General features: G+C 72.0%; 103 protein-coding genes and 3 pseudogenes (1 of these 106 only partly in view). 55 read left to right on the forward strand and 51 right to left on the reverse strand.

Annotated features, from left to right (window positions below; genetic code table 11):
- Positions 1-95: pseudogene (locus tag ACIBTS_RS20740) on the forward strand (carbohydrate ABC transporter permease); the annotation flags it as partial.
- 45 nt (positions 96-140) lie between these two features.
- The gene (locus tag ACIBTS_RS20745) at positions 141-2177 is read left to right on the forward strand and encodes a beta-galactosidase (protein ID WP_399321112.1); all 2037 of its coding nucleotides are present in this window, start codon (positions 141-143) and stop codon (positions 2175-2177) included.
- A gap of 372 nt (positions 2178-2549) precedes the next feature.
- Here the strand turns inward: ACIBTS_RS20745 and ACIBTS_RS20750 are convergent, their stop codons facing one another.
- The 5 genes and pseudogenes from ACIBTS_RS20750 to ACIBTS_RS20770 form a co-directional block, all read right to left on the reverse strand.
- Positions 2550-3116 (reverse strand): hypothetical protein, encoded by a 567-nt coding sequence (locus ACIBTS_RS20750; RefSeq protein ID WP_399321114.1) that lies wholly within the window; start codon positions 3114-3116, stop codon positions 2550-2552.
- Positions 3117-3280: 164 nt separating this feature from the next.
- Positions 3281-3848, reverse strand: a pseudogene (locus tag ACIBTS_RS20755) (transposase); the annotation flags it as partial.
- A 1033-nt stretch (positions 3849-4881) separates the two neighbouring features.
- Positions 4882-5847 carry a pirin family protein gene (locus tag ACIBTS_RS20760; protein ID WP_319671680.1) on the reverse strand — a complete coding sequence of 322 codons (966 nt, stop codon included), beginning with the start codon at positions 5845-5847 and terminating at the stop codon, positions 4882-4884.
- Between the two features lie 78 nt (positions 5848-5925).
- Positions 5926-6414, reverse strand: a complete 489-nt coding sequence (locus ACIBTS_RS20765; RefSeq protein ID WP_399321116.1) for a hypothetical protein — start codon at positions 6412-6414, stop codon at positions 5926-5928.
- Positions 6415-6440: 26 nt separating this feature from the next.
- A complete protein-coding gene (locus ACIBTS_RS20770; protein WP_399321118.1) occupies positions 6441-6902 on the reverse strand; it encodes an ATP-binding protein in 462 nt (153 codons plus the stop codon).
- Between the two features lie 129 nt (positions 6903-7031).
- Between ACIBTS_RS20770 and ACIBTS_RS20775 the strand changes: the two genes are divergently transcribed.
- Both ACIBTS_RS20775 and ACIBTS_RS20780 read left to right on the forward strand, forming a co-directional pair.
- Positions 7032-7262 (forward strand): DUF397 domain-containing protein, encoded by a 231-nt coding sequence (locus ACIBTS_RS20775; RefSeq protein WP_399321119.1) that lies wholly within the window; start codon positions 7032-7034, stop codon positions 7260-7262.
- 174 nt (positions 7263-7436) lie between these two features.
- The gene (locus ACIBTS_RS20780) at positions 7437-8351 is read left to right on the forward strand and encodes a helix-turn-helix domain-containing protein (RefSeq protein WP_399321121.1); all 915 of its coding nucleotides are present in this window, start codon (positions 7437-7439) and stop codon (positions 8349-8351) included.
- A gap of 69 nt (positions 8352-8420) precedes the next feature.
- Here the strand turns inward: ACIBTS_RS20780 and ACIBTS_RS20785 are convergent, their stop codons facing one another.
- A complete protein-coding gene (locus ACIBTS_RS20785) occupies positions 8421-9251 on the reverse strand; it encodes an SAM-dependent methyltransferase (protein WP_399321123.1) in 831 nt (276 codons plus the stop codon).
- 172 nt (positions 9252-9423) lie between these two features.
- Here ACIBTS_RS20785 and ACIBTS_RS20790 point away from each other — a divergent pair, with 172 nt between their 5' ends.
- From ACIBTS_RS20790 to ACIBTS_RS20800, 3 genes are all read left to right on the forward strand, one after another.
- The gene (locus tag ACIBTS_RS20790; RefSeq protein WP_399321124.1) at positions 9424-10125 is read left to right on the forward strand and encodes a transcriptional regulator; all 702 of its coding nucleotides are present in this window, start codon (positions 9424-9426) and stop codon (positions 10123-10125) included.
- Entirely contained in the window at positions 10122-11099 is a 978-nt protein-coding gene (locus ACIBTS_RS20795; RefSeq protein ID WP_399321125.1) for a threo-3-hydroxy-L-aspartate ammonia-lyase, read from the forward strand. The genes ACIBTS_RS20790 and ACIBTS_RS20795 overlap by 4 nt, the downstream gene beginning before the upstream one ends.
- A 144-nt stretch (positions 11100-11243) precedes the next feature.
- Complete coding sequence (locus ACIBTS_RS20800; protein ID WP_399321127.1) at positions 11244-11603, forward strand: cupin domain-containing protein; 360 nt, start codon at positions 11244-11246, stop codon at positions 11601-11603.
- A 16-nt stretch (positions 11604-11619) separates the two neighbouring features.
- Here the strand turns inward: ACIBTS_RS20800 and ACIBTS_RS20805 are convergent, their stop codons facing one another.
- Complete coding sequence (locus tag ACIBTS_RS20805; RefSeq protein WP_399321129.1) at positions 11620-12972, reverse strand: VWA domain-containing protein; 1353 nt, start codon at positions 12970-12972, stop codon at positions 11620-11622.
- On the reverse strand, positions 12969-13826 hold the full coding sequence (locus tag ACIBTS_RS20810; protein WP_399321130.1) for an AAA family ATPase: 858 nt from the start codon (positions 13824-13826) through the stop codon (positions 12969-12971). Before ACIBTS_RS20810 ends, ACIBTS_RS20805 begins: the two co-directional genes overlap by 4 nt.
- Positions 13827-13967: 141 nt before the next feature.
- Between ACIBTS_RS20810 and ACIBTS_RS20815 the strand changes: the two genes are divergently transcribed.
- Positions 13968-14540, forward strand: coding sequence for a hypothetical protein (locus ACIBTS_RS20815; RefSeq protein WP_399321132.1), 573 nt, complete (start codon positions 13968-13970; stop codon positions 14538-14540).
- A gap of 10 nt (positions 14541-14550) precedes the next feature.
- On the opposite strand, the gene ACIBTS_RS20820 is transcribed toward ACIBTS_RS20815, so the two are convergent.
- The 6 genes from ACIBTS_RS20820 to rhaI form a co-directional block, all read right to left on the reverse strand.
- Entirely contained in the window at positions 14551-15225 is a 675-nt protein-coding gene (locus ACIBTS_RS20820; protein WP_399321133.1) for a lactate utilization protein C, read from the reverse strand.
- Between the two features lie 14 nt (positions 15226-15239).
- Positions 15240-16727 carry a LutB/LldF family L-lactate oxidation iron-sulfur protein gene (locus ACIBTS_RS20825; RefSeq protein ID WP_399321134.1) on the reverse strand — a complete coding sequence of 496 codons (1488 nt, stop codon included), beginning with the start codon at positions 16725-16727 and terminating at the stop codon, positions 15240-15242.
- Positions 16724-17479 carry a (Fe-S)-binding protein gene (locus tag ACIBTS_RS20830; RefSeq protein WP_399321136.1) on the reverse strand — a complete coding sequence of 252 codons (756 nt, stop codon included), beginning with the start codon at positions 17477-17479 and terminating at the stop codon, positions 16724-16726. Before ACIBTS_RS20830 ends, ACIBTS_RS20825 begins: the two co-directional genes overlap by 4 nt.
- A gap of 72 nt (positions 17480-17551) precedes the next feature.
- Positions 17552-18988 carry a rhamnulokinase family protein gene (locus ACIBTS_RS20835; protein WP_399321138.1) on the reverse strand — a complete coding sequence of 479 codons (1437 nt, stop codon included), beginning with the start codon at positions 18986-18988 and terminating at the stop codon, positions 17552-17554.
- Positions 18989-18993: 5 nt separating this feature from the next.
- On the reverse strand, positions 18994-21033 hold the full coding sequence (locus ACIBTS_RS20840) for a bifunctional aldolase/short-chain dehydrogenase (protein WP_399321139.1): 2040 nt from the start codon (positions 21031-21033) through the stop codon (positions 18994-18996).
- Between the two features lie 139 nt (positions 21034-21172).
- Positions 21173-22333 (reverse strand): L-rhamnose isomerase, encoded by a 1161-nt coding sequence (gene rhaI / locus ACIBTS_RS20845; protein WP_399321141.1) that lies wholly within the window; start codon positions 22331-22333, stop codon positions 21173-21175.
- Between the two features lie 282 nt (positions 22334-22615).
- On the opposite strand from rhaI, the gene ACIBTS_RS20850 reads away from it, so the two are divergent.
- The 10 genes from ACIBTS_RS20850 (at position 22616) to ACIBTS_RS20895 (ending at position 33394) form a co-directional block, all read left to right on the forward strand.
- Entirely contained in the window at positions 22616-24133 is a 1518-nt protein-coding gene (locus tag ACIBTS_RS20850) for a sugar ABC transporter ATP-binding protein (protein WP_399321143.1), read from the forward strand.
- Positions 24130-25200, forward strand: coding sequence for an ABC transporter permease (locus ACIBTS_RS20855; RefSeq protein WP_399321145.1), 1071 nt, complete (start codon positions 24130-24132; stop codon positions 25198-25200). The genes ACIBTS_RS20850 and ACIBTS_RS20855 overlap by 4 nt, the downstream gene beginning before the upstream one ends.
- A complete protein-coding gene (locus tag ACIBTS_RS20860; RefSeq protein ID WP_399321147.1) occupies positions 25193-26185 on the forward strand; it encodes an ABC transporter permease in 993 nt (330 codons plus the stop codon). The genes ACIBTS_RS20855 and ACIBTS_RS20860 overlap by 8 nt, the downstream gene beginning before the upstream one ends.
- Before the next feature lie 36 nt (positions 26186-26221).
- Positions 26222-27304, forward strand: coding sequence for a rhamnose ABC transporter substrate-binding protein (rhaS, locus tag ACIBTS_RS20865; protein WP_399321148.1), 1083 nt, complete (start codon positions 26222-26224; stop codon positions 27302-27304).
- Positions 27305-27321: 17 nt separating this feature from the next.
- Entirely contained in the window at positions 27322-27642 is a 321-nt protein-coding gene (locus tag ACIBTS_RS20870; protein WP_079657971.1) for an L-rhamnose mutarotase, read from the forward strand.
- Positions 27643-27708: 66 nt separating this feature from the next.
- Positions 27709-29139, forward strand: a complete 1431-nt coding sequence (locus ACIBTS_RS20875; RefSeq protein WP_327319846.1) for a BNR repeat-containing protein — start codon at positions 27709-27711, stop codon at positions 29137-29139.
- 118 nt (positions 29140-29257) lie between these two features.
- Positions 29258-30295, forward strand: a complete 1038-nt coding sequence (locus ACIBTS_RS20880) for a LacI family DNA-binding transcriptional regulator (RefSeq protein WP_399321149.1) — start codon at positions 29258-29260, stop codon at positions 30293-30295.
- Between the two features lie 127 nt (positions 30296-30422).
- Positions 30423-31724, forward strand: coding sequence for an alpha/beta fold hydrolase (locus ACIBTS_RS20885; protein ID WP_399321150.1), 1302 nt, complete (start codon positions 30423-30425; stop codon positions 31722-31724).
- A gap of 64 nt (positions 31725-31788) precedes the next feature.
- Positions 31789-32532: a PIG-L deacetylase family protein gene (locus ACIBTS_RS20890; RefSeq protein ID WP_399321152.1), complete on the forward strand. Its 744-nt coding sequence runs from the start codon at positions 31789-31791 to the stop codon at positions 32530-32532.
- Between the two features lie 31 nt (positions 32533-32563).
- Positions 32564-33394 (forward strand): pentapeptide repeat-containing protein, encoded by an 831-nt coding sequence (locus ACIBTS_RS20895; protein ID WP_399321154.1) that lies wholly within the window; start codon positions 32564-32566, stop codon positions 33392-33394.
- Here ACIBTS_RS20895 and ACIBTS_RS20900 read toward each other — a convergent pair.
- Positions 33356-34942, reverse strand: a complete 1587-nt coding sequence (locus tag ACIBTS_RS20900) for a cytochrome P450 (protein ID WP_399321156.1) — start codon at positions 34940-34942, stop codon at positions 33356-33358. The genes ACIBTS_RS20895 and ACIBTS_RS20900 overlap by 39 nt on opposite strands.
- 108 nt (positions 34943-35050) lie before the next feature.
- Between ACIBTS_RS20900 and ACIBTS_RS20905 the strand changes: the two genes are divergently transcribed.
- Together ACIBTS_RS20905 and ACIBTS_RS20910 are read left to right on the forward strand one after the other, a co-directional pair.
- Positions 35051-35665: a TetR/AcrR family transcriptional regulator gene (locus ACIBTS_RS20905; protein ID WP_399321157.1), complete on the forward strand. Its 615-nt coding sequence runs from the start codon at positions 35051-35053 to the stop codon at positions 35663-35665.
- Between the two features lie 86 nt (positions 35666-35751).
- A complete protein-coding gene (locus ACIBTS_RS20910; RefSeq protein ID WP_399321158.1) occupies positions 35752-36474 on the forward strand; it encodes a DUF2470 domain-containing protein in 723 nt (240 codons plus the stop codon).
- Here ACIBTS_RS20910 and ACIBTS_RS20915 read toward each other — a convergent pair.
- The 3 genes from ACIBTS_RS20915 to ACIBTS_RS20925 all read right to left on the reverse strand — a co-directional run bounded on the left by ACIBTS_RS20915 (position 36442) and on the right by ACIBTS_RS20925 (position 40132).
- The gene (locus ACIBTS_RS20915) at positions 36442-37689 is read right to left on the reverse strand and encodes a lactonase family protein (protein WP_399321160.1); all 1248 of its coding nucleotides are present in this window, start codon (positions 37687-37689) and stop codon (positions 36442-36444) included. The two genes, ACIBTS_RS20910 and ACIBTS_RS20915, sit on opposite strands and share 33 nt — an antisense overlap.
- 90 nt (positions 37690-37779) lie before the next feature.
- Positions 37780-38832: a hypothetical protein gene (locus ACIBTS_RS20920; RefSeq protein ID WP_399321161.1), complete on the reverse strand. Its 1053-nt coding sequence runs from the start codon at positions 38830-38832 to the stop codon at positions 37780-37782.
- Between the two features lie 46 nt (positions 38833-38878).
- Positions 38879-40132, reverse strand: a complete 1254-nt coding sequence (locus ACIBTS_RS20925; protein ID WP_319673999.1) for an FUSC family protein — start codon at positions 40130-40132, stop codon at positions 38879-38881.
- A gap of 386 nt (positions 40133-40518) precedes the next feature.
- On the opposite strand from ACIBTS_RS20925, the gene ACIBTS_RS20930 reads away from it, so the two are divergent.
- Positions 40519-41478: a phosphotransferase family protein gene (locus ACIBTS_RS20930; RefSeq protein ID WP_399321163.1), complete on the forward strand. Its 960-nt coding sequence runs from the start codon at positions 40519-40521 to the stop codon at positions 41476-41478.
- Between the two features lie 175 nt (positions 41479-41653).
- A complete protein-coding gene (locus ACIBTS_RS20935) occupies positions 41654-41890 on the forward strand; it encodes a hypothetical protein (RefSeq protein WP_319673997.1) in 237 nt (78 codons plus the stop codon).
- 85 nt (positions 41891-41975) lie between these two features.
- Here the strand turns inward: ACIBTS_RS20935 and ACIBTS_RS20940 are convergent, their stop codons facing one another.
- From ACIBTS_RS20940 to ACIBTS_RS20955, 4 genes are all read right to left on the reverse strand, one after another.
- Positions 41976-43004 carry an SDR family oxidoreductase gene (locus tag ACIBTS_RS20940; RefSeq protein ID WP_399321165.1) on the reverse strand — a complete coding sequence of 343 codons (1029 nt, stop codon included), beginning with the start codon at positions 43002-43004 and terminating at the stop codon, positions 41976-41978.
- Positions 43005-43096: 92 nt separating this feature from the next.
- Complete coding sequence (locus tag ACIBTS_RS20945; RefSeq protein WP_319673995.1) at positions 43097-44059, reverse strand: SDR family NAD(P)-dependent oxidoreductase; 963 nt, start codon at positions 44057-44059, stop codon at positions 43097-43099.
- A gap of 320 nt (positions 44060-44379) precedes the next feature.
- The gene (locus tag ACIBTS_RS20950; protein ID WP_319673994.1) at positions 44380-45036 is read right to left on the reverse strand and encodes an HAD family hydrolase; all 657 of its coding nucleotides are present in this window, start codon (positions 45034-45036) and stop codon (positions 44380-44382) included.
- A gap of 80 nt (positions 45037-45116) precedes the next feature.
- Complete coding sequence (locus tag ACIBTS_RS20955; protein ID WP_399321168.1) at positions 45117-46166, reverse strand: PHP domain-containing protein; 1050 nt, start codon at positions 46164-46166, stop codon at positions 45117-45119.
- Positions 46167-46299: 133 nt separating this feature from the next.
- Between ACIBTS_RS20955 and ACIBTS_RS20960 the strand changes: the two genes are divergently transcribed.
- Complete coding sequence (locus ACIBTS_RS20960; protein ID WP_319673992.1) at positions 46300-46536, forward strand: hypothetical protein; 237 nt, start codon at positions 46300-46302, stop codon at positions 46534-46536.
- 32 nt (positions 46537-46568) lie between these two features.
- Here the strand turns inward: ACIBTS_RS20960 and ACIBTS_RS20965 are convergent, their stop codons facing one another.
- Positions 46569-47021, reverse strand: a complete 453-nt coding sequence (locus tag ACIBTS_RS20965; RefSeq protein ID WP_079664594.1) for a VanZ family protein — start codon at positions 47019-47021, stop codon at positions 46569-46571.
- A gap of 502 nt (positions 47022-47523) precedes the next feature.
- Here ACIBTS_RS20965 and ACIBTS_RS20970 point away from each other — a divergent pair.
- Genes ACIBTS_RS20970 through ACIBTS_RS20995 form a run of 6 tightly spaced genes read left to right on the forward strand, consistent with a single transcriptional unit; the run spans position 47524 to position 51296 of the window.
- Positions 47524-47706, forward strand: a complete 183-nt coding sequence (locus ACIBTS_RS20970; protein ID WP_399321169.1) for a hypothetical protein — start codon at positions 47524-47526, stop codon at positions 47704-47706.
- Positions 47703-48155, forward strand: coding sequence for a monovalent cation/H+ antiporter complex subunit F (locus ACIBTS_RS20975; protein ID WP_399321170.1), 453 nt, complete (start codon positions 47703-47705; stop codon positions 48153-48155). Before ACIBTS_RS20970 ends, ACIBTS_RS20975 begins: the two co-directional genes overlap by 4 nt.
- Positions 48148-48408 (forward strand): hydrogenase subunit MbhD domain-containing protein, encoded by a 261-nt coding sequence (locus ACIBTS_RS20980; RefSeq protein WP_399321172.1) that lies wholly within the window; start codon positions 48148-48150, stop codon positions 48406-48408. Before ACIBTS_RS20975 ends, ACIBTS_RS20980 begins: the two co-directional genes overlap by 8 nt.
- Positions 48405-49145, forward strand: coding sequence for an MnhB domain-containing protein (locus tag ACIBTS_RS20985; RefSeq protein ID WP_399321173.1), 741 nt, complete (start codon positions 48405-48407; stop codon positions 49143-49145). Before ACIBTS_RS20980 ends, ACIBTS_RS20985 begins: the two co-directional genes overlap by 4 nt.
- Before the next feature lie 10 nt (positions 49146-49155).
- The gene (locus ACIBTS_RS20990) at positions 49156-49503 is read left to right on the forward strand and encodes a sodium:proton antiporter (protein WP_399321175.1); all 348 of its coding nucleotides are present in this window, start codon (positions 49156-49158) and stop codon (positions 49501-49503) included.
- Positions 49503-51296 (forward strand): complex I subunit 5 family protein, encoded by a 1794-nt coding sequence (locus ACIBTS_RS20995; protein ID WP_399321177.1) that lies wholly within the window; start codon positions 49503-49505, stop codon positions 51294-51296. Before ACIBTS_RS20990 ends, ACIBTS_RS20995 begins: the two co-directional genes overlap by 1 nt.
- Here the strand turns inward: ACIBTS_RS20995 and ACIBTS_RS21000 are convergent.
- Positions 51284-51964: a DUF4230 domain-containing protein gene (locus tag ACIBTS_RS21000; protein ID WP_399321178.1), complete on the reverse strand. Its 681-nt coding sequence runs from the start codon at positions 51962-51964 to the stop codon at positions 51284-51286. The two genes, ACIBTS_RS20995 and ACIBTS_RS21000, sit on opposite strands and share 13 nt — an antisense overlap.
- 100 nt (positions 51965-52064) lie before the next feature.
- Positions 52065-52565 (reverse strand): response regulator transcription factor, encoded by a 501-nt coding sequence (locus tag ACIBTS_RS21005; RefSeq protein ID WP_399321180.1) that lies wholly within the window; start codon positions 52563-52565, stop codon positions 52065-52067.
- Between ACIBTS_RS21005 and ACIBTS_RS21010 the strand changes: the two genes are divergently transcribed.
- Positions 52506-52826: an alpha/beta fold hydrolase gene (locus ACIBTS_RS21010; RefSeq protein WP_399321181.1), complete on the forward strand. Its 321-nt coding sequence runs from the start codon at positions 52506-52508 to the stop codon at positions 52824-52826. The two genes, ACIBTS_RS21005 and ACIBTS_RS21010, sit on opposite strands and share 60 nt — an antisense overlap.
- Positions 52827-53050: 224 nt before the next feature.
- Positions 53051-54004 (forward strand): ribose-phosphate pyrophosphokinase, encoded by a 954-nt coding sequence (locus tag ACIBTS_RS21015; RefSeq protein ID WP_319676810.1) that lies wholly within the window; start codon positions 53051-53053, stop codon positions 54002-54004.
- 22 nt (positions 54005-54026) lie between these two features.
- On the opposite strand, the gene ACIBTS_RS21020 is transcribed toward ACIBTS_RS21015, so the two are convergent.
- Positions 54027-54407, reverse strand: a complete 381-nt coding sequence (locus ACIBTS_RS21020) for an anti-sigma factor antagonist (protein WP_319676811.1) — start codon at positions 54405-54407, stop codon at positions 54027-54029.
- 224 nt (positions 54408-54631) lie between these two features.
- A complete protein-coding gene (locus ACIBTS_RS21025) occupies positions 54632-55099 on the reverse strand; it encodes a MarR family winged helix-turn-helix transcriptional regulator (RefSeq protein WP_399321183.1) in 468 nt (155 codons plus the stop codon).
- 104 nt (positions 55100-55203) lie between these two features.
- Here ACIBTS_RS21025 and ACIBTS_RS21030 point away from each other — a divergent pair, with 104 nt between their 5' ends.
- From ACIBTS_RS21030 to ACIBTS_RS21040, 3 genes are all read left to right on the forward strand, one after another.
- On the forward strand, positions 55204-56658 hold the full coding sequence (locus ACIBTS_RS21030; protein ID WP_319676812.1) for an aldehyde dehydrogenase family protein: 1455 nt from the start codon (positions 55204-55206) through the stop codon (positions 56656-56658).
- Between the two features lie 44 nt (positions 56659-56702).
- Positions 56703-57809 carry an NAD(P)-dependent alcohol dehydrogenase gene (locus ACIBTS_RS21035; protein ID WP_399321185.1) on the forward strand — a complete coding sequence of 369 codons (1107 nt, stop codon included), beginning with the start codon at positions 56703-56705 and terminating at the stop codon, positions 57807-57809.
- Between the two features lie 197 nt (positions 57810-58006).
- Positions 58007-58855 (forward strand): hypothetical protein, encoded by an 849-nt coding sequence (locus tag ACIBTS_RS21040; RefSeq protein WP_399321186.1) that lies wholly within the window; start codon positions 58007-58009, stop codon positions 58853-58855.
- 7 nt (positions 58856-58862) lie between these two features.
- Here the strand turns inward: ACIBTS_RS21040 and ACIBTS_RS21045 are convergent, their stop codons facing one another.
- Entirely contained in the window at positions 58863-59426 is a 564-nt protein-coding gene (locus ACIBTS_RS21045) for a TetR/AcrR family transcriptional regulator (protein ID WP_319676815.1), read from the reverse strand.
- Positions 59423-59785: a DUF1304 domain-containing protein gene (locus tag ACIBTS_RS21050; RefSeq protein ID WP_399321187.1), complete on the reverse strand. Its 363-nt coding sequence runs from the start codon at positions 59783-59785 to the stop codon at positions 59423-59425. The genes ACIBTS_RS21045 and ACIBTS_RS21050 overlap by 4 nt, the downstream gene beginning before the upstream one ends.
- Before the next feature lie 112 nt (positions 59786-59897).
- Here ACIBTS_RS21050 and ACIBTS_RS21055 point away from each other — a divergent pair, with 112 nt between their 5' ends.
- The 3 genes from ACIBTS_RS21055 (at position 59898) to ACIBTS_RS21065 (ending at position 61072) form a co-directional block, all read left to right on the forward strand.
- Positions 59898-60110 carry a GNAT family N-acetyltransferase gene (locus ACIBTS_RS21055; protein WP_399321188.1) on the forward strand — a complete coding sequence of 71 codons (213 nt, stop codon included), beginning with the start codon at positions 59898-59900 and terminating at the stop codon, positions 60108-60110.
- Positions 60111-60141: 31 nt separating this feature from the next.
- Complete coding sequence (locus tag ACIBTS_RS21060) at positions 60142-60606, forward strand: pyridoxamine 5'-phosphate oxidase family protein (protein WP_319339097.1); 465 nt, start codon at positions 60142-60144, stop codon at positions 60604-60606.
- A gap of 73 nt (positions 60607-60679) precedes the next feature.
- The gene (locus ACIBTS_RS21065) at positions 60680-61072 is read left to right on the forward strand and encodes a VOC family protein (protein WP_361702851.1); all 393 of its coding nucleotides are present in this window, start codon (positions 60680-60682) and stop codon (positions 61070-61072) included.
- Between the two features lie 397 nt (positions 61073-61469).
- Here ACIBTS_RS21065 and ACIBTS_RS21070 read toward each other — a convergent pair whose 3' ends face one another.
- Together ACIBTS_RS21070 and ACIBTS_RS21075 are read right to left on the reverse strand one after the other, a co-directional pair.
- On the reverse strand, positions 61470-61766 hold the full coding sequence (locus ACIBTS_RS21070) for a DUF4235 domain-containing protein (protein ID WP_319677389.1): 297 nt from the start codon (positions 61764-61766) through the stop codon (positions 61470-61472).
- Between the two features lie 41 nt (positions 61767-61807).
- On the reverse strand, positions 61808-62827 hold the full coding sequence (locus tag ACIBTS_RS21075; protein WP_399321191.1) for a glutathione S-transferase family protein: 1020 nt from the start codon (positions 62825-62827) through the stop codon (positions 61808-61810).
- A gap of 287 nt (positions 62828-63114) precedes the next feature.
- Here ACIBTS_RS21075 and ACIBTS_RS21080 point away from each other — a divergent pair, with 287 nt between their 5' ends.
- A complete protein-coding gene (locus ACIBTS_RS21080; protein ID WP_399321397.1) occupies positions 63115-64032 on the forward strand; it encodes a cation diffusion facilitator family transporter in 918 nt (305 codons plus the stop codon).
- An 81-nt stretch (positions 64033-64113) separates the two neighbouring features.
- Here the strand turns inward: ACIBTS_RS21080 and ACIBTS_RS21085 are convergent, their stop codons facing one another.
- From ACIBTS_RS21085 to ACIBTS_RS21095, 3 genes are all read right to left on the reverse strand, one after another.
- Positions 64114-64563, reverse strand: a complete 450-nt coding sequence (locus tag ACIBTS_RS21085) for a nitroreductase family deazaflavin-dependent oxidoreductase (protein WP_399321193.1) — start codon at positions 64561-64563, stop codon at positions 64114-64116.
- 147 nt (positions 64564-64710) lie between these two features.
- Complete coding sequence (locus ACIBTS_RS21090) at positions 64711-65334, reverse strand: LysE family transporter (protein ID WP_399321194.1); 624 nt, start codon at positions 65332-65334, stop codon at positions 64711-64713.
- On the reverse strand, positions 65331-65567 hold the full coding sequence (locus tag ACIBTS_RS21095) for a hypothetical protein (RefSeq protein ID WP_399321196.1): 237 nt from the start codon (positions 65565-65567) through the stop codon (positions 65331-65333). Before ACIBTS_RS21095 ends, ACIBTS_RS21090 begins: the two co-directional genes overlap by 4 nt.
- A gap of 34 nt (positions 65568-65601) precedes the next feature.
- Here ACIBTS_RS21095 and ACIBTS_RS21100 point away from each other — a divergent pair.
- Both ACIBTS_RS21100 and ACIBTS_RS21105 read left to right on the forward strand, forming a co-directional pair.
- Positions 65602-65774 (forward strand): annotated as a pseudogene (locus ACIBTS_RS21100) (DUF1348 family protein); the annotation flags it as partial.
- Positions 65775-65783: 9 nt separating this feature from the next.
- Positions 65784-66299 carry a flavoprotein gene (locus ACIBTS_RS21105; RefSeq protein ID WP_399321197.1) on the forward strand — a complete coding sequence of 172 codons (516 nt, stop codon included), beginning with the start codon at positions 65784-65786 and terminating at the stop codon, positions 66297-66299.
- An 81-nt stretch (positions 66300-66380) separates the two neighbouring features.
- Here the strand turns inward: ACIBTS_RS21105 and ACIBTS_RS21110 are convergent, their stop codons facing one another.
- On the reverse strand, positions 66381-67184 hold the full coding sequence (locus tag ACIBTS_RS21110; RefSeq protein ID WP_399321199.1) for a phytanoyl-CoA dioxygenase family protein: 804 nt from the start codon (positions 67182-67184) through the stop codon (positions 66381-66383).
- Between the two features lie 59 nt (positions 67185-67243).
- Here ACIBTS_RS21110 and ACIBTS_RS21115 point away from each other — a divergent pair, with 59 nt between their 5' ends.
- Positions 67244-68137 (forward strand): helix-turn-helix domain-containing protein, encoded by an 894-nt coding sequence (locus ACIBTS_RS21115; protein ID WP_399321201.1) that lies wholly within the window; start codon positions 67244-67246, stop codon positions 68135-68137.
- A 319-nt stretch (positions 68138-68456) separates the two neighbouring features.
- On the forward strand, positions 68457-70511 hold the full coding sequence (locus ACIBTS_RS21120) for a ricin-type beta-trefoil lectin domain protein (protein WP_399321398.1): 2055 nt from the start codon (positions 68457-68459) through the stop codon (positions 70509-70511).
- A gap of 11 nt (positions 70512-70522) precedes the next feature.
- On the opposite strand, the gene ACIBTS_RS21125 is transcribed toward ACIBTS_RS21120, so the two are convergent.
- Both ACIBTS_RS21125 and ACIBTS_RS21130 read right to left on the reverse strand, forming a co-directional pair.
- Positions 70523-71779 carry an SLC13 family permease gene (locus ACIBTS_RS21125; protein WP_399321399.1) on the reverse strand — a complete coding sequence of 419 codons (1257 nt, stop codon included), beginning with the start codon at positions 71777-71779 and terminating at the stop codon, positions 70523-70525.
- A gap of 115 nt (positions 71780-71894) precedes the next feature.
- Complete coding sequence (locus ACIBTS_RS21130; protein ID WP_399321202.1) at positions 71895-74267, reverse strand: SpoIIE family protein phosphatase; 2373 nt, start codon at positions 74265-74267, stop codon at positions 71895-71897.
- A gap of 293 nt (positions 74268-74560) precedes the next feature.
- On the opposite strand from ACIBTS_RS21130, the gene ACIBTS_RS21135 reads away from it, so the two are divergent.
- Entirely contained in the window at positions 74561-77641 is a 3081-nt protein-coding gene (locus ACIBTS_RS21135; RefSeq protein WP_399321203.1) for a glycoside hydrolase family 2 TIM barrel-domain containing protein, read from the forward strand.
- An 82-nt stretch (positions 77642-77723) separates the two neighbouring features.
- On the opposite strand, the gene ACIBTS_RS21140 is transcribed toward ACIBTS_RS21135, so the two are convergent.
- The gene (locus ACIBTS_RS21140) at positions 77724-78290 is read right to left on the reverse strand and encodes a cysteine hydrolase family protein (RefSeq protein ID WP_399321205.1); all 567 of its coding nucleotides are present in this window, start codon (positions 78288-78290) and stop codon (positions 77724-77726) included.
- Positions 78291-78501: 211 nt separating this feature from the next.
- Between ACIBTS_RS21140 and ACIBTS_RS21145 the strand changes: the two genes are divergently transcribed.
- The 4 genes from ACIBTS_RS21145 (at position 78502) to ACIBTS_RS21160 (ending at position 83503) form a co-directional block, all read left to right on the forward strand.
- Entirely contained in the window at positions 78502-80742 is a 2241-nt protein-coding gene (locus ACIBTS_RS21145; RefSeq protein WP_399321207.1) for a glycoside hydrolase family 9 protein, read from the forward strand.
- Between the two features lie 122 nt (positions 80743-80864).
- Positions 80865-81110 carry a hypothetical protein gene (locus tag ACIBTS_RS21150; protein WP_399321209.1) on the forward strand — a complete coding sequence of 82 codons (246 nt, stop codon included), beginning with the start codon at positions 80865-80867 and terminating at the stop codon, positions 81108-81110.
- A gap of 3 nt (positions 81111-81113) precedes the next feature.
- Entirely contained in the window at positions 81114-81491 is a 378-nt protein-coding gene (locus ACIBTS_RS21155; protein WP_319674145.1) for a toxin Doc, read from the forward strand.
- Between the two features lie 377 nt (positions 81492-81868).
- The gene (locus tag ACIBTS_RS21160; RefSeq protein WP_399321210.1) at positions 81869-83503 is read left to right on the forward strand and encodes a ricin-type beta-trefoil lectin domain protein; all 1635 of its coding nucleotides are present in this window, start codon (positions 81869-81871) and stop codon (positions 83501-83503) included.
- 379 nt (positions 83504-83882) lie between these two features.
- On the opposite strand, the gene ACIBTS_RS21165 is transcribed toward ACIBTS_RS21160, so the two are convergent.
- Positions 83883-85052 (reverse strand): lactate 2-monooxygenase, encoded by a 1170-nt coding sequence (locus ACIBTS_RS21165; RefSeq protein WP_319674143.1) that lies wholly within the window; start codon positions 85050-85052, stop codon positions 83883-83885.
- Between the two features lie 111 nt (positions 85053-85163).
- Positions 85164-85757 (reverse strand): hypothetical protein, encoded by a 594-nt coding sequence (locus ACIBTS_RS21170; RefSeq protein ID WP_399321211.1) that lies wholly within the window; start codon positions 85755-85757, stop codon positions 85164-85166.
- Positions 85758-86114: 357 nt separating this feature from the next.
- On the opposite strand from ACIBTS_RS21170, the gene ACIBTS_RS21175 reads away from it, so the two are divergent.
- On the forward strand, positions 86115-86549 hold the full coding sequence (locus ACIBTS_RS21175) for a protease inhibitor (RefSeq protein ID WP_399321213.1): 435 nt from the start codon (positions 86115-86117) through the stop codon (positions 86547-86549).
- Between the two features lie 292 nt (positions 86550-86841).
- Here ACIBTS_RS21175 and ACIBTS_RS21180 read toward each other — a convergent pair whose 3' ends face one another.
- The 3 genes from ACIBTS_RS21180 to ACIBTS_RS21190 form a co-directional block, all read right to left on the reverse strand.
- Complete coding sequence (locus ACIBTS_RS21180) at positions 86842-87657, reverse strand: class I SAM-dependent methyltransferase (protein ID WP_399321401.1); 816 nt, start codon at positions 87655-87657, stop codon at positions 86842-86844.
- 153 nt (positions 87658-87810) lie between these two features.
- Positions 87811-88812 (reverse strand): Ppx/GppA family phosphatase, encoded by a 1002-nt coding sequence (locus tag ACIBTS_RS21185; protein ID WP_319677451.1) that lies wholly within the window; start codon positions 88810-88812, stop codon positions 87811-87813.
- A 145-nt stretch (positions 88813-88957) separates the two neighbouring features.
- The gene (locus tag ACIBTS_RS21190; RefSeq protein WP_399321215.1) at positions 88958-90460 is read right to left on the reverse strand and encodes an MFS transporter; all 1503 of its coding nucleotides are present in this window, start codon (positions 90458-90460) and stop codon (positions 88958-88960) included.
- A 157-nt stretch (positions 90461-90617) separates the two neighbouring features.
- Between ACIBTS_RS21190 and ACIBTS_RS21195 the strand changes: the two genes are divergently transcribed.
- Positions 90618-91148 (forward strand): SRPBCC family protein, encoded by a 531-nt coding sequence (locus ACIBTS_RS21195; RefSeq protein ID WP_399321216.1) that lies wholly within the window; start codon positions 90618-90620, stop codon positions 91146-91148.
- 4 nt (positions 91149-91152) lie between these two features.
- Here ACIBTS_RS21195 and ACIBTS_RS21200 read toward each other — a convergent pair whose 3' ends face one another.
- The 5 genes from ACIBTS_RS21200 to ACIBTS_RS21220 form a co-directional block, all read right to left on the reverse strand.
- Positions 91153-94005 (reverse strand): NHLP bacteriocin export ABC transporter permease/ATPase subunit, encoded by a 2853-nt coding sequence (locus ACIBTS_RS21200; RefSeq protein WP_399321218.1) that lies wholly within the window; start codon positions 94003-94005, stop codon positions 91153-91155.
- Between the two features lies 1 nt (position 94006).
- Positions 94007-96124, reverse strand: coding sequence for an NHLP family bacteriocin export ABC transporter peptidase/permease/ATPase subunit (locus tag ACIBTS_RS21205; RefSeq protein WP_399321402.1), 2118 nt, complete (start codon positions 96122-96124; stop codon positions 94007-94009).
- A gap of 101 nt (positions 96125-96225) precedes the next feature.
- A complete protein-coding gene (locus ACIBTS_RS21210; protein WP_399321220.1) occupies positions 96226-97032 on the reverse strand; it encodes an HlyD family efflux transporter periplasmic adaptor subunit in 807 nt (268 codons plus the stop codon).
- Positions 97033-97117: 85 nt separating this feature from the next.
- Positions 97118-97333, reverse strand: a complete 216-nt coding sequence (locus ACIBTS_RS21215) for a type A2 lantipeptide (protein WP_319339047.1) — start codon at positions 97331-97333, stop codon at positions 97118-97120.
- 475 nt (positions 97334-97808) lie between these two features.
- Positions 97809-98222, reverse strand: coding sequence for a PaaI family thioesterase (locus ACIBTS_RS21220; protein ID WP_399321222.1), 414 nt, complete (start codon positions 98220-98222; stop codon positions 97809-97811).
- A 188-nt stretch (positions 98223-98410) separates the two neighbouring features.
- Here ACIBTS_RS21220 and ACIBTS_RS21225 point away from each other — a divergent pair, with 188 nt between their 5' ends.
- Positions 98411-99910, forward strand: coding sequence for a S1 family peptidase (locus ACIBTS_RS21225; protein WP_399321223.1), 1500 nt, complete (start codon positions 98411-98413; stop codon positions 99908-99910).
- A 112-nt stretch (positions 99911-100022) separates the two neighbouring features.
- On the opposite strand, the gene ACIBTS_RS21230 is transcribed toward ACIBTS_RS21225, so the two are convergent.
- Positions 100023-102185: a SpoIIE family protein phosphatase gene (locus ACIBTS_RS21230; protein ID WP_399321224.1), complete on the reverse strand. Its 2163-nt coding sequence runs from the start codon at positions 102183-102185 to the stop codon at positions 100023-100025.
- A 345-nt stretch (positions 102186-102530) separates the two neighbouring features.
- On the opposite strand from ACIBTS_RS21230, the gene ACIBTS_RS21235 reads away from it, so the two are divergent.
- Complete coding sequence (locus ACIBTS_RS21235; RefSeq protein ID WP_399321226.1) at positions 102531-105020, forward strand: SpoIIE family protein phosphatase; 2490 nt, start codon at positions 102531-102533, stop codon at positions 105018-105020.
- 15 nt (positions 105021-105035) lie between these two features.
- Here ACIBTS_RS21235 and ACIBTS_RS21240 read toward each other — a convergent pair whose 3' ends face one another.
- Positions 105036-106970, reverse strand: a complete 1935-nt coding sequence (locus tag ACIBTS_RS21240; RefSeq protein ID WP_399321228.1) for a glycosyltransferase family 2 protein — start codon at positions 106968-106970, stop codon at positions 105036-105038.
- Between the two features lie 174 nt (positions 106971-107144).
- On the opposite strand from ACIBTS_RS21240, the gene ACIBTS_RS21245 reads away from it, so the two are divergent.
- Together ACIBTS_RS21245 and ACIBTS_RS21250 are read left to right on the forward strand one after the other, a co-directional pair.
- Positions 107145-107645, forward strand: a complete 501-nt coding sequence (locus ACIBTS_RS21245; protein WP_399321229.1) for a metallophosphoesterase family protein — start codon at positions 107145-107147, stop codon at positions 107643-107645.
- Between the two features lie 250 nt (positions 107646-107895).
- Positions 107896-108819: an aminoglycoside phosphotransferase family protein gene (locus ACIBTS_RS21250; RefSeq protein WP_399321230.1), complete on the forward strand. Its 924-nt coding sequence runs from the start codon at positions 107896-107898 to the stop codon at positions 108817-108819.
- Here ACIBTS_RS21250 and ACIBTS_RS21255 read toward each other — a convergent pair.
- Positions 108798-109922 carry an XdhC family protein gene (locus ACIBTS_RS21255; RefSeq protein WP_399321232.1) on the reverse strand — a complete coding sequence of 375 codons (1125 nt, stop codon included), beginning with the start codon at positions 109920-109922 and terminating at the stop codon, positions 108798-108800. The genes ACIBTS_RS21250 and ACIBTS_RS21255 overlap by 22 nt on opposite strands.
- 158 nt (positions 109923-110080) lie before the next feature.
- Here ACIBTS_RS21255 and ACIBTS_RS21260 point away from each other — a divergent pair, with 158 nt between their 5' ends.
- A complete protein-coding gene (locus ACIBTS_RS21260; RefSeq protein ID WP_399321233.1) occupies positions 110081-112060 on the forward strand; it encodes a GTP-binding protein in 1980 nt (659 codons plus the stop codon).
- 74 nt (positions 112061-112134) lie between these two features.
- On the forward strand, positions 112135-113226 hold the 5' portion of the coding sequence (locus tag ACIBTS_RS21265) for an endoglycosylceramidase (RefSeq protein ID WP_399321235.1). It continues 774 nt past the right edge of the window; the window shows 1092 of its 1866 coding nt (coding positions 1-1092); the start codon lies at positions 112135-112137; its stop codon lies off the right edge, out of view.

Consider the following 113226-nt stretch of genomic DNA (forward strand, 5'->3'; position numbering starts at 1 on the left):
GCGCCCTGCTCACCGCGATCCCCACGCTGATCGTGTACTTCGTCCTCCAGCGCCAGTTCGTCAGCGGCCTGACCCTGGGCGCCAACAAGGGCTGACGGAAACCTCCCACTCGATCCCCACACCTTCCCGGAGTCCCACCAGTGAGCACCGCAAGCCGTCTTCATCTGCCCGGCATCGCCTACGGCGGTGACTACAACCCCGAACAGTGGCCCGAGGAGGTGTGGGCCGAGGACATGGCCCTGATGCGAGAGGCCGGGGTGACCATGGTCAGCCTCGGCATCTTCTCCTGGGCCCTGCTGGAGCCTTCCGAAGGCGTGTACGACTTCTCCCGTATGGACAAGATCCTGGACCTGCTCCACGAGAACTCCATCGCCGCCGACCTGGCCACTCCCACGGCCTGCCCGCCCTCCTGGTTCTTCCGCGCCCACCCCGAAGCGCTGCCGGTAGACCGCGACGGGCGCACGCTGTCGTACGGCAGCCGCCAGACGTTCTGCCCGTCCAGCCCCGCCTACCGCACCGCCGCCCTGCGTATCGCGGGCGCGCTAGCCGAGCGGTACGCAGGCCATCCGGCCGTCGCGATGTGGCACGTCCACAACGAGTACGGCTGTCACAACGCGGAATGCTTCTGCGACACCAGCGCGGCCGCCTTCCGGCGCTGGCTGAAGGTGAAGTACGGCAACGACCTGAACGCGCTCAACGACGCCTGGGGCACTGCCTTCTGGAGCCAGTGGTTCTACGACTGGGAGGAAGTCCTCCCGCCCCGCGCCACCGGCGCCGACCCCAACCCCGCCCACCGGCTGGACTGGCGCCGCTTCTGCTCGGACGAACTGCTGTCGCTGTTCACCGCCGAACGCGACCTGCTCCACCGAGCCGCGCCGGACCTCCCTGCCACCACCAACTTCATGGTGATGCACAACTTCGACGCCGTGGACTACTGGCGCTGGGCTCCCGAGCTGGACGTCGTCTCCAACGACCACTATCTGCTCTCCACCGACCCGGAGTCGGAGATCGACATCGCGCTCTGCGGCGACCTGGTCCGCTCCCTGGCCGGCGGGCGCCCCTGGCTGCTGATGGAACACTCCACGGGAGCCATCAACTGGCAACCCGTCAACCGGGCCAAGGGGCCCGGGGAGATGCGCCGCAACGCCCTCTCCCACGTAGCGCACGGCGCCGACGGCATCGCCTACTTCCAGTGGCGTGCCGCGAAGGCGGGTGCCGAGCAGTGGCACTCGGCGATGCTGCCGCACGCGGGCACCGACAGCCAGATCTGGAAGGACGTCGTCCAGCTCGGAGCCGACCTGCGCGCCCTCGCCGAGGTCCGCGGCAGCACCAGCCCGGCCCAAGTCGCCATCGTCTGGGACTGGGACGCCCGCTGGGCCATGGAGCTGCCCTCCCAGCCCAGCTCGGAACTCCGCTTCCAAGACCTGGTGAGGCACTGGTACACCCCGCTGCGGAGGGCGGGCGTGGCGGTCGACTTCATCCGTCCGGACAGCCCGGACCTCGACCGCTACCAGCTGGTCCTCGCCCCCAGTTTGTATCTGGTCGACGATGCGGGCGCCTCCGCCCTGACGGGTTTCGCCGAGCGCGGCGGCACCTTGGCGGTGGGCTTCCACAGCGGTGCGGTGGACGAGAACTGCCATGTCCGCCTGGGCGGTTATCCGGGCGCCTTCCGGGAGCTCCTCGGGGTGCACTGCGACGAGTTGTTCCCCTTGCTGCCCGGCCTTCGGGTCGGTCTGGCCGGCGAGGTCCCGCAGGACGCGACCGCCGATCTGTGGACCGAACGCCTCCGGCTCACCGGGGCGGAAGCCGTCGCCACGTACGCGGACGGACCGTTGGCCGGCGTCCCGGCCATCACCCGCAACGCGTACGGCAGCGGTACCGCCTGGTACATCGCCACCCACCCGGACTCCACTACCTTGTCCGCTGTCCTGGAACGCATCCGCCAGGACGCGGGCGTGCACCCGGAGCGTGAGGTTCCGGCTGGTGTCGAAGTGGTCCGGCGGCGCGGCGCCGACGCGGACTACCTCTTCCTGATCGACCACGCCGGCCACGGTGCCGAGGTCCCCGCCGACGGCGTCGAACTGCTCACCGGCAAACCGGTCGCCGGTTCGGTCAGCGTCCCCGCGGGAGGCGTCGCCGTCGTCCGCGAGCCGCTGCCCGGACCGAGTGCTGAGTGAGGCAGCCAGGACGCTGACCGCTGCGGTTGCATTCCTTCACTCCTGAAGGCCTCGCCGGTCTCCCACCTGACGAGGTTGCCCGGCCGCGCCGTGAGGCTCCGAGCGTTCCTGGGCGCCGGTGCCCGGCCGGTGCGCAGCAGCACCGTGTCAGTGTCTGCAGGAATCTGACTCTGTCCTGCGCGTGTCTTTCCGACGACTGGGCGGCGAGGCTTCCTCGCCGCCTTCCACGTCTGCTGCCCCCGGCGTGCACATGAGGCAGTTCGCTCGCCGTGGCGATCGGTTGGTCGTTCCTTACTTACCTGTAAGTTAGAAGCATGACTACGATCATGGCCGAAGTGGCTGCGACAGAGAGCAATAGTCAATACCTGTGGATCACGGCTGTCCGTTGAGGCCGAGCTTCCTCTTGCAGTAGGGGGAGAAGATCGATCCCCAGCCGGTCCAGACGGCGTGGACCTGGGCGATCTGGGAGGGCAACGGCATGACCGGGAGCAGGTCCCTGCCCTTGGCCCAGTTGGTGAGCAAGCCCTCGGTGGTGTCCACGGCGGAGACGACCATGGTGACCTTCGCGTTGCCGTCGACCCAGGTCTCCCACAATGCCCACCCTTCGGGGCGGGCTTCCACTCCCAGCCGGACACAGGCATGCGGGTAGGTCTCGTCGGTGCCGATGGGCATGGCCTCGGGACGGATGACGGCCACGGCAGCGACAGGAACCTGTGGGCGCCCTGCCTCCTCGTCCAGGCACCCGTCCAGGGGGAAGGGGTAGTGCAGCAGCGCCCGTCCCAGAGCGTTGACACTACGTTGGAGCGGTCCCTCCCCTTCGGTGTCGCAGGCGTACCACTGCTCACCGGCGGCCGCGGAGGCAACTGCCTTGGCGAGCCGTTCGATCTCCCGCAGATAGTCGAGTTCGGAGAGCTCCGGCCTGGTCGGGCAGTGTCGCATCGCTGAGCCGGATCTGTGCACCTGTTTTCGTGTGGTCAGCGGCCTGCTCCAGGCGCTCGACCAGGACGCCGTTCTCGAATCGGGCCCCCGCGCGGACGAGTGCCATCGTAGAACGCCAGCAGTTCGTCCCGGTCGTCGGTGATCTTCGCGGCGGCCTTGGGTCACTTGGTGCCGTAGGTCTTCGCGAACGCTTCAATGGCCTTCTCGGCGTGGGCGCGGTCCTCGGCGTTGCAGATCTCCTGCATCGCCCTGGCCGCGCCGGGCTGAGCCGACTTCGGCAGGCATTGGTGACATTCCGGGATTTGTGTCTCTGTCGACTCCCGCAACCCCTCCGCGAGCGCGATCAACTCCTTGGTGCCGTCCACGCGGACACCGAGCAGGACCAGCACGCACGAATGCGCCTGCCCGAGCCGGACCTTCGGGTGCACCCCGTTGGCCCACACGTAGACGAAATCCCTGTCCGACAGGTCCCGGCTCTGGAACGCGGCATGGTCCTCGCCCCACTGCTTCGTCAGCCGGGTCACAGTTGCGGCCGACAGGCCGGCGGTAGAGCCGAGGAACTGCTCCAACGCCGGCACAAAGTCCCCCGATTGACAGCCCGTGCAGGTAGAGCAGCGGCAGCACTTCCGCCTTCAGCGCGGCGGCCAGCATCTGCCGGGCGCCTTCGCGGACAATCTCGTCGATCAGGGAGCCAGACTCCGTCAAACCGTCGGCATTCACTACGCTGAGCACGGCGTGCCTTCCCGACCCGCGGTGCGAACGCGGGCCTACTCGGTGACCATCACAGGATCATTCGGGAAGGTACGCCCTTCGTGCATCCTCCCGGAACCGATCCACAAGTCCTGAGCATTGCTCCTGATCGATCGCGACGCGTCGCGCTGATTGGGCTATTCGGTTGGTGGAGCGCAGTCCCATGCCGACGACGGATGTGGCGCCGCAGTGCCGCGTCATTGAACTGGTGACCGTCGGGCGCGTCCAACTTCTCGCAAACGATCGCATTGGCTCGGCCCAGTCCCTGGGCGCTGCAGTCACGGAGGCGACGAGGCAGCGTCTCCCGCACCAGCTCCAGCGCGTCATGGGGACCGCTCGAGGACAGGTGCCCGAGGTCCACGAGGCCGCCACAGACGCGCTGGACCGGCTGCGCCACGAGATGGCGGCCTACGCCCAAGCCCCGACAAGGCAACGGCATCGTCCCCAGGGCCTGTCCGGCGGATCAGGTCGCAGGAAAGCAGCGGCGCCTGATCAGCGCAGGTGAGCGGGGGAGGGCGTGCCATCCCCCCGCGTCTGCGGCATGATCCGCCGGACAGACAGGCCCTAGGCCGGCACCGCCGTGCTGAGAAGTGCCTTGAGACTACGGCCGTCGAGTTGCAAGATCGCCGAAAGCCGCGGGCGATCGTCCTGGGCAACAATCTGTTGGGTTTCCACAAACCGCTGTCCGAGCGCTCGGCCTGCGACGACGTACCTCGTAGGTCGATCCGCTCCGAGAGGCTTCAGCCTGCAACGCAGTGCGGCAATACGTCTGCCGCACTGCTTCCGCAGCGTGAGCGCATTGGCGCGGCATATTCTGACGGTCCGTCAGAAAAGTCGGCATTAAGTCAGCATCAGACCTGCCGAAGCCGCCCTCAGATGCCCACACTTTGGAAACGCGGACAGCCTCGGAGGCTCCGGTGCGGCGGCATCCGAGGGGCCGGCCGAGATCGTGGTAGGGGGACAGGCGGAGAGACGGTCCCGGATGCCCGGGATCGTAGACTCGGATTTTCCCAGGTCAGCGCACCCTTCCGCGTGGTTTGAGGGGGGTGTCGGGCAGGGTCGGGGCGCGTAGCGGGGCTCCGTCGTAGCCCTTCACCTCGCCGAAACGGGTTCCTCTCGCCCAGTCGTCGCGAGCCTGCGCGATCTCTTCCTGGGACCGGCCGACGAAGTTCCACCACATGACGAGCTCCTCCTCGAAGGGCTCGCCGCCGAGCAGCATCAGGCCTGCGTCGGACTCGGCCCGCAGGGGCAGTTCGGTGCGTCCGCAGCCGAGGTAGAGCATCGAGCCCGGCAGGACGGGCACCCCGTCCACATGGACCTCGCCCGACATCGACAGCACGCCGTACTCGAAGTCGGGCAGAAGTGGCAGGCGTACGTCGGCGCCGCGGGCGAGCGCGAGATCGGCGCCCACGATGGGGGTGTACGCCGTGCCGGGTGAGGTGGAGCCGTCGAGGTCGCCGAGGAGCACGGTGGCCGTGAGGCCGGGGGCGGTGACGGTGGGCAGGTCGGCGTGGTGCTCGAAGTGGGGGTCGGTGTGCCGGTGGGCGTCCGGCAGCGCGACCCAGAGCTGGGCGCCGTGCAGGTAGCGGGCGTGCGGCCGGGGGCTCTCCTCGGAGTGGCTGATCGCCCGGCCCGAGGTCATCAGGCCGAGTTCCCTGGGCCGGATGGTCTGCAGGCTGCCGGTCGAGTCGCGGTGCAGTACCTCGCCCTCGTGCAGCCAGCTGACGGTCTGCAGGCCCATGTGCGGATGCGGCGGGACCTGCATGCCCGGCTCGTCGGCGATGTCGTCGGGGCCGTAGTGGTCGACGAAGGCCCAGGCGCCGATCATGCGCCGTCCGAGGTTCGGCAGCAGCCGGCGCACCTCGGTCGACTCGCCGAGCTTCACCTGTCGGGGGCTCAGCAGCTCGCGGACTGGTTCGGCGACGACGAATCCGCGGCCGCCGCACACACTCGGTACGGGCGCACGGTCAAGGTTGCTCATGCGGCACAACTTAGCGGTCGGATGTGGAGTTCCGCAGAAGGACCCGGGCAGGCCCTGGATTCGCCGTCCGCAGGTGCCTCAGCCGGTCAGAGTCTCGGCGAGTTCCGTGGTGGCGCGCACGATCTCGGTGTCCGGCTCGGTGAGCAGCTGGCGAATGACGTCTCGCTGGGCGTGCACGGCGTCGCGGGCCGCGCGTTCCCAGCCCACGTAGTCGTCGGGGTGGTGGAGCAGCTTGGGGTACGCGGCGGCAGTGGTCTCCCACTGACGGGTGTCGGCGATGCTCTTCAGCAGGCGCAGGATCTCCGCACGGCAGGTGACCTGGGGGAGCCGGACGAGTTCCCAGAGGAACGGCACCGTCGCCGCCGTCGCCTCGTCGACGACGAAGCCGAACTGGCAGATTCTTCGGCGCAGTTGGCCGAGTGCGGACCCGGCGCTGTCGGCGTCGCCCCGGGCGACGGTGGTCAGCAGGATCGGGATGTCCGCGGCGGACCCGGTGGAGTCCTTGATCTTGGGCCACGGCACATGTCCCAGGTCCTTCAGCGGTGCGGTTCTCTTCGAGGCAGTCATGTCAGGTGTCAGCCGTCGGTCGGGGATCAGGGCTGTAAGCGGGTCGGCAGCATGGCCCAGACGGTCTTGCCCACGGGGGAGCGACGCGTCCAGCCCCAGTGCTGCGAGAGGGCCTCGACGATGTGCAGTCCGCGGCCGTGTTCCAGGAGGGTGTCTTCGGCGTGCGGGTAGACGGGCAGGCTGTCGCTCGGGTCGGTGACGGCGCATACGAGGTGGGAGCGGCGCAGGGTGAGTCTGAGCCGTACGTGGAACTCGCCGGCCGAGGGGTGGGGGAGACCGTGCAGGACCGCGTTGGCGGCCAGTTCCGTGACGACCATGACCGCGTCGTCACTGCAGTGGCCCAGGGACCAGTGGTCGAGGGTGTGGTGGGTGAAGTCCCGTGCCTGGGCGAATCCTTCCCGGCTGCCCGTGAGGTGCAGGGCGGCGGTTCTGGGCGAGTCACGCACGGAGACGGACTCATGGCTCCGGATCTGCGCAGGTGATGACACGGTGCATCTCCCTGAAGCGACGTCAGGACGGGGCGCCAGAAGTGTGGTTGACGGCATGGCTATTATCCACGCTGACGATGTCCTCGTGCAATTTCACGGGAAATTGCGCGTACGAGCGAGGAGAGTGCAGTGCCGTCAGTGCCGAACGGAGTACGGGCGAGCTCGTTGGGCGTCCACTGGATCAAGAGCAGCCACAGCAACGCCGAAGGCAACTGCGTGGAGGTCGCGGCCCTGGACGGGGGAGGCGTCGCGATGCGCAACTCCCGTGATCCCGAGGGGCCGGCCCTGGTGTACACGCCGGCCGAGCTGGCCGCGTTCGTGGCCGGGGCGAAGGACGGGGAGTTCGACCATCTGGTGTGAACGCCGCATGGGGGTCGTGTAGGGGTCACGTGAGGGTCCGGGGTGGACTCGGCGGGCGGGCTCCAGGGGGCGACTGGTGGTGTTCCGATGGAGCCGATTGCCTTGCCGCGAGCGGCCGGAGGGCTTCGGATGCGATACTTCGGTCTGTCGTCTGCCGGTCCACGGGGAGTCAGGATGTCTGCCGAGTCGTCTCGCGTCTCCCGCCTCGAACCGTATCTGAACCGTGCCGAGCCCGCCCCGACCTTGCTGAAAATGCTGGTCGGTGTGCAGTTGGCGGGCATCCGGGAGGATGCCGGCCTGTCCCAGGACCAGGCCGCGCGCGCCATCGGTTTCAGTCCGGCGAAGCTTTCGCGCATCGAGGCGGGCAAGGGGCGCAGGCCGCCCGTCGAGGCGGACGTCCGCGCGCTCCTGTCGCTGTACAAGGCCGACGACCATGAGGCTTCGGTCCTGCTCCGGCTGCTGCGGCAGGCGGGCGAGCCGGGTTGGTGGCAGCGCTACGACAAGCGGTTGATGCCCGAGTGGTTCGACCGCCTGGTCGGGTTGCAGGAGGCGGCCACCGCGATCCGTACCTTCGAGATCCAGTACGTGCCGGGCCTGTTGCAGACTCCCGCGTACGCGCGGGCCGTCGTGGAACGCGGGCTGCCGTCGGCGACGTCTCGGGAGGTCGAGCGCCGGGTGGAGCTGCGGACGCGGCGCACCGAACTGCTGCGGAGACCGGACGCCCCGCGGGTGTGGGCGATCCTCGACGAGTCGGTGCTGCTGCGGGTGCTGGGCAGCCGCGAGGTCATGCGCGAGCAGCTCGCCCATCTCGTGGAACTGGCCCGGTTGCCCCATGTCACCGTCCAGGTCGTGCCGCTGGACGTCACCCATGCCTCCGCGCCGGCCATACCGGTCACCTATCTGCGCTTCGGCGGCGCCGATCTGCCCGATGTCGTCTATCTCGAGCAGATCAGGAGCGCCACCTTCCTGGAGGACCAGGACGAGACGGAGGAGTACCGCGTCGCGCTGGACCGGCTGGCCGACGAGGCGCTCAACCCCCGTGAGTCGCAGGCTCTGTTGGCTGCCATCGCGAAGCAGCGCTACGTCTGACCTTCGGACCCGATCCCAGCCACAGGCCCAGCCGCAGTCCTGACCGCAGTCCCAGCCCCGGTCCTGGCCTCAGCCGGAGTGCCGACCGAGGCGGCCCACGCCGCCGAACTCGATCCATTCCTGGGTGAGTTGGCGAGGGGCGACCTCGGTGTCGGGGCGCCAGGTGGAGACCTCCACCAGTCCCGGGTCGAGGATGTCCAGGCCCTCGAAGAGTGCGGCGACGTCCTTCTCCTGGCGGACCCGGCCCCAGTGGCCCTGGGTGGCCTTGTCCATGAAGTCGGTGACGAACTCCCTGACCGCCGGGTCCTCGCTGACCAGCTGACACATCACCAGATAGCTGCCGGGGGCGAGGCGTTCGGCCACCCGACGGACGACCGCCTGCGGTCCGTCGGTGTCGCTGTCGGGGATGCAGTGGAAGACCGAGTTGAACAGCACCGCCACCGGCTGAGAGAAGTCGATCAGGCGCACGGTGTCCTCGTGGCCGAAGATGGCCTCCGTCTCCCGCATGTCGGCGTGGATCACGGTGGTCCGCTCGTCCTGTTCCAGCAGGGCCCGGCCGTGCACGAGCACCATGGGGTCGTTGTCGACGTAGACGACGTGCGAGGTCGGGTCGATGCGCTGGGCGACCTGGTGGACGTTGTCCTGGGTGGGCAGGCCTGAGCCGTGGTCGAGGAACTGCCGGATCCCGTACTCCTGGCTCAGGGTCTTCACGACCCGCTGCAGGAAGCGCCGGTTGTTCAGCGCGAGGACGCGGGTGCTGGGGACGACCTTGTCGAGCTCCTCGCAGGCGGCGCGGTCGGCCGCGTAGTTGTCCTTGCCGCCCAGGTAGTGGTCGTACATGCGCGCGGCCGTCGGAACCGTGGCATCGATCGACGTGGACAGCTGTTTGCCAGGCTGCATCTCTTCCCCCAGATCCCCGCCGTGCCCCGGACTGGCGCGGCCGACAACACATCCTAGGGAAACGGCAATTGACGACACCACCCCTTGATCGACAGTTCCCCTGAAGGTGTCCGACCGAGTAGCGGCATTGGACTGCTGGTCCAGAGCCTGGACTCATGGTCTAATGACGGTTATGGATTACCGGGAAGCCGAGCGGGACGCGACGCTGCGTGCGCTCACCCCCGTCGTCGACGGGATCGCGGCCACCTTCGGGCCGGTGTGCGAGGTGGTGCTGCACGACTACCGGCGGCCGGAGAAGTCCGTCGTCGCCGTCGCCGGGTCGGTGACCGGGCGGACGGTCGGCGGGGCGATGAGCGAGATCGGCATGCGGGTCCTCGCCCGCGGCGACGACGCCCTCGACGAGCTGAACTACGTCACCCGCACCGACGCCGGAAAGCTGGTGAAGTCGTCCACGATGGTGCTGCGCGACTCCACGGGCGCGGTGTTCGGCGCGCTCTGCGTCAACGTGGACGTCACCGAGGTGGACCGGGTGCAGGGGCTGCTGGCCGCGCTCGCCGGGACGCCCGGACGGCCGGCCGACGCGCCCGTGACCACCTTCGGCGACGACATCGACTCCGTCGTCGACGCCCTTCTCGACGCCCAGCTGACGCGCCAGGACCAGACCTGGGCCGGCCTCGACCGGTCGTGTCGCCTGGCGCTCTTCCGCGGTCTGGACGAACGCGGGGTGTTCGCCGTGCGCCGCGCGATCGAGCAGGTCGCCGCCCGCCTCGGCATCTCCCGGGCCTCCGCCTACAGCTACCTCTCCCAGGCCAGAGCCCCCCGCACGACCGCGGCGAACGGCGCCGACGACACCCCCGAGGGAGCCCGCCCGTGACGACCGCACCCCTGCCGATCACCCTCGACGACGTCCGCGACGCGGCCGCCCGCCTCAAGGGCGTCGCGCACCGCACCCCCGTGCTGCGCTCGCGCACCCTCGACCGGATCGTCGGCGCCGAGGTCCTTCTGAAGTGCGAGAACTTCCAGCGCGTCGGCGCCTTCAAGTTCCGCGGCGCCTACAACGCGGCCTCCCGGCTGGCCCCCGAGCAGCTCGCGAGGGGCATCGCCGCGTACTCCTCCGGCAACCACGCCCAGGCCGTCGCCCTGGCCGCCCGCGAACTCGGGACCACCGCCGTGATCGTCATGCCCGAGGACGCGCCCCGCTCCAAGCGGGCGGCGACGGCAGGCTACGGCGCGGAGATCGTGACGTACGACCGCTACGCCGGCGACCGGGTGGCCATCGGCGAGGCGCTGGCCGCCGAGCGGGGTCTGGCGCTGATCCCGCCCTATGAGCATCCGCACGTCATGGCGGGCCAGGGCACCGCGGCCCTCGAACTACTGCAGGAGGCGGGGGAGTTGGACGCCCTGCTGGCGCCGGTCGGGGGTGGCGGACTGATCGCGGGCAGCGCGACCGCGCTCAAGGGACTGCGGCCCGGCATCCGCGTCCTCGGCGTCGAACCGGAGGCCGGCGACGACACCAAGCGGTCGCTGGAGGCGGGCCGGCGGGTCGAGATCCCGGTGCCGCGCACCATCGCCGACGGCCAGGCCCTGCACACGCCCGGGGAGCTCACGTTCTCGGTGAACCGGCGGCTCGTGGACGAAATCGTCCTGGTCTCCGACGACGAGATCCGCGCGGCCATGCGGTTCGCCTTCGAACGCCTGAAGATCGTCGTGGAGCCCAGCGGAGCCACCCCGCTCGCCGCTCTCCTCACCGGGCGGGTCGACGGCCTGCCCCGGCGCGTCGGAGTGATCGTTTCCGGCGGCAACATCGACGCCGCTCGCTTCGCCGAGCTGTGCGGCGGCGCCGCCTGACCAAGACGGTTCCTCCGATTGGCGGCGCCCAGGGGACGGGCGGACCATGGAGGAGTGGGGCTCGGCCCTCGACCGACGACGCCCAGAGCCGCCGGGGAGACCGGCCCCGGCCGTGGTGAGGTACGGCCGGAAGGAGGCAGCGTCATGCTGGAAGTGAAGACGCTCGACAAGCCGGACGAGCGCCGCGATTTCCCCCGCGGCCACCTGGAGGCCGTCCACATGACAGGTCTCGACTTCGCCGTCGGGACCTTCGAGCCCGGGTGGCGCTGGTCGGAGTCCGTGGCGCCGATCGCCGGAACCAAGAGCTGCCAGGTGCACCACAACGGTTATGTGGTGCAGGGCCGCATGCGCATCACGATGGACGACGGCGGCGAGGGCGAAGTCGGCCCCGGCGACGTCTTCGTGATCCCGCCGGGCCACGACGCATGGGTCGTGGGCGACGAACAGTGCGTCGTGTACGACTTCGCCGGAGCGATGGCCAAGGACTACGCGAAGGCCGAGTAGAGCTCAGCAGGTACGACTAGACCGGAAGCAATCTGCCTACCAGGACGCCGAGTTGGTGGGCGTTGCGGCACTCGTGCATCGCGACCAGCTCGGCGTACTCGGGTGCAGCCGAGTCGCCCGTGCCCCACTGGGTCCGGGGCTCGGGGTTCAACCAGTGCACATGCCGGGCCTGTTCGGCGATCTGACGGAGTGCGGCCAGGTTGGGGTCGCTCATGTTGGTGCGGGCGTCGCCGAGCACGAAGACCGTGGTGCGCGGGCCGACCGCGGCGCCGTAGCGCTGCACGAACTCGCCCAGGGCGCCCCCGTAGTCGCTGCTGCCGTGGTAGCCCATGATCCGTGCCTCACCCTGGATCCGGGCGCCGAGGCCCTCCGGGTCGGCGGCGCCGTGCTGGAGCAGCCCCGTCACCTCGTCGATCCGATTGACGAAGGCGAACACGCGCACCTTGCTGAACTGGTCGTGCAGCGCCTGCACCAGCAGCATCGTGAAGTCGGAGAACCCGGACACCGAGCCCGACACATCGCACAGCAGCACCAGCTCGGGGCGGGCCGGACGCCGACGGCGCAGCACGGGACGCATCGGCACGCCGCCCGTCGACAGGGAGCCGCGCAGGGTGCGCCGCAGATCGATCGTGCCCCGGGACGCCCGGCGGCGCCGCGCCGCCATACGCGTGGCCAGTCTGCGGGCCAACGGCTGTACCGTCCGCCGCAGTTCGGCCAGCCGGTCCCTTCCCGCGTACAGGAAGTCGACCCGGTCGGCGGTCGGCGCCACCGCCCGTCGGGCGATCTCGTCCCGCCCGCGCCGCTCCGCCACCCGCCGCCGCGCCTCCCCGGCCACCAGGGCACGGAAGGCCTCGATGCGCCGCCGGATCTCGTCCTCCAACAGCCGGTCGGTGAAGCCGGAGCCGCTGCCCCGGGCCCGGATGTCGTCCCGCACCCGCGCCAACAGCGTCTGCGGGCGCAGCCGTTCCAGGGTCTGGTGCGAAGACCAGCCGTCCGCGCCCGGTGAACTCCCGTATCCGCCCAGCCCGTCGACCGCCTCGATCGCCAGCCGGCCCAGCATCGCCTCGTCGTTCGCGGCGAGCGCGGCGGCGAGCCGGTCGCGCAGGTCGTCCCGGTCGCCGGGCTCGTCCTGGGGAGCACCGACGCCACGCGGGAAGTACAGGTCGAAGACGGTGTCGAACAAGCGCCGTTGGTCCGTCGAGTGCAGCAGCGTCGCGGCCAGTCCCTCGCGCAGCAGCACGCGGTCGGCGAAGCCCAGTGCCGCCGTCGCCTCGGCGGCGTCCACCGTCTCGCCGGTGCCGACACGGACGCCGTGTGCGCGCAGCGCGGCGACGAAGCCGACCAGACGGTCGGCGACATCGGCGCTCACACGGCGTCCAGGTCGAGCTTCGCACCGGCCTTGAGGACGTCGTCCTGGTGTTTGAGGATCACGCCCAGACTGCTCCGTACGACGCTCTCGTCGAGGGTGGTGGCGCCGAGCGCGAGCAGCGTGCGCGCCCAGTCGACGGTCTCGGCGACGGAGGGCGCCTTGCGCAGATCCATCGCGCGCAGCGCACCGACCACCCGGACCACCGACTCGGTGAGCGCCGCGTCGATGCCGGGGACCTTCAGCCGGACGATCCGCCGCTCCAACTCCTCCTCGGGGAAGCCGATGTGGAGGAACAGACAGCGGCGGCGCAACGCCTCCGACAGCTCACGGCCGGCGTTGGAGGTGAGCACGACGAAGGGGCGGCGGGTCGCGGTGATCGTGCCCAGCTCCGGGACGGTGACCTGGAAGTCGCTGAGCACTTCGAGGAGCAGCCCCTCCATCTCGACGTCGGCCTTGTCGGTCTCGTCGATCAGCAGGACCGTCGGTTCCTCGCCGCGGATGGCGGTCAGCAGGGGCCGCGGGAGGAGGAACTCCTCGCTGAAGACGTCGGTGCGGGTCTCGTCCCAGGCCTCGTCGCGGCCGGCGCTGATGCGCAGCAACTGCTTGGCGTGGTTCCACTCGTACAGTGCCCGGGACTCGTCCACGCCCTCGTAGCACTGCAGTCGTACCAGCCGGGCCCCCGCGGCCTCGGCCACCGCTTTGGCGAGTTCCGTCTTGCCGACCCCGGCCGGGCCCTCCACGAGCAGCGGCTTGCCGAGCCGGTCGGCGAGGAAGACGGTCGTGGCGACGGCGGGCGAGGCGAGATAGCCGGTCTCGGCGAGCCGGGCCGAGACATCGTCGACGGACGTGAACAACAGGGCCTCCGGGAGTCGATCACGGCTGGACAGGTCCGATCACATATCTAAGCGCTTGTTCACCTCCCTTGTCGATGTTTGTCGATGCTCGCCGATGCGGTCGGTGGAGGCGTTGTCAGTGGCGGCACGTACGGTGCACGCATGGGTGTCTATCTCGTGAGCGTGAGTCCACAGGACTGGTCGGTTCCGGGCGAGGACGGCTATGGAGACGTCGCCTCGGCCCTCGACACGGAGCTGGCGCGGCGTGGACTGCCGCCGTACGCACCGAAGGCCCCCGGGGCCCAGGGCTGGTTCGAGGAGAAGATGAGCCCGTCGATGGACGGCTTCGTCGAGCTGTGCCGGGCGCGGCTGTCCCCCCAGGAGGCGCACACCCTCCTCGACTGGTCGCTCCTGGTCCCGTTCGCGCTGGAGGAGGCCATCGAGCTGCCCGTCGGCTCCGCGTACGCCGACGAGACCCTGGTCGTCGGAGCGCCGTACGTGCTCGCCCTCGCCGAGCGGCTCGCCGCTGCCCTCGGCCTGCCGCTGGACCTGATACCGGCGACCTTCGGCAACCTCGAGCTGACCCTGTGGTTCCTGGAGGGCGAGGCGGAGCAGGCCGTGGCGCACCGGCCGGGCCCCTGGGCCGAGGACCTGGCCACCGCTTTCTACACGGCCGTGTACCTGCGGGCCGCCCAGTACTCCCTGCGCCACGGCTGCGCGCTGACCTACTCCTGAGCAGTCGCCGTCAGCGCACCAGGATCACCTCGAGCGTGCGTGGGCCGTGCACCCCCTCCACCCGGTCCAGCTCGATGTCGCTGGTGGCGGAGGGGCCCGAGATCCAGGTCAACGGGCGTGCGGGATCGAGCCGTTCGAGCGCCTGGGGGACGGACGCCACGACCTGGTCCGGAACCCGTACGACACAGATGTGGTGGTCGGGGACGAGGGTGATGCGGCGACGACCCTGGTCGGGGCTGCCGTCCAGCACGATGGTGCCGGTCTCGGCGATCGCCACCGCGCACGCCGTGACCACGCTGTCGACCCGGTCGAGCTCCCGCGCGGTGCTCTCGGCCAGGTCCTCGACCCGCTCGGCATCGGTCTCGGCGAGCCACCGAGGGTCCAGACCCGGCGGCACGACCACCGACTTGGCCCCGCGCTCACCGAGCAACCGCCCGATCACGGAAGCCAGTTCGGCCTCCGGGCACCGGTGCACGAGCGCCCGGTAGTCCGCCAGGTTCTCCGCCAGCAGCTCCACCGTCTCCTCGACGCCCAGGCCGCCGTGCTCGCGCAGATAGTCGCGCGCGACGGCCTGCTCGTACTGGGGGTCCCTCCCAGGCCCTTTAGGCACTGGGGGAGTGTCGTCCTCCGGTACGTCGGCGAGCGCGCGCCGCACCCGGCCCAGGATCCGCTCCCTGCTGCTCACGTTGTTCACGTTGTTCACTTCGTCGCCCCCTTGCCGGTGGTGCCGCCGTTCGTCCGCTGCCACCAGTCACGGAACGGCTCCGCCGGTACGGCCGGCAGATCCCGGGTGTCGCTCCACGCCTTGCCCGGACCGGGCAGGGCACGCGGGTGCAGGCGGCGCGTGCGGGAGGCGAGCCGCTGGCCGGTGCGCAGGGCGCCGGGGCTGCTGAACGCCCAGCGGGCCGCCCGCATCGCGGCGCGTTCGGCGGCATGGCCCTTGGCCGGCTTCAGGACCACCTTGTTGCCCTCGCGGACCACCGGCCCGCCCTCGACGACCCGCTCCCGCAGGTGCACCAGCACCTCCGGGATGTCGATGGCGACCGGGCACACCTCGTAGCACGCGCCGCACAACGACGACGCGTACGGCAGCGAGGCGTCGATCTCGCTCTGCGTGCCCCGCAGTTGCGGGCTGAGGATCGCGCCGATCGGGCCCGGGTAGACGGAGCCGTAGGCGTGGCCGCCGGCCCGCTCGTACACCGGGCAGACGTTCAGACAGGCCGAGCAGCGGATGCAGCGCAGGGCCTGGCGGCCGACCTCGTCGGCGAGGGTGTCGGTGCGGCCGTTGTCGAGCAGCACGAGGTGGAAGGTCTGCGGCCCGTCGCCGTCGGTCGTGCCGGTCCAGGTGGTCGTGTACGGGTTCATGCGCTCGGCCGTCGAGGAGCGCGGCAGGGTCTGCAGGAACACCTCCAGGTCCCGCCAGGCCGGCACGATCTTCTCGATGCCGACGACGGAGATCAGGGTCTCGGGGAGCGTCAGGCACATCCGCCCGTTGCCCTCCGACTCGACGACGACCAGGGTGCCGGTCTCCGCGACCATGAAGTTCGCTCCGGAGATCCCGACCTTGGCCCGCAGGAACTTCTCACGGAGGTGGAGGCGGGCGGCCTCGGCGAGTTCGGCGGGCGTGTCGGTGAGGCCCTCGGGAGCCGGGCGCCCCCACTCGCTCATCTCCGCGCGGAAGATGTCCCGGATCTCACCCCGGTTGCGATGGATCGCGGGCACGAGGATGTGCGAGGGACGGTCCTTGCCCAGCTGCACGATCAGCTCGGCGAGATCGGTCTCGTAGGCGCGGATGCCCTCGGCCTCGAGCGCCTCGTTGAGCCCGATCTCCTGGGTGGCCATGGACTTGACCTTGACGACCTCCCGCTCGCCGGTCTCCCTGACCAGCCGGGCCACGATCCGGTTCGCCTCGTCCGCGTCGGCGGCCCAGTGGACCGTGCCGCCGGCCGCCGTGACCGACTCCTCCAACTGGACCAGATACCGGTCGAGATGACGCAGGGTGTGGTCCTTGATCCGCTTGCCGGCCTCCCGCAGCTCCGCCCAGTCGGACACCTCGGCGACCGCCTTCGCGCGCTTGGCGCGGATGGTGTGCGTGGCATGCCGCAGATTGCCGCGCAGGGTCGGGTTGCCGACCGCCTCGCGCGCGGCCTTCGGAAACGCCGGCATCCCGACGAACGTCCCGCTCACAGCGCAGGCTCCCCTTCCGTGCTCGCCAGGATCTCCGCGATGTGCACCGGGCGCATGCCCGTCTTCAGCCGGGTCATGGTCCCGCCGATGTGCATGAGGCAGGAGTTGTCGGCCGCGCACAGCACCTCGGCGCCCGTCGACTCGGCGTTGCGCACCTTGTCGGCGCCCATCGCCGCCGAGACGTCCGCGTTCTTCAGCGCGAACGTCCCGCCGAAGCCGCAGCACTCGTCGGCGCCGGGCAGCTCGACCAGCTCCAGCCCCTTCACCGCCTGGAGCAGCCGCCGGGGCCGCTCCCCGAGTCCGAGACCGCGCAGTCCGTGACACGTCGGGTGGTAGGTCACCGTGTGCGGGTAGTACGCGCCGACGTCCGTCACCCCCAGCACATCGACCAGGAACTCGGTGAGCTCGTACGTCTTCGGAACCACCGGCGCCAGTGTGGCGGCGAGGGTGTCCCCGCGCCCCTCGGCCCGGGCCCGCTCGCCCATCCGCGGATACAGCTCCCGCACCATCGCCCCGCAGGACCCCGACGGTGTGACGATCGCCTCGTACTCCCTGAATACATCGGAGTAATGCCGGGCGAGCGGCTCGGCCTCATGGCGGTAGCCGGTGTTGTAGTGGGCCTGGCCGCAGCAGGTCTGAGCCATCGGGAAGTCGACCTCGACACCCAGCCTGGTCAGGAGTTTCACCACGGCGCGGCCGGTGTCGGGATAGAGCGTGTCGTTGACACAGGTCAGGAACAGTGCGACACGCATCGCGGCTCCTCAGGGTTGGTCATCGGATGAGTGCAGAGTAGTCCGGCACAGCGGCTGGGGGGAGACCCCGTCTCACCGTGTGGCGAGCCGGGCCTGAGCCGCACCCCACCGCTCGGCGCCGCCCTGCGGCTCGTAGCGGGTCAGGGGCTGCGTTCGGGAGAGCAGCCGGCGCATCTCGGCGCGATCGCCGACCAGCCCGTGCGACCGGGCCTGGACGAGCACGTTGCCGAGTGCGGCCGCCTCCGTCGGACCGGCCACCACCGGCAGCCCGCAGGCGTCGGCGGTGAGCTGGCACAGCAGCGCGTTGCGGGTGCCGCCGCCGACGATGTGGACGACGTCGACCGGGTGGTCGGCGAGCCGCTGCGCCTCGGCGACGGCCCGCCGGTGGGCGAGGGCGAGGGAGTCGAGGATGCAGCGCGTGATCTCGGCGGGAGAGACGGGCACCGGCTGCCCGGAGGCACGGCACGCCTCGGCGATCCGCTCCGGCATCCGCCCGGGCGCCAGGAAGGCCGCGTCCCCGGCGTCCACGACCGACCGCAGCGCCGGCACGGCCGCCGCCTCCCGCAGCAGGGCGCCCAACTCCGGGTCGCCCCAGGCCCGTACGCACTCCTGGAGCAGCCACAGTCCCATGATGTTGCGCAGGTAGCGGACCGTGCCGTCGAGGCCCAGCTCGTTGGTGAAGTTGGCGGCGCGGCTCGCCTCGGTGAGCACGGGCGCGTCCAGCTCCAGTCCGACCAGGGACCATGTGCCGGTGCAGATGTAGGCGAACCGTTCGCCGACCGCGGGGACGGCTGCCACCGCCGACGCCGTGTCGTGCGAGCCGACGGCCGTCACCGGCACGGGCCCGGTCAGCCCCGTCTCCTCCAGCACCTGCGCCCGCAGCAGCCCGGCGGGATCGCCGGGCCGGCGCAGCGGAGCGAACAGCTCCAGGTCGATGCCCAGCCGGGCGGCGACGTCGTAGGACCAGTCGCCCGTGCGGGGATCGATGAGCTGGGTGGTGGAGGCGTTGGTGAGCTCGGTGCCCTGCTCCCCGGTCAGCCAGTAGGTCAGCAGGTCGGGGATGAGCAACAGCCGCCGGGCCTGGGCCAGTTGGGCCGAGGAGGCCGCGGCCGTCAGTTGGTACAGGGTGTTGAAGGGCGCGTACTGCAGGCCGGTCGCCGCGTACAGCTCGGCGGCCGGGACGGCTCCCCACACCTTCTCCGCGACGCCCTCGGTGCGGGCGTCGCGGTAGTGGACGGGGTTGCCGAGCAGCGCCCCGTCGGCGTCGAGCAGGCCGTAGTCCACGGCCCAGCTGTCGATGCCGACGGAGTCCACCTGCCCGGCCGCCCGCAGCCCGTCCAGCACCCCCGCGTACAGGGACAGCACATCCCAGCGCAGCCCCTCCGGAACCCGGACCGGCCGGTTGGGGAAGCGGTGCGCCTCCGCCAGCTCCAGCGAGTCCGGGCTCACCCGGCCGACCATGACCCGTCCACTGGACGCGCCGAGGTCGACGGCGGCGTACGACTTCACGGCCGTCACCGGAGGAACGCGGCCGCCACACCCGCGTCGACGGGGACGTGGAGTCCGGTGGTGTGGGTGAGCTCCCCGCCGGTCAGCGCGAACACGGCGTTCGCGACATGTTCCGGCAGCACCTCACGCTTGAGGATGGTCCGCTGCGCGTAGAACTCGCCCAGCTTCTCCTCCTGGACCCCGTACACGGCCGCGCGCTGGGCGCCCCAGCCGCCGGCGAAGATGCCGGAGCCGCGCACCACGCCGTCCGGGTTGACCCCGTTGACGCGGATGCCGTGCTCGCCCAGCTCGGCGGCCAGCAGCCGCACCTGGTGGGCCTGGTCGGCCTTGGTGGCGGAGTAGGCGATGTTGTTGGGCCCCGCGAACACGGCGTTCTTCGACGCGATGTAGACGATGTCGCCGCCCAGTCCCTGAGCGATCATCACCCGGGCCGCCTCACGCGAGACGAGGAACGAACCGCGGGCCATGATGTCGTGCTGGAGGTCCCAGTCCTTCGCGGAGGTCTCCAGCAGCGGCTTGGAGATGGAGATCCCGGCGTTGTTGACGACGAGGTCGACCCCGCCGAAGGCGAGCGCGGCGGCCTTGAAGGCGCCGGTGATCTGCTCCTCGGACGTCACGTCGACGGTGACGGCGACGGCCTTGTCCGGCCCGCCCAGCTCCTGAGCGACGGCGACGGCGTTCTCGGCGTTGAGATCGGCGACGACGACACATGCGCCCTCGGCGACCAGCCGATGCGCGATCGCCTTCCCGATCCCGCTCCCGGCGCCCGTCACCAGCGCCACCCGGGTGGCGAGCGGCTTCGGCTTCGGCATCCGCTGGAGCTTGGCCTCCTCCAGCGCCCAGTACTCGATGCGGAACTTCTCCGACTCCTCGATCGGCGCGTACGTCGACACCGCCTCGGCGCCCCGCATCACGTTGATCGCGTTGACGTAGAACTCGCCGGCCACGCGCGCGGTCTGCTTGTCCTTGCCGAAGGAGAACATGCCCACACCGGGGACGAGCACGATCGCGGGGTCGGCGCCGCGCATGGCGGGGGAGTCGGGCTCGGCGTGCCGCTGGTAGTAGGCGGCGTACTCCTCGCGGTAGGCGGCGTGCAGCTCCTTCAGCCGCGCGACGGCCTCGGCCGGCGGAGCGGTCGGGGGCAGGTCGAGGACCAGCGGCCGCACCTTGGTGCGCAGGAAGTGGTCCGGGCAGGAGGTGCCGAGCGCGGCGAGCCGCGGGTGCTCGGCCCGCGCCACGAAGTCGAGGACGGCGTCGGAGTCGGTGAAGTGCCCGACCTGCGGCTTGTCCTGGGAAGCGATCGCCCGCACGTGCGGCGCGAGCACGGCTGCCCGCTCCCTCCGCTCGTCCTCGGGCAGCGCCTCGTAGCCGTCGAGGACGGGACCGAAGGGCTCGGCCTTGCCCTTCTTCGCGAGGAAGGCCTCGGCCGTGCGGATGATGTGCAGCGAGTTGCGCTCGCACTCCTCGGAGGTGTCGCCCCAGGCGGTGATCCCGTGCCCGCCGAGGACGCATCCGACGGCCTGCGGGTTGGCGGCCTTGACGGCGGCGATGTCGAGCCCGAGCTGGAAGCCGGGCCGCCGCCAGGGCACCCAGGCGACGGCGTCGCCGAAGCACTCGGCGGTGAGCTTCTCCCCGTCGGCCGCGCAGGCGAGCGCGATCCCGGAGTCGGGGTGCAGATGGTCCACGTGGGCGGCGTCGACGAGCCCGTGCATGGCGGTGTCGATCGACGGCGCCGCACCGCCCTTGCCGTGCAGGCAGTAGTCGAACGCGGCGACCATCTCGTCCTCGCGCTCGACCCCCGGGTACACGTCCTGCAGTGCCCGCAGGCGGTCCAGCCGCAGTACGGCGAGCCCGGCCTCGGTGAGCGTGCCGAGGTCGCCGCCCGACCCCTTCACCCACATCAGCTCGACGTCCCCACCGGTCACGGGATCGGTGTCGGTTCCCTTGGCGGAGGCGTTCCCGCCGGCGTAGTTGGTGTTACGAGGATCAGCGCCGAGCCGGTGCGACCGGCCGATGAGAGCAGAGGCTTCGGGGTGCGGTGCCATGAACTTCGAGTCCTTACGTGAAAGAGGGTGACTGCATGCTTTCCAGGGGCGCGGGCGGTGTCGATGTGCGGTTCCGCCGCGTGGGTGCGACCGGCCACGACGGGCCCGCAGCCCGCGAATCACAGATCTCGGCGCACGCCTACGCGCCCCAGCCGGCCTGCTCCCCGCCGACCCGCTCGGCAACGATCTTCTCGGCCCACCCGGACCGCCGGTAGGCCGCCATCGGCTCGGGGTCCAGCCCCATGTCCTCCCGCACCTCACGAAGCAACGGCCGCACATCGGTGTTGTAGGCGTCCATCACCACGGCATTCGCCTCCAGCACATCACCGGACGCCTGCGCGGCAGCCAGCGCCGAGCGGTCGATGAGCAGCGCCTTGGCCGTCGCCTCCTGCACGTTCATCACGGAACGGATGATCGCCGGAATCTTCGCCTCGATGTTGTGGCACTGGTCGAGCATGAACGCGACCTCGGACGTGAACCCGCCCCCGCGCACCACCTCGTACATGATCCGGAACAGCTGGAACGGGTCGGCCGCTCCCACCATCAGGTCGTCGTCGGCGTAGAACCGGGAGTTGAAGTCGAACCCGCCGAGTTTCCCCTCCCGCAGCAGCGTGGCGACGATGAACTCGATGTTGGTTCCGGGCGCGTGGTGCCCGGTGTCGACCACGACCTGTGCCTTCGGGCCGAGCTTCAGGCAGTGCGCGTACGCCGTCCCCCAGTCGGGGACGTCCGTCGAGTAGAAGGCGGGCTCGAAGAACTTGTACTCCAGCAGCATCCGCTGGCCGTCCCCGAGCCGCGCGTACACCTCGGCCAGGCCCTCGGCCAGCCGGTCCTGCCGCTCGCGGAGGTCGTCCTGCCCGGGATAGTTGGTCCCGTCGGCGAACCACAGCTTCAGATCGGCCGAGCCCGTCGCGTCCATGATGTCGACGCACTCCAGCAGATGATCGAGCGCCTTGCGCCGCACCGCCGCGTCCGGGTGGCAGATGCTGCCCAGCTTGTAGGCGTCGTCCTGGAAGGTGTTGGAGTTGATCGCCCCGAGCTTCACTCCCCGGTCCTCGGCATGTTTCGCAAGTGCGGAGTAGTCCTCCACCTTGTCCCACGGAATGTGCAGCGCCACGGTCGGGGCGACGCCGGTGAACGCGTGCACCTGTGCGGCGTCGTCCAGCTTCTCCTGCGGGGTTCGCGGGACGCCCTCCTGGGCGAACACCTTGAAGCGGGTCCCCGAGTTCCCGTACGCCCACGACGGCGTCTCGACGGCCTGGGTCTTCAGCGCGGCCTTCACCGCGGCGAGGTCGGTCACTTCGGGCTCCTGTGGCATCAGTCCGGAACGACTCCCGGATGAAACGATTCAGAACGGGAAGCTATGAGCCAGCAGGGAGAGTGTCAAGCCCTCCGTCCAGGCCCTTTGTTCGTGACCGCCGTGTGACCTTCGGCTATCGATAACTTTTCGACACGTACCCATTGACGTCACATGCCCGGCATGTCTAACGTCCCGGCAATCCAGTTGAAACCTTTCACGACGTCGTGACGGCCCCCGGCTCTCGGTGGGAACCGGTTCGCGGACGTCGTCGAGGAGCCACCCATGACCCACCCGTCCGACACGGGACCAGCCCCGGTGCTGGCGCTGAGGGACGTAGCCAAGTCCTTCGGCGCCGTCCGCGCCCTGCGGGGCGTCTCCCTGGAGCTGTTTCCCGGTGAGGTCCACGCCCTCGCCGGTGAGAACGGCGCGGGCAAGTCGACCCTGATCAAGACCCTCGCGGGGGTGCACCGACCGGACGCCGGTCGGGTGCTGCTCGACGGTGAGCCCGTCGTCTTCCACGGTCCCGGCGACGCCCGCGACGCCGGTATCGCCGTGATCTACCAGGAGCCCACGCTCTTCCCCGACCTCTCGATCGCCGAGAACATCTTCATGGGCCGCCAGCCCCGGCGGGCCCTGGGCCGGATCGACCACAAGGCCACCCACGCGGCCACCGCCGCCCTGATGAAGCGCCTCGGCGTCGACCTCGACCCCGACCGTCCGGCGCGCGGCCTGTCCATCGCCGACCAGCAGATCGTGGAGATCGCCAAGGCACTCTCCTTCGACGCCCGTGTCCTGATCATGGACGAGCCGACAGCCGCCCTCACCGGCAGCGAGGTCGCCCGCCTCTTCGGAGTCGTGCGCACCCTGCGCGAACAGGGCGCGGCCGTCCTCTTCATCTCCCACCGCCTCGAGGAGATCTTCGAGATCTGCCAGCGGGTGACCACCCTGCGCGACGGTGCCTGGATCGCCAGTGAGCCGATCGAGGGCATGACCGAGGACGACCTGGTCCGCCGGATGGTCGGCCGCGACCTCGACGAGCTCTACCCCAAGCAGGACGTCACCCCGGGCGAGGTCGCCCTCAGCGTCCACCGGCTCACCCGGGAGGGCGTCTTCACCGACGTCTCCTTCGAGGTCCGGCGCGGCGAGATCGTCGGCCTGGCCGGACTCGTCGGCGCCGGGCGCACGGAGGTCGCCCGGGCGGTCTTCGGCATCGACCGCTGGGACGGAGGCGAGGTCTCCGTGGACGGCCGTCCGCTCACCAACGGCGCCCCCTCCACCGCGATGGCCGCGGGCCTCGCCCTGGTCCCGGAGGACCGGCGCGCCCAGGGCCTGGTGATGGACATGTCCATCGAGCGCAACATCGGCCTCACCGGGCTGCGTACGACGGTGAAGGCCGGGCTGATGGACCGCGGCGCCGAGCGCAGCCGCTCCCTCGACTGGGCGGTCAAGCTCCAGGTGAAGTACGCCAGGATCGCCGACACCGTCAACACGCTGTCCGGCGGCAACCAGCAGAAGGTCGTCCTCGCGAAGTGGCTGGCCACGGGGCCGAAGGTGCTCATCGTCGACGAGCCGACCCGCGGCATCGACGTCGGCACCAAGGCCGAGGTGCACCGGCTGCTCAGCGAGCTGGCCGCCGACGGGGTCGCCGTCCTGATGATCTCCTCCGACCTGCCCGAGATCCTCGGCATGGCCGACCGCGTGCTGGTGATGCACGAGGGGCGCCTGACCGCCGAGATCCCCCGTTCCGACGCCACCGAGGAAACCGTGATGGCCGCAGCCACCGGGAGGGCCGCCGCATGACGGTGACCACTTCCCACGAGGCCCCCGTCGCCGAGGTGCCCAAGTCCAGCGGCACCCGCCTGGTCGACCGCGTCTTCAAGATGCGCGAGCTCGCCATCCTGGTCGTCTTCCTGGTGATGATCGCCGTCACCCAGGCCGGCAACAGCGAGTTCCTGTCCGAGCAGGGCATTAAGGACCTGCTGCTGAACGCCACGATCCTGGTCCTGGTCGCCACCGGCCAGTCCCTGGTCGTCATCACCCGCAACGTCGACCTGTCGGTCGGCTCCACCCTCGGCATCAGCGCCTTCGCCGCCGGTACCTATCTGCACGGCGGCGGCAACCCGGGGATCGCGATCCTGCTGGCCGTCCTGCTGGGTGTCGGCTTCGGGCTCCTGAACGGCCTGCTCGTCAGCCTCGGTCAGGTGCCCGCCCTGGTCGTCACCCTCGGCACGCTGTACATCATCCGCGGCATCGACTCCATCTGGGTCGGCTCCCGCCAGATCACCGCGGCCGACCTCCCGGGCGGCTTCGTGGACTTCGGCTCCGGCGGCCTGTCCGCCGTCCCGTATCTCGCGCTCATCGCGCTGGCCGTCCTGATCGCCACCGCCTACTACCTCAAGCACTTCGGCAGCGGGCGCGAGCTGTACGCGCTCGGCTCCAACCCTGAGGCCGCCCGCCTCGCCGGCATCCCGGTGCGCAAGCGCATCCTCGCCGCCTACACCTTCTGCGGCGGGCTCGCCGGCCTCGCGGGGGCGATGTACCTGGCCCGCTTCGGCAACGTCGACTCCAGCACGGGCAACGGCTACGAACTCACCGTCGTCAGCGCGGTCGTGGTCGGCGGCGTCGTCTTCACCGGCGGCTCCGGCAGCGTCTACGGCGCCGCACTCGGCGCGCTGCTGCTCACCTCCATCAACAGCGTCCTGCCCGCCCTCGGCGTCAGCTCGGTCTGGGTGCTCGCCATCAACGGCGTCCTGCTCCTGCTGGCCATCGCGGTCGACCGGATCGTCGCCGTGCGGGTGGCGTCCGCCCTGAAGAAGAAGTCGGCGTCCATCAAGCCGGCCGTAGAGAAGGGGGAGGCTCGTGCCTGAGTCGCTCACCCGTGCCGTCCGCTGGGACACGGTCGTCGGCACCCTCCTGATCGTCCTGCTGCTGTTCTCCTTCACCACCGTGGACGGATTCGGCAACCCGCTGAACCTGTCGTTCCTGATCGGCAACACCCTCCCGATCGCGCTGATCGCCCTGCCGATGACGCTGCTGGTGGTCTCCGGGGAGATCGACCTGTCGGTCGCCTCCACGGCCGGCCTGTCCGGCGCGGTGATGGGCGCCCTGTGGAACCAGGGCCTCACCATCGAGGCGATCATCCCCATCTGCCTGCTGCTGGGCGTGGTCTGCGGGCTCGTCAACGGCCTGCTCGTCACCCGGCTCGGGCTGCCGTCCCTGGCCGTCACCATCGGCACACTGGCCGCCTACCGGGGCATCGCGCAGATCGTGCTCGGCTCCGACGCGGTCACCGACTTCCCCACCCAGTACCTCGACTTCGCGGCCGGACGCGTCGGGGACAGCTTCCTCCCGCAGGCCTTCCTGCCCTTCGTCGTCCTGCTCGCGATCGCGGTGGTCGTCCTGCACGCCACCCCGTTCGGCCGCTCGCTGTTCGCGACCGGCGCCAGTGAGGAGGCCGCCCGGTTCGCCGGCATCCGGGTCAAGCGACAGAAGCTGATCCTGTTCACGGTGACCGGCCTGATGGCCTCCCTCACCGGCATCTTCTGGGCCCTGCACTACGCCAGCGCCCGCTACGACAACGCCACCGGCCTCGAACTGTCCGTCATCGCGTCCGTCCTCCTCGGCGGCATCGACTTCGACGGCGGCAAGGGCACGCTCGGCGGCGCGATCGCGGGAGTCTTCCTGCTCGGCGCGGCGCAGAACGTGATGAGCCTGAAGGACGTGTCCGCACAGTCGCAGATCGTCGTCACCGGCGTACTGCTCGTCGTCTCCGTGCTCGGCCCCCGGGTCGCACGCCAGATCTCCGTCGCGCGGGCGGGCCGTAGAGCCGCAGCCTCGACCTCGACGGCGTAACCCCCGCCTCGCCCACCCTCGTAAAGGAAACCCGTAATGCGCAAGTCATCTCTCCGCCGTGCCTGCGCGGCCCTCGCCGCCGTCTCCTCCCTCGCCCTCGCGGCCACCGCCTGCGGCGGCACCACCAAGGAGGACGTGAAGAACGAGAGCACCGGCGCCGCCGCCTCCGCCGGCAAGGCCGACCCGAACGCGGCCACCAAGAAGGGCCTGACCGTCGGCTTCCTGCCGAAGCAGGTCAACAACCCGTACTTCACCTCCGCCGACAAGGGCGGCGAGGCGGCTCTGAAGGAGCTCGGCTCCAGCTACAAGGAGGTCGGCCCGTCCAGCGCGACCGACACCTCGGGGCAGGTGTCGTACGTCAACACCCTCACCCAGCAGCAGGTCGACGGGATCGCCGTGTCCGCGCAGGACCCGGGCGCCCTGTGCACCGCGCTGAAGCAGGCCATGAGCAACAAGATCAAGGTCGTCACCTACGACTCGGACACCAACCCCGAGTGCCGTAACGCCTTCGTCTCGCAGGCCTCCGCCGAGGACCTGGGCCGCACCGAGGTGCAGCTGCTCGCCCAGCAGATCGGCTACAAGGGCGAGATCGCGATCCTGTCGGCCGCGCAGACCGCGACGAACCAGAACGTCTGGATCGACTTCATGAAGAAGGAGCTGGCGGACCCGAAGTACAAGGACATCAAGCTCGTCAAGGTCGCGTACGGCAACGACGACGCCCAGCAGTCCTTCCAGCAGACCCAGGGCCTGCTCCAGCAGTACCCGAACCTGAAGGGGATCATCTCCCCGACCACCGTCGGCATCAAGGCGGCCGCGCAGTACCTGTCGGGCTCCAAGTACAAGGGCAAGGTCAAGCTGACCGGGCTGGGCACCCCGAACGACATGCGCACCTACGTCAAGAACGGCACCGTCGAGGGCTTCGAGCTGTGGGACCCCTCGAAGCTCGGCGCGCTGGCCGCGCAGACGGCGGTGGCGCTCGTCTCGGGCCAGATCACCGGCGCGGAGGGTGAGACCTTCAAGGCCGGAGGCACCACGTACACCATCGGCAAGGACGGTGTGATCAGCCTCGGCAAGCCGACCGTGTTCGACGCCAAGAACATCGACCAGTTCAACTTCTGATCCGGGAGCGGTACTTCATGCAGCGCGTCTGTTTCCTGCTCAAGGTCCGTCAGGACCGGCTCGCCGAGTACCGCGAACGCCATGCCGCCGTGTGGCCGGAGATGCTGGACGCTCTCTCGGCCACCGGCTGGCACAACTACTCCCTCTTCCTGAGAGACGACGGCCTGCTCGTCGGTTACCTGGAGACCGAGGACTTCGCGGCCGCCCAGGCCGGCATGGAAGCCGCCGAGGTCAACGCCCGTTGGCAGGCGGAGATGGCGCCGTTCTTCGAGTCGCTGGACGGTGCCCGCCCCGACGAGGCCATGAAACCGCTCACTGAGGTGTTCCACCTGGCCTGACACCTCCCGCCGCCCCTCCCCGCCGCCCCTTCCCCTCCGCTCTCGCACGACAATGGAGTCCCCGAGATGAAAAGACGTACGTTGCTGGGCGCCGCCCTCGCCACCGCCGTGGTAAGCCCCGCCTTCGCCGCCGGCATCGCACGGGCCGCCGACCCCGGCCCGTCGGTCACCCTGACCGGCAGCACCCTGCTCGACTCCCAGGCCCTCTTCTTCGTCTCCTACGACGGCCTGGTCAACAACAACTCGTTCCAGAAGAACGCGATGTTGACCTACAAGGGCTACCAGTACGCCGTCTGGTACACCGCCGACCGCAACGCCGTCGTCGCCCGCCGTGTGTTCGGCTCCAACACCTGGTCCACCGTCAAGGTCGGCCACACGCTCAAGACCAACGACTCCCACAACGTCATCTCCATGGGCATCTCCAAGGTCGACGGTCGGCTCCACCTCAACATGGACTCGCACAGCGACGGGTTCACCTACGTCAAGTCGGTCGCCGGGCTGATGGACAACCCCGCCGGCCTGAGCTGGGACACGAGCCGCTTCGGCGCACCCCAGTCCACCCTCGACGGGCTCGCGCTCACCACGCAGTTCACCTACCCGCAGTTCATCTCGACACCCGAGGGCAAGCTCCAGCTCAGCTACCGTGCCGGGATCTCCGGCAACGGCCGCAACGCCCTCGCGGAATACGACGGTTCGTCCTGGACCGCGCTCGGCGAGTGGACGTCCTCGACCGGCACCTACACCAGCGAGCACGGCTCCAGCACGGCCCGCAACATGTACCTGCACGGCATCGACTACGACGTCAACGGTCGCCTGCACGCCTTCTTCACCTGGCGCGAGCAGAACGGTGCCGTGATGTGCAACACCGGCGGCATCACCAACCACGACACCGGCTACGTCTACTCCGACGACCGCGGCCGCACCTGGCGCAACAACGCGGGCAGCGTCGTCGGCACCACGGGCGGCTCCGACAAGGTCTCGGTCACCGACTCCGGTCTGGTGGTGGACGCGCTCAACCCGGACCACTCCCTGATGAACCAGGAGAGCCAGTTCACCGACTCGGCCGGCCTGCCGCACGCCATCATCAGCTACGTGCCCGGCCGCTTCGGCCAGTGCACCACGAACTACGTCACCGACCGCACGACCAACGGCCGCGCCTTCCACGTCCGCAAGAACTCCTCGGGCACCTGGCAGAAGACCGAGATACCGGTGCCGCTGAACTCCAGCCAGCGCACCAAGCTGATCCTCGACAAGTACGGCAACGCGTACGCGATCTTCCCCTTCTGCCGGATCGCCGGGGCCTCCAAGGCCTCCGGGTACACCGACTGGACGGTGCTGTACGACGGCGTCGGCGCCGGGCTGAACGCCTTCGGCGAGGTCGTGATCGACGAGACGCGGATCGGGCAGGACAACTTCCTGTCGATCATGTACCAGGAGAAGTCCAGTGGTACGACGCCCTCGGCGCTCCGCTCGCTCAACTTCAGCCTGCCCGCCTGATCCGTACCGTCGGGACCGGGAGACCGTGACCGACTCGGCAGTGGCGGGTGCGTGCGAACCACGAAGGTAGTGTGAACGCGCACCCGCCGCTCCTCATCTTTCTGGAGGTCCCCGCCCGATGGCCCAGTCGGTGGGTATCAAGGACGTCGCCCGTGCCGCCGGAGTCTCCGTCGGCACCGTCTCGAACGTCATCAACCGTCCGGACACGGTCGCCGCCGAGACCCGGGCGCGCGTGCTGTCCGCGATAGACCGGCTCGGCTACGTCCGCAGCGAGTCGGCCCGCCAACTGCGCGCGGGCCGCAGCCGGATCATGGGGCTGCTCGTCCTCGACATGGGCAACCCCTTCTTCGTGGACGTCGCCCGCGGCGCCGAGCGGGCCGCGCGGGACGCCGGGCTGGGCGTGATGGTCTGCAACAGCGCCGAGAGCGCAGGCGAGGAGGCCGAGTACCTGTCGCTCTTCGCCGAGCAGCGGGTGCGGGGCGTGCTGCTCACCCCGGCCGACGCCACCGGCCGCAACATCGACTCCTTCCGCCGGCACGGCATCCCCTTCGTGCTCGTCGACCGGGTCTCCGAGGGCACCACCGAGTGCTCGGTGTCGGTGGACGACGTGGCGGGCGGCGCGCTCGCCGTACGGCATCTCATCGACGCCGGACACCGCTCCATCGCCTACGTCAGCGGCCCGCCCGGCTTCACCCAGGTCCGCGACCGCCGCACCGGTGCCCTGAACGCGCTCGCCGAGGCGGGCCTGGGCCCCGAGCGCCTGCGCGAGCTGCCCACCGAACGCCTCGACGTCGCCGCCGGCCGGGACGCGGGCGCCCGCCTGCTCGGCCTCGCCGACCGTCCGACCGCCGTGTTCTGCGCCAACGACCTGCTCGCCCTCGGCGTCCTGCAGGCCATGTACGCGGCCGGCGTCGGCGTTCCCGACGACCTCGCCATCGTCGGCTACGACGACATCGAGTTCGCCGCCGCCGCGGCCGTCCCCCTCACCTCCGTGCGCCAGCCGGCCGTCACCATGGGCGCCCTCGCCGCGGAGATGCTGCTGGAGGAGACCGAGGAGACCGAGGAGGGGGGAGCGCGCGCCGGGCGGCACGAACACCGGCGGGTGGTGCTGCAGCCGGAGCTGGTGGTACGCCGGTCCAGCCTCGCGGCGCGCTGAACGGCGGTTCGGTATCCGCGCTGATCGCCCGTTCAGCAGGAGTTCATGATCCCCCGGGCTCCGGAGCCGCCCGGACATGTGCTGAACTGGGACGCGGTCCGTACACCGATCGTCCCGGGAGCCACTGTTGTCCGTCAGCTACCGTCAGCCCGGCGTCGTCCTCACCGACCGCCGCTTCACCGTGCCCCTCGACCACGCCGACCCGGCCGGGGAGACGATCGGGCTCTACGCCCGCGAGGTCGTCGCGAGCGACAAGGCGGACCAGGACCTGCCATGGCTGCTCTACCTCCAGGGCGGCCCCGGCTTCGGCGCCAACAGGTTCGTCGGCAAGCCGGCCTGGCTCGGCCGTGCGCTGAAGGAGTACCGGGTCCTCCTCCTCGACCAGCGCGGCACCGGCCACTCCACCCCGGCCAACCGCCAGACGCTGCCACTGCGCGGCGGACCGGCCGAACAGGCCGACTACCTCACGCACTTCCGCGCCGACTCCATCGTCCGCGACTGCGAGCTGATCCGCCGAGAGGTCACCGGCGGTGCCCCCTGGACCGTCCTCGGGCAGAGCTTCGGCGGCTTCTGCACGGTCACCTACCTCTCCCTCGCCCCCGAGGGCCTCGCCACCGCCCTCATCACCGGCGGCCTGCCTTCGCTGGACGCCCACGCCGACGACGTCTACCGCGCCGCCTACCCGCGCATGGAGCGCAAGGTCGCCGCGCACTACGCCCGCTACCCGCAGGACGTCGAACGCGCCCGCCGTATCGCCGACCACCTCCTGCGCCACGAGGTGACGCTCCCCAGCGGCTACCGGCTCACCGCCGAGGCCTTCCAGACGGTCGGCATCCTCCTCGGCGGCGGCGAGGGCAGCCACCGCCTGCACCACCTCCTCGAAGAGGCCTTCGTCCCCACCCCGCGGGGCCCGGAGCTGTCCGACGCCTTCCAGGAGGAGATCCAGGGCCTCCTCTCCTACGCCGGACACCCCCTCTACGCCCTCGTCCACGAGGCCATCTACGGCCGGGACACCCGCCCCACCGCCTGGGCCGCCGATCGGGTACGCGCGGAGTTCCCGCAGTTCGACGCGGCCAAGACGCTGACCGGCGACGGACCGCTGCTGCTCACCGGGGAGACGATCCACCCCTGGATGTTCGACACCGACCCCGCGTTGCGCCCGCTTCGCGAGACCGCGGAACTCCTCGCCGCCCGCACCGACTGGCCGCCCCTGTACGACCCGGCCCGCCTCGCCGCAAACGAGGTCCCGGTCGCGGCCGCGATCTACCACGACGACCTGTACGTCGACACCGCCCACTCCCTGCGCACCGCCCGCGTCATCCGCGGCCTGCGCACCTGGGTCACCGACGAGTTCGAGCACGACGGCGTCCGGGCCGGCGGCCCCCGGGTCCTGGACCGCCTGCTCGCCCTCACCCGCGACGAGGCGTGACGCCGGCGTCACCGCCACTGCCACCGTCCCCGGCGCTGTCACCGGCACCGGTTAGTCTGCCGACATGACCGAGCCGACGACCGCCCAGCTCGAACCCATGCCCGAGGACTGGCGGCGTGCCCTGGCCGTGGTGGCGCACCCGGACGACCTGGAGTACGGGTGCTCCGCGGCGGTCGCCGCCTGGACCGACGCCGGCCGCGAGGTCGCCTACGTCCTGGCCACCCGCGGCGAGGCGGGCATCGACACCCTCGCGCCCGCCGAATGCGCCCCGCTGCGCGAGCGGGAGCAGCGGGCGAGCGCGGCCGTGGTGGGCGTGTCGACGGTCGAGTTCCTCGACCACCGGGACGGCGTCATCGAGTACGGGCTCGCCCTGCGCCGGGACATCGCCGCCGCGATCCGCAGACACCGTCCCGAACTGGTCGTCACCCTCAACCACCGCGACACCTGGGGCGGGGTCGCCTGGAACACCCCCGACCACGTCGCCGTCGGCCGCGCCACCCTGGACGCGGCCGGGGACGCCGGCAACCGCTGGATCTTCCCGGAACTCACCGAGCAGGGCCTGGAGCCGTTCGACGGTGTGCGCTGGGTCGCCGTGGCCGGCTCCACGACGCCCACCCACGCCGTGGACGCGTCGGCGGGACTGGAGCGGGCGGTCCGCTCGCTCCTCGAACACCGCACGTACATCGAGGCGTTGACCGACGAGGAGCCGGAAGCGTACGCACGGCGGTTCCTCACCGGGGTGGCTCAGTCCGTGGGCGAGCGGTTCGGCGGGCGGCCGGCCGTGGCGTTCGAACTGTTCAGCCGGTAGGGCGGTGCCGCAGGTCAGTAGGGTGGAGGGCATGCCAGAGACGACGGTGGACCGGAACACCCTGCGCGGCGACTGCGGGAACTGCTTCGGCCTGTGCTGTGTGGCCCTGCCCTTCGCCCGCTCCGCGGACTTCGCGATCGACAAGCCCGCCGGCAAGGCGTGCCCCAACCTGGGCGAGGACCACCGCTGCGGCATCCACGCCCGGCTGCGCCGGCAGGGCTTCACCGGCTGCACGGTCTACGACTGCTTCGGCGCCGGGCAGCAGGTCTCGCAGGTCACCTTCGGCGGCCGGGACCCGCGTAGGGCCCCGGATGAGGAGGCCCGCCGCATGTCCGAGGTGTTCCCGGTCGTCCGACAGCTCCACGAACTCCTGTGGTACGTCACCGAGGCGCTCGCCCTTCCCGCCGCCCGCCCGATCCACGCCGAACTGCGCCGGGCCCTGGCGAAGACCGAGGAACTCACCGCTCTGACCCCGGACGAGCTGACCGTGCTCGACGTGCCGGCGCACCGCCAGGACGTCAATGTGCTGCTCCTGAAGACCAGCGAACTGGTCAGGGCCGGGACAGACGGCCGTAGGAAGGAGCGCCGGGGCGCCGATCTGATGGGCGCCCGGCTCAAGGGCGCCGACCTGCGAGGCGCGAACCTGCGCGGCGCCTGTCTGATCGCCGCAGACCTCACCGGCGCGGACCTGCGTCGAGCGGACCTGATCGGCGCCGACCTGCGTGACACCGACCTGGCGGACGCCGATCTGACCGGCGCGTTCTTCCTGACCCAGCCGCAGTTGAACGCGGCCCGGGGAAGCGCGGGCACGAAGCTGCCGGAGTCAGTCGCCCGCCCCGCGCACTGGACAGCGGGCCGCTGAGGGCGCCGCTGCCCCGCTCTCCTCGTCGGCGGCCCCGCTCTCCTCACCCGCCGCCGGGCCGCCCGGCGGCGGAGTGCGCCGCTCCAGGTGCAGACGCAGCCCGTCCGGCATCAGTGTCAGCCGTTCCGTGACGCGCAGCCGGTACGCGGGGTCGGGCCGCAGCTCATAGCGGCGCAGCAGCAGTCCGAGTACCAGCGTCGCCTCGTGCAGCGCGAACTGCCGTCCGATGCAGGCCCGTGCCCCGGTGCCGAACGGCTTGAAGGTGTGCGGGGCGCGGGCGCGTACGGCCTGGGCGTCGAAGCGGTCCGGGTCGAACCGCTCGGCGTCCGGCCCCCACACCTCGGGGTCGCGGTGCAGCATCGCCGTGAGCACCAGCGCCCAGCCGCCCCGCCGCATCGGATGCTCCCCGCCCAGGACGGTGTCGGCGCGGGCCTCCCGGGCGAAGGCGGGCGCCGTCGGCCACAGCCGCAGCGCCTCGTCGAGGACCCGGCGGACGTACCGCAGCCTGGCCACCTGGTCGTACCGAGGCACCGCCGCGTCTCCCCACACCTGGTCCACCTCGGCGCGGGCGCGGGCCGCGATCTCCGGGTGGAGCGAGAGGTAGTGCAGGGCGAAGGAGAGCGCGCCCGAGGTGGTCTCGTGGCCGGCGACCAGGAAGGTGATGACCTGCCGCCGCACGTTGTGCGCCGACAGCCGTTCGCCCGTCTCGGGGTGGGCGGTGTCGAGCATCCGGTCGAGCAGGTCGCCGTCCCCGCCGCCCTGCTCGCGGCGCGCCCGCACCAGGTCGTCGACCGTGCGGTTCAGGTAGGCGATGTCGGCCTCGTTGCGGCGCGTGGCCCGCCGCAGCAGCGCGGGGGAGGGCACGGTGTTGAGGCGCTGCGCGTAGCTGAGGGTGCCCACCATCGCCGTCACGAAGGGGTGCGGCCGGGTGCGCTCGAAGGACCCGAAATCGTGCCCGAAGCCGGTGCGCGAGATCGTCTCCAGGGTCAGCTTGGTCATGTCGCCGGGCACGTCCACCGCCCGGGCCGCGGCCAGTTCCCGGTCCCAGTGGCCGGTGAGCCGCTCCGCCACGTCCAGCATCATCGGGTGGTAGGCCGCCATGGCCTCGCGGCTGAACCCCGGGGCCAGGACGTCGTGCGCGAGCTGCCAGTTCGGCTCGTGGTTGTACGCCGTGAACAGGGCGTCCCCGACGACGGGCCGCAGGTTGGCTATGCCCAGCCCCACGTGCTTGGCGAACCGCGTCTCGTCCGCCATGTCGGCGGCGAGCCTCGCGCCCCACACGAACACGAACTCCCGGCCGAACGCCTTGCGCCGGTAGATCGGCCCGAGTTGCTCGGCGTAGCGCATGGAGTCCTGCAGGGGGGTGCGCCGGCTCGCGCCGAGGACGTCGCCGAGCAGCGGGAGCCGGCGCGGCGGATGCGGAATGCGCTCCAGCTCGGGCCAGCCGAGCTCCGCGCCGCGGAATCCTTTCGGCAGTACCTCGGTCGTGCCCCCCGTGGCTGACCCCGTCGTTCCGGTCGTCCCCGTCGTCCCCGTCGTCTCCGCCATGACGCGATCTCCCTTGATGCAGCGGCACGTTGAGCATGTTGTACGTGGGTTCAATAACGCGGCTCAGTCTGGTCCCGCTGTTGAACCCACGTCAAGTAAGGTGCGGGCATGGCCGCGAACCAGGGGGAGCGCACCCGGCGTCGACTGAGTACCGGGGAACGCAGGGAGCAACTCCTGTCGGTCGGCGCGCGGCTGTTCTCGGAAAGCCCCTACGACGAGGTGTGGATCGAGCAGGTCGCCGAGATCGCCGGCGTCTCGCGTGGGCTGCTGTACCACTACTTCCCCACCAAACGGGACTTCTTCGCGGCGGTCGTCGAGCGCGAGAGCGAGCGGATGCTGCGTATGACGGCGGCGGTCCCCGGCGTCCCGGTCCGTGCACAGCTCGCGTCGGGCCTGGACGCCTTCCTGGAGTACGTGGAGACCCACGCCCACGGCTACCGCGCCTTCCACCGCGCGGACGCGGCCGGCGACCAGGCGGTACGCAAGGTCTATCAGCGGGCCCTGATGGCACAGGAGCGCCAGATCCTGGCGGCCCTCGGCGCCGACCCCGAGTTCGGCCCGGTCTTCGAGGAGCGGCCCGACGTGCGGCTGGCGGTGCGCGGCTGGCTGGCCTTCACCACGGCGGTCTGCCTGGAATGGCTGCGCGGGCCGGACCTGTCACGGGATCAGGTGCGGGAGCTGTGCACGCGGGCGCTGCTGGGGGTTATGTCGGCTTCGGGGTGACTTCGGACAGGGAGCCTTGGGGCAGTGGTTGGCGCGACCATGGATCTCCGATAGGTTAGGCAAGGCTTACCTAAGGAGGTTTTGGGATGGGTGACAGCCAAAGCTGGGCGGCCCTGCCGTCCGCCGCCGCGCAGGCCCGATCGGTGCTCGCGGCCTCGTGGTCCTGCACCGTGACCGCGGACGGCGGACGCGAGGAGTTCGTCGGCGCGCACACCGTCGACGAGAACGGCCGGGTGATCCTGCGGGCGCCCGAGGACAGCGCCCTGCGCACCGCGGCGATCTGCGCACCCCGCGGCGAGCCGTCCGCCGTGCTGGAGTTCGCCGACCCGGCGCCCGTTCCCGTACGCAGCCGTATCCGCGCCCGGCTCTGGCTGGCCGGCTGGTTCACCCCGGAGAGGGGCCACCTCGCCTTCCACGCCACCCGCGTGGTGCTGAAACCGTCCACCGGCGCGGTCGTCGTCGCCCTCGACGAGTTCACGCAGGCCCGGCCCGACCCGCTCGCCGCTGCCGAGGCCCAGCTGCTCACGCATCTCGCCGACGCCCACCCCGACGCCGTCGAACGGCTCACCCGGCTCGTCCGGCGAGACAGCCTGCACGGCGCCGTCCGCGTTCAGCCGCTCGCCGTCGACCGGCACGGACTGACGCTGCGCATCGAGCGCGCCCGCGCCCACGGCGACGTCCGCCTGCCCTTCCACGCGCCCGCCGACGACGTCGCACAGCTCACCGAGCGCATGCACGTCCTGCTCACCCAGGCGGCGGCCGCCTGCCCGCGCGCCCTACAGCGGCAGCGCACAGACGGCGACGGGTGACGCGAAGGGCTCGCCCGCGAGCCGCAGCCCACCGTTCGCGCCGTCGACCCGGAACACGCTGACCGTGCCGGAGCGCTGGTTGGCGGCGAAGAGCAGGCCGCCGTCCGGCGAGAGGGCGATCTGCCGAGGGAAGTCCCCGTCCACCGGCACCGTGCCGAGCAGCCGTAGCCGGGCCCCGTCCGCCTCCACGGCGTAGCGGGCGAGGCTGTTGTCGCCGCGGTTGGCGAGGAAGGCGTACGCGCCGTCCCGCGTGACCGCCAGCTGCGCCGGGTAGTTGGTGCCCGCCTTCGAGCCCGTGGACTGCGGCTTCCCGATCGTCAGCCGCCCACTGGACGCTTCGTACCTGCAGACCGTGACCGTGTCGTCGGCCTCGTTCGCGAGGTAGGCGTACCGGCCGCCGGGATGGAACGTGAGATGGCGCGGACCGGCGCCCGCCCGGGTGTGCGCCTGCGCGACCTCCGTGAGCGTGCCCGCCTTCTCGTTCAGGCGGTAGCTGTACACGGTGTCGGTGCCGAAGTCGACGGCGAGGACATGGCCGCCGTCCAAAGCCGTGATGAACTGATGGGCGTGCGGCCCCTGTTGGCCCTGCCGGGGCGCCGGACGGGTGTGCGTTTCCATGGCGGTGCGGTCGCCGAGCGCCCCTGAGGCGTCGATCGCGTGCACGGCCACACTGCCCGAGCCGAAGTCGGCGCTCAGCAGCCACCGCCCGCTGGGATGCACCGACACATGGCAGGTGTGCGCCCCGCCCGTGGCCCGGCTGCCCAGCACCTTCTCGTCGGACAGCCGTACGGCCGTCACGGCGCCCGCCTCGCGTTCGTTCGCCGCGTAGAGCGTTCGGCCGTCCGGGTGCACCGCGAGGTAGGACGGGTCCGGGACGCCGGTGATCGTGCCCCGGCCGGTGATCCGCCCCGAGCCGGGGTCGTACGAGGCGACGCCGATGCCCTTCCCGCCGCCCTCGGCGGAGGTGTACGTGCCCACGTAGAGGGGCCGGGGGCCGGCGGGGCTCGGCGATGCCTGCGGCGCGGACGCCGTCGAGGCGGACGCCGACGGCTGCTGGGGCGGCGCGGCCTGCGGGGCCTGCTCGGCGTCCGGTGAGCCGTCGGCACTGCTGCTGCCGCACCCGGCCAGGGCCGACGCCGCCGCCGCGCCGCCGAGCACCCCGACGAAGCGGCGCCTGCTCCAGCGACCGTCGGCCGCGTCCGTCCCACTGCTCATGCCCGCACCTCAGGTCGTCGTCCGCATCCTCCGTGACAGCCACCTTGACCCGGACCGGCCGTCGAACGCAAAAGCGGAAAACCCGGCGGACTACCAGTCGCCGTCCTCCACCGGCTTCCCCGGCGCGTCCTTGAGGTGGTGCACCTGGCCGGGGGCGGGCGGCTGCCACGGATCCAGGTCGGCGCCGAGCCACTCGCCCACCGGCTGCACGCCGGCCAGGGTGTCGCTGGGCGCGACGTCGTGCGCGTCGTCGTCGTAGTAGTCGAACCAGGGCAGCCCGGCCTGGGTGTACGCGGCGCGGTCCACGGGGGACGGCGGGGGCTCCTCGCCGGTGATGCGCCGCCACTCCGGGGGCGTCACCAGATGCACGAAGACCCGGGCGGCGGGCCGCTCCGTGTAGTCCGCGACCGGACGGACGTCCTGGTACACCTCCTGGCGCATCGAACCGCCCACGCCCAGGCCCATCGCGGCGGCCGCGCGGACCCGGGGCGCGCCGCCGGGCGCGGGGGCCGCGGCGGGCATCATCGGGGCCGCACCGGGCGGGGGCGGCGCGCCGTACGCGCGCACCGACTTCACGCTCCTCGTCTCCAGGGAGCGGCGGCGCTCCGCCTCCCGCCACTCGGCACGCTCGACCTCGTTCAGCGGGAACGACTGCAGCTGGACCCCGCCCCAGACCTCCTCGCCGGTGACCTGGCCCTCCACGGTCGCCCCGAGGCCCAGCGGCACCGCCACGAACTGGCGCACCGTACCCCTGCCCGAGTTGATCCCGTCCAGCCAGGGCTGACGAGGCAGTGGGAGGTAGTTCTGCGGGTCGCGGGAGAGCCGGCTGCTCCAGGGCTTCCCGGAGACCGCGCACACCTTGCCTGCCCCGACCTGCAGCGCGGCCGGCTCCGTCGAGCCCGCGAAGCTCAGCCACATCGCCTCACGCAGGTACATCGGCAGCAACACGCCGCCCCGCGCCAGCCACTCGGCGGGCACGGTATCGGCGTGGTCGCAGACCCGGCGGACCGGGAACGGGCCGAGGCCGGGCGGCAGGTCGTGCGTGCCCTTCTCCGGCAGCCGCAGCGTCCGCATGAACCGCACCGCCACCCCGCCCGGCAGCCTCAGCGTGTCCCCGTCGATCCGTACGGCGGTGTCGGCCATCCGCATGCTCCCCTCGTGTCCCGCGCCCGTCCCGTCGCGGAGCCTGTCAAGGAGAACGCCTGCTGATCCCCGTACGGTTCCGCCACAGCTCCTCCTGAACGCCGAGGCGCTCACGCAGGCGGGTCAGACGAGGCATGCGCTCGCGCTGTTCCCGTGACACGCGGTCCAGATCCTCCAGGAGCCGGCGGGAGCGGTGCTCGGTGTCGAGCTCGTCCAGGATGCGGTTGACCTCGGTGAGCACGGCGCCGTGCAGCTGCCACTGGCGGGCGTCGTGCTGGAGCTGCTCCAGCAGCAGCTGGGCGAGCTTGTCGCGGGTGGCCGCGGCCTGCCGCAGCTCGGCGCTGAGCCGGGCCTCGGCGGCGTCCGCGTTGAGGCTGACACTCGTCGTGACCAGCACCGCGAAGCTGACCACCGCGTCGGCGATCTCCGACAGCAGCCGCTCCACGGTCGCCCCGGTCTCCGGCGGGAACAACGGCTGCGGCTCGCGCTCCCTGGCGAGGTCGGTGAGCGTGCGGGCGAGCACCCGCAGCACGACCGTGCAGATCTCCAGCGTGTCCAGACCGGTGCGCAGCACCACCCGGTGCAGCAGCCCCTCACGTACGCGCGGATTGAGCCGCAGGCTGTCCTCGGCCTGCCGCAGCGCCGCGTCCACCTCGACGATGTCGTGATCCAGCCGACGCGCCTCGTGCAGTCGGGCCGCCGCCTGCTCGACGGGGGTGCGGCCGGCCGCCTCCTCGCCGATGCGCAGCATCAGCTGCCGCAGCCTGCGGGCCAGCCCCTCGATCGACTCGCCCGCCTCCTCCACCCACACCGGAGGCGGCAGCAGCACATTGCAGCCGAGCCCGACGACCGCGCCGATCAGGGTCTCCACCACCCGCGCCCACGCCGTGTCCCCGACGGTGGTCACCCCGAGCACCAGCATGGCGCTGATCGCCACCTCGGGGACGTACTCGTCGACCCGTACCAGGTGCCCCACACCCAGCGAGGCCACGATCAGCAGCGCGAGGCTCCACCAGGTCAGACCCACCAGGAGGCTGAAAGCGATGGCGACGAGCACACCGGCCACCACCGCGTTCACCCGGCGGATGCCGTTGGTCAGCGTCGCGTACAGGGTGACCTGCACGACCAGCAGCGCGGTCAGCGGCGCCGTCAGCGGCAGTGCCTCGGGGCTCAGGCGCAGGGCGATGACATACGCGATGGTGGCCGCGGCGGCGGCCCGCAGCGCCTGGACGACCACGGGTTCCCGGTGGCGCTGCACCAACCGTACGAGCGGCCCCACGCGCTCACGTACATCTTGCATCCCCAGACCAGTTCCCCTTCCTCACCTGCCTCGAACGTTTCCAGCCGCGAGCGAGCCTAGATCGTCGTGGGCGGCCGGGGAAGAGCAGGTGGGCCACGGGGTCAGCCCCCGTGGTCGGGTTCCGGTCGTCCGCACGGGGTGACGGCGGTCCGCTGCTGCTCGGCACGCTCTGCGCCACCGCCACCGCCACCGCCACCGCCACCGCCTCCGCCGCTCCCGTTGCGCGACGGCGTCGATGACCGGCGGGCCTTCCGTACCCTGTACCGGGACCGCACGCCCGGCGTCGTCGACCCGGCCGCCGGGGGATGGCTCAACGGGCTGATCGCGGACGGGTGTGACGCCGGCGACGGGGTACGCGGCCGGCCGGAGGAAGGGGTGGGTACAAGGTGACGGACTCCTGGGCACGGGCCCGGAACGCGCTGGAGGCGGCGGGGATACCGCCCGACCGACTGGCCCGCCTCGGACCGCTCGGCGGCGGCACGTACAACACCGTCGAGGAGCTCCGCCTCACCGACGGCAGCGGCTACGTACTGAAGGTCGCGCCCACCGCGCCGGGCCTGCGCTACGAGAGCCGGCTGCTGCTCGGCGAGGCGGAGTTCTGCCGCGGGGCGGCCGAGGCCGGCGTGCCGGCGCCACGCGTCGTGGCCGTCGACGAGGCGTGGCTGCTGATGACGCTGTCCCCGGGCGCGCCCTGGGACGATTCGCTCACCGTCGCCGAACAGGCGGAGCTGCGTGGGGAGTTGGGACGTCAGGTCGCCCGGCTGCACGAGGTGACCGGGCCCGGCTTCGGCTATCCCACCGGCGCCTTCGGCCCGCTCACGCCCGACTGGCGCACCGCGTTCACGGCGATGTTCGACGGCCTCCTCGCCGACGCCCGCGAGCACGGCGCCCGGCTGCCCCGTCCCGTCGAGGAGGTCGCCGCCGTCGCCCGGTCCGTGTACGACGCCCTCGACGAGGTCACCGTCCCGCGGCTGGTCCACTACGACCTGTGGCCGGGCAACATCCTGGTCGACCGTACCGACGGCCGGGCCCGGATCGGGGGCCTCATCGACGGCGAGCGCATGTTCTGGGGCGACCCTCTCGCCGACTTCGTCTCCCTGGCGCTGCTGGGGGACATGAGGAAGGACGAGGCGTTCCTGGAGGGCTATCGGGCCGCCGGAGGCCGCGCCGTGTTCGACCGGTCCGCCCGGCTGCGTCTTGCCCTCTACCGCGCCTACCTCTACCTGATCATGCTCATCGAGACGGTTCCGCGGGCGGTCGGCGCCGATCAGGAGCGGTGGGTGCAGCAGAGGGTCGCCCCGGAGCTCGTGGCGGCGCTGGACGAGATCGAGTCCGCGGCGGCGTGACGGGGCGACGGGGTGGCGTGACGGGGCGGGTGACGACCGCCGGTGCGGGCGCACGGCCCTCCCGGCACACAGGTCCCTCCCGGCCGCCCGCCGCCATGTTTCGTCCGGCGGTCGGGGAGGTACTCGCGTGAGGCCCGGACGATCGGTGTCCGGGAGAGCGCGGAGGGAGGATGTCGTGGCCGCACAGCGCCGCGAAGGCCCCGGCGAGGACGGCGCGCCGGTCCCGCGTGACCTGCCGGACCAGCAGGCCGACGGGGGCGAGGACCCCTGGGACGCCGCCGCGCCCGAGTCGCCGGAGGAGGCCGCGCAGGACGTCCCGGACACCGACGAGGCGGGCACCGGCCGGCAGGGCGCCCCGCGCGCGGAAAGCGGACAGTCCGACCATCCCGTCCCCGACGAACCGTCCGCCTGAAGAGCCTTGGTGGCCTCGACCTGGACCCGGGTGCCCGGACCCGAGTGCCCGGACCTGGGTGCCCGCAGGACCGGGCAGTCGGCTCTCAGGCCGCCTTGCGGCCGCGCATCGGCTCCGTGGCCTCGCCCTCCCCGCCGCGCAGGCCCTCGAGGAACTCCTCCAGCACCTCCGGCGCCGAATGCTCGGGGTGCCAGCCCAGTTCGACACGGGCTCGGGTGCAGTCCATCAGGGGAAGCCTGAGGACCGCGTCGAAGAGGTGCGGCGAAGCCGGCAGGAGGCGCAGGCCCCAGGCCGTGGCGATCGCCGAGCGGGCCGCCGTCCGGGGCAGGCGGACGGGATGGGCGTCGAACATCTCGCCGAGCAGCTTGGCGTCCACGGCGGGCTCGGCGGCCAGGTTGAAGGCGCCCCCCACCTCGGTGCGCAGGGCGAGCCGGTACGCCTCCGCCGCGTCGTCGGTGTGCAGCGCCTGCACACGCAGTCCCGGCACGTCCGGCAGGAAGGGCAGCCGCTCGGGGTGGACGAGCGGCCCGGGCAGGAACTTCCCGCCGAAGATGCGCCGTTGTTCGCTCGCCGACTCCCGCTTGAACAGGAACGCCGGCCGCATCCGCACCACTCTGGTCTGCGGGTGGTCCCGCTCGAAGGTGTCCAGGGCCCGCTCCAGGTAGGCCTTCTCCCGGCAGTACGCGGCGTTCGGCCAGCCGTGCGTCGGCCATGACTCGTCCACCGCCCGGTCCTTCGGTCCCGGCGAGTACGCGCCCACCGACGACGCGTGCACGAGGACGGGCACATGCGCGGCAGCCACGGCCTCGAAGACCCGGATGCTGCCCAGGACGTTCGTACGCCAGGTCACCGCCGGATCGTGCGTGGGCTGGAACGCCCAGGCCAGATGCACGACAGCGGCCGCGCCCTGGAAGATCCCGGCGAGGTCGGCCTGCTCGTCGGCCAGGTCGACGGCCGCCCAGTCGGTCTTCGGCGGCGACCAGTCCGGGACCCGCCGGGCCAGGCCCCGCACCGAGGCGACGCCAGGATCCTGCGACAGAAGACGCACCACACTCGTGCCGACATTGCCGGTGGCGCCCGTGACGACGACGTTGCTGCCTGTTGCGCTGCTCACCTTCGGCTCCTCTCGGCGTTTCCTGCGGGGAACCGACCGAGTACCCGGCCGGGGCCCCGCGCACGCGGAACGCCCGCGGCGGCGGCCGCGCCCTACGAGCCGAACGCGTTCACGCCGGTCAGCTCGGTGGACAGCTCCCACAGCCGCGCCGCCTGCTCCGGGTCCGTCGCCCAGGCCTTGACGCCGGAGCTTTGGTCGCCGTCGACAGCGGTCTCGGCGATGTCGCAGTCCTCCAGGTAGACGCCGCCCATCCCGGCCAGCTGCGGCGAGGTCGCCGCCCACACCTGGGTGGCCGCGCCCTGCTCGGGCGTCTTGAAGCCCGACGGGTTGAGCACCTTGCCGTCCTCGTCGATCCAGCCGCGCTCCACCATCTCCTCCTTGGGGAGGTGCCGCTGGAGCGGCGTGATGATGCCGCCGGGGTGCAGGGCGAAGGCACGCGCGCCCCGTTCCCCGGCCAGCCGGTCGAGGTGGACGGCGAACAGCACGTTCGCGGTCTTCGCCTGCCCGTAGGCCTCCCACTTGTCGTAGCCCTGCCGCCACTGGACGTCGTCCCAGCGCATCCCCGAGAAGTGGTGGGCCCGCGAGGAGACGGACACGACGCGGGCGCCGCCGGGCTCTATCGCCGGCCACAGGCGGTTGACGAGGGCGAAGTGGCCGAGGTGGTTCGTCGCGAACTGCGCCTCCCAGCCCGGGCCGACCCGGGTCTCAGGGCAGGCCATGATCCCGGCGCTGTTGATGAGGAGGTCGATGCTCCGGCCGGAGGCGAGGAACCGCTCGGCGAAGGCGCGCACGCTGTCCAGGTCACCAAGGTCGAGCTCGTCCGTCTCGACGCCGTCGAGGCCGGCGAGGTTCTCACGGGCCGCGTCCGGGCGCCGGGCGGGGACGACGACGTGGGCGCCCGCCTTGGCGAGGGCGCGGGTGGTCTCCAGGCCCAGCCCGGAGTAGCCGCCGGTGACGACCGCGAGCCGTCCGCTGAGGTCGATGCCGGCGAGAACGTCGTCGGCGGTGCTGTGGGCGTCGAACCCCGAACCGATCTTGTGCTGTGCAGTGCTCATGTCCCAGACGTTACGAATTGGAGTGCGCTCCAAGTCAAGCGCCCACCGCACGCCGAGAGCCCGGACAGAAGAAGGCCCCGACCGGACGGGGGAATCACGGTCGGGGCGGCCAAGCGGTGGGCGCGGATGGCGGTCGCCTCTCGGCGAAACGCTCCACAGGGCTTCAGCGGAACGATCGTCCCTGTGGGCAAAAGGTGAGGCCCGGGGACACTGTCCCATCCGCACCCACGGTTGGTTCAACTGGCAACCACCTATGGGTGTTCCGCGCTCGGCGGCAGCGCGCCGTGACGTCCGTCACCCGGGGTTCCGTCGCCCGCGGCTCAGGCCAGCGGGCTCGCCGACAGGGACGCCAACAGGTCGGCGGGGTCGTCGTAGACGGCTTCCGCGCCCGCGTCGAGCAGGTCGGCGCGGGGGATGCCGCCGGACAGGACGCCCACACAGCGCACCCCGGCTCGACGGCCTGCGCGCATGTCCCACACGGTGTCGCCGACGAACACGGCGCTTTCGGCGGGCGCCCCGGCCAGTTCCAGGGCGTGCCGCACGGGCTCCGGCGCGGGCTTGCCCTCGGCCACGTCGTCCGCGCTCGCCGTCGCGGCGATGGCGTCGTCGGCGTCGATGGCGCGCCGCAGCGCCGACAGTTCGCCCCCGCTCGCCGAGGTGGCGAGCACGACCGTCCAGCCGTCGTCGCGCAGCCGCCGCAGCAGCGGACCGGCGTCCGGCAGGGGCGGCAGCCGGTCGAAGTACTGTCCGTAGAGGGCCTTGTGGGCGGCGCTGAGCTCGGAGTCCTCGTCCTGGTCGCGCTCGTCGCCGAGCAGGTGGGCGATCAGGTCGTCGGAACCGAGTCCGACCGCCCGGTGCACGGCGTGCATGGGCACCCGGTGGCCCGCCTGCCGGAAGGCTTCCCACCAGGTGGTGACATGCAGGTGGTTGGTGTCGACGAGGGTGCCGTCGACGTCGAACACGGCGGCACGGGGCATGGGGGGCCTTTCTCTCGAGTCCCTGAGGACCGGGACCGCCCAGGACGGCCAAGGACCGCCCAGGACCGCCAAGGACCACCTCAGAGGCCTGCGGTATCAGGTGTGCCTGCCGGTACCCGCCCCTCCCGCGTCCAGTCCAGCAGCTCGGCCAGCGGCCAGGTGGTCACGATCCGTTCCGCGGGCACCGCGCACTCCTCGGCCCGCGCGCAGCCCAGGATCTGCCAGTCCAGCTGGCCCGGCGCGTGCGCGTCGGTGTCGACCGAGAACAGCACGCCCGCCGCCACGGCCCGGCTCAGCACCCGGCGCGGCGGGTCGAGCCGCTCGGGCCGGCTGTTGATCTCCACGGCCGTGCCGGACTCCGCGCACGCCGCGAACACCTCGTCCGCGTCGAACGCCGACTCCGGCCGCCCCCGGCCGCTCACCAGCCGCCCCGTGCAGTGGCCGAGGATGTCGGCGTGCGGATCGCGCACGGCGTTCACCATGCGGCGCGTCATCGCACGGGACTCCATGCGCAGCTTGGAGTGCACGGACACGACCACCACATCGAGTTTCTCCAGCAACTCCGGCTCCTGGTCCAGTGAGCCGTCGTCGAGGATGTCGCACTCGATCCCGGTCAGCAGCCGGAACGGCGCCCAGGTCGCGTTGAGCTCCTCGACCACCTCCAACTGCCTACGCAACCGCTCGGGGGACAGCCCACGGGCGACCGTCAGACGCGGCGAGTGGTCGGTGAGCGCGGCCCACTCGTGGCCGAGCGCGGCAGCCGCCCGGCCCATCTCGTCGATGGGGCTGCCGCCGTCCGACCAGTCGGAGTGGACATGGCAGTCCCCGCGCAGCAGCTTCCGCAGCCGGGACCCCGCGCCGTCCGTGAGCGGCCGGCCGGCCTCGCCCTCCAGTTTCTCCAGATAGGCCGGAACCTGCCCGGCGAGCGCCTCGCGCACCACCTGGGCGGTCTTCGGGCCCACGCCCTTCAACGACTCCAGCGTCCCGGCCGCCGCCCGCTGCTCCACCTCCGCCGCGGGCAGCCGCGCCAGCACCCTGGACGCCGTACGGAAGGCGCGCACGCGGTACGTCGGCGCCAGGGACCGCTCCAGCAGGAAGGCGATCCGGTCCAGAGCCTCGACGGGATCCATCGCCACCTCCTGGATCCAGAGTTCCCCACCCGCGCGCGGACCGCATGGCGGAGGTCGCCTTCCGCGGAAGGCGACCCCTTTCGGTGGCGATCTGATGATTCATACCGGCGAGTTGCGTTCTACCCTCTATGTCATGACCGAAATCGCTGGCCTCCGTGTCTCCCGCCCGCGGATCCTGGTGCTCGGGGTGCAGCCGGGCCCGACGCCGTTCCGCATCGTGGAAGTCGACGGTCGAGTGGTCGGTGAGGCGAGGGCCATCACCGACGTTCTCGAGATCGCCGCCGCGTTCGGCGTCACGGTCCATGACCTCGACGACCCGGACGTGGTGCGCTGGGTGGGCGGGGACAGATACACCTGGGCCCCGCACTGACGGTCGCGGCCCGGTCTCCTGCCCCGCGCCCGTCACAGGCGCCGCTCCCGCGCGTGCACCGCACGGCTCACCCTGCGCCCCAGGAGCAGGTAGCCGATCAGCGCGCCCGTGGTGTTGAGGATGACGTCGTCGACGTCGAAGGCTCGCCCGGCCACCAGCGCTCCCTGGGCGAACTCCACCAGCAGCATGACCGTCGCCGTCAGCAGCAGCACCCGCAGCAACCCGCGCGCCCGGGGGGCCACGACCGGCACCAGGATCCCGAAAGGCACCCCGAGCAGCAGGTTCCCGCCGATCTGCTTCACGGCGTCGCGCAGCGCGGGCTGGTCGAGGTAGGCCCGCAGGGAGTCGCCGGGGCGCAGGTTGGAGTGCACCAGCGACTCGGAGGCGGGCGACGGCTCCAGGGTGAGCCGGGCGAGCACGACGGCGAACGCCACCATGAACGCGAAGGCGAACAGCATCGCCAGCAGCCGCAGCGGAAACGGCAACGGCCGCTGCTCGGCGCGCGCCGCCTTCTTCGCCCCCTTCGCCGCGCCGCCTTTCCCGGCCTTCCCAGTCTTCCCGTCCTTCCCAGCCTTCGCGATCTTCCCAGCCTTCGCGACCTTCCCGGCTTTGCCGGTCTTCTCGGTCGGGTTCTCCGGTGCGGCGGGTTTGGCGGGCTCCTTCTTCGGGTTCTTCAGGTTCTTCGGGTTCGTCGGCTTGGTCGGGGTGGCGGGCTCCTCGCTGCTCTTGGCGGCGCGTGGGCGGAACAGGGTACGCGGACGTAAGGCTGCACGGGCCATGCGGTCCTCCAGTCTTCAACTTCCCTGCGTAGTAAGGCGATTACCCGCAAACCGGCCGGGGATGCGGCCGACCGGCCCTCGGCCCGCGTTTCCGTTCGTGCTGCCGGGGCACTCCGGGCTGTGGCCCGAGCGCGCCGTCGCCCTGCCCGGCACGGGCGGTGCTTGGATGCCGAAAGCGGCACAAAACGACGGCCTGGGGAGGAGGCGCATGCACCGGCGTACCGCGCTGCTGACCCTGGGCGAGCTCCTGGCCTGGTGGGTCGCGCTGACCGCGCTCTGGCTGCTCCTCGTCAGCACCGTCGACGCGCTGGAACTCGCGGTGGGCGCCGGCTCCGCCGCCCTCGCGGCGCTCGCCGCCCGGGCGGGGCGGCGGGCGGCGAGCGACCGGTGAACGGCTGGCTGCTCGCGGCGACCGTCGTCCTGGCCGGGGGAGTGGGGGCGACCCTGTGGGGTGTGGCCACCGGTCCGCTGCGCCGCCGCGTCGTCGCCCAGAACCTCTCCACCGCCCTGGCCTGTCCCGGCCTGCTTCTCCTGGCCCAGGGCTACGACCGCCCCTCCTACGTCGACCTCGCCCTCGTCCTCGCGCTCCTCGGCCCGGTCGGCACCCTCGTCTTCGCCCGCCTGCTCGCCGACGACCTCGCCGGGGACCCGCCGCGCGCCCGGGCCCTCACCCGGGCGGTCGCGGGCCTCGGGGCGGCGGTGGTCCTCGCCGTGTGCGTGGCGACGGGGCCGGGCCGGGCGATGGGCAAGCTGCTCGTCGTGGGCGCGCTGCTGATCGGCGGCAACCTCATCGCCTCGCGGGCCCTGTCCGGCGGGCTGGACGGGGTGCGCCGTGACTGACGCGCTGATCGTCGTCGCCCTGCTGCTGGTCGCCGGCGCCGCCACCGTGGCCGTCGCCACCCGCGATCCCGTTCGGCAGGCCCTGGTCCTGGCGGTCCTCGGTGTCGCCCTCGCCGTGCTCTTCACCGTCCTGCAGGCCCCCGACGTCGGTCTGTCACAGCTGGCGGTGGGTTCCGCGCTGACCCCGCTGTTGCTGCTGCTGACGGTCCGCAAGGTGCGGCGGCGGGCCCGGCGGAAGGAAGACGCGCCGTGAACCCCCGCCACCGGCTCTGGCTGGTCTGCGTCGGCGGTGCGGGCCTGGCCGCGCTGCTCGCCGCCGCCTGCCTGGACCTGCCCGGCTTCGGGGGCGACCGGCACCCCTACGGCGACCGCGCCGTCCGTGCCTCGCTCGCCCGGCGCACCGCCAACACCATCGCCTCCGTCAACTTCGACCAGCGCGCCTTCGACACGCTCGGCGAGATGACCATCCTGTTCGCGGCGGTGCTCGGCTGCGTGGTCCTGCTGCGGCAGACCCGCGACGAACGCCGCGCCCGCCCCGAACCCGCCGATGTCGCCCCGCCCGTCCGCCGCTACGCCCTCCTCGTCCTGCCCCTCGCCCTGCTCACCGGCCTCTACATCGTGGCGCACGGGCAGCTCAGCCCCGGCGGCGGCTTCCAGGGCGGCGTCGTCGCCGCGACCTCCCTGCACCTGCTCTACCTCGGCGCCGACTACCGGGCCCTGGAACGCGTACGGCCCCTCGGCCGCTACGAGGTCGGCGACGCCCTCGCCGCCTCCGCCTACGTCGTGACCGGACTGGCCGCGGTCCTCGCCGGCACCGCGTTCCTCGCCAACACCCTGCTGCCGTACGGCACGTTCAACACCCTGTCCTCCGGGGGCACCGTCCCCCTGCTGAACGCGGCGATCGGCATGGAGGTCGCTTGCGCCGTCGTCGTCCTGCTGGCCGGATTCCTGGACCAGGCCGTGGAGATCGAGGAAGAGAGCGGGAGTTGAGGTCGCTGTGATGCATGTCCTGCCCTACCTGGTCGCCGTCTGGATCTTCCTGGCCGGCTGCTACGGCCTGGCCACCAGCCGCAACCTGATCCACGCCGTCGGCTGCCTCGCCGTCTGCCAGTGCGCCACCTACGTCCTGCTGCTGGCCGTCGGCTACCGCGACGACGCCACCGCGCCCGTCTTCTCCGACCTCCGGCCGGGCTCGCGACCGGTCGTCGACCCCGTCGTCCAGGCCCTCGCCCTCACCGACGTCGTCGTCGGCGCCACCGTCACCGCGCTCCTGCTCGCCCTGGTCGTGCAGGTCCCCAAACGACACGGCACGGTCGACCCCGACGAACTCTGCGAGCTGCGCGGCTGATGAACCACCTCCTGCCGCTGCTCGTCGCCGTCCCGCTGCTCGGGGCCGCGCTGCTGATGGCCGGTGGACGGCGGCTGCCCCGGGTCGCCGCCGAGTCCGTCGGCTGCGCGGTCTCCGCGGGAACCGCCGCGCTCGCCCTCGTCCTGCTGGTGAACTCCTCGCCCCCGATGGCCGAGTGGGTCGGCGCCCGGACCCCTGTGAACGGCCACAGCGTCGGCATCGTCGTGATCGGCGACGGCCCCGGCCTCGGCATGGCCACCCTCGCCTCGCTGCTCACCACGGCCGCACTGGCGTACTCCTGGCACTACTTCGACGAGCCGCCCCGACGCCACGCCGGCTCCTTCCCGGCGCTGCTGCTGGTGTTCCAGGCGGGCATGTGCGGCTTCGCGATCGCCGGCGACCTGTTCAACGCGTTCGTGTTCTTCGAGCTGATGAGCGTCGTAGCCTACGCGCTCACCGGCTACCGCATCGACGACCCCCGGGCGGTGCAGGGAGCGCTGACCTTCGGGGTGATCAACTCGCTCGGCGCGTACGCGATGCTGATGGGCATCGGGCTGCTGTACGGGCGTACCGGCGAGCTGGGCATGACACAGATCGGGCGGGGCCTGGACAGCGCGGCCGAGCACGGCGGGCACGGCGAGCCGGACGCGCTGGTCCTTGCCGCCTTCGTCCTCGTGCTGACCGGTCTGCTGGTCAAGGCCGCCGTGGCGCCCTTCCATTTCTGGCTGCCGGACGCGCACGCCGTCGCACCCACCCCCGTGTGCATGCTGCTGTCCGGCGTGATGGTGGAGCTCGGCGTGTACGGCGTGTGGCGGGTGTACGCGACCGTCTTCTCCGGACCCGGTGGGATCCCGGCCCCCGATCTCGAACGCGCCCTGGTCGTGCTGGGCGCGCTGACGGCGGCCGTCGGCGCGGTCATGTGCTGGTACCAGCGGCACATCAAACGCCTGCTGGCCTGCTCCACGATCGCCCACACCGGGCTGTTCCTCATCGGCATCGGCGTCCTGAAGCCCGAGGCCGACGACGGCGTCGCCCTGTACGTCCTCGGGCACGCCGGGGTGAAGGCCGCCCTGTTCGCCTGCACCGGCATCCTCCTCGACCGCTACGGCAGCGTCGACGAGCACGCCCTGTACGGCCGCGCCCGCAAACTGAAGGGCGTGGCCGTGATGTTCGCCGCCGGGGCGCTGGGCCTCGCGGGGCTGCCGCCGTTCGGCACGGCGCTGGGCAAGTCCGTCACGGAGGAGGCCGTCGGCCACCCGCTGACCGTGCTCTACGTCGCCGTCTCCGCGGTGACCGCCGGGGCCGTGCTGCGGGTCACCGCCCGCGTCTTCCTCGGCCTCGGCCCCCGCCCCGAGGAGCCGCGCGAGAGCGAGGGGTACGAGACGACGGGCTCGGGGGAGCGGCCCGAGACCCGGGAACGGCTGACCCGGATCCCGGACACCATGACCGTGGTCTCCGCGCTGCTGCTCACGGCCGCCGTCGCCGTCGGGGTGGCCCCCGGCCTCGCTCACGTCGTCGCGCACGCCGTGAACGAGACCGGCTCGGGAGGCGCGCTCGCCTCCGTCCACTGGACCTGGGCCGGGGTCCTGCTGGGACTGGCCTCGACCGTGCTGGCCGTGGGCCTGGCGGCCGTCGCCCTCGCCCGGCCGCGTCTGCTCGACGCCCCCGGCCGGGCGCTTGTGCTGCGCCGTCTGCAGTCCGGCCACATCGGGGACTACGTGGCCTGGCTACTGGTCGGCGCGACGCTCCTGGGCGCACTCGCGCTGCCGGGGGTCCTGGGTCATGTGTCGTAGGAGACCCGCACCTCCTTGAAGCCGAGGGAGTGCAGCAGCCCCTGGAGCATGCCGGTGGTGTTGGTCTCGGCGCGCGTGGTCAGCTCGCTCGCCTTCGCCGCCTCGCCGATGTGCTTCACCGCCAGTTTCTGCACGGCCTGCTCACTGCCCGGGTTGTCGGAGAAGAGATCGCCGAGGCGGTCGAGGAGACCGCGCTGCTTGGAGACCGCGTAGGAGCGGTCGGGGTCGAGCGCCGGCTTGCCGAGCTGGGCGTGCGGCAGCCGGAGCGTGGCCGAGGTGCGGTCGCCGTTGACCGTCACATCCTTGTCGCCGATCCTGCCGAGGTCGACGAAGGCGTCCACGGTGCCCGCCCCGACGTACAGGGTGCGGGTGCCGCGGATCGCGTCGGGGAGGAACTTTGCGTCCTTCTCCAGGTCCACGACGACCTGGAAGTTTCCGGTGGCGGCGTCGTAACGGCTCATGTCCTGGATGGACTGGAGCAGGGCGGGACCGGAGCGGTCGTGGGTCTCGGTGCCGAAGAAGTCGCGCAGTCCCGGCAGCAGGCTCAGCCGGATCCCGGCGAACATCACCACGAGCACGACCACGACGGCGGTGAGCGCCTTCGCCCAGCCGGGCATCCGCTGGGGGAGACGCTTGACGGGCTTGTCGGGCTTGATGGAAGTCGTCATGCGGACGGTCCTCCTTCCTACTGACCGGATGCCCGCCAATTCCCTTGTCAGACCGCCTTGTTGACGAGCTGTGACAGGAAAGTGCAGATGCCGTGGACGCTCACCCCGCCCGGCCGCACCGCCCGTGGTCGAAGGCGAAGACGACCGCGTGCACCCGGTCGCGCAGGCCCAGCCTGTCCAGGACCCGGCCCACGTGCGTCTGCACGGGCGCCTCGCCGATGGGCAGCCGTCCGGCGATCTCCGCGTTGGACAGGCCCCGGCCGAGCAGAAGCAGTAGCGCGCGCTCCCGCTCGGTCAGCGGGGCCGGTCGGCGGGCCGTGTCCGGCGGCGGTTCGACGGGGGTGGCGCGGGCGGACTCGGCGAGCAGCCGGCGGGTGACGGACGACCCGAGGAGCGCGTCGCCCGCCGCGAGCGTGCGGATGCCGTTACGACCGGCTCGGCTCCGGCCGCTCCACCCGGCCGGCCGATCCGACCGGCTACACGGTCGCCCGCCAGGTCGCCGACCTGGAGGCCGAGCGGGAGCGGATCGACCGCCGAGAAGGTGGTCCTGCTGGGCGCCTCCTGGGGCGCCACGCCGGCCGCCGAGTACCTCGCCGCCCACCCCGACCGTGTGGCGCGCATGGTCCTCACCTCGCGGCCCGGGCCGAGGGCGACATCTGGGACCGGCTCACCCCCGGCCGGCGGCGCCGGATCGACGAGCTGGAGGCGAGCCCCCGCCCGGCCGCCCGGTCCCTGCTGGTGGAGGCGAACCCGCGCGCCGCGCACGCCCTCGCCCCCGACGGCGGCCGGATCGACCCCGTCTTCGCCCGGCTGCTCGACATCGCCGCCCCCGCGGCCACCTGCCACCCCGACCGTCCCCTGACCGCCTCCCCGCCCGGCTTCTACGCCAATCAGCTCACCGCCCCCGGATCGCCGGCGAGTACGACGAGGTCCTGCCGCTCAGGGAAGCTCAGGGAGCTCAGGGGGTTCTGGGTGCTCCAGAGGGCTCCCGGGACTCCGGGGCGCTCCTGAGGATGGGCATAACGGACGTGGTCCGTAGCATGAGAGCTCCCGCCCCAGCCGGACATGATCAGCGAGGAGCCGATCGTGCGAGACATCTCCGTGTTCAGCGGCAGTGCCCACCCCGAGCTGGCCGCCGAGGTCTGTGCCCACCTCGGCGTGCCTCTGAGCCCCACCCGCCTCAGCAGGTTCGCCAACGACTGTCTGGAGGTCCAGCTCCAGGCCAACTGCCGGGAACGGGACGTCTTCCTGGTCCAGCCCCTGATCCGGCCCGTGCAGGAGCATCTCGTCGAGCTGCTGCTGATGTGCGACGCCGCCCGCGGGGCGTCGGCGGGCCGGATCACCGTCGTCATGCCGCACTACTCCTACGCCCGCTCCGACAAGAAGGACGCGCCCCGGATCTCGCTGGGCGGCCGTCTGGTCGCCGACCTGATGGCGGCGGCCGGAGTGCACCGGGTCCTCGCCATGACGCTCCACTCGCCCCAGGTGCACGGCTTCTTCTCGATGCCCGTCGACCACCTGCACGCCCACCGGGAGCTGGCCGCCCACTTCCGCCGCTACGACCTCACCCGCACCACTGTCGTCTCACCGGACCTCGGCAACGCCAAGGAGGCCGCCGCCTTCGCCCGGATGATCGGCGCCCAGGTGGCGGCGGGCGCCAAGCAGCGCTACGCCGACGACCGGGTCAGCATCAGCGCCGTCATCGGCGAGGTCGCCGGGCGGGACGTCATCGTCCTGGACGACGAGATCGCCAAGGGCAGCACGGTCCTGGAACTGCTCGACCGGCTCAGGGAGCTGGAGCCGCGCTCGATACGGGTGGCCTGCACGCACGGCCTGTTCGCGGCCGGCGCCCTCAAACGGCTCAGCGAGCAGCCCGACGTGCTGGAGATCGTGTGCACCAACACCGTGCCGGTGCCCGAGGAGGAGCACACGGACAAGCTGCGGATCCTGTCCATCGCCCCCGCCCTCGCGGAGGCCGTGCGCCGCATTCACAACGGCGAGTCCGTCAGCGCCCTGTTCGACGCGGCGCGCAGTGAGTAGGCGGTAGCGCTTCGGGGCGCCGTCATAACGTGCCGGACGTGGCCTCGGGCCGTTCCAGGGCCGCGTCCAGCGTCGTGGCGGGCGGCAGCAGCCGGGACAGTCCGGTGGCCCGCAGGATCCGCAGGGTGAGCGGATGGGCGCAGACGAGGTGCAGCTGCCCGCCCTGGCCCAGGACTCGGGCGCGCGCCCGGTACAGCAGTCGCAGCCCGGAGCAGTCGAAGAACTCGATCCGGGTCAGGTCGATCACGATCCGGGAGCCGGCACCGGCGGTCGCGTCGTCGAGACGCGGGCCGATCTCCGTGGCCGCGACGATGTCGATCTCGCCGCGGAACTCCAGCACTGTGTGCCCCCGGTCCTGGCGGATGCGCAGGTGCGGGGTGTCCGCCGTGGGTTCCTGCTGCACGACGACATCGCCTCCAACCCGCTCCACCGGTCGGGAGCTTCCAACGGCCGGGGCACACGCAGCAGTTCCCCGCCCCAGCAAGTTACCCCCGTTGGAGTGAATTCCAGCATGTTCGATTGACATATGTCTTCGAAATGCAACCGGCCGTGTCCGAGTTTTTTGCCTTGTGAACGAAGTGCCGACCGAGGGGCGGTCGAGGGGCCCGGGCCGAGGTTCCCGGCGTCCTAGGACAGCGCGTGCCACGCCTTGGACAGGGCGGTGCGGAACTGCTCCTCCTGGTGGGCCGTGAGCTCCCGCACCATGCGTTCCTCCAGCTCCCGCACCGACCCGGCGTGCCGCTCGAGCAGCCCGCGCCCCTCCTCGGTGAGCAGGATCAGCAGCTCGCGCCGGTTGCGCGGATTGCGCTCGCGGCGGATCAGGCCGCGCCCCTCCAGGGAGCGCACCAGGTCGGCGATGGACTGGGCGGTGACGAAGGAGTCCCGGGCCAGCTGGGCGGCCGACAGGCCGTCGTGCCGCTCCAGCACGGTGAGCGCCGTGTACTGCAGTGCCGTGATCCCGGACGGTTTGACCAGCTCGTCCAGGTGGGATCGCACGATCAGCTCCACCTGCTTCACCATGTAAAGCAGGGACGGGGGCGCCCGGTGGGGCTGAGGTGCGGACGCTGCTGCCTTGGTTGTCTGGGTGCCGGCCATGAGTCCGAGCGTAGACCATTGACAGGAAACCTGTCTGTAATGAGACTGCGAACCAACAGGAATCCTGTTTGTTGAAATCTTGGCGACGATGCTGAGGAGTGGTGATGACCACCTTCGAGATCGACCCCGGTCGACTGTTCATCGGGGGACAGTGGCGCGAGGCCGCGGACGGAGCGCGGACCGAGGTGGTCGACCCGTCCCGGGGCGTGGTCGTCACCACCGTCGCGGAGGCGGGCGCCGCCGACGTGGACGCGGCGGTACGGGCCGCGCGGGAGGCCTTCGACGCCGGCCAGTGGTCCGGCCTCAGCGGCCGGGAGCGTGGCCGGATCCTGCTCCGCGTCGCGGAGCTGATCCGCGCGGAGGCCGACGAGATCGCCCGGCTGGAGAGCCTCGACGTCGGCAAGCCGATCACCCTGGCCCACGCGGTCGACGTCACCAACGCGGCCAACGACTACGAGTACTTCGCGTCCCTCGCCTTCTCGCTGGACGGCGCGCACCGCGACACCCCGATGAACGCCCACGCCTACACCAAGCGGGGCCCGATCGGCGTGGTCGCCGCGATCACCCCCTTCAACTTCCCGCTGATCCTGGCCGGTTCGAAGCTCGCCCCGGCCCTCGCGGCCGGCAACACGGTCGTGCACAAGCCCGCCGACGAGACCCCGCTCAGCGCCCTGTACATGGCCGGACTGCTCCAGCGGGCCGGCGTCCCCGACGGCGTCGTCAACGTCGTCACCGGCAGCGGTCCGGTCGCCGGTGAGGCGCTGCTGCGCCACCCGGGCGTCGACAAGATCGCCTTCACCGGTTCCACCGCGATCGGCCGGCACGCGGCGAGCGTCGCGGGCGAGAACCTCAAGCCGGTGACCATGGAACTCGGCGGCAACGCGGCGCACCTCGTCTTCGAGGACGCCGACCTGGAGAAGGCCGTCGGCGCGATCATCAAGGGATTCGTCTTCAACACCGGCCAGTTCTGCATGGGCGGCCCGCGCCTGCTGGTGGCCCGCCCGGTCTACAGCACCCTGCTGAACATCCTCGCCGAGGCCGTGCCCGGCGTGCCCGTCGGCGACCCCCGGCAGGTGGAGACCGTCGTCGGCCCGATGGCGGGGGAGAAGCACCTGCGCAAGGTCGAGGAGTACGTCGACATCGCGCGCAAGGAGGGTGCCCGCATCGTCTGCGGCGGCGAGCGACTCGACCTCGACGGCGGCTACTACTACAAGCCCACGGTCATCGCCGACCTCGCGAACGACTCCCGGGTCGTCCAGGAGGAGGTCTTCGGCCCGGTCCTCACCGTCCAGCCCTTCGACACCGAGGACGAGGCCGTGGCCCTCGCCAACTCCACGCCGTACGGCCTGGCAGCGGGCGTCCAGACGGGCAACCTGGCCCGCGCCCACCGCGTCGCCGACCGCCTCCAGGCCGGCATCGTCTGGGTCAACGACTGGGCGATGCTCGACCCCGCCGTGCCCTTCGGCGGTGTCAAGGACTCCGGCTTCGGCCGGGAGTACGGCCCCGAGGCGCTCCACTCGTACACCCAGGTCAAGTCCGTCGTCGTCTCGCTCGACTGAACGCGCTTACAGGAACACCTGTAGGAACAAAGGGAGTTCAACCGATGTCCACCACCACACGCGCCGCCGTCGTCGAGTCCGGCGGAGCCCCCTTCACCCTCTCCGACGTGGTCCTCGACGACCCCGCGCCGCACGAGGCGCTGGTCCGCCTGGTGGCGGCCGGGGTGTGTCACACCGACCTCGGCGTCGCGAGCGGCGGACTGCCCTTCCCGCTGCCCGGAGTTCTCGGTCACGAGGGCGCGGGCGTCGTGGAGGCGGTCGGCTCCGCCGTCACCGGCGTCGCCCCCGGCGATCACGTCGTGCTGTCCTTCGCCTCCTGCGGCGACTGCCGCAACTGCCACGGCGGCCACCCCGCCTACTGCGCGACCTGGCTGCCGCTTAACCTCATCGGCGGGCGCCGCGCCGACGGCACCAGCACCATCAGCCGGGACGGCGAGGCCCTCGGCGGCCACTTCTTCGGCCAGTCGTCCTTCGCCGAGCGGGCGTTGGTCGACGAGCGCAGCCTCGTCAAGGTCGACCCGGACGTACCGCTGGCGTCGATCGCCCCGCTGGGCTGCGGAGTCCAGACCGGCGTGGGCGCCGTCTGGAACGTGCTGACGCCGACGACCGGCAGCACGATCGTCGTGCTGGGCGCCGGAGCCGTCGGCCTCTCGGCGGTGATGGCGGCCGCGCTCACCCCGGCCACCACGATCATCGCCGTCGACAAGGTCGCCGAACGCCTCGCTCTGGCCAAGGAGTTGGGCGCCACCCACACCGTCGACGCCGGCCATGCCGCCCTCGGTGACGCCATCGCGGAGATCACCGGCGGGCGGGGCGCCGACGGCATCGTGGAGACCACGGGCAGCACGGCCGTCCTGCGGCAGGGCGTCGACGCGCTCGCCGCCCGCGGCACCCTCGTCGTCGTGGGGGCGCCGCCCTTCGGCACCGAAGTCGCCCTTGATGTCAACGGGCTGCTGGGCGGCAAGCGGGTCGTCGGCCTCACCCTCGGCGACGCCGAGACGCAGACCTTCATCCCGGCCCTGGTCAAGCTGGTCAAGGAAGGCCGGCTCCCGCTGGACCGCCTGATCGGCACCTACGCCTTCGCCGACATCGGGCAGGCGGTCCAGGACATGACCTCTGGCAAGACCATCAAGCCGGTCCTGACCTTCTGACCTAAGGTCAGTGGACCGTCAGGACCAGCTTCCCTGTGGTCCGGCCGGTGCCCGCCTTCCTGCGTCAGTACCTGCACACGGCCAGCGGCGTCACCCTGCCGGCGTACCGCGGGACGTTCCGGAGGGACCGCTGAACGTCGCGGTCCGCAGCGGCGTCGAAGGGGAGTGGGAGACGGTCGGTGAATGAGGGGGCGGACGTGCGCAGAGGGCTCGTCGTGGTGACGGCGGCACCGGTGGCTGCCGTGGGATGCGGCGACGGGGGCGAGGGCATGATCATCGAGGACAGTCCCGTGGCGAGCCCGTACAGCGGCCCGCTCCACATCGCCACGAAGCAGGTGGACGAGGACACCCAGGCGGCCATGCTCCTTGCCTCGGGCGCCGCGGGCCGGGCACTGGAGTGCGACGGTGAGATCGCCTGGGGCAGCGGGCCCGACGGGTGGAGCGAGCGCGACGGCGGAGACACCCCGGAGGAGGGGCTCAAGCTCTATTTCCACATGTTCGAGCCGTCAGGTCCGCGCTCCGGATTCCGTGCGGAGCGTGAGGAGAGCGACCGCGTCCTGTACTCCTACGACGTCGGCGGCCGGACGAAGGTGGCGGTCGTCGTCGCCAAGGACCAGAAGAACAGGCCGGGTTGGGGCCCGGAGACCCACGCCTCCTGCGATCCGGCCGAACTCCCCGCGAGCGTCACCGACTCCGGCGAACAGGAGATCTGGACCGACCGCAACGGCAAGCGGGTCGCGACCACGACACTGAGCAGCTACGCCGGCGCGGAGCACTGCGGCCGGCAGAAGGCGCACTTCCTCGGGATGGGCCCGGACGAGGCTCGCCGCCAGTACGTCCGCGACCCCGACGGTGTGCTCGAAGGCGGCCTCCTCACCTCCGCGTACGACGGCGACGTCCCGATGCCCGCCGACGCGCACGACACCGGATACCGCTACGGGGAGCGGCAGTTGTGGCTCACGGACGACCGCACGACGGCCTACGTCCGCACGCCCGACGGCGTCGAGGCCTGGCCGCTGGCGAAGGACGTGGTGGCCTGCGCGTGACCGTCGCTCAGCGGCTCGCGTGCAGCGCGACCAGCAACTGCCACACCTGGTCGGCGATCGCACCGGGCGTGCCGTCGAGATCGCCGTGCAGCCAGTCCGCCAGCACCCCGGCGAAGGTCGCGGCGACGGCGGAGGCGACCAGCGGCGCGTCCGCCGCGCCGGCCCGCTGCCGCTCGCGCAGGCTGTAGGCCCGCAGGTCCCGGTGCAGCACCCGGCCGAGCGGGCCCCCGCCGCCCGGCGCCAGCAGGGTGCGGTACAGCGAGGCGTGCGGGGTCAGCGAGCCGAAGAACTCCGCCAGCGCGGCCGGCGCCCGCACCGGGTCCGGCCGCCCCTGCCAGGCGTGCAGCGCCTCCACCGCCTCCCGTACGACATCCGCGCAGGCGTCGACCGCGAGGGCTTCCAGGTCGGGATAGTGCACATAGAACGTGGCCCGCCCGACACCGGCCCGCCGCACCAGCGCGGCGACGCCGACCTCCTCCAACGGCCGCTGCGCGCACTCCTGGAGCAGCGCGGCCCGCAGCCGTGCCCGGGTGCGGGCCGCCCGCGGGTCCTCGGGCTCGCCGCGCGTCACTGTGCGATCAGGACGGCGGCCAGGGCGAGCGCGCCGGGCAGGGCCTGTGCGACAAGGATCCGACGGTTCGCCGTGGCCGCGCCGTACACGCCCGCGACGATCACACACGACAGGAAGAACACCTGCGCCCGGAACCCGGTCGGGTCGGCCGCGATCAGCCCCCACACCAGGCCCGCCGCGAGGAAACCGTTGTAGAGCCCCTGGTTGGCGGCCATCGAGGCGGTCCGCCGCGCCATCTCCGCGTCGAAGCCGTGGAACGACATCCCCGGCTTCTTCTGCCACAGGAACATCTCCATCACCAGGATGTAGAGATGCAGCGCGGCCACCAGAACGACCAGTACGTTCGCCAGGATTTCCATGGTCTCCCTCAACTTCTTGGACAGGTGTCCACTATAACGGGACACCTGTCCAAGAAGTCCAGCCCGCTGCGGAGGGGACGGGCTGTCAGTGGGGACGGCTGGCCTGCGGCACATGACTGCTCACGAGGTGACCGACCGAGCAGCGACCGGCCACCGCCGGGACGGCGCCGGCACGCGACTCGTCGAGGCCTTCCTCGCCTGGGCCGCCGAACAGGGCGTCGGCCAGACGGAGGTGACCGCCTACACGGACAACACCGACGCCCTGCGTTTCTACGCACGCCGCGGCTTCGCCCCGCGCCTCGTCACCCTCCGCCGATCCTTCTGACAGCCGGGCAGGTGAAGGTCACACTGGAGACATGACGTCAGCACTCGCACGCCCCGCGAAGCAGCGCAAGCTCGACACGCTCCACCGGCTGGAACACGACGTGGACGCCTGGGTCGCCACGGCCGCCGAGGACGGCGCGGCTCCCTACCTGGTCCCGCTCTCCTATGTCTGGGACGGCGCGACACTCCTCTTCGCCACCCCCGCCACCAGCCCCACCGGCCGCAACCTGCTGGCCACCGGCATCGCCCGGGTCGGCGTCGGCCCGACCCGCGACGTCGTCATGATCGAGGGGACGGCCGTGGCCGTGCCGCCTGCCGAGCTGCCGGAGGAGGACGCCGAGATCTTCGCCGGCAAGACCGGCTTCGATCCGCGCGAACTGTCCGCGCGGTACCTGTACTTCCGGGTCCTCCCGGGCCGGATCCAGGCCTGGCGTGAGGCCGACGAGCTCCAGGGGCGCGAGCTGATGCGGGACGGGGAGTGGCTGGTGGCCGACTGAAACCGGGGTATCCGCAAGGTTCGGGGACGGGACGCGCTCGCCCCCGCCCGGACCTCGCGGAGGAGAAGACGACATGGCATTGGTGAAAGCGGGCGTCGTGGTGCTCGACTGTGCCGAGCCCGAGAAGCTCGCCGAGTTCTATGTGGGGCTGCTGGACGCCGAGGAGACCGACTCGACCGCCAACCGTGTGGAGATCAGGGGCGCCGACGGCACCCGCCTGGCCTTCCGGCGCGACGTGAACGCGACCCCGCCGAGCTGGCCGCGCCCCGAGAACGCCCTCCAGGCCCACCTGGACTTCCTCGTCGACGACCTCGACGAGGTGGAACGCAGGATCGTCGGCCTGGGCGGCCGCCCCCTGGAGACCAAGGGTGCCTCCGGCCCCCACGAGGAACGCGGCTACGCCGACCCGGCGGGCCACTCCTTCACCCTCCGCCTCGAACCTTCCACAGCCCCAAAACAGGGTTGACCCCAAGACACCCCGCGCCCCCCGGCACCACGGCGGCCGTCGCCCCGACCCACCCGGCCCCCCCAACCCGGGCGCCCCACGCCCGCCGGCCACCTACCCGCCGCAGAGCATCCCGCGTCCCGGATGTCCCCGACGCCACGGGGCCGTCCGGGAGCGGGCGCCGCGGCAGCCGTCGGCTCCGGCCCGCCCGGCCGCGCCGAACCCCGGCGGCCTGCGGCCGTCCGCCTGGCCGACTGCCGCAGAGCATCCGCGTCCCGGACGTCCCTCCGCCCATGCCCCCCACGCCACCCGGGCCGCCCTGCCGCCGCGGACGCGGGCGACCCGCGTTTGCCCGTCCGCCTGGCTGCCGTAGGCATCCGCCGTCCCGGGTGTCCTCGTGCCTGGGGTCCGGGCGGGTTCAGTCCCGACCGCCCTTTTCCTTGGCCGGCCAGACTCCCGTGGACCGTTCGATCGCCTTGGCGCCGGTGCGGTCGGCGGCGCTGCGGGCCGCCGCGAAGATCGCGCCCTGGATCGCCGCGGCCAGTAGGATCTCGCCCCAGCCGCGGTCCCGGTCCAGGGCGTCGGGGGCATCGTCCTCGTTGCGTATCGCCATCCACACCTTGCGGAACGCGAGCCCGGCGAGGGCGCCGCTCGCCCAGCCCAGCACGAAGCCGACGGGCTGGTAGACAAGGGGGAGTTTCCTCTTTTTGGCCACGGTCGCCTCACTCCTTCTCTCGCAGGCTCTGTCAGGCTCTTTCAGGGTCGTCCGCCCGCCGGAACCTCCTCGTCGGCGGGCACCGGGCCGGGTGGGGCGCCGTCGCCGAAGGGGCGGCCGCCGAGTTCCTCGCGGTGGTGCGGGGCGAGCCAGTCGGCCAGGTCGGGGCCGAGGGGGACGATCCGGGTCGGGTTGATGCCGGTGTGCACCCGGTAGTAGTGCCGCTTGATGTGGTCGAAGTCGACGGTGTCACCGAAGCCGGGCGTCTGGAAGAGGTCCCGGACGTAACCCCACAGGACCTGATTCTCCGTCACCTTCCAGCGGTTGCACTTGAAGTGTCCGTGATAGACGGCGTCGAAACGCACCAGCGTGGTGAACAGCCGGATGTCGGCCTCGGTGATCGAGCTGCCGACCAGATACCGTTGCCGGGCCAGCCGGTCCGTCAGCTGCTCCAGCCGCCGGAAGACCCCCGCACACGCCTCCTCGTACTCTCCCTGATCTCGCGCGAAACCCGCCCGGTACACCCCGTTGTTGACGTCCTTGTACACGTCGGCCATGACCGCGTCGATCTCGTCGCGCAGCCGGTCCGGGTAGAGGTCGGGGGCGCCGGGGCGGTGCAGGTCCGTCCACTCGGTGGCGAGGTCGAGGGTGAGTTGCTGGTAGTCGTTGGTGACCAGCTCGCCGCTGGGCACGTCCACGACCGCCGGCACGCTGACCCCGCCGGGGTAGTCGGTCTCCCGTTTGTCGTACGCCTCGCTGAGATACCGGATGCCGAGCACCGGGTCGCGGCCGTCCGGGTCGAGCGTGAAGCGCCAGCTGCGGTCGTCCTGGATCGGGTCGGCGATCGCCATCGACAGTGCGTCCGCCAGCCCCAGGAGCCGCCGGGAGATCACCGCCCGGCTCGCCCAGGGGCAGGCCCGGCTCACCACCAGCCGGTAGCGGCCGGCGGCCACGGGCCAGCCGTCCCTGCCGTCCGCGGTGATCCGGTCCGTGAAGTGACTCCTGGACCTCGTGAAGGGCCTGCGCCCGTACGCGCTATTGCCGTCGCCCCCGCCGCTCATGGTTCCTCCCGCTGCTCGCCGCGGTACGTGTGTGTCCTGCTGACCGCGTTCCCCGATTTCCGCCGACGGCACGGTGTGATCCCGACCCGCAGGGGCAGTCGGCGAAGGTGAGTACAGCCGACCGCACGAGCGAGCACACGACCGGCCACACGTCCCAGCACACGACCGGCCACACGTCCGAGCACACCACCGGCCACACCTCCCAGCACACCACCGGCCACACCTCCCAGCACACGTCCGACCGCACGACCGGCCGCGCAGCGGATCGCAGGACACGTCTCACCGTCCTGCTGGCACTCGCCGCCAACCTGGTCATCGCCGTCGCCAAGGCGGTGGGCGGCGTGATCGCGGGCTCGCCCGCGCTGCTGTCGGAGGCGGCGCACTCCGTGGCCGACAGCCTGAACGAGGTCTTCCTCCTCGCCGCGCTGCGCCGCAGCCGACGCCCGGCCGACGAGCGGCACCCCTTCGGCTACGGCAAGGAACGCTTCTTCTGGTCGCTCCTCGCCGCCGTCGGGATCTTCGTGATGGGCGGCTGCTTCTCCGTCTTCCAGGGCGTCGAGGCCCTGCGGACCGGCGCCGACGAAACGTTCAGCGGCTATGTGGTCGGCCTGATCGTGCTCGGCGTCGCCTTCCTCGCCGAGGGCGTCTCGCTGCTGCGGGCCCTGCACCAGGTGCACCGGCAGGGCGGCGGCCTCGCGGGCCTGCGCGACCCGGCCCTGCGCACGGTCGTCGCCGAGGACGGCACGGCGGTGCTCGGCGTCACCCTGGCGGCGATCGGCATGGTCCTGCACATGGTCACCGGGCAGGTCGTCTGGGAGGCCGGCGCCTCGCTGGCGATCGGTGTGCTGCTCGTCTACGTCGCCTACGGACTCGGTCGCGCGGCCCGCGACCAGCTCATCGGCGAGGCGGCGGACCCCGAGACCGGCGCGCGGATCCAGGCGCTCCTCGACGACCAGCCCGAGATCGACAGCGTGGAGGCGCTGTTCACGATGAAGACGGGCCTCGACTCGACACTGGTGGCGGCCCGCGTCGACCTCATGCCGGGCCTGGACAGCGAGCGGGTCGAACAGGTCGCCGTCCGCATCAAGCGCTCGATCGCCCGCACGACCCCGGAGGCGGCCCCCATCTTCCTGGACGTGACCGACCGCCCGGCGCGCGAGGGACGCGAAAGCCCCGCCGCGACGGGGGAACGCGGCGGGGCCTGACTCTCGGCTGCCCGGTGCGCGCCCGTTCATGCGCACTCACGGCAGATTTTTCTACGAAATTCCTGGAGGGTGTTCCTCCGCTCAGCCGTCGGCGCCCGGTTCCACGACGAACACCGGGATCTCCCGGTCCGTCTTCTTCTGGTAGTCGGCGTACGGCGGGTATGCGGCGACGGCACGCTCCCACCACTCGGCCTTCTCCGCGCCGGTGATCTCACGGGCCGTCATGTCCTGCTTGTGGGGCCCGTCCTGGAGTTCCACCTGGGGATCGGCCTTGATGTTGTGGTACCAGACGGGGTGCTTCGGCGCCCCGCCCAGGGAGGCGACCAGGGCGTACCGGCCGTCGTGCTCGACCCGCATCAGCGGCGTCTTGCGGATCTTCCCGCTCTTCGCGCCCCGGGTCGTCAGCAGGATGACCGGCAGTCCCGTGTCCTGCAGCGTCGTCCCCTCGGTGCCGCCTGAGCTCTCGTACCGCTCCACCTGCTCGCGCACCCACTGCGTCGGGCTGGGCTCGTACTCACCTTCGAGAGGCATGGCATCGCTCCCCTTCATCCTGTCGACATGTCGTCGCATCGCCGTATCGATGTGTGGCCGGCCATCCGGGTCACGCACGTCCGACGCGCACCTGCTTCAACACCGGTACCCGCGTGATCCATCCTTCCGACTGTGCACAGTGCACGCCTACCCCGTCATGCGCACGGCCAGCACCGTCATTACGCCGCTCGACACAAACGCCGTCACCAGCCGCCCCGGGCGACCGGTGAGCGCCCGGCCCAGCAGCGCGCCGCCCCCGGCGAGCAGCAACTGCCAACTCGCCGAGGCGACGAAGGCCGCCGTCACGAAAACGCCCTGGTCCAGGGGGCGTACGGAGTCGCCGACGCCGGCGCCGAGGACCAGCGCGGCGAAGTAGACCACGGTGGCCGGGTTGAGCAGGGTGATGCCGAGCAGGCTCAGGTAGGCCCGGGCCGGGCTCGGCGGGGGCGGTGCGGCACGGGTGCTGAGCCGGTGGGCCCGGAACCGGCGCACGGCCGTCACCGCGCCTCGGGCCGCGAGCGCCAGCAGGACCAGGGCGGATGCCCAGCGCAGCGGCGTCAGCACCGGTCGTAGCGCGGCGGCGACGGCGGTGCCGCCGACCGTGGCGACCAGGGCGTAGAGCCCGTCCGCCGTGGCGACGCCGAGCGCGGCGCACGCGCCGGTGCGCAGGGAGGTGTGGGCGGTGAGGGAGACGAGGTAGGTCGCGACCGCGCCGACGGGCACGGCGATGCCGTATCCCGCGACCAGGCCCGCGACGAGCGCGGCCGTCACGGTCGGACGGTGTCGCGCCTTCGGTGACGGCCGGGCTGCTGCTGGACCGGCGCCGGAAGAGCGGCGGCGGACATCAGCGGCAGCGGCGGGCGGGCATCGCACGTGGACATGGCCGGATCCTGCGGCCCGCGACCGGCCGGCGGCAACCGGTTTTCCGCCGCCGGCCCCAGCGCGCCGCCGGAGCGAATGATTCGGGCCGGATCGCCCCATTCGTCGATCTGGCCGAACTGCACGTCGCCCTATAGGTGCCCAGGGCATCTAATGCCCGCCGGCGGGCAGCGGTGGCGCAGCTTCGCAACGAACTGTGGGAGTTCGACGAGCGCGGGCTGATGACGCGCCGTGAGGCGAGCATCGACGACGTGCCGATCGAGGAGGCCGATCGCCGCATCCGCGGACCGCGCCCCGACGCCGAACGAGGGCTCTCCTTCCCGCTTGAGTAGGGTTCCCGGGTGACCGAACAGGACGAGCAGCCGCCCTTTCTCTACGTCGTCGTCTGCGCCGCCGGCATCGCCGCGGACGTCGGCGGGCTGATCACCGCCGCGCAGGAGCGACCGTGGCGCGTCGGCGTCATCGCGACCCCCCTCGCCATGAACGGCTTCTTCGACGCAGCCGCCGTCGAGGCGCAGACCGGGCGCCCGATCCGCTCCGCCTGGCGGCGCCCCGGCGATCCGCGGCCCTTCCCCGAGCCCGACGCGGTCGTCGTCGCCCCGGCCACCTTCAACACGATCAACAAGTGGGCGGCCGGGATCGCCGACACCCTCGCCCTGGGCACCCTGTGCGAGGTCTCCGGCCTCGGGATACCCATCGGCGTCCTGCCCTGCGTGAACGAGACCCTCGCCGGGCACCCCGCCTACCAGGACAGCCTGATACGGCTCCGCGGGATGGGCGTCCGGTTCGGACATCCGTACGACGGCGCGGAGGGGGAGGGGTTCGGCTGGGAGCGGGCGCTGGACCTGCTCGGCTGAACCGCGCGGCGGGTCGTACGACCGGGCCACGAACTCCTCCGCCCCGGGGATTGCGTCCCTTGCGCCCAGGCGGCGCCGTTCCTAATGCGGGCCTTGCGGCGCAAACTCCGTACCGCACGGCCCGGCCCCCTCGCTGACCGCCAGAGCCACCCGTTCCCCGTTCATGGACACCGTCCGGTAGTACCGCCCGATCCGCCGAGCCGAGAGCCCGACATAGTGCCCGATGAACGACCGCCGGAACCGGTCGACGGTCCGGTTGGGCTGCGACCCGTGCACCAGACTGCCGTTGAAGAACAGGACGTCCCCCGGCGCCATGTCGACCGGCACCGCCGAGACCCCGGGCGGCGGCGGCACGTACTCCCGGGCGAACGACACCTCCGCGTCCGCCTCCTCCGGGCAGAACAGATCCATCCGGTGTGTACCCGGTACGACCTCCAGGCCGCCGTTGTCCCGGTCGATCACGTCACAGGCCAGCCAGGCCGCCACGCAGGTGCCGGGCTCCACCCGGAGATAGAAGTTGTCCTGGTGCAGCGCCTGCCCCCGGGCGCCCGGCGGCTTGAAGTAGAACATGCTCTGCGCGGCCAGCACCTCCTCGCCGAGCAGTTGCTCCAGCACGCCCCGCAGCCGCGCGTCCAGCAGCACCCGCCGGGCGAGGGGACTGATCTCGTGCGGGTGCATCACCCTCGGGTACCGGTCGAGCGGGTCGTCGCCGGCCCGCGGTTCGAAGTACCCCGGCACCGCCTCGCCGGTGGCCTGCAGCGCGGCGAACTCGGCGCGCAGACGGTCGACTTCGTCGACCGCGAACAGCCCCCGGACGACGGTGAAGCCGTCCTCCTCGTACTGTCGCAGCGCGGCCGGGGTCAGGCCGAGGTCCGGGACGGTCATGTGTGCCTCCTTGGTCGACCCGCTCATGTTGTGCCGGACCCGGCGTACGGAGGATGCCCATGCGTGCTGACGACCTGCCCAGGACTGCCGTGCCCGGGGATCCCTCGCCGCCGCCCGGGTGGGTGGTGGTCGGTCACTTCGACGAGGGCGTGGGGTACGGCGTGGACCGGCCGCGGGGTTCGGACAGTTGGCTGTTCGTCTGGACGACGGACGGGTGCGGCCGGGTGCGGCAGGGCGGCAGCCAGGTGCGGGCGGGCGCCGGGGACCTGGTGGTGCTCGCGCCGCGTGTCCCGCACGCCTACACCGTCGAACCCGGCGCCCGCCGCTGGCAGTTCTGGTGGGCCCACTGCCAGGCCCGCCCGTCCTGGACCCCCTGGCTCCGCCCGTACGACGCCGGGGACGGCCTGTACGTCGCCCGGCCTGTCCCGGCCGCCCTGCACGACCGGGTCGGGGCGGCCTGGCGGCGCATGTCCGCCGACGCCCGCCGGCCAGGCGCCGCGGCGGAGGCCGGGGACAACGGGATCGTGGTGGCCGAGGGCGCGGCCGCCCGCGAACTCGCCCTGTGCGCGCTGGAGGAGGTCGTCCTGCTGGCCACCGCCTCGGCGCGCACTCCCGCGTCCCCGACCGGCGTCGACGACCGCGTCCAGCGGGCGCAGGCGCGGATGGCCGGCGACCCCGGCGCCCCGCACACCGTCCGCTCGCTCGCCGAGGAGGTCGCGCTCTCGCCCTCGCGCTTCGCCCACCTCTTCGCCGAGCGGGTGGGCCAGTCTCCGATGCGGGCCCTGCGCGAGGCCCGACTGCGTCATGCCGCAAGGCTGTTGGAGAGCACCGACCTGCCCGTGGAACGCGTCGCCGCGGCCTCGGGCTTTGCGAGCGCGTTCCACTTCAGCCGTGTCTTTCGCGCGCGCTACGGGACACCGCCGGGCGCGTACCGGGACGGAATGCACACGTAATTACCGTCCCGAAAGGCACCTCGAAGACATCTCCCATCCGGGATTGACGTTTCGTCAAAATTATTCATGTCGCACGCATGCACGAAACCGCGAGATCTCTTGTTCCTCCTGGTCCGGCTGTGCGAAGGTGTGCCTTGTCGGCGCACGGACAACGTTCTCCACTGCGCGCGAGGCGCCTCCCGTTCTCTTTCCCCCACGCTTCAAAAGAGCTGTCCCCACGGACGTCAGGGGTGCCGAATCCTGTGCTGGTGGACCTCGCCTCGTGGGCGGGGTCGCATACCGGATGGTATGGACTTTACGCCGCATGTCCCCGGAAGGAATGCAGACCGTGAACGACGCAGGCCTGTCGAATTCCCCTTCGGCGCGCCGCTACGAGGCGACGGACGAACAGCTGAGCGCGGAGCTGAAGAAATGGACGGGGGCGACGCCCGCGCCGCATCCCGTCGGCGAGCTGCTGGACCGGCACTGGGAGGCCGCCTTCGCCTACGCACGGCTGTGCACCGACGGGGAGCGCGCGGCCGGCATGCTCACCACGGCCGCCTTCACCCGGCTCTTCGGCGAGACCCTGCGGCAGAACGGGCCGACGGCCGCCTGGCGCCCCCATCTGCTGGTCACCGTGCGCCGCATCGCCGCCGAGTGGGACGCCGACGGCCGCCGCGACCTGCTGCATCCCGCACTGCGCTCCGAGGGCGAGAACGGCGACCGCGCGGCTGCCCGGCTGCTGCCGCCCGTGCACCGGCGCATGCTGTCCCGGGCGTTCCAGCGGCTGCCGCAGTCCGCCCGCTGCCTGCTCTGGCACACCGAGGTCGAGGCCGAGCCGCTGGCCGTCCCGGCCGGTCTGCTGGGCCTGGAGGACGACGGCGCCCGCGCCGAGCTGGCCCGGGCCCGCGAGCGGCTGCGCGAGGAGTGCCTCCAGGTGCACCGCGAACTCGCCACCGACGACGAGTGCCACCGCTACCACCGGCTACTGGACGTCACCTGCCGCCGCGGCGGCGTCGATCTCGACCCCGACCTGCGCGCACACCTGGAGCAGTGCCGGCACTGCGCCCACACCGCCGACCAGTTGCGGCAGTTCGAGGGCCTGCTCGGGGCCGCGCTGGCCGAGGGGGTCCTCGGCTGGGCCGCCGCGGCCTATGTGCAGGCCCGAGTGGCCGGCGACGGCGAGAGCGCCGACCCGGTCGCGGAGCAGCTGCCCAGTTACGCGGGCGAGGCCTTCACCGACGGGAACCCGGCCCCCTCGCTGCCCGGCGGCCCGGCCGACGCCGGCGCGGACTCCCGCGCCGGAGTGCGAGCGGGCGCGTTCTCCCGACTTGGAGCGCGGACCGGCGCCTCCTCCCGCACCCGGCCCGTGCCCGGCGCCGACTCCCGTGCCGGATCGCGCCGTTCGGCCCACAAGGCGGCCCGTCGTGCCGCCCGCCGCCGCAACCTCACCGTTGCCGTCCTGACGGTGAGCGGGCTGGTCGTCCTGCCGCTCGTGGTGTGGGCCGCCATCGGCTCCGGAGACGGAACCGCCCCGGCCGCGAACAGCGGGCCGGCCAAGACCCCGGCGCCCGGGACGGACGCGTCCGCCTCCGACCCGTCCTGGATCGACAGCGGCGAGGACGCCCAGGGCACCCTGCGCGGCCGGCTGCACAACGTCGCCTCCGGGCTGTGCATCGGCATCGTCGGAACCAAGGCCGTCAGCGGCGCCGAGACCGAAGTCGCCGCCTGCTCCTCCGCGGCCGGCCAGCAGTGGTCGTACGCACCGGACGGGCTGCTGCGCAGCGCCGCCAACGCCGACCTGTGCCTGGACTCCCGCCTCGGCTACTCGGTCCGGCTGGCCCCCTGCGCGGGCGCCTCCCAGCCCGACCCCAAGAACGTCCGGTACGACTTCACCCTCCAGGGCACGCTCGTTCCGCGCTCGGGCCAGAACCTCGCGCTGGCGCCCGCCGCCACCGACGGGTCGGGCGCCCTCGTTCTGAAGAACCGGGTGGACAGCGCGGCACAGCGCTGGGTGATCGACACCTCGCAGCCCGACCCGCAGATGCAGTTCGTCAACTGGGGTGCCGACAGCACCCCCTCCGACACCCCGGAACCGGCTTCGACGCCCAAGGCCGCAAAGCCCCCGACGCCCACGCTCGCACCGACGCCGTCCGCCACCCCGACGGCCCCGCCGTCGACGAGCCCCTCGTCGGGCTCGAACAACACGTCCTGCGCGCCCCCCAACTGGTCCTACTGCTCGTGGGGCGGCGGGCCGGGCTCCTCAGGCGGCTCCGGATACGACGGCTCGGGCTACGACGGCGGCTACGACGGGGGCTACGGCTACGGCGGAGGATACGGCGGAGGATACGGCGGCTACGGCTACGGCTCCGGGTTCGGCGGCGGGCGCCCCTGACGACCGAGTGCTCAGACGCCGACCAACCGCAGCGACGCCCACAGCGCGACGACGGCCGCGACCAGCGCGGCCGGCACCGTGAGCAGGCCGAGGCGGGTGAACTCGCCGACACCGACCCGCTGCTCACGTGCCTGGACCACGCGCCGCCACAGCAGCGTCGCCAGCGATCCCGCGTACGTCAGGTTCGGGCCGATGTTCACCCCGAGCAGCACCGCGAGCACCGCCCCGGTCCCGGCCGGGGCGGCGAGCGGCACCAGGACCAGTACCGCGGGCAGGTTGTTGATCAGGTTCGCCAGGACGGCGGCCACCGCGGCCACGGCGAGCAGGGCGAGGAGGCCCGAGCCGTCGGGCAGGGCATGCCGCAGCGCGCCGGCGAGCCCGTTGTCGACCACCGCGCGCACGATGATCCCGAGCGCCAGCACGAACGCCAGGAACCCGGGCGCGGCGGCCCGCACCACGGCGACCGGCGTCACCCGCCGCCGCACCAGCGCCCGCCCCGCCATCACCAGGGCTCCCGCGCACGCGGCCCACGCCGGTTCGATCCCGACCGCGGAGGCCACAATGAACCCGGCGAGCGTGCAGGCGACGGTGACCAGCGCGAACAGCGGCAGCTCGGGTGCCGGGCCGTCGTCGGGGGCGGGTTCGGCGGTCGGCAGGTCGTCGGCGAAGAAGCGCCGGAAGACCAGATATTCGGCGCCGACCGCGACCACCCAGGGCAGCGCCATCAGCGCGGCGAACCGGCTGAAGCTCAGCCCGCTCGCCTCGAACGCCAGCAGGTTGGTGAGGTTGGAGACCGGCAGCAGCAGCGAGGCCGTGTTCGACAGGTGCGCGGTCGCGTAGACGTGCGGTCTGGCGCGGACCCCCATGCGGGCGGCGGTGGCGAACACCACCGGCGTCAGCAGCACCACGGTCGCGTCCAGACTGAGCACGGCCGTGACCACCGAGGCCAGCACGAACACGGCGACCAGCAGGCGCCGAGGCCGCCCCGCGGCACGGCGGGCCATCCACGCCCCGCACGCCGTGAACAGTCCCTCGACGTCGCACAGATGGGCCAGCACCAGCACCGCCGCGAGGAAGCCGATCACCGGCCCGAGCCGCTCGGCCTCCGCCAGCGCGTGCCCCGGCGAGACCGCCCCGAGGGCGACCGCCACGGCCGCGGCCGGAACGGCGACGACGGCCTCCGACCGTCCGGCGGGACGCAGTACGGCCCACCCCAGAGCGGCGGCGAGCAGGACGACGGACAACGTTTCGGCGAGCGGGGCGTTCAGGGGAGTTCTCCGGGAGCAGGCGGGTGCGGTGGTGCCCGCCCATCGAACTGGTCCGGGTGTCCGTCCATGAAAACACGGGCGGGTAAAACACCCGTCAAGTGGTGTGCGGGCCCGTTCACTCCTCGTCGAACAGGCTCAGCTCCGCCCAGATCGTCTTGCCCTCGGGGGTGTGCCGACTGCCCCAGCGCTGGGTGAGCTGGGCGACCAGGAGCAGGCCCCGGCCGCCCTCGTCCCAGGTCTTCGCCCGACGCAGGTGCGGGGCGGTGTGGCTGTTGTCGGAGACCTCGCAGATCAGCGTCGCCGCGTCATGGATCAGCCGCAGCCGGATGGGGTGGGAGCCGTACCGGATGGCGTTGGTGACCAGCTCGCTCACCACCAGCTCGGTCGTGAACGACGCGTCGCTCAGTTCCCAGTCGCCGAGCTGGTGGACGACCTGTTTGCGGATCGGCGCGACCAGCGACGGGTCGGCCGGGATGTGCCAGGTCGCGACCTGGGAGGCGGGCAGGCCCCGGGTGCGCGCGAGGAGCAGCGCCACGTCGTCGGCGGTGGCGCCGCCGGGCGGGAGCAGGGAGTGCAGGATCCGGTCGCAGGTCTCGTCCAGGGAGTCCGAGTACGCCGCCAGGGCCTGGCTCAGCAGCCGGTGACCGGCGTCCACGTCCCGCTCACGGGACTCGATCAGGCCGTCGGTGTAGAAGGCGAGCACACTGCCCTCGGACAGTTCCAGCTCGACCGACTCGAACGGCAGCCCGCCCAGGCCCAGCGGGGGACCGGCGGGCAGCTCGATCCGGCGGGGCGCCCCGCCCGGCCGCAGCAGCACGGGCGGCGGGTGCCCGGCCCGCGCCAGGGTGCAGCGCCGCGACACCGGGTCGTACACCGCGTACAGGCAGGTCGCTCCGACCTCGCCCGGGTTGCCCTCGACCCCGGCCTCTTCCGACAGCCGGACGACCAGGTCGTCGAGGTGGGTGAGCAGTTCGTCGGGGGCGAGGTCGATGTCGGCGAGGGTGCGCACGGCGGTGCGCAGCCGGCCCATGGTGGCCGAGGACTGCACGCCGTGTCCGACGACGTCCCCCACGACCATGGCGACCCGCATCCCGGACAGCGGGATCACGTCGAACCAGTCGCCGCCCACCCCGGCGCGGGCGGCCGGCAGATAGCGGGAGGCGGCGTCGACGGCGGCGGTGCGCGGCAGGGTGCGTGGGAGCAGGCTGCGCTGCAGCGCGAGGGCCGTCTCACGCTCCCGGGAGTAACGGCGGGCGTTGTCGATGCAGACGGCGGCCCGGGCGGTGACCTCCTCGGCCAGCAGCATGTCGTCGGGGGTGAACGGGTCCGGCCGGCGGAACCGGGTGAGGACGGCGACGCCGAGTGTCACGCCCCGTGCCCGGATCGGCACGGACATCGTGGAGTGGATGCCGACCTCCCGCACCCGGGCGGCGCGTCTCGGGTCCCAGGCGAGCCACGCGTCCAGGCCGCCGCCCGCCACGGAGCCGACGATGGTGCGCCCCGCGACCAGCGAGTCGGCCTGCGGCGACCCGGTCGGATAGTCCTGCGCCTCTCCGGGCTTGGCCACCGCCTCCGGGCTGCCGGGGTTCACCGAGTGGTGCGCGGCGCGTCGCAGGCTCAACGGCGGGTCGAAAAGGCTCGGGGGGTCGCCGCCGTCCCGCGGGTCGAGCAGGTCGACGCTGACGAAGTCGGCGAGGGCGGGCACGCAGACCTCCGCCAGCTCCTGGGCCGTCAGGGTGACGTCGAGGGTGCTGCCGATGCGTACGCTGGCCTCGTTGACCAGCTGGAGCCGCTCGCGGGCGAGGTAGTTGTCGGTGAAGTCGTGGGCGGCCAGACACACGCCCCGCACCCGCCCGGCGGCGTCGGTGACCGGCGCCATCCGGGCCAGCCAGGCGTGCGCCCGGATCTCGCCGCCGGTCTTCGTGTACATCTGCACGTCCTGCGCCCGGCCGCTGGCGAGCACGCGCAGCATGTGCTGTTCCAGCTCCGCGCTCTGCGGCCGGCCGCCGATCTCGGAGAGCCGCAGGCCCCGGATCCGCTCCTCGGGCAGCCCGATCACCTCGCCCATCGCCTCGTTGATATGGCTGAGCCGCAGGCGTTCGTCGTAGACCGCCACGGCACAGGGCGACTGGACCAGCGCCGCGGTGGCGAGGGGGCCGTCGGGGGACTCAGGGCCGCCTCCGACCAGCGGGGTGACGACGAGCCACTGCCCCGGGTCGTCGTCCCGGGCCTCGGAGTGGTGGGCGAGCAGCCACACCCGTACCGGACGGCCGTCACGGTGGCGCAAAGTCACCGTTCCGTCCCAGCGGGGGCCGGTGGGGACGACCGCGTCGCCGGCGAGCAGTTCCGCGGCGGGCCGGCCCACGACATCGGCCGGGGACCAGCCCAACAAGGTCCGCGCGCCCTCGTTCCATCCGACGAGCGTGCCGGCGTCGTCGACCACAGCCCGGGCCGTCGCGGCCTCGTCGAACGGATACTCCGGGCTCATCTCGCCACTCCATCGCGGACACGCACACGCACAGTGAACGGACAGGACACTTCCGTCCAGCCTAGTGCGTCCGCCGCGCGCACGGACGGGAACCCCCACGGCCCGAAGAGACAGCGCTGTTCCGCCGAGGTCAAGGGGTAAAACCGGCCCATGTCATGGCAGGGAGCCCGGGGACGCATGAGGCGGGAGGACACCTCCGGGCCCCTTGACGGGCATGAGTGGCCCGTCGTCAGATTCTGTTTGTTAACGATCAGTTGTGAGTACTTCTGGTTCCTGATGAGGGAGAGCCGGCCATGACGGTCACTCGCAGATCGGTCCTTCTCGCCTCCACGGCCGCACCGGCCGCCGGAGCACTCCTCGGCCCACCGGCGCAGGCCGCCGAGGCCGCCGCGCGCACCTTGGGCCGCCGCACGGTCGCGCTGCGCGACGGCTGGCGCTTCGCGCTGGTCAACCCGGGCGGGATCACCGACCCCACCGGGCAGTACGCGGACGCCGCCGCCCCCGGCTACGACGACTCGGCCTGGCGCGAGGTCGCGGTGCCGCACGACTGGAGCATCGAGCAGACCCCGACCACGCAGAACGGCACGACCAGCGGCACCGGCTTCTTCCCCGGCGGTCTGGGCTGGTACCGCCTCGCCTTCACCCTGCCCGCCCAGGCCGGCCAGCGGATCTCGGTCGAGTTCGACGGCGTCTACATGGACTCCTCCGTCTACTGCAACGGCGCCGAGGTCGGCCACCACCCCTACGGCTACACCGGCTTCGCCTTCGACCTGACCGGCCTGCTGCACACCGACGGCGTCACCGAGAACGTGCTCGCGGTGAAGGTGCAGAACCGGCTGCCGAGCAGCCGCTGGTACTCCGGCAGCGGCATCTACCGCGAGGCCCGCCTGGTCGTCACCGAGCCCGTGCACGTCGCCCGCTGGGGCACGTACGTCACCACCCCCGAGGTCACCGGCGAACGGGCCGTCGTCCGGGTCGAGACCTCGGTGGTGAACGCGTCCGGTACGGGCGCCGACGTCGAGGTCGTCTCCAGGATCCTCGCCCCGAACGGCCGCACCGTCGCCCGTACGTCCTCCACGGTCGCCGTCGCCGACCGGGCCACCGGGATCCACGAACTCACGGTGGCCGATCCACGGCGGTGGGACTTCAAGACCCCGTACCGCTACACCCTGGAGACCGAACTGCGCGTCGCCGGGGAGCGCACCGACACCTACCGCACGCCGTTCGGCATCCGCACCTTCCGCTTCGACCCCGACGAGGGCTTCCACCTCAACGGCGCCTACACCAAGATCAAGGGCGTGGACCTCCACCACGACCTGGGCGCCCTCGGGGCCGCGGTCAGTATCGACGCCATCCGCCGCCAGATGACGATCATGAAGGCGATGGGCGTCAACGCCTTCCGCACCTCCCACAACCCGCCCTCCCCGGAGATGATCCAGGTCTGCGAGGAGCTGGGCATCGTGATGCTGGTGGAGGCCTTCGACTGCTGGAAGACGGGCAAGACCCGGTACGACTACGGGCGGTTCTTCGACGAGTGGTGCGAGCGGGACGCCACCGAGATGGTGCTCGCGGCCCGCAACTCGCCCGCCGTCCTGCTGTGGTCCATCGGCAACGAGATCACCGACTCCACCTCCACCGCCGGTCTCGCCATGGCGGACCGCATCATCGCCGCGATCCGCGCGGTGGACGACACCCGGCCGCTCATCATCGGCTCGGACAAGTACCGCAATCCGCCCGCCAAGGGCTCCGCCGCCGACCTGATGCTCGCCAAGCTGGACGGCCTGGGCCTGAACTACAACACCGCCAAGTCCGTGGACGCCCTGCACGCCACCTACCCGCACCTGTTCCTCTTCGAGTCCGAGTCGTCCTCGCAGACCTCGACCCGCGGCGCCTACCAGGAGCCCGAGCACCTCAACACCGGCGAGAACCACACCCCCGGCAAGCGGGCCACCTCGTCCTACGACAACAACCTCGCCTCCTGGACGATGAGCGGCGAGTACGGGCACAAGAAGGACCGCGACCGGAAGTGGTTCATGGGTCAGTTCCTGTGGTCCGGCATCGACTACATCGGCGAGCCCACGCCGTACAACGTCTTCCCGGTGAAGGCCTCCTTCTTCGGCGCGGTCGACACGGCCGGCTTCCCGAAGGACATGTACCACCTCTTCCGCAGCCAGTGGGTCGAGGAGCCCATGGTCCATCTGGTGCCGATGACCTGGAACCACGAGGCCGGCGACACGGTCGAGGTATGGGCGTACTCCAACGTCGACACGGTGGAGCTGTACCTCAACGGAAAGTCCCTGGGCGTACGGAAGTTCGACACGAAGAGGACCCTCGACGGCCGCACCTACCTGGAGACCACCGAGGCCCCCGGCGACGACAAGACCTTCACCACCGGCCCCTACCCCGGCAGTTACACCAGCCCGAACGGCAGCGCGGGCAAGCTGCACCTGACGTGGAAGGTGCCCTACGCGCCGGGCGAGTTGAAGGCGGTGGCCCGCCGGGGCGGCAGGACGATCGCCACCGATGTGCTGCGCACGGCCGGCGCCCCGCACGCCGTACGGCTCACCGCGGACCGCACATCCCTTCCGGCGGACGGCCGTTCCCTGGTCTTCGTCACCGCCGACGTGGTCGACGCGCGGGGCACCGTCGTGCCCGACGCCGAGCATCTCATCTCCTTCCAGGTGGCCGGCGGTTCCCTCGCCGGACTCGACAACGGGCGGGAGGAGAGCGCCGAGCGCTACCAGGCCAGCACCCGCACCGCCTTCCACGGGAAGGCCCTCGCCATCGTGCGCTCCGGCACCGGGGCGGGCGCTCTGAAGGTGACCGCACGCGTGGACGGCCTGCGCAAGGGCACCGCCACCGTGCGCACCACACACGCCCGCTCGGCAGCGGCCACCCCGGCCGCGGCCTTCGCCCCCGAGCACCCGGAGCCCCTGACCTACCCGTACGCGGACGCCAGTTACTCCGGCCGCCCGGACACCCTGCCCGCCGCGCTGCTGGACGGCGACCCGGCCACCGGCTGGTCCAACGCCTTCGCCAAGGCCGCCACCGCCCTGCTGCCCGCCTTCGGCGGGGCCCGGCCGAGGGACTGGGTGGCGGTGGACTACGGGCGCACCCGGGACTTCGACCGGGCGGAAGTGTCCTTCACCGTCGACGCCACGCACAGCCTGCCCGCGTCGATCGAGGCCGAAATCTGGGACGGCGCGCGGTACGTGCCCGTCACCGGGGCGGCCGTCGACTGGGCCACCGCCTCGGACGCGCCCACGGCGCTCACCTTCGACCCGGTCCGCGGCTCCAGGCTGCGGCTGAAGCTGACCAGCGGTGCACCCGGCACGGTCCAGGGGGCGGTCCGCATCAGCAGGCTGGAGGCATGAGCGGCTGACCGGAGGGCCGCCTCGGATCCTTCGGTGCTCGGGCGCCACCGCACCCGAGCACCGCCTTTTTGGCGGCCCCGCCTCAGCCCGCGTCGGCCGCCTCGAACGACACCTTCGCCGTGTCCACCGTGCCCGCGCTGCGACCGGGTGCGCTCTGCCCGGCCCAGTACAGGTTGGTGTGGGCTATCACCTGCTCCGGCGCGGGTGCGCCGTACGGGGTGAGGTCCTCCGTGGTGTGCGCGTCGGCGACCAGCGTCACGTCGTATCCCCGCACGAGGGCGCCGTGCAGTGTCGAGCGGATGCACGCGTCGGTCTGCGCCCCCGTGACGACGACCCGGCCCACCCCGCGCTCGGCCAGTACCGCCTCGAGTTCGGTCTCCTCGAAGGAGTCCTGGTAGCTCTTGTGGACGAGGGGCTCGCTGTCGAGGCGGACCAGCTCCTCGACGTACTCCCAGCTCTCGCTGCCGCGCACGAGGTCGTCGTCGGAGTGCTGCACCCAGATGACCGGCACCTCCTGCGCGCGCGCCGCGTCGACCAGGGTGTCGATGTTCGCGATCACCTCCTCGCGCCGGGGCGCGCCCGCCACCACGCCGTTCTGGACGTCGATGACCAGCAGTGCGGTGTGGGGCCGGTCGGCGAGGGTCGTCATGGATACCTCCTGTGAGTCGACCTGTCGGTCCACGGACGACCCACACTAGAACCCACCACTGACAACGGCCCCGAGGACTTCTCGCGCTCATCTCGTCCGGACCGTTGACGGGGTGTCATGAATCCAACAAGCATGTCTTCCGACCCCTCCCTGGGAGCGCTCCCATACGCACCTCGTGGGAAGCGTCCCGCATCTCCCCGAGGAGCTGGACGTGAAACGACGCAGAACCGCCCTGCTGTCCCTCGCGGCCCTGCTGGGCGCGGCGCTCACCGCGCTGCCCGTGCAGCAGGCCGGCGCCGACGAGGTCGAGCAGGTCAGGAACGGCGGCTTCGACACGAGCGCCGACCCGTGGTGGACCAGCAACGTCACCGCCGGCCTCACCGACGGCAAGCTGTGCGCGGACGTGCCGGGCGGCACCGTCAACCGCTGGGACTCCGCCGTCGGCCAGAACGCGATCACCCTGGTGAAGGGGTCGTCGTACCGGTTCTCCTTCAGCGCCTCCGGGGTGCCCGAGGGGCATGTGGTGCGGGCGATCGTGGGCCTCGGCGTGTCCCCGTACGACACCTGGTACGAGGCGACCCCGGTGCTCAGCGCGTCGGGGGACTCGTACTCCTACACGTTCACCTCGCCGGTCGACAGCGCCCAGGGGCAGGTCGCCTTCCAGGTCGGCGGGAGCGCCGAGCCCTGGCGGTTCTGTCTGGACGACGTGTCGCTGCTGGGCGGGGTGCCGCCGGAGGTGTACGAGCCCGACACCGGGCCACGCGTGCGCGTCAACCAGGTCGCCTATCTGCCCGCCGGGCCGAAGAACGCCACCCTGGTCACCGACGCCACCGCGAAGCTGCCCTGGCAGCTGAAGAACAGCGCCGGGGCGACGGTCGCGCACGGCTGGAGCGTGCCGCGCGGCCTCGACGTGTCCTCCGGGCAGCACGTCCACTCCATCGACTTCGGGGCCTACCGCAAGCGCGGCGCCGGCTTCACCCTGGTCGCCGACGGCGAGACCAGCCGCCCGTTCGACATCGGCGGCGCCGCCTATCAACGGCTGGGCCTGGACGCGGTGAAGTACTACTACACGCAGCGCAGCGGCATCGCGATCCGCGACGACCTCCGCCCCGGCTACGGCAGGCCGGCCGGCCATGTCGGCGTGGCCCCCAACAAGGGCGACCTCGACGTCCCCTGCCAGCCGGGTGTGTGCGACTACAGCCTCGACGTCACCGGCGGCTGGTACGACGCCGGCGACCACGGCAAGTACGTCGTCAACGGAGGCATCGCGACCTGGGAGCTGCTGAGCACCTACGAACGCTCCCTCCTCGCCCGTACCGGACACCCGGCCCGGCTCGGCGACGGCGCCCTCGCCCTCCCCGAGAGCGGCAACAAGGTGCCCGACATCCTCGACGAGGCCCGCTGGGAGCTCGACTTCCTGCTGAGGATGCAGGTGCCGGACGGGCCGCCCCTCGCGGGCATGGCCCACCACAAGGTGCACGACGCGCAGTGGACGGGCCTGCCGCTGCTGCCGAACGACGACCCGCAGCAGCGCGAACTGCACCCGCCGACCACCACGGCGACCCTCAACCTGGCCGCGACGGCCGCCCAGGCGGCCCGTCTGTACCGGCCCTATGACAAGGCGTTCGCGGCGAAGGCGCTGACGGCCGCGCGCAAGGCCTTCGCTGCGGCCCTCGCCCATCCGAATGTCTACGCCGACCCCAATGACGGCACCGGCGGCGGCGCCTACAACGACGACAACGCGACCGACGAGTTCTACTGGGCGGCCGCCGAGCTGTATCTCACCACGGGGGAGAAGCAGTTCGCCGACCAGGTGCTCACCTCCCCGCTGCACACCGCCGACCTCTTCCTCCCCTACGGCTTCGACTGGTCCCGCACCGCCGCCGCCGGGCGCCTCGACCTGGCGACCGTCCCGAACAAGCTCCCCGGCCTCGACAGGGTGCGTCGCTCGGTGGTGCGGGGCGCCGACACGTACCTCGCCACGCTCGCGTCACAGCCGTACGGCATGCCCTACGCGCCCGACGGCAACCGCTACGACTGGGGCTCCAGCCACCAGGTCCTCAACAACGCCGTGGTCATCGCCACCGCCTACGACATCACAGGCGCCTCGAAGTACCGTGACGCGGCGGTTCAGAGCATGGACTACGTCCTCGGCCGCAACGCGCTGAACCTGTCGTACGTCACCGGCTACGGGGAGGTCAACTCCCATCACCAGCACAGCCGTTGGTACGCCCACCAGCTCGATGCGAGCCTTCCGCAACCCCCGGCGGGGACCCTCGCGGGCGGCCCGAACTCGAGCATTCAGGACCCCTACGCGCAGAGCAAGCTCCAGGGGTGCGTGGGTCAGTTCTGCTACATCGACGACATCCAGTCCTGGTCGACGAACGAGACCGCGATCAACTGGAACGCGGCGCTGGCCCGTATGGCGTCCTTCGTGGCAGATCAGGGATAGGCGCGAATCCGGTCAGGATCGTGCAGGGTCGGACAGGGGATGGACACCCTCCGGTACCGCGTGGTCATTGGTTTGACCTGGGGATATTTACGAGTAAGTACCCGCGCGGTACCGTGAAGGGCATGCCAGCCCTCAATGTGGAATTCAGCGATCGCGAGCTGGAGGACCTGCGGCAGATCGCCAAGGAACGCGGCACGTCGATGAAGGCACTCGTACGGGAGGCCGCCGCGGCCGACATCGCCCGGCACCGGGCGCTCCAGGAGGGCGCGGAGGCGTTCCGTACGTTCTTCGCGTCCCATGCCGACGAGTTCGCGGCCGCCTTCCCCGATGACGAACGCTCCACCAGGGGCGAGGGGCGGGTCGCCTGACCGATGACAGCCGTCATCCACATCGACGTGCCCTGGCTGCTCCAGCGCCACGAAGAGGTCCTGCCCGAGCAGCCCACCGTCAACGACTTCTCGGCGCTGGTCGCCGCCGTCGCCCGGCACCGGGTCGATCCGCCCAAGCTCGGCGTGGACTCCGACCCCGCCTGGCGGGCCGCCGCGCTGCTGCACACGCTCACCCTGCTCAAGCCCCTGCCCTCGGCCAACGCCCGCTTCGCCTGCGCGACGGCGGTGGCGTACATGTTCACCAGCGGGGTGGGCATCGATCCGCCCTACGGGGCGCTCGTCGACCTCGCCCGCGATCTGATCGACGGCAAGACCGACGTCTACGGCGCGGCGGACCGGCTGCGCTCCTGGCAGATATAGCCGCTCACGGAGCGGTGGGCCGCCGGCCGAGGGCGGGAGGAGCAGGGCCGGCGGCCGTTTCGCGCAGGAGTGCCGCCGTCCTGCGCGGGGCCTTCCGAGGAGTGGCCGGGTTTCAGCCAACTACGCGGCCCGATGGGCCGGGAGCGTGCGCGTCGCTCTGCTGCGTGTGCGTGTTTCACACGGGGCGCATGGCATTGCTTATCGACATTCTTTCAACAAAGGGCAGCTTCAGCTGCCGCCTTGTTGTGCGCGACTTAGTTGTGCAAAGGTGAACCACCCGTGCGGGGGGTCATGGCCGGGTCCCCTGCGTTCGTCGGCGGAGGCGAATTCGCGCTCCCTGCCGCACCGAACAGGTACGTACCAAAGGAATTCGCTCAGTGCCCACCGCTCAGCCTCCTCTTCCGCCCTACCCTCCGCCGGGCGGGGGCCCAGGAGAATCCGACGAGTCCCTCGCCGCCGGGATACGCGGCGGCGCGGACAGCGAGGTCGCCCAGTCCACCGCCCTGCTGATCGCCCGGCACTGGCGACCGGTGCAGGAGTACGCGGTCATCTGCCTCGCCTCCTCCGGGAGCGTCGCGTCCATGATCACCGCGGCCGCCTTCCACCAGGTCTTCGACCGGCTCAAACTGGGCGAGCCCGGCACCGCGCTGCGTCCCCGACTGCTGGTGACCGTGCGGGACATGGCCCGGCTGTGGTCCGCCGACGAGGGGCTGTCCGGCGTCCTGCCGGTGCTGCGCAAGCCGGCCGGGGCCCGGGGCATGCGGAGCGCGAAGTCCATGACGCCGGAGAACCGGGTGCTGGCGGAACGCTCGTTCCAGGGCCTGCCCGCGGTCGCCCGTTGCGTCCTGTGGCACGTGGAGGTCGAGGCCGAGCAGATCACCGTCGCCGCCGGGCTGCTCGGCATGGACACCGACACCGTGTCCGCGGCCCTCGAACAGGCCCGGGACAAGCTCCGCGAGGGCGTCGTCCGCGCCCACCGGGAACTCGCGCCGAACAAGGACTGCCGGTTCTACAACCGGCTCCTCGACGGCCCCATCCGCCGCGGCGGCGACCTGCTGCCCGACGTGCGCCAGCACCTCGACGCCTGCCGGTACTGCCGTTCCGCCGCCGAACAGCTCGGCCACTTCGAGAACGCCCTCGGCGTGCTGCTCGCCGAGGCGGTGCTCGGCTGGGGCGCCCGCCGCTACCACGACACCCGGCCCGGCCGCAGCAAGCAGCAGACCGTGCGCCTCAAGGGCTCCGCCCGGCACCGCGGCGGCGGCACCCGCGGCCGACGCGGCAACCTGCTCTCGCGCATCCCCTCGCCCCGCCGCCGGGAGTCCGGGGCGGGGCGGTCGCCGCGCGCGCTGTTCACCGGCGTCGGACTGGCCTCGGCCGGCCTGCTGACCACCCTGCTCGCGGCCGGCATGTGGTCGGACAGCGGCGGCGCCGACCCGGCCGCCTCCACCAGCGGCAGCGCCCCCGGCACCGACTCGCAGGCCACCACCGCCTCGCCCACGGCCCCGGGCACCGCCCAACTGCCCAGCGCACCACGGCAGACGAGGCTGCGCAACGCCGCGTCCGACCTGTGCTTGGACGTCCGGGGCCAGGCCGAGGCGGGCGCCGCCGTCGAACTCGCGGACTGCTCGTTGGACGGCACACAGCAGTGGTCCTACAGCGACGACGGGCAGCTGCGCAGCGCGGCCCACCCCGAGCTGTGCGTGGACTCCCACGCGGACGCCGGCGTGGTCATCCTCGGCGCGTGCGCGGACGCCGAGAACTCCCGGGGCGAGGACGTCCGCTACGACCTCACCGTGCAGGGCGAGTTGCTGCCCCGCTGGGACGACGCGCTCGCCCTCGCGACGGCCGGCGCGGAGCCGGGCGCCGACGTCGTCGTGAAGGTCCGCGACCACTCCACCGGCCAGCGCTGGCTGACCGACGTCGCCACCGCCACCCCTGGTTCCCTCGCGGTCACCGGCACGGACGCACCTCCGTCGGCCCAGCCGGTCGACCTCTCGGACGGAACCGCCTGAGGGCCGCCCCCCGCCAGGGCCTGTCCGGCGGGTCAAGTCGCAGGAAAGCAGCGGTGCCTGATCGATGCAGGTGAGCGGGGGAGGGCGTGCCATCCCCCGCGTCTGCGGCATGATCCGCCGGACAGGCCCTAGGCGGGGTGCGCTGCCCACGGGCCGCCGGCGAGCCGGTCGCCCAACGGCACCGCGGTCGAAGGCCCTGGGGGAGTGCCGCCGGGGCCCGGCCCGCGAGCCCGGCCGATCCGCGCGTCAGGCGTCGGCCCTCGAGCGGCGGCCGGTCGGCGCGCGGTGTCGAGGTGAGCGATGGCTGCGCGGGGCACGACGACCTGCCACGCGCGGGGTGCCCGGCCGACCTGCGCCCGGCCGACAGACTCCGCCAGGGCTATCCGGCGTCCTCGACGAGGTCCGCCGGGCCGACCGTCGCCGGGGTGGCGTGGCCGGACAGAGCCATGGTGAGGTCGAACTCGGCGAGCAGGCAGCGGATCACGTGCTCGACGCCCGGCTGTCCGTCCAGGCCCAGCCCGTAGACGTAGGGCCGACCCAGCAGGACCGCCCGCGCGCCGAGGGCGAGTGCCTTGAAGACGTCGTCGCCGGTACGCACCCCGCTGTCGAACAGCACGGTCAGCCGGTCGCCGACCGCCCGCGCCACCCCGGGCAGCGCGTCGGCGGCGGCGACCGAACCGGCCACCTGCCGACCCCCGTGGTTGGAGACCACCACCCCGTCCATCCCGGCGTCGGCGGCGAGCCGGGCGTCGTCCGGGTGCAGGACGCCCTTGAGGACGATCGGTCCGTCCCAGTTCTCCCGCAGGAACGCCAGGTCCGGCCAGGTCTTTCCGGGGTCCGCGAACAGGCTGACGAAGTGCAGCACGGCCGCGTTCGGGTCCTCGTGCACCGGCTTGGCCAGGCCCGCGCGGAAGGCCGGGTCGGTGAAGTGGTTGGCGGTGCCGACGCCGTGCAGGAACGGCAGGTAGGCCTGGTCGAGGTCGCGCGGCCGCCATGCCAGCAGCGGGGTGTCCAGGGTGACGACGAGCACGGTGTATCCGCTCGCCCTCGCCCGGCCGAGGAGACTCCGCGTCACCTCCCGGTCCTTGGACCAGTACAGCTGGAACCAGCGCTCGGCGTCGCCCATCGCCTCGGCCACCTGCTCGATCGGCGTGCTGGACGCCGACGACAGGATGTACGGCACTCCCAGCGCGGCCGCGGCCCGGGCCGCCGCCGACTCCGCCTCCGGGTGCATGATCGACAGCACGCCGACCGGGGCCAGGGCCAGCGGGGCGGGCAGTGAGCGGCCCAGCACCTCGACCGACAGATCGCGTTCGTGCACGTCCCGCAGCATGCGCGGCACGATCCGGCGGCGCTCCAGAGCCGCGCGGTTCGCCCGCGCAGTGCTGCCGTTCCCCGCGCTGCCCGCCACATAGCCGACCGGACCGGGCCCCAGCCGCTGCTCGGTGAGCTCCTCCAGCCGGGTCAGATCGGTGGGCAGCCGGGGGACCGCGCCCGTCATCCCGTTGAGGTAGATCTCGTACTGGAAGTCCGCCCAGTGCTTGGCCATCCGTCCGTGCCGCCTCTCGTCGTCCCGTGGTCGAGCGTGCGTAGCAGGGCGACGATACCGGTGGGTAGGTTCGGGGCGGTGAGGGCCTGTCCCGGGACCTCCCACTCGTCCTTATTCGGCGTCATGAGCGGGCGGATCCGCCACCCCCTTGTCCTCCTGGGCGGTGTCCTGCTCCGTGTCCTGATCTGCGTCCGGTCCCTGGGCGCGCACCCGTTGGACGTGTTCGAGGGAGTCCCGCAGTTCGGTCAGCCAGTCGTCGGTGTGCCGCTGGACCAGCCTGACGCACCAGGCGAGGGCGTCGCTGCGACTGCGGGCCACGCCCGCGGCGATCAGCGTGTCGAGGACCTGGCGCTCGGGCTGCCGCAGCCGGGTCATGACCGGCGCGGCCACATGGGTGAACAGGGCGCGCTCCCCGTCGCACACCACACCCCAGGACACCTTCCGCCGGAAGCGGTGCTCGGCGTCGCGGGCCACGGCCATCCGGGTTTCGCGGGTGCGCTCCCGGAACTCCTGGATCCGGGCGGAGACGGCAGCCTCCCGCTCGGCGGCCGGGGCGTCCTCGGTCAGCCGGGGTGCGGGGACGCGGCCGATCACGGTGATCTCCTCGCGGTCGACCGTCACCTCGGTCAGTTCCTCGAAGAGGTCGTCGGGCAGCCGGCCCGCGAACCAGCCCCTCAGCTTCTCTCTCTGCTCTGTCGTAATCATGTAATCACCATTACTCCGCAGGCAGGTGAACACAAGGGATCGCCCAGGAGTCCGCCGAGAGCGGAATGGGGGGAGGGGCGGGGTGGGCCGGGGGCCGGAGCGGAATGTTTCAGGCCGATTAACGAAGCTATGAAAACCGGTCATCGAGCGGACCGAAGGGATCATGAAGCGCTTGCTTCCGGCGTTGGACCGTTCAAATTCCGTGACTTCACGCCACTGATTCAATACGCAAGGTTACTGAAACCGATGGGGTCGAGGTGATATTCGGCGGCGGACTCGGCAGACTCGCGCTCGCCGCGTCCGGCACCGACCGAGTCGGACCGGCACACCCCCGAATCGAGCGGAAGGATGCACACAATGCGGAACACCGCGCGCTGGGCAGCGACCCTCGGCCTCACGGCCGCCACCGTCTGCGGATCCCTCACCGGATCCGCGCTCGCCGCCCCGGCCGCAGCGCCGACCTCCCTCTACGCCCCGTCGGCCCTCGTGCTGACCCTGGGCCACGGAGGCAGCGCCGCCACCGTCGACGCGGCCAGGGCCGTGACCCTGAGCTGCGCACCGACCCCCTCCGGCACCCACCCCGCCGCCGCCCTCGCCTGCGCCGAACTGCGCGCCGCCGACGGCGACTTCGACGCCCTGGCGGCCCCGGGCGACGCCAAGTGCACCAAGCAGTACGACCCGGTGGTCGTCACCGTCGACGGCGTCTGGCAGGGCAAGCGCGTCTCCTACGAGCGCACCTTCGCCAACGCCTGCGTGAAGAACGCTGCCGGGAGCAGCCTCTTCACCTTCTGAGACCGGGATCGGGTGGCCCCCCGTGGACGCCGAGAGAGGCTCGTGACGTGGGGAGTGCGAGCCCCTGACACGGGACCACGCGATCCCGCACCCGGAGGCCGGACGGGCGGAGTGGGGCCGCCCGCCGGCCTCCGGGCTCATGTGGCGATGCACGGGCCGACAGGTCGACACGCCTGACAGGCGACCTGCTGCGGCGCCCGGCCGCGGTCGCCCAGGTCGAGCCCGAGGACAAGGCGAACACGCCGTCCGTCACACCTGGAATCGATCACCCAGGGAACCGGGAGAGCCGCTTCTAGTGGCGGACCGCCGAGATCAGTCCGCCGGGCCGTTCCTCGCCCTGTGGCGGGGTGTTGATCGGGCGGCCGTAGGCGGCGGCGCGTTCGCGCAGGGTGTGGCCGGTGGCCTCCCAGCCGTGCCCGGCCAGCCAGCCCACCGGGTCGTCGGGCATCTCCGAGACCCACAGGGACGCCGCCGATCCCGGCACGGCGTCCGCGCCGAAGCGCTCGATCACCCCGCGCGAGCCCAACGTCAGCCCCATCCGACTGCCTGCCGCCGACTGCGCGCCGATCCGGGCCAGCAGCAACTCCACCGCGTCCTCGGGCAGATAGATCAGCAGTCCCTCGGCGATCCACACGGTCGGCGCCGCCGGGTCGTGCCCTGCGGCGGCCAGCGCGCCCGGCCAGTCCTCACGCAGATCCACCGCGACGGTGATCCGCTCGCAGCGTGCGACGGCCCGCTCCCGGCGCAGCACCGAAGCCTTGAAGTCCAGTGGCGCGGCGGTGTCGACCTCGAACAGCCGGGTGCCCTCGGGCCAGTCCATCCGGAAGGCCCGGCTGTCCATGCCGGCGCCGAGCAGCACGACCTGCCGGATTCCGGACGCGGAGGCCTGCCGCAACAGGTCGTCGAGGAACTTCGTCCGGATGACGATGGAGAACGCCACGCCCAGCCGGCGACGTCGCGCGGCCTCGTCACCCGGCGGCGGCGGCGAGGAGGGCCCCAGGCCGCCGGCGGTGGCGAAGGCCTGTGCCAGTGGGTCGCGGAACAACGCGTTCTCCCGCTCGGTCTCCTGCGCCCGCACCCTGGCCACCCCCACCGCCGTGGCCCACACTCCCGACGGCCGCACCCGCTCCTGCTCCTCAGTCACCGCGCCAGCCTAGATGACCGATTCCAAGGGGGCCGCTGAGTCGGCCAGGTTCGTGCGCGGCCGCCGGTCATCCATATCCGTCACACCATCGGTCACGTCGCTCGACGAGTCAGGTGCTCAGTGTTTTGCCAGGCGCAGGGGGAGCGGATCCGGGGGCGCGTCCTCGTCGGGGAGCCGGGTGAGGTCCGCCCACCAGGACGGGCCGTCCTCCAGGTGGCGCAGCATGACGCCCTCGCGGATCGCCCACGGGCAGACGGTGACCGCGGTCAGCCCGGTCAGCTTCATCGCCGTGTGCCCGACCACCGCACCGGCCAGACTCTGTGCGGCGCGCGGCGCGGAGATGCCGGGTAACCGGGCGCGTTCGGCGGTGGACAGCGCGGCCAGCGTGTCGACGGCCTCGCCCAGGTCGCGGCGGCGCAGGGTGCGGTCCATGAAGGGGCCGTGCCGTCCGGGCGGCGCCCCGCACAGCCGGCCCAGCTGCTGGAACGTGCGGGAGGTGGCCACCGCCGTGCGCGGACCCTCCCAGCGGATCCGGGCGGCCACGTCCCTGAGCTGGTGGCGGATCCTGCGCCGGACCGCGCGGACGAGCTCCGGGGGCGGCGGGTCGTGGTCCGCGAAGAAGTCGTGAGTGAGGCGGCCCGCGCCGAGCGGCAGCGAGGCGACGAAGTCCGGCAGCCGGCCCCGGCCGAAGGCCACTTCGAACGAACCGCCCCCGATGTCCAGCAGGGCGAGCGGTCCCGACCGCCAGCCCATCCAGCGGCGGGCGCCGAGGAACGTCAGCTCGGCCTCCACCTCGCCCGGCAGGGTGCTCAGCGCGACGCCGGTCCGGGCGCGTACCGCGCGCAGCACCTCGCTGCGGTTGGGGGCGGCGCGCACCACGGCGGTCGCGAAGGCCAGCGGGCCCGCCGCGCCCCACCGGTCCGCGGTCCTGACCGCCGCGGCGACGGCTCTGACGAGCCGTTCCACGGCCTCGTCGGGGATGGGGTCACCGGGCCCGACCTGCTCGGACAGTCTCAGCCGCCACTTCGCCGTGTGCACCGGCAGCGGCACCCCGCCCGCCGCGTCCGCCACCACCAGCCGCACGGTGTTCGACCCCACATCCAGCACGCTGATTCTCATGGACCGTCGAGTACCCAGGCGTAAACCTCCGGCCGCGCACCCTGTTTCGGGCGCCGGTCTCAACTTCCCCGCGCGGCACAGAGAGGCCGCCGTCCCTCGTGGACGGCGGCCCCTCTCCCCGGTGCGGCTCTGAACCGAGGACCCGTCACATGTGGATCACCGGCGCCGCGTCGGCGTCCTGCTGCGGCACCCCGCGGCGGAAGAGCAGGAACGCGATGAGCGCGCCCGCCGTGAAGAACCCGGCCGACCACCAGAAGGCGGTGGTGTAGCTCTCGATGGTCGCGTGCGCCTGGACCAGCTTGTTCGTCGGGTCCTTCCCGGCGAGGTAGTCGGTCGCGGCGCTCGCGGCGAGGGTGTTCAGCAGGGCCGTGCCGATCGAACCGCCCACCTGCTGCATGGCGTTGACAGTGGCGGAGGCCACACCCGCGTCCTCGGCGGCGACCCCGCCGGTGGCCATCTGCATGGCGGGCGGCATGACCAGACCGAGGCCGATACCGGTGATCACCAGCTGCGGCAGCACCGCGCTCAGGTAGTGGGAGCCGACGTCGATCCCGGTCAGCCAGGCCATGCCGCCCGCGGCGATCGCGAAGCCCAGCGGGATGACCGCCTTCGGGCCGAGCCGCGGGACCAGGACCGTCGCGCCGACCTGCGCCGCGACCATGAGCGCCCCGACCATCGGCAGGAACGCCACACCCGTCTTCGTCGGGCTGAAGCCGAGGTTGAGCTGCAGGTAGTAGGTGAGGAAGAGGAAGACGCCGAACATGCCCGCGCCGGAGATCAGCACGGCGAAGAAGGAGGCCGCGCGGTTGCGGTCGAGCAGGATGCGCAGCGGCAGCAGCGGGTGCGCGGCACGTGTCTGCCACCAGGTGAAGGCCGCGAGCAGCACGCCGCCCGCGATCAGGAAGCCCCAGGTCTGCGCCGAGCCCCAGTCGTGCGTCTCGGCGTTGGAGAAGCCGTACACCAGGGAGAACAGACCGGCGGCGACCAGGACGGTGCCGGGCACGTCCAGCTTGGAGTTCTCGGCGTCGCGGTGGTTGGACAGCAGCAGCCAGCCGCCCGCGAAGGCGAGGACGGCGATGGCCACGTTGACGTACAGCGTCCAGCGCCAGTCGAGCGCGTCGGTCAGGATGCCGCCGAGCAGCAGGCCCACCGCACCGCCGGCGCCGGCGATGGCGCCGTAGACGCTGAACGCCCTGGCGCGCTCCTTGGCGTCGGTGAACGTGGTGTTCAGCAGGGAGAGCGCGGCCGGTGCGAGGAGCGCGCCGAAGGCGCCCTGCAGCGCGCGGGCCGTGACGAGCATCTCGAAGTTGGTCGCGGCGCCGCCGAGTGCGGAGACGGCGGCGAAGCCGACGACGCCGACCAGGAAGGCCGTCTTACGACCGAAGAGGTCGGCTATCCGGCCGCCGAGCAGCAGCAGGGAGGCGAACGCCAGCGCGTACGCCGTGACGATCCACTGCCGGTTGCCGTCGGAGAAACCGAGGTCCGCCTGCGCGGAGGGCAGGGCGATGTTCACGATGGTGGCGTCCAGCACCACCATCAGTTGGGCCAGTGCGACGACCGCGAGGATCCACCACTTCTTGGCGGATGGTGCGGACGGCTGCTGTTCGGCACCCGTGCGGGTGCCGTCCGTCAAGGTCTTCGAGGACATGGGGAACCACTCCAGGGACGTGAAGGCAAAGTACACGTAAACGAAACGGTTTCGTACACATCGAGGCTAGACGAGTTTCAGCGAAACGGCAAAGTTTCGCTAGCGAGAGTCCGGACATGCGCGCCGCCAGTTCCTGACGAGACAGGACCGATCCGCCATGCCGACCGACCCGACCGGCACGTATCCGACCCTGGACGACGGCCGCCCCGCCGTCCGCTTCACCCGCACCTACGACCATCCGGCCGACCGGGTCCGGCAATTCGTCACCGACTCCGGCGAACTGGCCCACTGGTTCCCGTCCCGCGTCGAGATCGAGCTGTGTCCCGGCGGCACGATCCGGTTCAGCGGCGACCCCGATCTGCCCGAGTCGACCGGCCGGGTTTTCGCCGTGGACGCGCCCCGCCGGCTGTCCATCGCGTGGGGCGGCGACGAACTCCGCTTCGACCTGGAGGCCATGGCCGGCGACCGCACCCGCCTCACCTTCACGGACGTACTGCAGAGCGCGGACACCGCCGCCCGCAACGCCGCCGGCTGGGAAGTGTGCCTGACCGCCTTGGACGCCAGGGCCGACGCCGCCACCGCCGAAACCGGCTCCTGGGAGGCGTACTACCACGCCTGCGTCGAGGCGGGGTTCCCCCACGGCGCACCCGTCCCCGGTGTCGACCCCCACCCCGACGACCCCGACTGAGGCCCTAGGCCAACTGCCGTCGTACCAGCTCGTGGAGGCGTCCGCCCGTGTCCGCGAGGAGCTGGGCGGGCGGGCCCTGCTGGGCCACCTTGCCGTTCTCCATGACGACAACCCGGTCGGCGTCCATCACCGTCGACAGGCGGTGCGCGATGACGACCCGGGTGGCGTTCAGCTTGCGGGTGCTCTCGATGACCGTGCGCTGCGTCTCGTTGTCGAGGGCGCTGGTCGCCTCGTCGAAGAACAGGATGCGCGGCCGGCGGATCAGCGCCTGGGCGATCATCAGGCGCTGGCGCTGGCCGCCCGAGACCGACCCGCTGCCCGAGACGATCGTGTGCAGCCCCATCGGCATGCGCTTGATGTCCTCCGCGAGCCCCGCCAGCTCGGCGGCCGCCATCGCCTCCTCCGGCGTGTAGGCCTCGGTGCCGCAGATGACGTCCAGCAGGGAGCCGGTGAACGGCTGGGCGTGCTGGAGCACCACCCCGCACTGCCGGCGCACGGCCGACTGGTCGAGCGCGGCCAGGTCCTGGCCGTCGTACAGCACACTGCCCGAGACCGGTTTGTCGAAGCCGATGAGGAGCCTCAGGAGCGTCGACTTGCCGCAGCCGCTCGGGCCGACGATCGCCACGAACTCGCCCGGCCGCACCTCGAAGGAGACGTCGTCGAGGACGAGGGGACCGTCGTCGGAGTAGCGGAAGGAGAGGCGCCGGGCCTCGAGGGCGCCCGTCAGCGGGCCCGGGCGGGTGTTCCCCGTGCGGACCTCGGGCGTGGCCTCCAGCACCGGCCGGATCTCCTCGAACAGCGGCAGCGCGGCCACCGCCGACACGAACGCGCCGGTCAGCGAGGTGACCGAGGTGAGCAGCATCGTCATCGACGTGTTGAAGGTGAGGAAGTCCGCCGCCGACAGCGCACCGCGGGCCGGACCGGCCAGCAGCATGAACATCAGCAGCGAGCACAGCGGCAGGTACACCGAGCCCAGCACCGTGTTGAGGTTCTTGATCCGGCCGAGGCGCTGCTGGAGTTCCCGGCTGCGCGCGAACTGCGCCGCCCAGGCCGCGTACGCGTAGTTCTCGGCGGCCGCCACCCGTAGCTTCGGCAGCCCGCGCAGGGTCTGGAACGCCTGGTTGTTGAGCTTGTTGGAGAGCACCACGAGCCGCCGCTGCCAGCGCACCTGCCACAGGCCCAGCGCCAGGAACACGGACGCGATGACGACGAGCATGCCGATCGCGGCCAACGCCATCGGCACGCTGTACCAGAGCAGCAGCCCCAGGTTCATCGCGCCGATGGTGACGGACTGCGCCACCGACGGCCCGAGCCCCGCCAGCAGCCGGCGGATCGCGCTGATGCCCATGGCGGCGCTGGCCAGCTCGCCCGTGGAGCGTTCCGCGAAGAACTTCGTCGGCAGCCGGAGCAGGCGGTCCCACACGGCCGGCTGGAGCGTCGCCTCGATCCGGCCCTCCAGACGCAGGATGGTCAGGTTCTGCAGCAGCATGAACGCCGCCGCGACCACACTGCTGACCATCACGGCCAGACACACCTGCACGATCAGCCCCTGCTGGGCCCTCGGCACGAACTCGCCGAGCACCTTGCCGGTGGCGATCGGCACCAGCGCCCCGATCGCCACCGTCACCAGCCCGCTGAGCAGCAGGTTCCTCAGGTCCCCTGCGGTGCCGCGCATGCTGAACCGCAGCAGGCCGAGCGGGCCCGACGTGCGGTCGGGCAGCGGGCGGTAGAACATCACGGCCCGCGGCTCGAACTCCTCCGCGTTGGCCTTCTCGACCGGGGTCTCCCGCCCGGTCGCGGGATGCACGGCGACATAACCGCCGCGCCGCCACAGCAGGGCGACCGGCGCGCCGGACAGGGCCCGGTGGCCGACCAGCGGGCCCACGTCGTCCCGCCACCAGCGGCCGTCGAGACGGACGGCCCGGGCGCGCACCCGGGAGGCGAGCGCAATCCGCTCGACAGGGTCCAGGCGGTCGCTGTCGGCACCCATCTCGGCGGGCTCGGCGAGGGTGATCCCGGCGGCCCGGGCGACCAGCCTGCAGGCGGCGAACGTCGCGTCGGCGTCGGCGGACGTCGTGCGCTGCCCCGACTTCTTGCCGATCGACGCCAGCAGCGTCCGGTCGGCCTGTGCGCGGACCGCCTCACCCGCCTTGATCCCGGCGGCCGTACGGGTCTCGTGGGTGTGTTCCAGCTGCTCGATCCAGCGGTCCAGGGTGGTCAGCAGCCGGTACTGCTGGTCGACCATGGACTGCCACACCGACGGGTCCATCAGCAGGTCGGCGGCCGCCTCCGCGCCGTACAACCGGCCGTACTGGACGCTGCCCGGCGGTACCTGCATCCAGAACACGTCGTCGTCGTCCCCCATGCTCGAATGCGCTCGCACGGGGGCACCCCCGTGCTCCGCCGCCCGCTCGCCGGCCATCGGCGCCTGGAAGAGGATCGACAGGCCGCGGCCGACGCCGAGGGCGAGCGCGTACTCCAGGGGGCTCGAAGTCGGCGGCACGTACTGGGGGTTGCCGTACTCGTCGTAGGACCAGGTCTGGGTGCTCGCGGGCTGGTACAGCTCGCGCAGGCCGATGCGGTGCACCACGCAGTCGCGCAACGGGCGGGCGACGAGGGTGTGCTGGGGACCGGCGACCGGGCCCAGCAGCAGGGACCCCGCCTCCAGGCGGCCCAGGTGGTGCCAGTGGCCCTGCTGTTCGGCGTCCACCGCGAACAGGTCCAGGGCGCCCGACGCGACCAGCCACAGCACTTGCGGGCCTTCCAGGTCGAGGCGGCTGAAGCCCGCGCAGTCGATCCGCGAGCCCAACTGCCCCAGTGCGGCGAGCACGACGTCGCCCTCGGGTACGGCCGTCATCTCAACGCTCCCTGACCAGGGCCGCGTACGAACCGCCGCGCGCCACCAGTTCCTCGTGCCGCCCGCGCTCCACGACCGTGCCGTGCTGGAGCACGACGATCTCGTCGCTGTCGCGCACCGTGCTGAGCCGGTGGGCGATCACCACGCACGCGCAGCCGCGCTTGCGCAGGTTGTCCATCACCACCTGCTCGGTCTCCGCGTCCAGCGCGCTGGTCACCTCGTCCAGCACGAGGATGCTGGGCCGACGCACCAACGCCCTCGCGATCTCCAGGCGTTGGCGCTGCCCGCCGGAGAAGTTGCGGCCGTCCTGCTCGACCCTGCTGTGGATGCCGCCGGGCCGCCGCATGACGACGTCGTGGAGCGCCGCGTCGCGCAGTGCGTCGACGACGGCGTCGTCCGGGATCGACGGGTCCCACAGGGCCACGTTGTCGCGGACCGAGCCCTCGAACAGGAACACCTCCTGGTCGACGAAGGAGACGGAGGAGGCGAGCGCCCCGCGCGCGAAGTCCTCCAGCCGCTGCCCGTCGATGCGGATCACGCCCTCCCAGGGCGCGTACAGGCCGGAGATCAGCCTGGACACCGTGGACTTGCCGCTGCCGGAGCCGCCGACCAGCGCCACCTGCTGCCCGGGGCCGACGGTCAGGTCGAAGCCGGTCAGCAGCGGCTTGTCCAGCGGGCTGTAGCCGAAGGTGATGTTCTCCAGCTCGACATGACCGTGCAGCCGGCGCGTGGAGTCCCCGCCGGAACGGCGGTCGTAGAGCGGGTCGGCGCGGAAGTTCTCCACGTCCTTCAGCCGGGCCACGTCCGCCGCGAAGTCCTGGATCCGGCCCGCGACGCCGTTGAGACGGCTCAGGGGCGCCGTGAAGCGGGTGACCAGCGCCTGGAACGCGACCAGCAGGCCCACGGAGATATGGCCCTCGATGGCCCGCATGCCGCCGATCCACAGGATCAGCGCGCTGTTGAGCGAGGCGAGCGTCGGCGCGACCACGCCCAGCCAGGCGCTCGGCACGCCCAGCCGCTGCTGCTCCTCCAGTGTGGTGGCGTGCTGCCCCGCCCACTTGCGGAAGTAGCCGTCCTCACCGCCGGTCGCCTTCATCGTCTCGATCAACTGCAGCCCGGTGTACGCCGTGTTGGTCAGCCGCGCGTTGTCCGCGCGCAGCTTCGCCGTCCGGGTCGCGCGCATCCGGATGACGATCCGCATGGCGACGATGTTGAGCAGCGCCACCCCGATGCCGACGTATGTCAGCTGCGGATCGTAGGTGTAGAGCAGGATCGCGTAGAGGACGACGACCACCGCGTCCACGCCCGCCGACGCGAGGTCGCGGGCCAGGGTCTCGGCGACCGCGTCGTTCGACTGCAGGCGCTGGACCAGGTCGGCGGGGCTGCGCTGCGAGAAGAAGGTCACCGGCAGCCGCAGCAGATGGCGCAGGAAGCGGGCGCTGGAGAGCGTGGAGGAGATGATCCGGCCGTGGTGGAGGTTGGCCTGCTGGAGCCAGGTGAGGGCGATCGTGAGGGCCACGCAGGTGCCCATCGACGCGAACAGCACGGTCAGCAGGGAGGTCTGCCGGCCGATCAGGAACATGTCGATGTAGGTCCGGCTGAGGGCGGGTACCGCCGCGCCCACCACAACCAGCAGCAGGCTCGCCAGCACGGCCGCCGGCAGGGTGCCCGCGGTGCCGCGCAGCCGGGCCGGCATGGCGCCCAGCACTCCCGGCTTGCGGCCCCCCCGCTCGAAGTCCTCGCCCGGCTCCAGCACCAGCACGACACCGGTGAAGCTGCCGTCGAAGTCCTCCATCGGCACGAACCGCCGGCCCTTGCCGGGATCGTTGATGAACACGCCCCGGCGGCCGAAGCGCCGGCCGAGCCCCTCGTAGACGACGTAGTGGTTGAACTCCCAGAACAGGATCGCCGGCGTGCGCACCCCGGCGAGGGCGGCCAGGTCCATCTGCATGCCCTTGGCCGTCAGGCCGTAACTGCGGGCCGCTTTCAGCAGGTTGCTGGCGCGCGAGCCGTCGCGGGAGACGCCGCACGCGATGCGCAGCTCCTCCAGCGGGATGTGCCGGCCGTAGTGGCCGAGGACCATGGCGAGCGAGGCGGCCCCGCACTCCACGGCCTCCATCTGGAGCACGGTGGGCGTGCGGACGGTCTTCACGCTGGCCTTGGGGACCGTGCGCCGGGGCGGCGCGGCCCGCCGCCGACCGCGGGTCTGCTCGGTGGCGGTCACGGGAGCAGCCAATCGACGGGACGCTGGTCGGCCAGCCGGATCGAACCGGTGGCCATGGTCATGGAGGTGAGCGCGTACGGCGGTCCGTCCGCGGACGACCACCTGTAGCCGCTCTTCGTGCCCGCCGACTTGTCCAGCTTCACCAGCACCGCCACCGGGCGGCCCTCCTTGGTGAACTGCCCGCCCAGCTGGCTGTCGCCGAGGAACGCGGCGATCTGCTGGGCCGACTGGGCCGCGCGGTCCACCGACTTCACATGGCCGCGCAGCACGCCGTACTCCTGCGAGGGCACGGTCTGCACGGTCAGGTCGACGGCCGCGTCCTGCGGTATGGAGGCCGCGTTCTCCGCCGGGACGTACACCGTGGCGTACAGCGGGTCGTCGGCGCCCGCGACCTTTTCCACCGCGGCGACGTTCGCGCCGGTGGAGATGATCTGCCCGATGGTGGCGGCGAGCGCGGTGATCCGGCCCGCGGCGACCGTGCGCACCACGGCGTCGCCCTGGGCCGTGCGTACCTTCAGCACGGGGGAGTTCGCGGGCAGTCGCCGGCCCTCCTTCGCGAGGACGGCGGTGACCTGGCCCGCGGCGGGGCTCTGCAGGATGTAGCTGCCCTCGCCGTGGGTGAGGACGGCGGGCGCGCTCACCGTGGAGGCGACCGAGCCGGTCACCGCCCACACGGACGCGGCCGCCATGACGACCACGGTCACGGACAGCACCAGCCAGCCCTGGGGGCGCGCGAAACGCACCGGCAGGTCGAGCTCCTCCGGCGACTGGAGCTTGGCGAGGGCCTGTTGGCGGAACTGCACGGGGCTTACCTCGGGAGTGTCAGGGCACCGATGAGTCCCGGAGCCGGGGGACGGCTCCGGGACTCAAGGGGTCACAAAGGTGCGATCAGAGACCGGCGACCAGGTTGGTGACCGGGGCCGTGTTCAGGCCGGTGACACCCTCGACGGTGCCGACGGCCGTGTCGACCAGGCCGGAGACCGGGGCGACGCCGTCCACCAGGCCCGTGACGGTGCCGAGGGCGTTCAGGGACAGACCGCCGGAGACGTTGTCCAGCTCGGCGTCGGAGATCTCGACGGTCTCAACCTGGGGGGTGGAGTTCATGGTGGAACTTCCCTTCACATGGATATCTCATAAGGGGGAGCGGCCCCCTCTGGGGACAGATGACGGCCGCGACCGCTGGTGCCGGGCACCCGTTTCCGGAAGCCGTGCGGCCCCTGCGGTGCGATGGATCAAAGCAGGTTTACGGCCGGCGCAGCCAATCAATCCCCCGTCCCACCTGGGAACTTGCGTCACAGGAACGTTAAAGCGTGCAGGTGCGCCCACGGCTTGTCGGCGACTTCTTCACACGGCAGGCGGGATTCGCTCGGATGAGCGCCGCGCCCCCTCGCGGCGAATCCGACACTCCCGTCTCAATGGCGTGGCCGGGGTCGGCGAGTTGTGCAGAACCCCTGCTTCCGGTGACCCGCTTGGGCAGTCGATGTGCAGATTCCCTGAAGCAGGAATTCCGCTCTCCGATCGGAACGGATCGTCGCCGACCGACTACGAACGGTGTAACTCCGGAAGTGTTCGGAGTGGGTCAGCCCAGCAGGGCGTACACCGTGCCGGCCCGGGCGGCCAGTTCGCCCGTCCGCTCGGCCGTCATGGTGATGTCGGCGAACGCCGTCCGGCGGCCGAGCTTCGTCAGCACCGCTTGGATCAGGACATCCGAATCGGCCACCGACCGCTGGAACGACGTCGACTGCTGAACCGTCGTCATCGGTCCGTAGGCCCCGCGGGCGGCCGACACGGCGATCGCGGTGGCCGTGTCCGCGGCCGCCATCAACGCCTGCCCCGAGAGCCCTCCGCCCTCCCGCGCCAGCTTCTGTGACCAGGGAAGACGCAGAACCGCCCGGTCCTCGCCCAGGGCCTCCACGGACAGCCCCAGAGCCAGCACCCAGGGTGCGAAGTTGTCGGAAAGGATCTTGTCGGCTTCGGCGGTCGTCATCGTCATATGGGCGATTGTTCCCCGGGCCGCGACGTCGGACGCAGGTCATGGCCGATTCAGGGTTCAGCAAAGAAAGTTGGCAATCGCGATTGAACGCACCATGCGACCCCTGCGTACTGATGGCCAACCAGGCGCCGCTGTACGGAGCTGCCGAACCCGGCAGCCAGACCCCGCCCCCCAGGAGGTCGAGTTTTTTGAGTCACAAGCGAGTTACGAAGCGCAAGGCCATCGTCGCAGCCGGCGGTGTGGCGGCGCTCGGAGCGGCGGCCATCCTCCTCCCCCAGGCCAACGCCTCCCAGGACGGCGGCTCGAACAACGCCGCCTCGGTGAAGACCCTGAAGGCGGGCGATGCCTCGGGACTCGCCTCCCAGCTCCAGAAGCTGCTCGGTGACGCCTTCGCCGGTTCCTACTACGACGCCGACGGCAAGCAGCTGGTCGTCAACGTCACGAACGTCTCCGGCGACAAGAACAACGTCGTCGCGCAAGCGGAGAAGGCGGGCGCCAAGGTCCGCGAGGTGGAGAACAGCACGGCCGAACTCAAGGCGGCCGCACAGACGTTGAAGACCAGGGCGACCATCCCGGGCACCTCCTGGGCCGTCGACCCGAAGACGAACAAGATCCTCGTCACCGCCGACTCCACGGTCACCGGCAACAAGTGGGACAAGATCGAGTCGACCGTGAAGACCCTCGGCTCGGGCATGGCCACGATCAAGAAGTCGGCCGGCGCCCTCAAGCCCCTGGTCTCCGGCGGCGACGCGATATTCGGCGGCGGAGCGCGCTGCTCCCTCGGCTTCAACGTGACCGCGGGCGACGGCTCCCCGGCGTTCCTGACGGCCGGTCACTGCGGGGTCGCGGAGAAGCAGTGGTCCGACTCCGCGAACGGCCAGCCGATCGCCACGGTCGACCAGGCCACCTTCCCCGGCGACGGCGACTTCGCGCTTGTGAAGTACGACGACCCGAACACGCAGGCGCCCAGCGAGGTCAACACCGGTCAGCAGACCGTCGCGATCAGCCAGGCCGCCGACGCGACGGTGGGCACGCAGGTCTTCCGGATGGGCAGCACCACCGGACTCAAGGCCGGGCAGGTCCTCGGCCTCGACGCCACGGTGAACTACCCCGAGGGCACCGTCACCGGCCTCATCCAGACGGACGTCTGCGCCGAGCCCGGCGACAGCGGCGGCTCGCTCTTCACCCAGGACGGCCAGGCGATCGGCCTGACCTCGGGCGGCAGCGGCGACTGCACCGTCGGCGGCGAGACCTTCTTCCAGCCGGTGACCACCGCGCTGACGGCGGTCGGCGCGACCCTCGGCGACGGCGCCGGTGCGGGCGCCGGGGCCGGCGGCGGTAACGCGGGCGCGGGCGCCGTGGACGAGAACGGTGACGGCATCGACGACAACACGGGCGAAGCCATTCAGGGCGGCGGCGCGGCGGCCAACGGCGGCCAGGACCAGAACGCCAACGGCGGCCAGGACCAGAACGCCAACGGCGGCCAGGACCAGACCGGCAACGGCCAGGACCAGAACGCCAACGGCGGGCAGGCGGCCGACGGCGGTCAGGCCGCTGACGGAGGCCAGGCGGCCAACGGCGGTCAGGACGCGACCGGCAACGGCCAGGACCAGAACGCCAACGGCGGCCAGGACCAGACCGGCAACGGTGGCCTGCAGAACGGCTCGGGGCTGAACGAGTCGCACTGACACCGCATCACCCCATGAAACGGTCCGACCCTCCGGCGGGGGTCGGACCGTTCACGTCTCCCACTCCTGCTCCTGCTCCTGCTCCCGCGTCCACGAGGGCGGCGACGCCCCGTCAGCCGTCGTCCCCCAGCGCCCGCAGCAACAGCAGCGCCACGTCGTCGATCCGCTCCTCCGCCCTCGCGTAGTGCCCCACCAGCTCGTCGGCCAGCTCCTCCAGCGGACGGTCCCCGGCCCCGCCGAGCCGCCGCGCCAGATCGGTCACCGCTTCCTCGATGTCCACCCCCGGCGTCTCGACGAGCCCGTCGGTGTAGAGGGCGAGGACACAGCCGGGGGCGAGCTCGACCTCGGTCGTCGGATACGTCGCCGAGGCGTCGATCCCCAGCAGCGGGCCGCCCGCGAGGTCCAGGACGCGCACCCGGCCGTCCGCCCGGCGCAGCAGCGGCGGGGGATGCCCGGCCCGGGCCATCACCGCCCGCCCACGGGCCGGGTCCAGCCGCAGGTACAGGCAGCTGGCGAACAGCTCGGAACCGAGGTCGATCAGCAGCCGGTTGGTGCTGCGCATGACCTCCGCGGGCTCCTGCCCGACCGTCGTGTACGCGCGCACCGCGGTACGGATCTGCCCCATCAGCCCGGCAGCGGTCACGTTGTGCCCCTGCACGTCCCCGATCACGGCCGCCGGCAGCGGCTGCGAGGGCACCAGGTCGTAGAAGTCGCCGCCGATCTCCATGCCCCGCGTCGCGGGCAGATAGCGGGCGGTCGCCTCGATGCCGGGCAGCGACGGCAGCGACGGCGGCAGCAGCGCCGCCTGCAGCCCGTGCGCCAACCGGTGTTTCACGTCGTACAGCAGCGCCCGGTCCAGGGCCTGCGCGATCAGCCCGGCGAGGCTGGTCAGCACCGCGCGCTCGTGTGTGGAGAACGGATGGGGCTCCGCGTAGGCCAGCACACAGGCGCCCACCGGGCGGCCGGAGGCGATCAGCGGCAGAAAGGCCCAGGCGGCGAAGCCGTCCGGAGTGCTCCGCCGGGCCGGGTAGAGCTGCTCCAGCTGCTGCCGGGAGTCGAAGAACGCCGGGACGCCGTGCGCGACGGCGCGCGCACCCGGGGCCGGGTCGGTCAGCGGCATCCCGTCGAACTGCTCCACGGCGTGCGGGTCGGGATACCCGTGGTGCCCGAGCACGTGCAGCCGGCCCGCCCGCGCGCCGAGCAGGGTCAGCGCCTGACTGCCCACCGCCGGCGCGATCTCGTCCGCGACCAGTTGCACCACGTCCTGCACGCTCACCGTCTCGGTGAGCGCCCCGGCCAGACTCAGCGCCTGCGACATCGACACGAGCCGGGTCGGCGCGTCCACGGACCGGGGTTCGGACGAGCGCGTCTCCGTCACCGACCGGGCCCGGCTGATCCGCACGCTGAGCCCCGTGGTGCTCGGATACAGCCGGAACGACAGCCACTCGGACGGCGGGCGCAGCGCCACGAACGAGGTGGCGTCCTGACTGATCAGCGCGGCCCGGTAGCGCTCCTCGTACACGGGATCGTTCAGCCACGGCACGGCCGCCCACAGCTGCGTGCCCAGCAGCCCGCTCACCGGGACGCCGAGCATCTCGGACGCGGCGGCGTTGGCGAAGCCCACCCGCCCGCTCAGGTCCAGCGAGCACATCCCGTACGGCAGCCGGGCCACCATCCGGGCCGCCTCCAGCGAGCCGAGCGTGTCGGAGACGCCGCCCAGCGGGCCCGAGACCAGCAGATCCGACTCGGCGCGCACCGAGCGGTGCTGCGCCGCGGCGCGCTCCAGCCGCAGCGCGAGCCGCTCGCAGGCCGTCGTCAGCTCCTGGCGCTCCCGGTCGGACAGCTCCGGCGGGTGCGAGCCGGGCCAGGTGACGAAGACCGCGCCGTACACCCGGGACGCCGTCGCCACCGGCAGCGCGGCCAGCGCGAAGGGATACGGCAGGACGACGGCGATCCGCGGGTAGTTGCGGGCCATGTCCTCCTCCCCGCCCACCCACACCAGTCGCCGCTCGCGCACCGCCTCGGCGACCGGGATCGGCGCGTTCAGCCCCACCCGCTCCCAGGGCGCCGCGAACGCCCGGGGCAGCCCGGCCATCACCGCCATCTCCAGCATCGGTTCGTCGCCCGGGCGCAGGTACACGGCGCCGGAGTGCGCCCCGACGGCCTCCATCATCAACGTCAGCGCCAGGGAGAGCAGCGGCCGGCCGACTGGCGCCGCCGCGGCCGCGGCCGCGGCCGCGGCCGCCGGAGCCTGACCGGACGTCTGCTCGGGCACGGCGACCACCTCCCAAGGCGTGTTTCCCGGGTCGCCCGGGGGCCGCGGGGCGACCCGGCATCGGCCGGACGCCGCAGCTCGGGCCGGGGCCGATCCGCAGGACGCGCCCTCGCCCGGCGCCGCACGGGTCCCAGGCTCCAAATCTGCCCCCTGGCGGCGCGACGCGCACGGCGAGCTGAATTCCCGTGCACAGTCGATCGCCGGCAGTGCGCAAACTCAGCCGAACATGTTCGGCCCCTTTTGGGCGTAGGCCTCCACGGCCCCGTTCCCCGTCCGCCCCCTGTCGCCTTCACGGATCGGACGCAGGGGCTGCGCCAGGGGCTCGTAGGCGCTGTAATTGCGGACGTGGTCAGTGAGGGGTCCGCAGAGCGTAGGACGGGACACGTGCGTGCCGAAATCGCCCTGAAAACGATCACGGCTGATCCCGCCTCACCCGAACGGGTAAGGCGGACGCTCGAACAGGCGCTCGTCTTCGCGGGTGCGGCCCTGGCCGCCGTCTACACGCCCGGCGAGGACGGCGAGCTGCTGTGTCTGGCCGAGTCCGCCGGAGTCCCGCGGACGCTGTACGGGCTGCGCGAGAGCTATCCCCTCGCCGGGCGCTCGCCGGTCGCCGACGCCCACCGCACCGGGCGGCCGGTGTGGCGGGGACCCGGAGAGCACTCCGACCGCGCGGAGGCACCACGGACGCCGGCCCGGGACGTGCATCTGGCCGCGCTGCCCGTGGGCGGGGGGCCCGGGAGTCCGGCCGGGGCCGGCTGTCTGCTCGCCGTCAGCGAGCGCCCAGGCGGCTTCGACGCCGACGACCGCAGCTGTCTGCAGCTCGTCGCCGAGGCCGTCGCCCTTCCCGTTCCGGCCCTACCCGCTGCGGCCCTCCCCGTTCCGGCCGCCCCCGCCGAGGGGGAGGCGTCGCGTGCGAACGTCTTCAGCCTGGCCATGGACACCGGCCGCGTCGACGTCGGCGACGGCATCCTGGAGCTGTTCGGCCTGCCCAGGGAGGAGTTCGACGGCCGGGTGGAGACCCTCCTCGGGCTCACCGTCCCCGAGGACCTGCCCTCGCTGATGTCCGTCGTCGAGGCCGACCACCTGTCGGTCGGCGACCGCGAGCTGGAGTTCCGGGTGCTCCAGCCCGCCGAGCCGCCGCGCTGGCTCAGACTGCGCGGCCGTCTGCTGCCCGGCGGCGACGGCCGCCCGGCGCGGCTCCTCGGCACCGTCGCCGACGTCTCCACCCTGCGCGACGAGGTCACCGAGGTCGCCCGCGTCCAGCGGCTGGCCGCGGCGCTCGCCACCGCCGGCACCGTCCGCGACGTCGGCCAGGCCGTCGTCGCCGCCCTGCGGGGGCCGCTGCGGGCCGACCGGATCGCGCTCGCCGAACTGGAGAACGAGCGGCTCGTGGTCACCGTCCTCGACCCGCCCGAACCGGAGTACTGGCCCGAGCTGTGGCAGCTGGAGTGGCGCTCGGAATGGCCCGACGCGCCGGTACGGACCATGCCCACCCTCGCCGCCGCCCTGCGCGAGGGCCGCGCCCGGATCTGGCCCGCCGGCACCCCCCTGGAACCGGCCCTCGCCGAGGTGGGCCCCGGCGGCCTCGCCGTGCTGCCGCTGGCCGCCGGGGGCCGCACGGCCGGCGCCTGTCTGATCGGCTGGGACGAACCGCACGACTTCGGCCCCGACGAGCGCGCCCTGCTCACCGCCTCCGCCGGCCTCGCCGGCGAGGCCCTGACGCGGGCCCGCGCCTTCGACGCCGAACACGAACTCGTCGGCATGCTCCAGCGCCAACTGCTCCCGCGCCGCCTGCCCCCGCTCCCGGGCGCCACCGCCGTCGCCCGCTACCTGCCCGCCACCGCGGGGCTGGAACTCGGCGGCGACTGGTACGACGTGATCCCGCTGCCCGACCACCATGTGGCCCTCGTCATCGGCGACGTCCAGGGCCACAGCGCCGGCGCCGCCACCCTCATGGGCCAGATGCGTACGGCCCTGCGCGCCTACGCGGCCGAGGGCCACCCGCCGGACGTGGTCGTCGCCCACGCCAACCGGCTCCTGCTGGAACTGGAGACCGACCTCTTCGTGACCTGCTGCTATGTCGACGTCGGCATGGAGGAGGGCACCGCCTGGTGCGTACGGGCCGGGCACCCGCCGCCCGTCCTGCGTCACCCGGACGGCTCCACCGACATCGTCGAGACGGACGGCGGCCCGCCGCTCGGCGTCGGGGCGCAGGCCGAGTTCCCGATGACGCCGCTGCGGCTGCTGCCCGGCACCGTGCTCGCGTTGACCACGGACGGGCTCGTGGAGTCCGCCGACCTGGACATCGACACCGGCCTGGACCGGCTCGCCCACGAACTGTCCCTCGCCGACCCCGCCCACCTCGGCCTCGTCGCCGACGCCCTGCTCGGCAACGCCCACCGCGGCGACGACATCGCCCTGCTCCTCGTCCGCTACGACGGCATGGCCGTCAAGCCGCTGCGCGACGGCTGGACCGTGTGGCGCGTGCCGGAGGCGTCCCGGCACGCCCGCCGCTTCACCCGGCGCACCCTGCGCGCCTGGGGCGTCACCGACGACCTGATGGACACCGCCCTGCTCGTCGTCTCCGAGCTCGTCACCAACGCCCTGGTGCACACCGCCGGCCAGGTCCGCCTCGACATCACCCTGATCAACCAGCGGCTGCGGGTCGCCGTGACCGACGCCTCGCCCCGCACCCCCGTCAAGCCGACCCACCTCGGCTGGGAGGCCACCGGCGGGCGCGGCATCCTCCTCGTGGAAGCCGTGTCCGAGGCCTGGGGGACGGTGCCGGTCAGCGGCGGCAAACAGGTGTGGAGCGAACTGCTCCTGGAGCACTGACCCGGCCGCCTGCCGTCATCTCCCGCGCGTCGTGATCCTTCCGAGCGCCCGGTACAGCGCGCGTCGCACCCTGCGGGCCAGGCGCCTCGCTCCGCCGGGCTGGGGCGACGGCACCACGAGGAGACCGTCCGAGGCGACGTGCAGGGCGAAGGGCAGCGGATGGAAGCGCGCCCCCTCCTGCTGCGGGGTGAGGCACACCGTCGTCAGCCAGGTCCGGCCCACCGGGGCGCCGCCCGGCAGGGCGACCTCCAGCCGCCCGCCCGGCGAGAGCGTCCCGAAGACCTCCCGGGAGCCGCCGCGCTTGACCCCCGTCAGCCGCAGCAGCACATCGACGGCCTCGGGCACGTGGAGCGGCAGCACCACGCGGAGGCGGTCCCCGGCGAGGGTGACGTCCTCGGCGGCGACCCGGCCGAGGCCCAGCCGCGCGCTCGCGTGGCCGACGTCCAGCGCGAGACTCGCGTGCCGGTCGGTCCAGTACGGCAGCACCACCCGGCCGGCGACGACCCCGGCGGGCGGCGTGGGACGGCCGTGGCGGGGCGCCGGGCCCAGCCGCAGCTCCTTGGTCCAGCCGCCCAGGCCCACCCGCACCCACGCGTCCCACAGGCCCTCGCCGGGCGGACCGCCGCTCACCGCGGTCGCGGGATCCACGGTGGCCGTCGCCCGCAGCACGAGCCGCACCAGACTGCCGTCCCCGGCGGCCGGAACCGTCTCCCGGACCACCTCCACCGGCTGGAAGTACTGCGCGGAACTGGTCCGCTCCCGCAGCAGCAGGTCGGGCACGGCCCGGTCGAAGCGGCCCAGGGTGTCCGTGCCCAGCCACCGCACCGCCTCCGCGACGTCCCGCGGCGGCCACCGCGGAGAACCACCGGCGGACGGGAACGTCATCGGTCCGCCGTCGTGCGTGAGTTCGGCGGCGAAGTCGATCCGCAGCACGCCGTCGTGCCAGGCGACGCTCTCCGGGTCGACGGCGAGCCCGACGCCCGCCTCCCACTCGGCGAACGCGACGACGTCGTCGTAGCGGCCTTCGGCGGCCAGTGCGGCGACGACCCGCTGGGTGGGCTGCAGCGGCGCCGCCACCCCGGGCCCGAACCGCTCGACGACGACCCTGTGGATCTCCTCGAACAGTTCCTTGCGGTAGCCCTCGGGCAGGTCCAGGAAGCGTCGTCCGCGCAGTCGCTCGACCATCTCCACCCGCAGCCAGCGCCGGAACAGCCCGTCGCGCAGCGCACCCGGTTCGGTGTAGCGCTCGACGACGTCGAGGGCCTCGCGCAGGTGCTCGAAGTACCCCGCCGGGTCGAACCGCCGCAGGCTCAGGTTCGAGGCGTCGTCCCGCCGGACGTGGTAGTAGCAGACGTAGTCGCTCAGCACCGAGACGTTGCCGGCGCGCAGATAGGCCTCGGTGACGAAGACATGGTCCTCCAGCCGCCGCCGGCCCTCGGGGAAGCGCAGGCCGGTACGGTCCAGGAACGCCCGGCGGAACATCTTGTGCGGGGTCAGGCTGTCGATGAGCGGCGTGTCCTCGACGCAGGCGTGCGGACGGTTCGTGCGGAACAGCTCCACCGGCACCGCGCGCCCCTGGCCGGCCATCTTGCCCACGACGATGTCCGCGTCGTGGGCGACGCCGTAGGCGTACATCCGCTCCAGGGCCTCGTCGCCGAGGTGGTCGTCGTCGTCGACGAACATGACGTACTCGCCCCGGGAAGCGTCGATGCCGACGTTGCGCGGCTTGCCCGCCCAGCCGGAGTTCTCCTGGTGGATGACCCGGACGCGGGGGTCCTCGGCGGCCAGTGCGTCGAGGCGGGCCGGGGTGGCGTCGGTGGAGCCGTCGTCGACGAAGATCACCTCGTAGGCGTCCGGCGGGAGCGACTGCCGCAGCAGCGAGGCGATGCACGTCTCGATGGCGGGACCGGGGTTGTGGACGGGGACGATGACGCTGACCTTGACCGGCATCGGGCTCCTGGCCCCCTTGCTGGATCGCTTGCCGTGCGCGGGACGGCGGGTGCGTGTGGCCCGATGCTAACTCCGTCACCAACGCACCACTCATCACAATTAACCCGAATTGTCGACTTTGCCACTCAGGTCGCCTTTGTGTCCTGCTTCTGACCGCCTTTGTAGGCTGACGGCGTGCGACTCCTCCTGATGGCCGACACCCACCTCCCCAAGCGCGCCAAGGCGCTCCCCGCCACGCTGCTCGACGAACTCCCGCACGCGGACGTGGTGATCCACGCCGGGGACTGGGTCGACACGGCCACCCTGGACCTGCTGGAGAGCCGCAGCAGGCGACTCGTCGGCGTGTACGGCAACAACGACGGGCCCGGCCTGCGCGCCCGGCTGCCCGAGGTCGCCTACGCCGAACTGGGCGGACTGCGGTTCGGCGTCGTCCACGACACGGGCCCCGCACAGGGCCGTGAGGCCCGCTGCGCCGCCCGCTTCCCCGGCCTGGACGTCCTGGTCTTCGGTCACAGTCACATCCCCTGGGACACCACCGCCCCCGGCGGACCGCGCCTGCTCAACCCGGGCTCCCCGACCGACCGCCGTCGTCAGCCGCACTGCACCTACCTGACGGCCGTCGCGGCCGACGGCCGGCTCACGGACGTCGTCCTGCACCGGCTGCCGCCGCGCTGAACGCGACGCCGCGAGGGACGGACACACACGCAGAGCCGGGCCGCCCCGGCAGATGCGGCCGGAGGCGGCCCGGGACTTGCGAGTGTGCGTTGCTTCAACGGACCTCCTTCCTTCGTGAGACGAAGGACAGAGGACATGCATGCCTGTCCGTTGTGGGCGCCTACCCCTTTGCGCGCGTCTCACACCTCCCTTTCCCGCCCATCCGGCGGACTCCGAATTCGCTGGACGCCGCACGTCGCCTCCCGCTGTCATGGAGGACGTGCTGATCGACACCACGCTCGTGCGCCGTCTGCTCACCGCGCAGTTCCCGCACTGGGCCCGCCTCCCCATCACCCCCGTCCCGAAGTCCGGCATGGACAACGCCACCTTCCGGCTCGGCGACGAGCTGTCCGTACGGCTCCCGCGCTACGCGCACTGGACCGGGCAGGTCACCCGGGAGCAGCGCTGGCTGCCCCGCCTCGCGCCGCTCCTGCCACTGCCCGTGCCGGAACCGGTCGCCCAGGGCGCCCCGGGCGAGGGCTACCCCTACCCGTGGTCGGTGTACCGCTGGCTGGACGGGGAGACGGCCACCCCCGAGGCGTTGGCCGACCCGGTGCGCACCGCCCTCGACCTCGCCGGCTTCCTCACCGCCCTGCAGGGCGCCGACCCCACCGGCGGACCCGGCCCGGAGCAGAGCAACGCCTTCCGGGGCGTGCCACTGGGCGACGACCGCGACTCGATCGCCCACGAGGCACGGGTGCGACCGAAGATCGAGGCGCTCGGGAAGGCCGGTCTGATCGACACCGGCGCGCTCACGCGGGTGTGGGAGACGGCGCTCGCCGCCCCCGCCTGGCACAAACCGCCGGTGTGGGTCCACGGCGACCTCGACGCGGGCAATCTGCTGCTGCGCGACGGGAGCGTCTGCGCGGTCATCGACTTCGGCACGCTCGCCGTGGCCGACCCGGCGGTGGACCTGCAGCCCGCGTGGAAGTTCCTGCCCGCCGAGGCCCGCCCGGTGTTCCGCGAGGCGGTCGGCGCCGACGACGCCACCTGGGCACGCGCCCGGGGCTGGGCCCTCGCCGGGTCGCTGCCCGTCCCCGACGACCCGTTCTTCCGCGCCCACCCGGCCCGCGTCACCGCGGCCCTGCACCACCTGGAGCAGATCATCGCGGACTACCGGGCGGACGGCGCCTGAGCTCCCGTCGCACGGTGGATCGCCCCGGCCGTCGCCGTCAGCGGAGCACCGCTGCCGCCCCAGCGCAGCGCGACGATCTCGGCGGCCACCGACACGGCGACCTCCTCGGGCGTACGGGCCCCCAGGTCCAGCCCGACCGGCGAGCGCAGCCGGGACAGCTCGCGGTCGGTGAGTCCCGCCTCGACGAGTCGCGCACGGCGCTGGTCGTGGGTGCGGCGGCTGCCCATCGCCCCGATGTAGGCGGCCGGCCGGTGCAGCGCCACCTCCAGCAGCGGCACGTCGAACTTCGGGTCGTGGGTCAGCACGCAGATCACCGTGCGTCCGTCGGTGTCCGTGCCGCGCAGATACCGGTGCGGCCAGTCCACCACCACCTCCACGCCCGGCGGGAACCGCTTCGGGGTGGCGAAGACCGGGCGGGCGTCGCACACCGTGACCCGGTAGCCGAGGAAGTCGCCGATCCGGGCGACGGCGGCCGCGTAGTCGATCGCACCGAACACCAGCATGCGCGGCGGCGGCGCGAAGGAGTGCAGAAACACCGAGACGGCGTCCTCCCGCCGCTGGCCGCGCGGCCCGTAGTGCCGGACTCCGGTGACGCCGAGGGCGAGCTCACCGCGCGCGTCGGCCGTGACCGCCGCGTCCAGACCGGCCGAGCCCAGCGTGCCGGAGGTCCGCTCCGGCCAGACCACGAGGGCGGCCCCGCGCGGCGCCGGGCCGTCGGTGACCGTGGCCACCGTCACCGGCTCACCCGCGGCGACCGAGGCCGCGACCGCCCCGAACGACGGATCGAGGCCGGGCGTCACGGGACGCACCAGCACGGTGATCTCGCCGCCGCAGGTCAGCCCGACGGCGAACGCGTCCTCGGCGCTGTAACCGAAGGTCTCCAACCGGGCGCTCCCGTCGGCCACCACCTGCTGGGCCAGCTCGAACACCGCCCCCTCCACACAGCCCCCGGACACACTGCCCGCGACCTCCTCGCCCGGCCCCACCGCCATCGCCGCGCCCGGATCGCGCGGCGCGCTGCGGCTGACGGCGACCACGGTGGCCAGCCCGAACGGCACACCGCGGGCGTACCACCCGTTCAGCACCGGGAGAATCTCGCGCATGTTTGAACGTTAATCCGTTGCCGCTCCGCCCGCCGCTCTGCTGCACTGCGCGGGTACCGCCCCGGAAGATGCACCGCAGGAAACAGGAGCAGAGATGCGAACTTCGTTCATGTCCCCCCAGGAAGGAATGACCCCCATTTCAAAGGACATGACACGTCGTGCACTTGCTCAACCTCGGAATCCTCGCCCATGTCGATGCCGGTAAGACCAGCCTCACCGAGCGGCTGCTGCACTCGGTCGGCGTCATCGACGAGCTCGGCAGCGTCGACGCGGGCAGCACCCGGACCGACACCCTCGCGCTGGAGCGCCGGCGCGGGATCACCATCAAGTCGGCCGTCGTCTCGTTCCGGGTCGACGACGTCACCGTCAACCTGATCGACACCCCCGGCCACCCGGACTTCATCGCCGAGGTGGAGCGGGTCCTCGGTGTGCTCGACGGGGCCGTGCTCGTCGTCTCGGCCGTGGAGGGCGTCCAGGCGCAGACCAGGATCCTGATGCGGACCCTGCGCCGGCTGCGCATCCCCACCCTCGTCTTCGTCAACAAGATCGACCGGCGCGGCGCCCGCGACGAGGGCGTCCTGCGGGAACTGACCGAGCGGCTGTCCGCGCCGGTCGTCCCGACGGGCACCGTCACGCAACTGGGCACGCCCGAGGCCGCCTTCCGCCTCGGCCGGGTGCCCGAGCTCGGCGTTCTCACCGGGCTCGACGTCCTCACCGAGCACGACGACGACCTTCTGTCGGCGTACGTCGACGGCGCCGTCACACCGGAGCGCGTGCGCGCCGCGCTGCTCGCCCAGACCCGCGACGTCCTCGTCCACCCGGTCCACTTCGGCTCCGCGACGACCGGTGCTGGGGTGCCCGAACTGATCGCCGGGATCCGGGAGTTGCTGCCCGTCGCCGACGGCGACCCCGAAGGCCAGCTCTCCGGCACGGTGTTCAAGGTGGAGCGGGGGCCGGCGGGCGAGAAGATCGCCTACGCCCGTCTGTTCTCCGGCACCCTGCGCACCCGTGACGAGGTCTCGTACGGAGCCGGCACCGGCAAGGTCACCGCGATCAGCGTCTTCGACCAGGGCACGGACGTACGGCGGGAGGCGGTGTCCGCGGGCCGGATCGCCCGGCTGTGGGGACTCGCCGACGTCCGCGTCGGCGACAGCCTCGGCGCACCCCGCAAGGAACACGGCCACTTCTTCGCGCCGCCGACCCTGGAGACGGTCGTGGTGCCCGGTCCGGCCACCGACCGGCGTTCCCTGCACGTCGCCCTCACCCGGCTGGCCGAACAGGACCCGCTGATCGGCCTGCGTCACGACGAGGTCCGCCAGGAGACGTCGGTGTCGCTGTACGGGGAGGTGCAGAAGGAGGTCGTGGAGGCGACCCTCGCCGACGAGTACGGCCTGCACGTCACCTTCCGCGAGACGACACCGCTGTGCGTCGAGCGCCCGGCCGGCGCCGGGGCGGCGGCCGAGTTCATCAAGAAGGACGCGAACCCCTTCCTCGCCACCGTCGGTCTGCGCGTCGAGCCGGCCGCGCCCGGCAGCGGCGTGACCTTCGGCCTGGAGGTGGAGCTGGGCGCGATGCCGTACGCGTTCTTCAAGGCGGTCGAGGACACCGTCCGCGAGACCCTCGGCCAGGGGCTGCACGGCTGGCAGGTCACCGACTGCGCCGTCACCATGACCCACTCCGGGTACTGGCCCCGCCAGAGCCATGCCCACCAGGGCTTCGACAAGAGCATGTCCAGCACCGGTCACGACTTCCGCGGCCTGACCCCACTGGTCCTGACCGAGGCGCTGCGCCGGGCGGGGACGCGGGTGTACGAGCCGATGCACCGTTTCCGCGTCGAGGCCCCGGCGGACACCCTGGGCGCGCTGCTGCCCGTGCTCGCGGCGCTGCGTGCCGTACCGCGCACGACGGACACCAGGGGCGCGCGATGCGTGCTGGAAGGGGTGGTGCCGGCCGCGCGGGTGCACGGCCTCGAACAGAGGATTCCGGGGCTGACGCGGGGTGAGGGCGAGTGGGAGAGCGGCTTCGACCACTACGCGCCCGTCACCCACGGCACCCCGCCCCAGCGGCCGCGCACGGACCACAATCCGCTGAATCGCAAGGACTATCTGTTGAACGTGACGGGTCGGGTGTCCAACTGAGCTGACGGGGAATGAACTTACTGGGGGGTCAGAAGGTATTGACGGTGTCCGGAAATCACCGGACTGTAGTGGACATGCCGAATGCCCGGGCTCGTCTGCTCGCTGTTCTGGTGGTCCTCTGCGGACTCTGTGGCTTCCTGACGGTGGCGGGCTCTCCGACCGCCACCGCCGCCGCCACGCTCCCCGACTCCCTCTCCTTCGACGGCACGGCGCTCACCGTGTCGGGCGGCCGCTTCGTCGACGGCAACGGCCGCGAGGTCGTGCTGCGCGGCTACAACGTCTCCGGCGAGACCAAACTCGCGGAGAACAAGGGCCTGCCCTTCGCCTCGGTCGCCGACGCCAAGAAGTCGGCGACGGCCCTGCGCGCCCTCGGCGGCGGCAACTCCGTCCGCTTCCTGCTCTCCTGGGCCTACGCCGAACCGGTGAAGGGCCAGGTCGACACCGCCTACCTCGCCGCCGCCACCCAGCAGATGCGGGCCTTCCTGGACGCCGGCATCCGGGTCTACCCCGACTTCCACCAGGACCTGTACTCCCGCCATCTGTTCAACTCGGGCAGCTGGTACACCGGCGACGGCGCCCCCGCATGGGCGGTGACACTCGGCGGCTACCCCGCGGAGTCCTGCGGGATCTGCTTCATGTGGGGCCAGAACATCACCCAGAACAGCGCGGTGAAGGCCGCCCAGTACGACTTCTGGCACAACGACTACGGCCTCCAGGACTACTTCCTGGCCACCGCCCAGAAGACCATGGCGTACGTCAAGGCGAACCTCACCACCGAGGAGTTCACCGGCGTCCTGGGCTTCGACCCCTACAACGAGCCCTACGCCGGCCGGTACGACTCCGGTCAGAACAGCCGCACCTGGGAACGCGACGTGCTGTGGCCGTTCTACGTGAAGTTCCGGGCCCGGATGGACGCGGCCGGCTGGAGCGACAAGCCCGCCTTCGTCGAGCCGAACCTCTTCTGGAACGGCAACGTCAGCAAGGAGGAGGGCGGCCTCCTCGACGCTGGCACGCTCGGCTCCCGCTATGTCTTCAACACCCACTTCTACGACCAGAAGGCCATCTCCGGAATCCTGATGTGGGGCAACGCGGAGAACGGCCAGTACGTGACCGACTTCGGCAACGTCCGTGACCGCGCCTCGGCGCTCGGCACGACGGCGATCGTC

The organism is Streptomyces sp. NPDC050121 (assembly GCF_044460385.1).
Lineage (GTDB): Bacteria > Actinomycetota > Actinomycetes > Streptomycetales > Streptomycetaceae > Streptomyces > Streptomyces soliscabiei.

Excerpts from the sequence above, each read along its gene's own strand:
- ACIBTS_RS20750 (WP_399321114.1), bottom strand. The coding sequence starts at position 3,116 with ATGCGACACTGCCCGACCAGGCCGGAGCTCTCCGAACTCGACTATCTG.
- ACIBTS_RS20760 (WP_319671680.1), bottom strand. The coding sequence starts at position 5,847 with ATGAGCAACCTTGACCGTGCGCCCGTACCGAGTGTGTGCGGCGGCCGC.
- ACIBTS_RS20765 (WP_399321116.1), bottom strand. The coding sequence starts at position 6,414 with ATGACTGCCTCGAAGAGAACCGCACCGCTGAAGGACCTGGGACATGTG.
- ACIBTS_RS20780 (WP_399321121.1), top strand. The coding sequence starts at position 7,437 with ATGTCTGCCGAGTCGTCTCGCGTCTCCCGCCTCGAACCGTATCTGAAC.
- ACIBTS_RS20785 (WP_399321123.1), bottom strand. The coding sequence starts at position 9,251 with ATGCAGCCTGGCAAACAGCTGTCCACGTCGATCGATGCCACGGTTCCG.
- ACIBTS_RS20790 (WP_399321124.1), top strand. The coding sequence starts at position 9,424 with ATGGATTACCGGGAAGCCGAGCGGGACGCGACGCTGCGTGCGCTCACC.
- ACIBTS_RS20800 (WP_399321127.1), top strand. The coding sequence starts at position 11,244 with ATGCTGGAAGTGAAGACGCTCGACAAGCCGGACGAGCGCCGCGATTTC.
- ACIBTS_RS20815 (WP_399321132.1), top strand. The coding sequence starts at position 13,968 with ATGGGTGTCTATCTCGTGAGCGTGAGTCCACAGGACTGGTCGGTTCCG.
- ACIBTS_RS20830 (WP_399321136.1), bottom strand. The coding sequence starts at position 17,479 with ATGCGTGTCGCACTGTTCCTGACCTGTGTCAACGACACGCTCTATCCC.
- ACIBTS_RS20840 (WP_399321139.1), bottom strand. The coding sequence starts at position 21,033 with ATGGCACCGCACCCCGAAGCCTCTGCTCTCATCGGCCGGTCGCACCGG.
- ACIBTS_RS20850 (WP_399321143.1), top strand. The coding sequence starts at position 22,616 with ATGACCCACCCGTCCGACACGGGACCAGCCCCGGTGCTGGCGCTGAGG.
- ACIBTS_RS20855 (WP_399321145.1), top strand. The coding sequence starts at position 24,130 with ATGACGGTGACCACTTCCCACGAGGCCCCCGTCGCCGAGGTGCCCAAG.
- rhaS (WP_399321148.1), top strand. The coding sequence starts at position 26,222 with ATGCGCAAGTCATCTCTCCGCCGTGCCTGCGCGGCCCTCGCCGCCGTC.
- ACIBTS_RS20870 (WP_079657971.1), top strand. The coding sequence starts at position 27,322 with ATGCAGCGCGTCTGTTTCCTGCTCAAGGTCCGTCAGGACCGGCTCGCC.
- ACIBTS_RS20875 (WP_327319846.1), top strand. The coding sequence starts at position 27,709 with ATGAAAAGACGTACGTTGCTGGGCGCCGCCCTCGCCACCGCCGTGGTA.
- ACIBTS_RS20880 (WP_399321149.1), top strand. The coding sequence starts at position 29,258 with ATGGCCCAGTCGGTGGGTATCAAGGACGTCGCCCGTGCCGCCGGAGTC.
- ACIBTS_RS20890 (WP_399321152.1), top strand. The coding sequence starts at position 31,789 with ATGACCGAGCCGACGACCGCCCAGCTCGAACCCATGCCCGAGGACTGG.
- ACIBTS_RS20895 (WP_399321154.1), top strand. The coding sequence starts at position 32,564 with ATGCCAGAGACGACGGTGGACCGGAACACCCTGCGCGGCGACTGCGGG.
- ACIBTS_RS20900 (WP_399321156.1), bottom strand. The coding sequence starts at position 34,942 with ATGGCGGAGACGACGGGGACGACGGGGACGACCGGAACGACGGGGTCA.
- ACIBTS_RS20905 (WP_399321157.1), top strand. The coding sequence starts at position 35,051 with ATGGCCGCGAACCAGGGGGAGCGCACCCGGCGTCGACTGAGTACCGGG.
- ACIBTS_RS20910 (WP_399321158.1), top strand. The coding sequence starts at position 35,752 with ATGGGTGACAGCCAAAGCTGGGCGGCCCTGCCGTCCGCCGCCGCGCAG.
- ACIBTS_RS20915 (WP_399321160.1), bottom strand. The coding sequence starts at position 37,689 with ATGAGCAGTGGGACGGACGCGGCCGACGGTCGCTGGAGCAGGCGCCGC.
- ACIBTS_RS20920 (WP_399321161.1), bottom strand. The coding sequence starts at position 38,832 with ATGGCCGACACCGCCGTACGGATCGACGGGGACACGCTGAGGCTGCCG.
- ACIBTS_RS20925 (WP_319673999.1), bottom strand. The coding sequence starts at position 40,132 with ATGCAAGATGTACGTGAGCGCGTGGGGCCGCTCGTACGGTTGGTGCAG.
- ACIBTS_RS20945 (WP_319673995.1), bottom strand. The coding sequence starts at position 44,059 with ATGAGCACTGCACAGCACAAGATCGGTTCGGGGTTCGACGCCCACAGC.
- ACIBTS_RS20950 (WP_319673994.1), bottom strand. The coding sequence starts at position 45,036 with ATGCCCCGTGCCGCCGTGTTCGACGTCGACGGCACCCTCGTCGACACC.
- ACIBTS_RS20955 (WP_399321168.1), bottom strand. The coding sequence starts at position 46,166 with ATGGATCCCGTCGAGGCTCTGGACCGGATCGCCTTCCTGCTGGAGCGG.
- ACIBTS_RS20960 (WP_319673992.1), top strand. The coding sequence starts at position 46,300 with ATGACCGAAATCGCTGGCCTCCGTGTCTCCCGCCCGCGGATCCTGGTG.
- ACIBTS_RS20970 (WP_399321169.1), top strand. The coding sequence starts at position 47,524 with ATGCACCGGCGTACCGCGCTGCTGACCCTGGGCGAGCTCCTGGCCTGG.
- ACIBTS_RS20990 (WP_399321175.1), top strand. The coding sequence starts at position 49,156 with ATGCATGTCCTGCCCTACCTGGTCGCCGTCTGGATCTTCCTGGCCGGC.
- ACIBTS_RS20995 (WP_399321177.1), top strand. The coding sequence starts at position 49,503 with ATGAACCACCTCCTGCCGCTGCTCGTCGCCGTCCCGCTGCTCGGGGCC.
- ACIBTS_RS21000 (WP_399321178.1), bottom strand. The coding sequence starts at position 51,964 with ATGACGACTTCCATCAAGCCCGACAAGCCCGTCAAGCGTCTCCCCCAG.
- ACIBTS_RS21025 (WP_399321183.1), bottom strand. The coding sequence starts at position 55,099 with ATGGCCGGCACCCAGACAACCAAGGCAGCAGCGTCCGCACCTCAGCCC.
- ACIBTS_RS21030 (WP_319676812.1), top strand. The coding sequence starts at position 55,204 with ATGACCACCTTCGAGATCGACCCCGGTCGACTGTTCATCGGGGGACAG.
- ACIBTS_RS21035 (WP_399321185.1), top strand. The coding sequence starts at position 56,703 with ATGTCCACCACCACACGCGCCGCCGTCGTCGAGTCCGGCGGAGCCCCC.
- ACIBTS_RS21050 (WP_399321187.1), bottom strand. The coding sequence starts at position 59,785 with ATGGAAATCCTGGCGAACGTACTGGTCGTTCTGGTGGCCGCGCTGCAT.
- ACIBTS_RS21055 (WP_399321188.1), top strand. The coding sequence starts at position 59,898 with ATGACTGCTCACGAGGTGACCGACCGAGCAGCGACCGGCCACCGCCGG.
- ACIBTS_RS21060 (WP_319339097.1), top strand. The coding sequence starts at position 60,142 with ATGACGTCAGCACTCGCACGCCCCGCGAAGCAGCGCAAGCTCGACACG.
- ACIBTS_RS21065 (WP_361702851.1), top strand. The coding sequence starts at position 60,680 with ATGGCATTGGTGAAAGCGGGCGTCGTGGTGCTCGACTGTGCCGAGCCC.
- ACIBTS_RS21075 (WP_399321191.1), bottom strand. The coding sequence starts at position 62,827 with ATGAGCGGCGGGGGCGACGGCAATAGCGCGTACGGGCGCAGGCCCTTC.
- ACIBTS_RS21085 (WP_399321193.1), bottom strand. The coding sequence starts at position 64,563 with ATGCCTCTCGAAGGTGAGTACGAGCCCAGCCCGACGCAGTGGGTGCGC.
- ACIBTS_RS21110 (WP_399321199.1), bottom strand. The coding sequence starts at position 67,184 with ATGACCGTCCCGGACCTCGGCCTGACCCCGGCCGCGCTGCGACAGTAC.
- ACIBTS_RS21115 (WP_399321201.1), top strand. The coding sequence starts at position 67,244 with ATGCGTGCTGACGACCTGCCCAGGACTGCCGTGCCCGGGGATCCCTCG.
- ACIBTS_RS21120 (WP_399321398.1), top strand. The coding sequence starts at position 68,457 with ATGCAGACCGTGAACGACGCAGGCCTGTCGAATTCCCCTTCGGCGCGC.
- ACIBTS_RS21130 (WP_399321202.1), bottom strand. The coding sequence starts at position 74,267 with ATGAGCCCGGAGTATCCGTTCGACGAGGCCGCGACGGCCCGGGCTGTG.
- ACIBTS_RS21135 (WP_399321203.1), top strand. The coding sequence starts at position 74,561 with ATGACGGTCACTCGCAGATCGGTCCTTCTCGCCTCCACGGCCGCACCG.
- ACIBTS_RS21140 (WP_399321205.1), bottom strand. The coding sequence starts at position 78,290 with ATGACGACCCTCGCCGACCGGCCCCACACCGCACTGCTGGTCATCGAC.
- ACIBTS_RS21150 (WP_399321209.1), top strand. The coding sequence starts at position 80,865 with ATGCCAGCCCTCAATGTGGAATTCAGCGATCGCGAGCTGGAGGACCTG.
- ACIBTS_RS21155 (WP_319674145.1), top strand. The coding sequence starts at position 81,114 with ATGACAGCCGTCATCCACATCGACGTGCCCTGGCTGCTCCAGCGCCAC.
- ACIBTS_RS21165 (WP_319674143.1), bottom strand. The coding sequence starts at position 85,052 with ATGGCCAAGCACTGGGCGGACTTCCAGTACGAGATCTACCTCAACGGG.
- ACIBTS_RS21170 (WP_399321211.1), bottom strand. The coding sequence starts at position 85,757 with ATGATTACGACAGAGCAGAGAGAGAAGCTGAGGGGCTGGTTCGCGGGC.
- ACIBTS_RS21175 (WP_399321213.1), top strand. The coding sequence starts at position 86,115 with ATGCGGAACACCGCGCGCTGGGCAGCGACCCTCGGCCTCACGGCCGCC.
- ACIBTS_RS21185 (WP_319677451.1), bottom strand. The coding sequence starts at position 88,812 with ATGAGAATCAGCGTGCTGGATGTGGGGTCGAACACCGTGCGGCTGGTG.
- ACIBTS_RS21190 (WP_399321215.1), bottom strand. The coding sequence starts at position 90,460 with ATGTCCTCGAAGACCTTGACGGACGGCACCCGCACGGGTGCCGAACAG.
- ACIBTS_RS21195 (WP_399321216.1), top strand. The coding sequence starts at position 90,618 with ATGCCGACCGACCCGACCGGCACGTATCCGACCCTGGACGACGGCCGC.
- ACIBTS_RS21200 (WP_399321218.1), bottom strand. The coding sequence starts at position 94,005 with ATGACGGCCGTACCCGAGGGCGACGTCGTGCTCGCCGCACTGGGGCAG.
- ACIBTS_RS21205 (WP_399321402.1), bottom strand. The coding sequence starts at position 96,124 with ATGGAGGCCGTGGAGTGCGGGGCCGCCTCGCTCGCCATGGTCCTCGGC.
- ACIBTS_RS21215 (WP_319339047.1), bottom strand. The coding sequence starts at position 97,333 with ATGAACTCCACCCCCCAGGTTGAGACCGTCGAGATCTCCGACGCCGAG.
- ACIBTS_RS21220 (WP_399321222.1), bottom strand. The coding sequence starts at position 98,222 with ATGACGATGACGACCGCCGAAGCCGACAAGATCCTTTCCGACAACTTC.
- ACIBTS_RS21240 (WP_399321228.1), bottom strand. The coding sequence starts at position 106,970 with ATGCCGGTCAAGGTCAGCGTCATCGTCCCCGTCCACAACCCCGGTCCC.
- ACIBTS_RS21250 (WP_399321230.1), top strand. The coding sequence starts at position 107,896 with ATGGAGGACGTGCTGATCGACACCACGCTCGTGCGCCGTCTGCTCACC.
- ACIBTS_RS21255 (WP_399321232.1), bottom strand. The coding sequence starts at position 109,922 with ATGCGCGAGATTCTCCCGGTGCTGAACGGGTGGTACGCCCGCGGTGTG.